The following is a 111,746-nucleotide window of genomic DNA, read 5'->3' as shown; positions in this document are numbered from 1 at the left end:
ATCGAAGCCATCGTGCGCGGTTATTTGGCCGGCAGCGGCTGGAAAGAATACCGCCAAACCGGCGCCGTGTGCGGCATCAGGCTACCTGAAAACCTGCGCGAAGCCGAGCAGCTGCCCGAAATCATCTTCACCCCGTCCACCAAAGCCGCAGTGGGCAACCACGATATCAACATCAGCTTTGATGAGTGCGCCCGCATCATCGGCCAAGAGCTGGCCGAAGAAGTGCGCCGCAAAGCCATCGCCCTCTATAGCGAAGCCGCCGAATACGCCCGCACCCGCGGTATCATCATCTGCGACACCAAATTCGAATTCGGCCTGGACGAAAACGGCACGCTCACCCTGATGGACGAAGTGCTCACCCCTGATTCCAGCCGCTTTTGGCCGGCCGACCAATACCGGCCCGGCAGCAACCCGCCCTCGTTCGACAAACAATTCATCCGCGACTGGCTCGAACAAAGCGGCTGGAACAAACAGCCTCCCGCCCCCGCAGTGCCCGCCGAGGTTATCGAAAAAACCTTGGCCAAATACCGCGAGGCTTTGGAACTGCTCACCCAGTAATCCGTTTTTCAGGTAGCCTCAAACATAATCAAGGCTACCTGAAAACCTATCCTGCTATTTAAACCGTATTTTCTGCCATGCCTACCCGCAAACAAACCGCTCTGCAAACCGCCGCCAAGCTCAAACAGGGCAAAACCGCCAAGCTCAAAGAATGGCAGGCGGTATCTGCCCAGCGGCAGTTTGCCAACGAATACACCGTGGCCGCCCGCCTCGGCGAACCCGCGTTTACCGAAGAGCAGGCTGAGATGGTGGCGGCGTTGTTTGGCAAGTAAGCTGCGCGGTGTGGTAAGCATCAAAAGGCTACCTGAAATTTTTCAGGTAGCCTTTTTAGTATTGCCGACAGAGCTCGGAGAGCGTTCGATTACCGTGTATTGCCTGCGGCTTGCCGCTTGGTATCGAAAGTTAATCTAATCCGTTATAATCCGCCGCTTTTCGGTTTTAAAAAAAGGAAATAACAATGAAAGACACACCACAATACTACGGCACCCTCAGCCGTTTTTTCCATTGGCTGATGGCGGCTATGTTTGCCTTTATGCTGTGCACGGCGGCCATGTGGAATATTAACGAAAAATACTACAGCTTGATGGGCTACCACAAATCGGTGGGCTTCCTGTTGTTGGTTTTGGTGGCTTTGCGCCTGGTTTGGGCACTGGTTAATTGGCACAACCGCCCGCACGGCAGCTTGGCGGTGAAGCTGGGGCATGCCGCGCTGTATCTGTTGATGGCGGCGGTGCCGGTGATAGCGATGATTCGCCAATACGGCTCTGCACGCGGCGATTTGGAAGTGTTCGGCATCACGGTGATGAATAAAATCGAGCAGCCTATCGAGTGGATGACGCAGCTGGGTAACGCGGCGCACGGCAAACTGGCGTATCTGCTGTTTGTGCTGGCCTTCGGGCACATCGCCATGGCGATGCTGCACCAGCTGCACGGCGAGAAAATCATCAATCGGATGGCCGGCAAATAAGAGGCTGAATCGGCCGGCTTAAACCGGCATTGAAGAAGCAACAAAAGGCTACCTGAAAATTGCTGTGTAGGATTTTCAGGTAGCCTTTTTGGTTGATGGCTGCAATGGATCAGTTTTGAGATTGGGCTTCTTCTTCGGCTTTGAGTTGGCGGAGGTAGTCTTTGGCGGCGGCTTGCTCGGCTTCGTTGCCGTAGCGGATGTGTTTCAGGGCGCGGCGGTGGGCGGCTTGTTGTTGGGCGGCGGCGATTTGTTGTTGGCGGAAGCTGTCGTGATTGCTGGGCACGGTGCGCTGGTTTTGCCGGGCTTGGGCGCCGGCCATGGCGCGGGCGATGAGGTCGGCCGGGTTGAAGGCGGGTGTGGTGGGATTGTTTGGTTTGGCAGGGGGTGCTGCCGGCTTGGTAGGCGGGGGAGTTTGGGCGGCTGCCTGCACGGCGGTGGCCCGTTGGGCAAGGTGGGCTCGGCGTTCGGCAGCGGCACGCTGTTGGCGCTGCTCGCGGTGTTGGAAGCGTTGTTTGGCGTGTGCGGCAGCGGCGCGGCGGGCTTGCTCCGGTTGGGCTTGGGCGCCGGCGCGGGGCAAGACGGCATCGGGTACAGGCTGCATTCTGATGCAGTCTACGGGGCAGGGTGGCAGGCAAAGGCCGCAGCCGGTGCATTCGTCGGCCAGCACGGTGTGCATGAGTTTGGATGCGCCGAGGATGGCATCGACGGGGCAGGCTTTGATGCAGGCGGTACAGCCGATGCAGGCAGTTTCGTCGATATAGGCCAGGGCTTTTACGGCGGCCTTTTCGGGCTGGGCCAGGGGCAGCGGCGGGATGTGCAGCAGCTCGGCAAGCTCATGCAACACGATGTCGCCGCCGGGCGGGCAGAGGTTGATGGGGGCTTGGCCTTGGGCGATGGCTTGGGCATAGGGGGCGCAGCCGTCGTAGCCGCATTGGCGGCATTGGGTTTGCGGCAGGAGGGCTTCGATTTGGCTGGCGGTGGGCATGGCGGTGTGGCAGTTGGGTTTTATTATGGGTTGGTTGCAGTTTAATTTTTGAATACGGTATTGGCTTGCTTTGCTGTATGCATTGGCTGCGCAGGCTGCTGGGTATCGAACGTTAACCTGCTTTATTTTAACACGCGGTTTCAAGCTCAAAGGCTACCTGAAAATCAGTTGGGCGATTTTCAGGTAGCCTTTTGGCTGGGTTTGGGATGAGATTACAGTTCAAAGTCGCCCAAGTCGTCGGCGCTCACTTCGGCGTCGATTTGGCCGATCAGGTAGGAGGAGATTTCCACTTCCTGCGGGGCTACCTGAACGTTGTCGGAAGAAAGCCAAGCATTGATCCAGGGGATGGGGTTTTGCGTGGCGGCGGGGAAGGCGGCGTTTAGGCCGACGGCCATCATGCGGTGGTTGGTGATGTATTCCACATATTGGCACAGGATGTCTTTGTTCAGGCCGATCATGCTGCCGTCTTTGAAGAGGTATTCCGCCCACTCTTTTTCTTGCTCGGCGGCTTTTTTGAAGAGCTCGAAGCAGTCGTTTTCCAGCTCGGCGGCAATTTCGGCCATTTCTGGGTCGTCGGTACCGCTGCGCATGAGGTTAAGCATGTGCTGGGTGCTGGTGAGGTGCAGGGCTTCGTCGCGGGCGATGAGTTTGATGATTTTGGCATTGCCTTCCATCAGTTCACGCTCGGCAAAGGCGAAGGAGCAGGCGAAGGAAACGTAGAAGCGGATGGCTTCGAGCACGTTGACGCACATCAGGCAGAGGTAGAGTTTTTTCTTCAAATCGCGCAGGCTCACCACGATGGTTTTGCCGTTTACGCGGTGCTCGCCTTCGCCCAACAGGTTGTAATATTGGGTGTATTCGATGAGGTCGTCGTAGTAGCAGGCGATATCTTCGGCGCGGGCGATGATGTATTCGTTTTGCACGATGTCGTCGAACACGACTGAGGGGTCGTTGACGATGTTGCGGATGATGTGGGTGTAGCTGCGCGAGTGGATGGTTTCGCTGAAGCTCCAAGTTTCAATCCAGGTCTCGAGCTCGGGAATGGACACCAGGGGCAGCAGGGCGACGTTGGGGCTGCGGCCTTGGATGGAGTCGAGCAGGGTTTGGTATTTGAGGTTGCTGATGAAGATGTGTTTTTCGTGGTCGGGCAGGTTGGCGTAGTCGATGCGGTCGCGCGACACGTCGATTTCTTCCGGCCGCCAGAAGAAGGAAAGCTGTTTTTCAATCAGTTTTTCAAATACTTCGTATTTCTGCTGGTCGTAGCGGGCAACGTTTACGGGCTGGCCGAAAAACATCGGCTCTTTGAGGACGTCGTTTTTTTCCTTGCTGAAGGTACTGTAGGACATGACGAGGTGTTCGCAGGACATGGCGGGATCTCTTTTGCAATGTGATTGGTGAAGGATATAGGGCTTCAGGCTACCTGAAAATAATATAGCGGGTTAGGTACGGTTTTTGGCACGTTGGTGTTCCATGCAATACAGTTTACCGTGAAAACGTTTGGAATATTTTTGGCAATATTGGACAACTGCCGGGGTAAGCTTCTTATCGCAGCCTGGGTGGTTGCAATGGATTTGTTCTGTTTCTATTTGCTCGGCTTGGGTGTTGCTTATTTTGTCGGTTGTGTTGCTCTGCTGATGTTCGCGGCAATATAGTTTGCCGCCGAAACGGCAGCTGTGTTTTTGGCAATATTGAATGACTGCCTGGCTGAGTTTTTCATGACAGCCTGAGTGTGCGCAGTATTCATCATGTTCGGTTTCGGATTCGGGGCTGGCGGGGGGTGCTTTTTGTTGTAAGGCTGCCTGCTGGTGCTCGCGACAGTATATTTTGCCGCTGAAGCGTTCATGGTTATGCAGACATAGCAATGCTTCATTTTCGCTGATGGCCTGCCCGCAGGTGTGGCAGTTTGTCAATAAGGGCTTGATGGAATTGGGCAGATATTCTAGTAGCCCTTCTGGCTTGTGTTCTGCCGCAATGCGCCGCCCCCATTCGTGAATGGTTTCGTTGTTGATTAACAGGGCATCAAACATATGGTTGAGAACGAAGCCGACGCCTACTCTATTTTCGCCGAATTGTTCGTGCCATTGTCGGATAGCATCGGCTTTGATGACGCAGGAAGTATCAAAATCTTTGCTATCTGGCCGTCGGATAATGGACTGCGGCGATACAAGAACGGCATGGTGTACTTCCAACGGGCGACCGGTTTTCATTTTCACGCCGATACGGTCGAACAGTTTCAATAAGATGCGTTCGTGCCGTTTGCTTTGTTCGATGGGGGATGGGATTCCCTTTTTCTTACCGCTGGGGTATTGAACCGTGAATTCGCCGAATTTGTTGATAGTGAGGTTGCCATTGAAGTTTTTGGTTTCCAACAAGATGGCAAAAACGCGGTTGATCAATAGGTGATCGATTTGCGCAACTTCTCCGTCGATTTCTATCCGTAAGTCATGGATGATTACATAGTATTCGCTATCTTTTAGGTAGTTGTCGATGTAAAAGGCAGCATCTTTCTCGCCGTTGATACCGGTGCGCAGCTTCCATAATTTATCGGTTAAATGTTCGCGTTGCTGCTTGTTGAGCTGCAGTTTGTCTACGGCTTCGAGCAGTTTCAGCTTGCTGCTTTTATCGTCGGCAGATTTAATCAGCATGATGTGGTGGGGATGGAAAAGGTTTTCAGGTAGCCTTTTAGGCTGAAACCAAAAAGGAGGATTAGGGCTACCTGAAAATAAACTTCTTTTTCAGGTGGCCTCGTTATTACAGGCTAAATCTTACAAGCCCCCCCAGCACAGCCGTCGTCCTGAATATCGCTCTGCGTATCGTCCGCACCATCACGAGTGTGGTGGTAGTAGAGGGTTTTCAGGCCGAATTTGTAGGCGGTGAGCAGGTCTTTGAGCATCTGCTTCATGGGCACGCGGCCGCCGTCGAAGCGTTTGGGGTCGTAACTGGTGTTGGCGGAAATAGCCTGATCAACAAATTTCTGCATGATGCCGACCAATTTCAGGTAGCCGTCGTTGCCGCCCATCTGCCACAGGGTTTCGTATTGGTTTTTCAGGCGATCGAATTCGGGTACGACTTGTTTGAGGATACCGTCTTTAGAGGCTTTCACGCTGACCAGCCCGCGCGGTGGCTCGATGCCGTTGGTGGCGTTGGCGATTTGCGAGCTGGTTTCGCTGGGCATGAGCGCGGTGAGGGTGGAGTTGCGCAGGCCGTGCTGGACGATTTCGGCGCGTAGGGCTTCCCAGTCGTAGTGCAGGGGCTCGCTGCAGATGCTGTCGAGGTCTTTTTTGTAGGTGTCGATGGGCAGCACGCCTTTGGCGTACATGGTTTGGCCGAATAAGGGGCAGGCACCGTATTCTTTGGCCAGCTGCACGGAAGCTTTGAGCAGGTAGTATTGCATGGCTTCGAAGGTGCGGTGGGTGAGGGCGAGGGCGGAATCGTTGCTGTAGCGCACGCCGTGTTTGGCCAGATAATAGGCGTAGTTGATCACGCCGATGCCCAGGGTGCGGCGGTTCATGGTAGCTTTGCGGGCGGCGGGAATGGGGTAGTCTTGGTAGTCGAGCAGGGCATCGAGCGCGCGCACGGCGAGGTCGGAAAGGTTTTCCAGCTCGTCCAGGTTTTCCAATGCGCCGAGGTTGAAGGCGGACAGGGTGCAGAGGGCGATTTCACCGTTTTCATCGTTAATATCGTTTAACGGCTTGGTGGGCAGGGCGATTTCCAGGCACAGGTTGGACTGGCGCACGGGAGCCACGGCGGGATCAAACGGGCTGTGGGTATTGCTGTGGTCTACGTTGTGGATGTAGATGCGGCCGGTGCCGGCGCGTTCCTGCATCAGGGTGGAGAACAGCTCGGTGGCGGGTACCACGCGTTTGCGGATGGCCGGGTCTTGCTCGTATTGCACATACAGGCGCTCGAACTCGTCTTGGTCGGCGAAGAAGGCGTCGTACAGGCCGGGCACTTCGTTGGGCGAGAACAGGGTGATGTTGCCGCCTTTAATCAGGCGGGTGTAGAGCAGGCGGTTGATTTGTACGCCGTAATCGAGCTGGCGCACGCGGTTGTCTTCCACGCCGCGGTTGTTTTTCAATACCAACAGGCTTTCCACTTCGATGTGCCACAGCGGGTAGAACAGGGTGGCCGCACCGCCGCGCACTCCGCCTTGGGAACAGGATTTAACGGCGGCTTGGAACATTTTGAAAAACGGAATGCAGCCGGTGTGCTGGGCTTCGCCGCCGCGGATTTCGCTGCCCAAGCCGCGAATGCGGCCGGCGTTGATACCGATACCGGCGCGTTGGGAAACGTATTTCACAATCGCGCTGGTGGTGGCGTTGATAGAGTCCAGGCTGTCGTCGCATTCGATCAGCACGCAGCTGGAGAATTGGCGCGTGGGGGTGCGCACGCCGCTCATGATGGGCGTGGGCAACGAAATTTTGAACAGGGAAACCGCGTCGTAGAAGCGTTTGACGTAATCCAAGCGGGTAGCTTTGGGATATTTGGCAAACAGGCACATGGCCACCAAGATGTAGAGGAACTGCGGGGTTTCGTAGATCTGGCGGGTAACGCGGTTTTGCACCAGGTATTTGCCTTCCAGCTGCTTAACGGCGGCATAGGAGAAGGTCATATCGCGGGCGTGGTCAATGTAGCCGTCGATTTCGTCAAACTCTTCGCGGCTGTAGTCCTCGAGGATGTGGCGGTCGTATTTGCCTTCGGCGGTCAGCTTGCTGACGTGGTCGAATAGGTGTGGCGGCTCGTATTGGCCGTAGGCGATTTTGCGCAGGTGGAAAATAGCGAGACGGGCGGCCAGGTATTGATAGTCGGGAGTGTCTTCGGAAATCAGGTCGGCAGCAGCTTTGATGATGGTTTCGTGGATATCGTCGGTACGGATGCCGTTGTAAAACTGGATATGGGATTTAAGCTCGACTTGCGATACAGATACGTTGTCGAGGCCTTGCGCCGCCCAAGTAACAACGCGGTGGATTTTATCGAGGTCGATCGGCTCCAAACGGCCGTCGCGCTTGGTAACTTTGAGATTAACGGTATCGTTCATTTTCCCATCCTGATTTTGAGTAGGCAACACAAGATAATGTGTTTGGCGAGTGAAACTCGCACAATATAATGTATTTAGATGGCAAAAAAAAGGTGGCAAAATGTAAGGCTTTGTGGCCGGGCAGTGTATGGATTTCTAAACCAATCACTTACACCAAGCAAAAATAATTTTATTGAAATCGGTAGAGTGATTGCTTGAGTGATGGGTTCAACAGAGTGGGGAGGCTACCTGAAAAAAGGTGATGAGGTGGTTGCCATATATGGATGAGGCTACCTGAAATTTTGTCTCGTGATAAGCACGGTGCCAATTTCAGGTAGCCTTTTTGTTGGCCGGCCTTGAGTAATCAGGCAAACCACGCTGGTTCCATTAATAAGAAACAGCGTTGTTTGCTTAGTATAGCCATTGGCTGCTTCCGGCCAATTGTTCAAATAAACTTTCCAGCGTAGATACTTGAGGGCGCTATCACATAAATTTAAGAGAAAGACAGCAGCCTATCCACATTTTGCTCTGTGGCAGCGGCTACTTCCTGCATGCTGATGCCACGCAAGGCCGCCACAGTTTCTGCCACCTGCCGCACATTGATGGGCGTGTTTTCTCCTGCGCCGGCTATTTGCATAAACGGGCTGTCGGTTTCCAGCACCAAGTGTTCCAGCGGCAGCTCTGCGGCAGCGGTACGCACTTTGCGGGCATTCGGGTTGAGCACCAGTGTGCCGATGCCGATAAACAAACCGCAACGGATAAAGGCACGGGCTTCTTCGAGGCTACCTGAAAACGCATGGGCAATGCCGCCGCTGCGGAAACCGCTGTGCTTGAGCGCGGCAACCACATCGGGTGCGGCGCGCACATGGTGCAGCAGCACAGGGCGGCCAAATTGCTGCGCTAAGTCGAGCTGGGCGAGCAGGGCGGTGGTTTGCTCGGTGCGGGTCTGCTTGCGATCGCCGTAATAATCCAGCCCGATTTCGCCCACCAGCAGCCCCGGCTGCGCTTGCAGGCGCTCGGCGATGCGGCTAATTAAACCGGGTTGGAAGCTTTCGGCAAACCACGGGTGCAGGCCAAGCGCGCCATAATATTTGGGTGGGGCATGCAGCCGGCAGACGGCATCGAAATCCGCTTCGGTAACCGACGGCACAATAAAACGCTGCACTCCTGTGGCATGGGCTGCATTAGTGATTTCAGGTAGCCGGCAGGCAAGCATGGAATCGGCAAGGTGGCAGTGGGTATCGGTAAGCATGGTGGAGGAATGAGGAGCTGATGGGGCAGTATAGCGCAGTTTGTGGGGTGCAGAGGCTACCTGAAAATCGGTTGGGGATTTCAGGTAGCCTCAAGCACTTGGTGTGAGCAGGTATCATCAACGATGCCATGTCGCTATTGCAGACTGCAGGTTAGCTGAAAATGGCTGGCCGGATATTGGCGGTACAGCAAGCTGCATGAGCTTGCTTTAAATTCGTTGGAGATGAATTTTCAGGTAGCCATCGTGTTTGAAAGGGCTACCTGAAAAACTTGCCGTGCCGGGTAAGCAAAATTCGCCAAACTTGAGCAGTTTGGCGAATTGGGTATGGCTTATTGTTTTACCGTGAGGTTTTTCAGCAGGACATCCAGCTCGGGGAGAGAGGCGGTGCTGCTGGTGGCGCAAACGGTGTAGAGGTTTTTGGCATACACGGCCACGCAGCTTTCGTTGAGCACGTTATCGTCTTGGCCATGGCTGAAGCGGTAGCCCATGCGCTGGTCGGCAGGGGTGTCTACGGCAGTGTCGTTCAGGCCTTGGTCGGCTTTCAGGCTTTCGCTCAGTTTGGCGAAGTAGGCTTCGGCTGGCTGTTTTGGGGCACCGAAGTTGCTGACAGTGATGGCAACGTCTTGGTCGGCATCGTATTGCAGCAGGCTGATTTTATTGCTGTCGGCGCCATCGACATATTGGGCGGATTCAGCCAATTTGTCTTCAAAACGGCCGTTTACAGTGAGGCTGATGATGCCGTCTTCGGTAGCCAAGGTTTGGCTGGGGTTTTGTGCGGCGGCAGATGCGGCGGCGGTTGCTGAAGCAGCGGCCACTTCGCTGGCGCTAGGGGCAACCACGGAGGTTTCTGCCTGTTGGTTGCAGCCGGCTAACAAGAGGCTACCTGAAAGGGCAAGCAGGAGGAGGGATGTGTGGGAGCGGTTCATAGGTTTTCCTTGGAGTCAGTAAACGTAAACGGAGCGCAGTATAACAAAACGGGCTGTGTGGCGCAGCGGGTTTGCAGGATTTTGCGCGGCCTAGGAATGGTCGGTGCGTTCCAGCCCGGCTACGGTGCGGGTGAATTCGGCCACGTCTTTAAAGCTTTTATACACGGAGGCGAAGCGCACATAGGCCACTTGGTCGAGCTTGGCAAGCCGCTCCATCACCAATTCGCCGATCAGGCGGGATGGCACTTCTTTGCTGCCGGTTTTATATAGGCACTCTTCGATTTCGTGCACGGTGTGTTCGATGGCTTCGGCGGAAATAGGGCGTTTGTGCAGGGCGCGTTGCAGGCTGGTCTGCAGTTTGAGCGGATCGAACATAACGCGCTCGCCGTTGTTCTTGATGATTTGCGGCATCCGCAGCTCTACGGTTTCGTAGGTGCTGAATCGGCGGTCGCAGGCAGCGCAACGGCGCCGGCGTCGGATACTATTTTGCTCTTCCAGCAGCCGGGAGTCGATTACTTGGGTGTTGTTATGGTGGCAGAAGGGGCATTTCATAGGTTTGGGGTTAATATTTTATATAACAGTAGTTTGCTGTGGGTATTGTACTCTAACCGAGAGTCATAACCAAAGTACTAATTTTTCCTGTGGTGTTGGTTCGCTTGGTATGTAGCCATCATTGCTGTGGCTATCCCGAAAGTGCAGCGGCAAGCACTATAGTTCGGAATAAAACACAGCCTGAAAACTGCGGTGTTTTCAGGCTGTGTGCCGGGCGGTTTACGCTTCTTTCTGCTCGGTCTGCTTCTGGCGCAAGCGCAGGTGCAGCTCACGCAGTTGGAGTTCGTCCACATGGTTGGGAGCATCCACCAGCAGGTCTTGCGCGCGTTGAGTTTTCGGGAAGGCAATCACATCGCGGATGGATTCGGCTTGCGCCATCAAGGCCACCAAACGGTCGAGGCCGAAGGCCAAACCACCGTGTGGCGGCGCACCGAATTTCAGGTTGTCCAACAGGAAGCCGAATTTGTTTTGCTGCTCTTCAGGCGTGATTTTCAGCGCGGCAAACACTTTTTCCTGAATGTCGGCGCGGTGGATACGAATCGAGCCCCCACCGATTTCCCAGCCGTTGAGTACCATGTCGTAGGCGCGGGCCAGGCAGTTTTCAGGGTCGGATTCCATCAGGTCTTCGTGGCCGGGTTTGGGCGAGGTGAACGGATGGTGCATGGCGGCCCAGCGGTCGTTTTCCTCGTCGTATTCGAACATCGGGAAATCCACCACCCACAGCGGTTTCCACTCGTCCACGAAATAGCCGTTTTCCGCGCCGTGTTCTTTGCCGATTTTAATCCGCAATGCGCCGATGGCTTCGTTCACCACTTTGGCTTTGTCCGCGCCGAAGAAGATGATGTCGCCGTTTTGCGCACCGGTGCGTTTAATGATTTCCTGCAGGCTGCTTTCGGACAGGAATTTGACGATGGGCGACTGCAAACCGCTGTTTTCGCCGTTGCTCAAATTGGTTACATCATTCACTTTGATATAGGCCAAGCCTTTCGCGCCGTAGATGCCGACAAATTGGGTGTATTCGTCGATTTCTTTGCGGCTGAGTTTCGCGCCGTTCGGTACGCGCAGGGCCACCACGCGGCCGCCTTTCATGTCGGCTGCGGCACGGAACACTTTGAATTCTTCCGTTTTCATCAAATCGGTCAGCTCGGTAAATTTCAGGCTGATGCGCATATCGGGCTTGTCGGAGCCGTAGTAGAACATGGCTTCGGAATAGGGCATACGCGGGAAGTCGCCCAAGTCCACGCCCAAGGCTTCTTTGAACACCTGTTTGGCCATGCCTTCGGTGATGTCCATGATTTCATCCTCGTTCAAGAACGAGGTTTCCAAGTCGATTTGGGTGAATTCAGGCTGCCTATCGGCGCGCAGGTCTTCGTCGCGGAAGCATTTGGTGATTTGGTAGTAGCGGTCGAAACCGGCCACCATCAGCAATTGTTTGAACAATTGCGGCGATTGCGGCAGCGCGAAAAATTCGCCCGGATGCACGCGGCTGGGCACGAGGTAGTCGCGCGCGCCTTCGGGGGTGGAGCGGGTCAGCATCGGGGTTTCGATGTCGATGAAGCCTTGTGCGTCCAAATAACGGCGCACGCCCATGGCTACCTGATAACGCAGGCGCAAGTTGCGCTGCATCACGGGGCGGCGCAGGTCGATGACGCGGTTTTGCAGGCGCACGGTTTCGCTGATGTTTTCGTCGTCAATCATGAACGGCGGCGTGGCGGCGGGGTTCAGGATTTCGATTTCTTTGGCCAAAATCTCGATTTTGCCGGATACCATTTTGTCGTTGGTGGTGCCTTCGGGGCGGTTACGCACGCGGCCGGTGATGCTCAAAACGTATTCGTTGCGGGCGGAGTCGGCCAATTTGAACGCTTCGGGCGTATCGGGGTCGATGACGACTTGGACGATGCCTTCGCGGTCGCGCAGGTCGATAAAGATTACGCCGCCGTGATCGCGCCGGCGGTGCACCCAGCCTTTGACGGTTACGGTTTGGTCTAAGTATTGCTCGCTGATTAGGCCGCAGTAGTTGGTACGCATTTCGGTGTTTCCTGAAAAGTGTTTTGTTAAACGATAAAGGGTAATTGTAAAGGTTTGCGGGGTCTTCAGGTAGCCTTTGGAATTGGCAAGAGGCTACCTGAAAAATCATTCGCTAGGCTCGGGCAGCTTGATTGGAGCAGCTAATTTGCCGTTTTTGTGTTCATCCGGTGCCACCATGCCCAGCGAAATCACATATTTCAACGCTTCGTCCACGCTCATGGCCAAGGGGCGGATGTCTTGTTTGCGCACGAAGATGTAGTAGCCGCCGGTGGGGTTGGGCGTGGTTGGTACATATACGGCGATATATTCGTTGTCTTCCGGTAGGGCTTCGCGCAAGGCTTGCGGCACGTCGCCGGACACAAAAGCAATCGTCCAAATATCGGGCTGCGGGAATGGCACGAGCACGGGGGTTTTGAACGAGCGGCTGTTGTCGGAGAGCAGGCTCTCGGACACTTTTTTCACGCTGGAATAGATAGATTTCACCACAGGGATCCGCCCCAGGAGTGAATCCCAGCCTTCAATCACTTTGCGCCCGAGCACGTTGGCGCCGAGTACACCGGTTACGAACAGCACAACGATGGCCAGGATGAAGCCGAGGCCGGGGATGTTGAAGCCTAGGTAGCTCTCCGGCTGCCATTGGGTGGGCAGCAGGTTGAAGAGGTGGTCGGTGGTGGAAACGATGTAGGTTACCACCCACAGGGTGATGGTGATGGGCAGCCAGACTAGGAGGCCGGTAATCAGGTAGCGCTTGATGGCTTTGCCGATGCCGCTGCTTTCTGACGGTGTTTGCTCGCTCATGTCTATCCCGTAGGAATGACTTAGTAAAAGTGACGCATTATACGCGTTTGCGGTGGAATAAACGAGGGCTTTGCGGGAAGGGGATTGAATTTATTGACGGGATAGGGGCTGGTTTGATACCACGGCATGATTGTGTTTTACAGTGGAACAGAAAGGCTACCTGAAAGCCATTTCCGCGAAGCCAACGCCTGGTTTGCAAGAAACCTTAAATTCGACAACGGTCTATGCGTGTTGAATCGGAATCGGAAAATGGGCGTTGTCGAAAGAGGTGTTGGCTTCGCGGAAATGGCTTTCAGGTAGCCTATTATTTGGTTAAAACCCTGCTTAACGCTGCCGAGCCTTAAAGCGGGGATTGCTTTTGCAGATTACGTACACTTTGCCCCGACGGCGTACCACTTGGCAGTCGCGGTGGCGGGTTTTGGCGGTTTTGAGGGAGGAGAGGACTTGCATTTCAGTTATCCTTTTTCAGGGCAGACATCATGCTGCCGTAGCGTTGGTTGAATGCGCTGGCGCGGCCTAGTTTGTTGTGCTCGCGTTGCTGGCCGGTATAAACGGGATGGGAGGCGGCAGATGTGTCGAGCATGAATACGGGGTACTCTTTGCCGTCTTTCCATTGCATGGTGTTGCTGGTGGGGGCGCAGGAGCGAATAAGCCAGCCTTCGTTGGCACTGCTGTCGAAAAACAGGACGGTGCGGTAGTTTTCGGGGTGAATATTTGGTTTCATGAATTGCCTTTCAAACGTTATACCATAACATTTAATCATAAGCCGGATAGTTTGGCAAGACAAGAATTGTTCTTGATTAGGTTATTTTGAGTAGTGGCGGATAAGAAACAGGCTACCTGAAAGTTTAGCTTCGCAGAAACTTCGCTGCGCTGCGTTTTCAGGTAGCCTGTTTGCCGATAGTTGGTGTTTACAGTTCGGTAGTAACCACAGCCTTGGTTTGATCGGCCTTGTCTTGGTGGGTGAACGGACCCATACGGACAAGGAAACCGCCGTTGCGCTGCGGCACCATGAATACCTGTTGGCTGGTATTGTTGGCGTGGCGCAGGCGGGTGGTGGTTTGCACTACGTAGTCGTGGGCGGCTTTGCGCTGGTTGAAGTGGCGCAAATCCACATAAATATTGCCGGCTGGTTTGGCAGCGGGCTGTTGGGTTTCGGCCTCGGCGCGTGCCTGACTGAGCAGGATTTGTTCAATGCGCACGTTGGCAGTGCCGGCATTGATGAAGCCGAGCTGGCGGGCGGCAGATTGGGATACGTCGATGACGCGGCTGCTGTGGAAGGGGCCGCGGTCGTTAATGCGCACCACTACGCTTTTGCCGTTGGAAAGGTTGGTTACGCGGGCATAGCTGGGGATGGGCAGGGTTTTGTGGGCGGCGGTCATGAGGTTCATGTCGTAACGCTCGCCGGAAGCGGTGAGGCGGCCGTGGAATTGGCGGCCATACCAGGATGCGCGGCCGGTTTGAGTGAATTGGCGCACATTGGTCATCGGGGTGTAGCGCACACCGCGCACTTGGTAGCTGCGGTTGGCGGACTGGTGAAGCCGTTCGGGTTTGGCGACGGCGTTTAAATGAATGCTGCCGCGGCTGTGGTATTGCTGCCGGGCGGCGGGCTTGGCCGTTGCGGCTTTGGGTTCGGCAGCGGCGGTATTAATTAGGGCGGTGCACAGACCGATAGCGGCAGTGATGCCGATAAAGAAGGCATTTTTCAATTTAGCCAAAATAGACTCCGTTTCTTGAGTGGATGGGGTTGTTGGCGGTTAGATACCACCGTGGTAGCCATTTTGCCGCCATGCTTCATACAGCATTACGGCCACCGTGTTGGAAAGGTTCATGCTGCGGCTGCCGGGTAGCATGGGCAGGCGCAATTTTTGGTTTTCAGGTAGCCTTTCGAGGATTGCTGCCGGCAAACCGCGGGTTTCTGGGCCAAACAAAAAAACATCGTCCGGCCGGAATTCGGCTTGGTCGGGGCGGGTGCGGCCTTTGGTGGTGAGCGCGAATATACGGCGCCCTTCCAAGGCGGCAAGGCAATCTTCAAAGGTTTCATGCAGGCTGATGCGGGCAAATTCGTGATAATCGAGCCCGGCACGCTTCATTTTGGCCGAATCCAAAGGGAAACCCAGCGGCTTCACCAAATGCAAATCAGCACCGCTGTTGGCGCACAGGCGGATGATGTTGCCGGTGTTGGGCGGGATTTCGGGTTGGTATAAAACAATGCTGAACATGAAGCGATATGCAGCGAAATTCAAACAAATAAGGCTGATTTGCAACAAACCAGCCGTTAGGACGATGCGCGGCATGATGCCGCAGCAGGGTAACTACGTCAATTATCTTTTCATTCGGCGCGGGCGAACACCCAGCCATAAACCGCTGCAGCCCCCGCCCGCTGCAAAGTTCGGGCAAGTTCGCCAATTGTTGCACCGCTGGTAACAACGTCGTCGATTAACAGCACATGACGGTTCTTTACATCCGCCGCTGAGGCTACCTGAAAAATACCGTGCACGTTTTTGGCACGCTCATTTCGGGGCAGGGTGCTTTGTGCCGGTCGGTGGGGGCGGGTTACCGCAAACGGCGGCAACAGCGGCAGATTCAGGTGCTTAGCTATAGTCTCGGCCAGCAGCAGGCTTTGGTTGAACCCGCGTTTGTGCAGCCGCCGCACGCTCAAAGGCATCGCCATCACCAAATCCGGCGGAGTCGGCCACACGGGCGGCTCGGCCAGCATCAGCTCGGCTAAGGCGGCATATAAATCGTTGCGGCCGAGGAATTTGTAGGCATACAGCAGGTTGCTCAGCGGCGGTCGGTAGGCGAAGGCGGCGTTGAGCTGGGTTTGCGGCGGCGGTTTTCGTTGGCAGTGGCCGCATGGTAGGCCGGAAGCAGAAATGCCGGCACACAATGGGCAGCGGCGGCGCGCATCCAGCCGCAGGCAGTGCAAATCCGCCGTGCAGCCGCCGCACAATGACTGGCTGCCGGATAATTCATGGCATAATATGCAGCGTTTGCTCCGGCTGGAGGCTAGCTGAAATAGCCGCCACTGCCCGGCTAACCAAGTTGAAAGCGCCATATGTCTGATTCCGTAAATATTATGCTGTTGCACGGTTGGGCGGCCAACCATCATATTTTTGACCTGCTGGTTACCAATTTGCCAGAATGCCGCATCGCCGCACCCGATTTGCCCGGCCACGGTGCGGCTGAGTTCGATAGCGCGTTCGACGTGGTTGCTGTGGCCGACTCGCTGGCGGCTCAATTAAATGAGCCCGCACACCTGCTTGGCTGGTCGCTCGGCGGGTTGGTGGCGCTGCATATGGCTGCGCGCCATCCCGAAAAAGTACGCAGCCTGTGCCTGACCGCCAGTTTTGCCCGCCTTACTGCCGCGCCGGATTATCCCGAAGGTTTGGCCAAACCCGCGCTGGGCAAGATGATACCGCTGTTTGCCCAAGATTTTGCCAAATATATGCGCCAGTTTTTGCAGCTGCAATTTTTGCACATCCCGGAACGCGCCCACCTCGCCGATGAAGTGCTGCCGGAGATCATCCGCCACGGCGTACCGCCCGGTCTGCAAGCTGCGTTGGATGCCGTAGTACGCACCGATGCCCGCGCGTTGCTGCCGCAGGTGCAGTGCCCCGTATTGCTCGTGTTTGGCGGCAAAGACGGCATCACTCCGCCGCGCATGGGCGAATACCTGTGCCGCCAGCTGCCCAACAGCCGCCTGTTGCTGATCGAAAAGGCGGCACATATTCCGTTTTTAAGCCATGCCGATGAATTTTCTGCCGCTTACCGAGTCTTTGTCGGGCTACCTGAAAAAACATAGCAGGCTGAAAAACATCAAAAAATTATTTTAACTTCATTAAAACAGATGTTTTCAGGTAGCCTCAAGCAGGCTGCCCGAAATCCGACACACACCACAGGCTACCTGAAAAATGACTACCGACCGCTGGCTGATCCACCGACGCCTTGCCGAAGATACCGACCAACGCTTGACTCTCATTGCCACCGCACCGCAGCATATTTTACTGTTTGGTGCTGATGGCGATTGCAGCCGACGCCTGCTGGTCGAGCGTTATCTGCAAGCCACGTTCAGCGAATACGACAGCCGTGCCGACCATCTACAGGCAGCCGCGGCTGCGCGCCAAACTGGCTTTTGGCAACGCCTTGCCGGCAAAGGCAAAACCGTGCCGCAACACTATCAAACACCCACAACCCCGCTGCCCGAGGCGCAGGCAGATTGGCTATGGTGCAACCTTGGTTTGGTTCCCTCGGCTGCCCAGCCCGTGCCCGTGATTGAAAACTGGGCGCGTGCGCTGAAAACCGACGGACTGCTGTTTCTCACTCATTTTGGCCTCGATACGCTGGCTGAAATCACAGGCTACCTGAAAATGCGCAACATCGATGTGGCCAGCCCGTTTGCCGATATGCACGACCTCGGTGATATGCTGTTCCACCACGGCTTCTACGATCCGGTAATGGACACCGCCAAGCTGGAGCTAGCCTATACCCGCGCCGAAACTTTCTGGCAGGATATGGACACGTTGGGCATTTGGGCGGTTTTGCAGTTTACCGACGAAGCCGCTGCCCGCGCCGCGGTGAACGAAGGCTTTGCGCAAGGGCTGCTGCACACGGTAACGCTGGAAACCGTGTACGGCCACGCGGTGAAAAAACTGCAAATGCCGGAGAATGAAAATGTGGTGCAGTTTTATCCGAGGCGGAGATAGCTTGGTTTGTTGCTTGGATTAAAGGCTACCTGAAAATGGTTTTTCAGGTAGCCTTTGTTATGACTGGAGAGCTAAGGGGTGATGAAACATTTAACTTTGTGGAAGTTACGTTTTCAGGTAGCCTTTATATATGTTCAGTCCGTAAAGCCAACTAGTGACGGCAGGCATATGGTTAGCAAAAGGCTACCTGAAAAAAAGAAAGCATCTATTTTCAGGTAGCCTTTATTTGGCGTATGCAAAAAGCTGATTAGGCTTAGATTTCGCGACCGTTCACCCAGTTTTGGATCGCGCGCGCATCGTTTACGCGGGTGGTGGGCGAGGGGGAATTGAGCAGCACGATAATCAGCGGCTGGCGCTGTACATTGGCATACAGCACCATGGAGCGGCCGCTTTCGCGGATGTAGCCGGTTTTCTGCAGGGAGATGTTCCAAGTGCCTTCGCGCACCAGTGCGTTGGAGTTGCGGTATTGCTGCACTCGGCCGTTGCTGGTTTGGGCGGAGCCGGAGTTAGAAGTGGAGAATTGACGGATAAGCGGGTATTCGTGAGCGGCGCGCACCATCAGGCTTAAATCGCGCGCAGTGGATACATTGCGGAAATCAAGGCCGGTGGGATCGTAGAAACGGGTTTGCTGCATGCCGAGGCTCTGCGCTTTGCGGTTCATGGCGCTCATGAAGGCAGGCAGGCCGCCGGGATAGTTGCGGGCAAGGGCGTGGATGGCGCGGTTTTCGCTGCTCATCAGACCCAGGTGCAGCATTTCGCGGCGGGTGAGGGTGGTGCCCACGGAAAGACGGCTGCCGGTGCCTTTGAGGCGGTCGATTTCGGCTTCGGTGATTTCCAAGGTTTCATTCATGTTCTGGCGGGCATCTAGCACCACCATGGCGGCCATCAGCTTGGAAATGGAAGCGATGGGACGGACTTGGTCGATACCTTTTTGATACAGAATCTCGCCGCTGCGGCCATTCATAATCAGTGCGGATTGCGAAGTGAGCAGCGGCCCGGCCACGGCGGCTTGGGCTTCCACTCGTTCAGCCGGACGGCTGCTGAGGAAAGTGCCAAGCGGGTCGTCTTGCACGGGCAGGTTTTGTTCGAGGAACTGGCCAAGCACATCGATATCGTCTTGTGCAGCGGCGGGCAGGCTGGCCAAGGCTAGGCTCAATCCGGTGGCTAAAATCAGCCAAGTCTTTCTAATTGCAAACAATTTTGTTACCTATCAGTCTGTTGTATGGCAATGCCGTTAGGCGATTTACCGTTGTAGCAGGCAAATATCTGTTTTAACGGTAAAAATGAAAACTTGCTTATTGTGGATAAAAAAGCCAATTTTGTAAACCCTAGATAGTGTAAAAGAATTTTTGTAAAGAGCAGGCTTTGCTATGAAGGTAATGGTCGGGGTAGCGGGAGCGGCAGCAGCCCCCGCGTTGATATGCGTGGGATTCCCCTATATACTTCCACGTTTTGCCATCTCCATTACGGCACAACACATTACATTGCGGAATCACATCAAATGAGCAACGAAACCCGATACTGTTCTTTCTGCGGCAAATCGGAAAATGAAGTAAAAAATCTGATTGAAGGCGATAATGCATTGATTTGCAACGAGTGTGTCGACACCTGCAGCCACATGATCCACAGCGAGGGAGCAGCGGCGGGCGAAACGCATTCCGGCGAAGACAGATTGCCCACGCCGGCTGAAATCGTCAGCAATTTGAACCAGCACGTTATCGGTCAAGAGCAGGCCAAAAAGGTCCTGGCAGTGGCGGTGTACAACCACTACAAGCGCCTGCGCTATCCGAAAGAGGGCGATAATGTGGAGTTGGCCAAATCCAACATTCTGCTCATCGGCCCCACCGGCTCGGGCAAAACCCTGCTGGCGCAAAGCTTGGCACGGCGTTTGGATGTGCCGTTTGTTATGGCCGATGCGACCACGCTTACCGAAGCCGGCTATGTGGGCGAAGACGTGGAACAGATTATTACCAAGCTCTTGGGCAATTGCGATTTCAATGTGGAAAAGGCGCAAAATGGGATTGTTTATATTGATGAAATCGACAAGATTTCCCGTAAGAGTGACAACCCCTCGATTACTCGCGATGTGTCCGGCGAGGGCGTGCAACAGGCTTTGCTGAAACTGATTGAAGGCACGGTGGCATCCGTACCGCCGCAGGGCGGACGCAAGCACCCGAATCAGGATTTTATTCAGGTGGATACCACCAACATCCTATTTATCTGCGGTGGCGCCTTTGCCGGTTTGGAAAAGGTTATCCGCCAGCGTACGGAAAAGGGCGGTATCGGCTTTGGCGCTTCGGTGCACAGCAAAGACGAAGATGCCGATGTTACTGAGCTGTTTGAAATTGTCGAGCCGGAAGATTTGATTAAATTCGGCCTGATTCCCGAGTTGATCGGCCGTTTGCCTGTTATTGCCACACTGGCCGAGTTGGATGAAGAAGCACTCATCAGCATCCTGACCGAGCCGAAAAATGCCTTGGTGAAACAATATCAAACGCTGTTTGAAATGGAAGGGGTGGAGCTGAAGGTGCAGCCGTCTGCCCTGCGCAGTATCGCCAAACTCGCCATGCAGCGCAAAACCGGCGCGCGCGGCCTGCGCTCGATTGTGGAACGCGCCCTGTTGGAAACCATGTTCCGATTGCCGGATATTAAAGAGCAGGTAAAAACCGTAGTGATTGACGAGACAGTGATTAACGATAACTGCCAGCCCAAACTCCTCACCGCAGACGGGCAGGAATATCAACTACCGCAGCAATAGGTATGAGGCTACCTGAAAATAGCAATCCGGTTTCAGGTGGCCTCGATTTTCAGGTGGCCCTAATTGGGAAAATGCCATGTGGCACATTGTTTTTATCGGCTATATCTTTGTTACCCTGATGTTTGCCCTTGCGCAACCATCGTTGGCTCGGATGCTGATTTATTTGGTGGTGTGGACAATATTGCCCACGCTGTTTGCGTTTTGGGTGGTTTATATCCGTTTGCGCAACAAACGCCTCAAACAGGAAGAAAAGCAGGGTAGGGAAGCCTTGCCAAAATAACACTTTTCTCCTATAATCCCGCAGCTTTCGTTTTGAAAGCTGTTTCTTTTTTTATCTTAACGCTCGCATCTTGCACCAAAGGGTGTCTCAGTTTTGAGATTCTGTGTGCATTGATGTTTGCTATAACCCTTTGTAAGGAAAATAAATGTCTCAAATTACTATGCGCCAGATGTTGGAAGCAGGTGTTCACTTCGGTCATCAGACCCGTTACTGGAACCCGAAAATGGAACAATACATTTTCGGCGCCCGCAACAAAATCCATATCATAAACTTGGAAAAAACCCTGCCCCTGTTCCAGGAAGCGCAAGATGCCGTTCGCCGTTTGGCTGCCAACAAAGGCACCATCCTGTTTGTCGGCACCAAGCGCCAAGCCCGCGACATCGTGCGTGAAGAAGCTACCCGTGCCGGTATGCCCTATGTGGATCACCGCTGGTTGGGCGGCATGCTGACCAACTACAAAACTGTTAAGCAGTCTATCAAACGCTTGGAAGAAAAAGCTGCCATTTTGGAAAATGCTGAAGCCAGCGGTTACAACAAAAAAGAACTGCTTACCATTCAACGCGAAGTGGAAAAGCTGGAACGCTCGCTCGGCGGCATCAAAAACATGAAAGGCCTGCCCGACGCCATTTTCGTGATTGACACCGGCTACCAAAAAGGTACGCTGACCGAAGCCGGCAAGCTGGGTATTCCGGTAATCGGCGTGGTGGATACCAATAACGATCCGGAAGGCGTGAAACACGTTATCCCTGGTAACGATGACTCCGCCAAAGCCATCCGTCTGTACTGCCGCGGTATCGCCGATGCCGTATTGGAAGGCAAAAACCAGGCCTTGGCCGAAACCGTAGCCGCTGCACAGCAGGCTGCTGCTGACGAAGCCGAATCTGCTTAAGCTGATACCACGTGAGGCTACCTGAAGACACCGTTTCAACAAGCGGACGCCAAATCCGGCCTTTCAGGTAGCCTTCAATTTATCCAAAGCGCGGCATCCGGCCGCGTTTCTCAATAAAACAGGAGTAAATAATGTCTGCAATTACCGCAAAAATGGTTGCTGATCTGCGTGCCGCCACTGGCTTGGGCATGATGGAATGCAAAAAAGCCCTGGTGGAAGCCGATGGCGACATGGCCAAAGCTGAAGAAATCCTGCGTATTAAATCCGGCGCCAAAGCCAGCAAGCTGGCCGGCCGTACCGCTGCCGAAGGCGTGTTGGCTTATGCCATCGAAGGCAATGTGGGTGCCTTGGTGGAAGTGAACTGCGAAACCGACTTCGTGGCTAAAGACACCGGCTTCATCGCCTTTGCTCAATTCGTAGCCAAAACTGCTGCTGAGAAAAAACCGGCCACCGTTGAAGCACTGGCCGAGTTGGTGGAAGGCGAGCGCAAAGCCGTGATTGCCAAGTTGGGCGAAAACATTTCTGTACGCCGCTTTGAAATCATCGAAGCTGCCAACAACCTCACCACCTACATTCACGGTGCTGCCGCTACCGAAGGCGTGCTGGTGGAGTACAAAGGCGATGAGACCACTGCCCGTCACGTTGGCATGCACATCGTGGCTTCTAAGCCGCAATGCATTTCTGCCGAGCAGGTTGATCCCGAAGTGGTGGCTAAAGAGCGCCACATCTACACCGAGCAGGCGATTGCTTCCGGCAAGCCCGCCGAAATAGCCGCCAAAATGGTGGAAGGCCGCGTGAAGAAATTCTTGGCTGAAGTAACGCTGCTGGGCCAACCCTTCGTGATGAACCCTGATCAAACTGTTGAGCAGTTCCTGAAACAACAGGGTACTGAGATCGTGAACTTCGTTCGCTTCAAAGTGGGCGACGGTATCGAGAAAAAAGAAGTGGATTACGCTGCTGAAGTAGCTGCTGCTGCCAAAGTGTAATTTTGCTTATATGAAAACAGCCTCTATTCCGCTGGGATGGAGGCTGTTTTGTATTGTGTGAGGAAGATAGTGGTTTTTCAGGTAGCCTTAATGTTTCAACCGTATCATTGGGATAATCAAATCGGTACATTGCTTACAACTTGTGCTGCATCATAGCAAAGGTATTTGCTGCAGATGACTGATGAAATAATAGTTTAGCTTCTTATTTGCATAATACTTCCTAAAATTTCCATTGTTATGATATAACACTATATTTTAAAACGAGAAATTTTGCTATTTTGGAAAAATAAAGATTATAATGAACGCATCCGGAATTCTCCGGATTCTTTCCCAACTAACCGATTATTCATCGGCAAACATATTAGGAGAGCATGATGAGCAAGACCATGAAAGCCATGACCTATTACGGCGAAAACGATGTCCGCTTCGAAGACCGCCCGGTTCCCACTATCATTGATCCTACGGATGCTATCATCCGCGTTACCAAAACCACCATTTGCGGTACGGATTTGGGCATCATGAAGGGTAAAAACCCGGAAATCGAAGCAGTTGCCCGTGAAAAAACCGGAAAATGGGAAGGCCGTATCCTCGGTCACGAAGCCATCGGCGTGGTGGAAGAAGTGGGCTCTGCCGTTAAAGACTTCAAAAAAGGCGATAAAGTTATCGTATCTTGCGTGAGCCGCTGCGGCACTTGCGACAATTGCCAGAAACAGCTCTACGCCCACTGCCGCAAAGAAGGCGGCTGGATTATGGGCTACATGATCGACGGCACCCAAGCCGAATATGTGCGCACTCCGTTTGCCGATAATTCGCTCTATCATCTGCCCGAAACCCTCAACACCGATGTGGCCGTATTCCTCTCCGACGCACTGCCTACCGGCCATGAAATCGGTGTGCAGTACGGCCAAGTGAAACCTGGTGACGCCATTGCCATCGTCGGCGCCGGCCCCGTGGGCATGGGCTGCCTGCTGACTGCCCAGTTCTACTCTCCGGCCACCATCATCGTGGTGGATATGGACGAAAACCGCCTAGCCATGGCCAAAGAAATGGGTGCTACCCACACCATCAATCCTAACAAGGAAGATGCTGTGGCCAAGATTTTGGAGATCACCGGCGGCCGCGGCGTGGATTGCGCCATGGAAGCCGTTGGCTATCCCGCCACTTGGGATATCTGCCAAAAAGTGGTGAAAGAAGGCGGCCACGTGGCCAACGTCGGCGTGCACGGCAAATCTGTGGAGTTCGATTTGGCCAAACTGTGGATCAAGAACATCACTGTTACCACCGGCTTGGTAAATGCCAACACCACCGGCATGCTACTGAAAGCCTGCGAATCCAGCAAACTGCCGATGGAAAAACTGGCCACCCACCGCTTCAAATTCAGCGAAATGGAAAAGGCCTACGATGTGTTCAAACACGCAGCCGACACCAAAGCCATGAAAGTCATCATTGAAGTGTAAGCCGGTTCGCTTGCTGAAATGATAAAGAGGCTACCTGAAAATTTTCAGGTAGCCTTTTGCTGCGCCCAAGCATATATGAATGTCTGGTAGTGAAAAGAATACATCTAATACGGTCTGGCAAGCCGATGCCGTAGGAAGAAATTGCAGCCCCCGCTTTTTCCCGCCCGCCTGTTAAGCTAAAATACGCCCCGCCAAATCAAATGAAGGAAACCATAGCATGAACTTAACCGTTATCGATCATCCGCTGATCAAGCACAAAATCACCCTGATGCGCAAAGCCAACTGCAACACCTACCAATTCCGCACTTTGGTAAAAGAGCTGGCCCGCCTGATGGCCTATGAAGCCAGCCGCCATCTGGAAACCGAGCCACTTTCTATCGAAGGCTGGTGCGGCCGCATCGAAGGCGAGCAGATTAAAGGCAAAACCGTAACCGTGGTGCCGATTCTGCGTGCCGGTTTGGGTATGCTCGATGGCGTGCTCGACCTGTTGCCCACCGCCAAAATCAGCGTGGTTGGCCTGCAGCGCGACGAAGAAACCCTGCAACCGGTTTCCTATTTCGAGAAATTGGTGAGCAAAATGGACAAACGCCCGGCCATGATTCTCGACCCGATGCTCGCCACCGGCGGCTCGATGGTAGCGACTATTGATTTGCTGAAGAAAAAAGGCTGCCGCAACATCACCGCTCTGGTGCTGGTGGCCGCACCGGAAGGCGTGAAGCTGGTGAACGACAAGCACCCTGACGTGAAAATCTACACCGCCGCGCTCGACAGCCACCTCAACGAAAACGGCTACATCATCCCCGGCTTGGGCGATGCCGGTGACAAGATTTTCGGCACCAAGCAAACAGCTTGATTGCCCGATGCATTCGCCAACAGGCTACCTGAAAGTTGTGAAATCATTTTCAGGTAGCCTGAATTGCCACTTGGCAGCAATAGTCAAAGCAACGATTTTCCTCCGGCAGGCAGCGGGCTGTCGGCAGGAATCAGTGCTAGAGCTATCCCGGAAAACAACGCCATGGTCTCCACCCTCACACTCCTCTCCCTTGCCGCCACCGGCTTTCTCGGCGGCGGCCATTGCGCCGGCATGTGCGGCGGTTTGAGCACCGCCTTTGCCTTGCAGCTGCCGCCGCAGGTGGGGCGCGTGAAGCTGATTGTGCTGATGAACCTCGGCCGCATCGGCAGCTACACTTTTATCGGCCTCTTGCTGGGCGCGCTGGGGCAGTTCGGTATTTCGCTGGATCAAACCCGCCTGTTGCAGCATATCCTGTTTGCCGCTGCCAACCTGCTGCTGTTGTTTATCGGCCTGTATCTGGCTGGGCTCAACGCCTATGCCGCGCAGGTGGAAAAGCTCGGGCGGCCGGTGTGGCGACGGCTCAATCCGCTGCTCAACCGGCTTTTGCCCATCCAAAACACCCCTGCCTGCTTTGGCGTTGGCCTGCTGTGGGGCTGGCTGCCGTGTGGCATGGTGTACAGCGCCTCGTTATATGCGCTGGGCAGCGGCAAAGCGGTGGATGGTGCGCTGATGATGCTGGCCTTCGGCTTGGGCACGCTGCCAAACCTACTGGCGATGGGGCTGTTTGCCAACCAACTCAAAGGCCTGCTGCAACATCCGCGTTTCCGGCTGGTGGCCGGGTTGAGTGTCAGCCTGTGGGCGGCATGGCAGCTGTGGCATGGAGTGGCGGTTTGGCTGCAGGTTGGCTGAAAATATAGTTGTTCATGTACTGCGTCGGGTTTGATTTCAGTTTGAAGACAGCTATGGCGAAACAACAGCCGGATAACTGCATTTCTCCAATATCGGGGAATGGTTATCCGGCTGTTTTGTATTCGGCCAGTTTCTATAGTGAATTAAATTTAAACCAGTACAGCGTTGTCTCGCTTTGCCGTACTATCTGTACTGTCTGCGGCTCGTCGCCTTGTCCTGATTTTTGTTAATTCACTATAGTAGCGGTTGGCGGATGATTAAAGGCTACCTGAAAACTATCCGCTACTGTTTTTCAGGTATAGGTGGCTTATCTCAAATCGGCATTTATCGTGAATCAAAATAAGAATGCTGCTGCGGTGGCTCGCTTGGCCGTATATGTATGCAGCCTGCGGCTCGCCGCCTTATTTTAATCCACGCTATCCTTGCCGCCGCTCCTGAAAAAAACGTTGCAGCAGCTGCGCACTTTCCGCTGCCAACACGCCGCCTTGCACGGCGGTGTGCGGGTTGAGCTGTTTGTTGGCAAACAGGTCGAGCATGCTGCCGGCAGCACCGGTTTTTGGCTCGGCAGCCGCGTAAATCAGGCGGCGGATTCTCGATTGCATGATGGCACCGGCGCACATGCTGCACGGCTCGAGGGTAACGTATAAATCGCAGCCGTCCAGCCGGTAGTTGCCCAATCGGCGGCCGGCTTCGGTAAGTGCGGCGATTTCGGCATGGCGGCACACGCTGTGTTCGGTCACGCAGGCATTGGCGCCGCGACCGATGATTTCGCCCCGGCGCACCACCACTGCGCCCACCGGCACTTCGCCTGCGGCCAAGGCCTGCTCGGCCAGTTGCAATGCCTGCTGCATCCAATGTTCGCTTTCTTCCGGTGGCGGGAATAGCGCCACCGGGCGATGGGCACGCAATTTGGCGCGCCACGCGGCCTGCTCGGCTTCGTTCAGGTAGCCTTCCCGCCCTTCGGCCAACAATACCAGCTGCCACAGCGTGGATTCGGTCACGGTGAGGCCGCTGGCTTTGAGCAGCAGGAAAGCGGTGGCGGGCGTGGTGCGGCGCAGCTCGGCGGTGTCGGCTATGCCCAGTTCGAGCAGCGCTTGCCGGGTTTTGGGAGCAAGCGGGGGCGTGGTGAGCGGGATGGCGTGCATAATGGACGGGAATAATGATCGAATGGGCAGCATCATAATTGCGCGGCTACAGTTGAGGCAAGACGGGAGGCTACCTGAAAAGCAGAGATAGGTTTTCAGGTAGCCTTCATTCTCGGCGGCAAGCCTTGCAAGGCCGTTGGCAAATCGGGTAGGATTGGCCGCTTTTCGATGGTCGGCTTTTGCCCGGCATCGCTTTGTTTTTCACGCAAACGGCCCGGCGCCGTTTGGCATAATATGGGCGCTTATGTCTGATTTATTTCACTTTCCCACTTTCGACGAACAGTATCCCAATTTGCGCGAACGGGGCATCCGCAAATATGCGGTGGTGTATCTGCGCGACCAAATCCAACGCCTGCTGGCGCGGCGGCAATGCGAAGAGTTTACCGCCTTCATCAACCAACATCCGATGTGGGCACCGATTTTCCGACACAATCCCTATGCCGCCCGCGCCGTGCTGGATACTTATGCCGACAACCGCTTCGACAGGAACGCGCGATTGCAAGCGGTAATCAACAACTTCACTTTGGCACAAAACAAGCCTTCCGCTGCCAAGTGGCAAGAGTTGGTAACGCAGCGCACCGTCGTGCTCAACCATCCCGCGCCCGAGCTCTCCATCAGTTTGAATATCAACCACAAAGACCCGTTGGAAGGCTTCTTTTTGGTGAGCCTGCAAAGCACCGAGCGCAGCCGCATTTACGATGCCGTGTTCAGCTTTATCGCGCCCAACGGCCTGCTGATTACCTCCATCCAAGGGCCACACAGCAGCGATGCCCCCGAGCTTATCCGCCACACCACCAAGCAGCTGCACGGCGTGCGGCCGATGTTTATGATGGTGAACGTATTTAAGCTGATGGCTGCGGAACTCGGCTGCGAGCTCTACGGCATTCCGCACAAAAGCCAGGCTAAATTCCGCTGGAACGACTCCAGCCGCCTGCTGTTCAACTACGATGCCTTCTGGCAGGAAAACCAAGGCAGCCTCGAGGCCACCGGCTATTGGCGGCTGCCCACTCAAATCGAGCGCACGCCGCTGGAAGAAGTGCAAAGCAAAAAACGCTCTATGTACCGCAAACGCTATGAAATGCTGGATACGCTGGAGCAGGATATCCGCCGCTTCTTTCGTTCGGAAAGTTGATTATTGAGCAGCACAGCGTGCGCATTATGTTTCAGGTAGCCTCCAAACCAGTGAGAGGCTACCTGAAACATATCTGCCACCCCAAAACCAAGCCCTGTCTGTTCAGGTAGCCTGCCTTATTATTGAGAGGCTACCTGAAAAATACAGGGCTTGGCTTTATTGATTTAAACCGTTTTGCCTTTGTATTCGCATAAGTCATACACGATGCATTCGTGGCATTGGGGTTTTTGCGCCTTGCAGGTGTAGCGGCCGTGCAGGATGAGCCAATGGTGGGCGTTGAGCAGGAATTCTTTGGGCACGAAGCGCATGAGTTTGTCTTCTACTTCGCGCACATTTTTGCCGGGGGCAAGATTCATGCGGTTGGCCACGCGGAAAATGTGGGTATCTACAGCCATGGTCGGTTGGCCGAAGGCAGTGTTGAGCACAACATTGGCGGTTTTGCGGCCGACGCCGGGCAGCTCTTCGAGCGCTTCGCGGGTATTCGGCACTTCGCCGCCGTGCTTTTCCAGGAGCAGGCGGCAGGTTTGCATAATGTGTTTAGATTTGGTTTGGTAGAGGCCGATGGTACGGGTATATTCCATCAGTTGGTCTAGACCCAAATCGAGGATGGCTTGCGGAGTGTTGGCCACGGCAAAGAGTTTGGCAGTAGCTTTGTTCACGCCTTTGTCGGTGGCTTGGGCAGAAAGCAGCACGGCGATGAGCAGCTCGAAGGGGCTGTGAAACACCAGCTCGGTGGTGGGGTTGGGGTTGGCGTCGTGCAGGCGCTGGAAGATTTCGCGGCGTTTTTGCGGGTTCATGTTTGACAGGAGGTGTTTGTAACTTACTGGATAAGCTGTAGAAATATTTTCAGGTAGCCTTAATTGAGGCTACCTGAAAACGTTGCAGGTTTGGGCAACGGTTAAGTGCCGCTGCTCACGCGCAGTTTTTGGCCGGGGTGCAGCACGCTGTTGCTCAAGTTGTTGCTGCGCTTGATGTCGGCCACGGAGGTATTGTAGCGGCGGGCGATGGATTGCAGGGTATCGCCGCTGCGCACGGTGTGGGACACGGTTTGCTGGCGGCCGTTTCTGCCATTGCGATCGTTGCCGGCGTGGTTGTTACGCTCGTTGCCGCGTTCGTTGCGGCTGTTAGGTTTGTTGTCAGCATGGCGGTTGGCAGCCTGTTGATTGCTGCTGGTGCTCACATGCAATACTTGGCCGGTGCGGATGTTGTTGCCGCGCAGGTTGTTGGCACGGCTGAGGTCGGCCACGTCTACGTTGTAGCGGCGGGCAATGGAATACAGCGATTCGCCGGACTGCACTTTATGGGTGACTGTTTGCGCACCACGGCGGTTGGCCTGCTGCTCTTGGCGGGCAGCGCGGCGTTGGTTGTTGCCGGTGTTGGCGGCCAGTTGGCCGAAGCCGGCATTATTGGTGCGGCGAGCTTCAGCTTGGGCTTGGCGGCGGGTTTCCTGGGCTTCAGTTTGGGCTAAGGAGGCGCGCACGGCGGCTGCGGCGCTATTGCCATTATCGGCTTCATCGGTATCGACAGGTGTGGTGTCGTTATCCGTGCTGCTGCTATTGGCCAAGGACATCAATGGGTCGGGTTGAAGGTTGCTGTTGTCAGCAAGCTCGGCGGTTTCAGGTAGCCTGTCTGTTGGGGTGTTGATATTGCTGGAAGCAGCAGGTTGCTCTACGGTTTGGGCAGCTGTTTGGGTAATCGTTGGAGCCGAGGCTACCTGAATATCAGGCGAGCTGGTTACACGAGGCGCAGGCTCGGCGGGGCGGGGGCTGTTGGCAGCCAACGCGGCAAAAGCGGCAGGGGCTGGGTTTGTTGTCTGCTGTACGGGCACACGAATGGGCTCAGGCGGGCGAGCCGGTTGGGCTGAGGCTACCTGAACGGGGGCGGGCGGTGTGGCAACAGGCTGGGCAGCAGGTTTGGCAGCAGCCACGGTGCTGGTGCGTTCGGCTACGTTTTGGCTATTGCGGCGGATAAGGTTGCCCAGCGGGTCGTCGCCGGCGGGCTTGTTATCAGCCAGCATCTGTACGCCGCGGCCTAGCTGGCTGTTGTTCAGGCTGTTTTTGGTCACGAGGATAGGCAGACCGGCACGGATGGTATTGCTGCTCAAGCCGTTGGTGCGGCGCAGGTCGGCCACGCTCACGCCGTTGCGGTCGGCGATGTCGCTGAGGGTGGTGGCGCCGTCAGAGCGCAGGATGTCGTAGGAGAGCAGGGATTCTTTGGGCGCATTGCGCAGATTGCGCTCGAAGGCGTTTACCGCGCCTACGGGCAGAAGCAGTTTGCGCTGGCCGTTTTCGGGCATGAATACGGGCACTTTGAAACTGGGGTTGAGCGCTTCAAATTCGGCTTGGCTGATATTGGCCAGGCGGGTGATGGCGTTAATGTCCATCGGGCTGTTGATGCTGATGGCTTCGAAATAGGGCTTGTTTTCGATGTTGGAAAGGTTTAGGCCGAACACTTGCGGGTTGCTCACGAGGTTGCGTACGGCCAGCAGCTTGGGCACATAATTGCGCGTTTCGTTGGGCATATTGAGGTTTTCATACACCGGCTCGAGCCCCTGGCTGCGGGCGCGGTTTACGGCACGGCTTACGTTGCCTTCGCCCCAATTGTAGGCGGCCAATGCGAGCGACCAGTCGCCGAACATATTGTGCAGATATTGCAGATAGTTTAACGCGGCATTGGTGGAAGCATAGATGTCGTGGCGGCCATCGTAAATATTGTTTTGCGTTAGGCCGTAGTGGCGGCCGGTGGCGGGCATAAACTGCCACAAGCCGGAGGCGCCCACGTGGGAGCGGGCTTTGGTCACGAATGCGCTCTCAATAAACGGCAACAGGGCAATTTCGGAAGGCATGTTGCGCTTTTCCACTTCGGAGAGAATGTGGTAAAGATAGGGGCGGCTGCGCTCCACAGTGCGGTTGAAATAGGCGCTGCGGGTGCTGTAGTAGGTTTCGTGGCGGCGCACGATTTCCGGGTTGACTTCGCTCATGCGGAAGTCTTGCCGCATACGCCCCCACAAATTATTGTGGTGGGAGGAGGGATTACGCAGGATGGCAGCGTTGAGATTGGTGATGGAGGCGGCAATCTGCTCCGGCGTATAAGTTTGGGCGAGGGCAGAAGCCGGGATTCCCAGGCTTAAAATGGCCAAGGAAAGAAATTTCAATTTACTCATGGCAGAGGAATGAGTCCGTTGTGGTTAACGTTATGATTGGATAAATTTTTTTGGATATTAAAGGCTGGGCGGAAATGGTGTCAAGCCGCAGCTGGGCGCTTTGCCGATACGGCATGCGCAAAGGTAGAATGATAACACGAGAGTGCGTCCGAACTCTCTTTTCCGGCAGGTTTCTTTACGCTGTGTTTTGCAAAATTTTGTTTGATCGGTATGATGGCTGGCAGAATGAGGAGGTGGCATGATAGAAGAAAACAGGTTGGCCGAATGGCTGGACAACACCGCCACAGGAGGCTACCTGAAAGCAGCGGAGCAGGCGTTCTTTGCCGCGCATACGGCTGATCCATACGGCATCACCGTAGTTGCTTCGCTCTGCTGCTGGGATTGCTGGCCGCAGCAGGTGGTGCGGCTGGGGCGGGGTAGGGCGCAGGCAGATGTGGTGTGCGCACTGCCGCAACTGCCGCTGTTGTCAGGCAGCGTGCAGACTTTGTTGCTACCGCACGGTTTGGAATTATGCGCGCAGCCGGAAGAGTTGCTGCGGGAGTGTTTCCGCGTATTGCTGCCCAATGGCAAGTTGGTGCTCAGCGGGTTTAACCCGTATTCGCTGTGGCGATTCGGGCTACCTGAAAAACAACTCGGCCTGCGCGCCCATGCGCTGCCGTTGCCGAAAGTGAGACGGATGCTGGCTGAGGCCGGTTTCAGGCCGGATACGGGGCGGTTTATGGCCTATGTGCCGCCGTGGGAGAACGAGCGGGCGCTGCAGCGCTGGCACTTTATGGAGCTGGCTGGCAACCGCTGGTGGCCGGCAGCCGCTGCGGCTTATGGTTTGGCGGCAGTGAAAACGGTGTATCCGCTCACCCCGCTGCGCGAAAAGGCCGGCAAACTGCGGGGCGAAGGCTTTTCATTGTTGCCGGGAAATTGCCGCCAGGGGTAGGGCAGAAAATGGTTGTGTTGCCGTGAGGGTTTTAGTATAATCGCGCACCTTACCTCGGAAAGGTGGATGAGTGGTTGAAGTCGCACGCCTGGAAAGCGTGTATACGTGAATAGCGTATCGAGGGTTCGAATCCCTTCCTTTCCGCCAGAATATTTTTGCAGAGCATCGGCTTTGCGAAGCCAAGTCAAAACAGCCGGCTACCCTGCTCGGCTGTTTTTTTGTATCTACCGCAACCGGCACCATCGCCAATACGGCCATATAGCGAAGCAATTATTTTCCCACCAAGCGAGCCAACGCTATAGGAAGAGCTTCAGCTATCAGAGGCTACCTGAAAGGAGAACCCATGCATTTTGATACCGAAATCATCCACAGCAGCTACAACCCTGATGAGCACAACCGCGCCATTATGCCGCCGATTTATCAAAACAGCATGTTCGCCATGCACCAAATCGGCGAAAACATCCCCTACCGCTATTCCCGCCTCGCCAATCCCACGCGCAAAATTTTGGAAGACACCGTGGCCGAATTGGAGCACGGCTGCGCCGGCTTCGCCTTCGGCAGCGGCATGGCCGGCATTGATGCCGTATTCCGCACCGTATTGCGCCCCGGCGACACCATCATCGCCGTAGCCGATATCTACGGCGGCGCCTACGACCTGCTCACCGAAGTATATGCCCAATGGGGCGTAAACGTCGTGTTCGCCGACCTCACGCTACCTGAAAACCTCGATAAGCTCCTGGCCGAACACAAAGTGAAACTCGTGTGGCTGGAAAGCCCCAGCAATCCGCTGCTGCGGCTGGTGGACATCCCTTTGTTGGCGCAAAAAGCCAAAGCTGCCGGCGCGGTGGTGGGCATCGACAACACCTTCGCCACTCCCTATCTGCAAAACCCGCTCGATATGGGCTGCGACATTGTGTTCCATTCCGCCACCAAATACCTCTGCGGCCATTCCGACGTGCTGATGGGCATTGTGGTAGCCAAGGAAGAAGCCTGGGCTCAACGCCTGCAAAGCACCTTGGTGAACACCGGCGGCATTGCCGGGCCGATGGATTGCGCCTTGGTATTACGCGGCATCAAGACCCTCTCTGTGCGCATGAAGCAGCACCTGGCCAACGCTGCCGAGCTCGCCCGCCGCTTGGAACAACATCCCGCCGTGGCTAAAGTGTTCTATCCGGGCCTGTCCAGCCATGAGCACCACGAATTAGCCAAACGCCAAATGCGCGGCTTCGGCGGCGTGGTGTCGGTATATTTGAAGAAAGACGGCCAAGCCGCTGCCGATTCTGTTATCCGCAACCTCAAACTACTGCACATGGCCGCCAGCCTTGGCGGCGTGGAAAGCCTGGTGAACCATTCTTTCAGCCAGTCGCACAGCGGCATGAGCCCTGCGGTAAAAGAAAAACTCGGCATCCGCGAAGGCCTGCTGCGCTTCTCCGTGGGCATTGAGGATATTGAAGACATTTGGCGCGATATCGATACTGCATTGAACACCACGCTGTAACGCGCCTGCCAGAATGGCAAACAGGCTACCTGAAAATTGTGCTGCATGGCATTTCAGGTAGCCTTTTATCTGCCGCCACATTCCCCGAAGCCAGCCCAATCCGCTACAATACGCCCTTTCCCAATAGCGGATTCACTAAAGTTTTACCACGGCGTTGGTTCGCTTGGTATCGAAAGCTTGCTAATCCGCTATCTATCTCATTCTGAAAGCCAACATCATGACCATCAAAACCCGTTTCGCCCCCAGCCCCACCGGCTACCTGCATATCGGCGGCGTGCGCACCGCGCTGTATTCATGGGCATTTGCCAAGCACCACGGCGGCGAATTCCTGCTGCGCATCGAAGACACCGATTTGGAGCGCTCCACCGCCGAATCCGTGCAAATCATTCTCAACGGCATGCAATGGGTAGGCCTGCACGCCGACAATGCCGATAATATCGTTTACCAAACCCAAAACTTCCCGCGCTATAAAGAGTTAATCCAACAACTGCTTAATTCAGGCCATGCCTACCATTGCTATTGCAGCAAAGAAGAATTGGAGCAGATGCGCGAAAAAGCCGAGCGCGAAGGCACGGCCACTTACGACCGCCGCTGGCGGCCGGAAGCCGGCAAAACACTGCCGGAAATTCCCGCAGGGGTAGAGCCAGTTGTCCGCTTCAAAATGCCGACCGACGGCGTTACCCGCTGGAATGATTTGGTAAAAGGCGAAATCAGCATTCCCAATGCCGCGCTCGACGACCTCATCATCGCCCGCGCCGATGGCACGCCCACCTACAACTTCTGCGTGGTGGCCGACGATATGGACATGGGCATCACCCACGTTATCCGTGGCGACGACCATGTGAACAACACGCCGAAACAAATCAACATTTTCAAAGCCCTCGGTGCCACCCCGCCCGAATACGCCCACCTGCCCATGATTCTGAACGAGCAGGGCAAAAAAATCTCAAAACGCAGCGGCGACACCGTAGCAATTACCGAATACGAAGACTTGGGCATTCTGCCCGAGGCTCTGCTCAACTACCTCGCCCGCTTGGGCTGGGCGCACGGCGACGACGAGTTTTTCAATATGGAGCAGTTCGTGCAATGGTTTGAGCTGGAACACGTTTCTTCCTCCGCCAGCCGCATGGATGCAAAAAAACTGTATTGGATCAACGCCGAACACATCAAAGCCACAAGCAACGCCGAACTGACCAAACTGGTGCTGCCTCGCTTGGAAAAACAAGGTGTTGTGGTTTCAGGTAGCCCAAAACTGGAAGACGTGCTGGCATTGGTGAAAGACCGCGCCCACGATTTAAACGCACTGGCCGCCGAATGCACCTACTTCTACCGCAAAGCCGTGCCGTTGGAAGCCGATGTGGCCAAACATTGGGATAGCGAAGCTCCCGCGCGGATGCAGCGTTTTGCCGAAAAACTGGCCGAGCTGGCAGAACAGGATTGGACGGCAGAAAACATCCACGCCTTATTCCCCACATTCTGCGAAGCCGAAGGCATCAAAATGGGCAAACTCGGTATGCCGCTGCGCCTGGCCGTGTGCGGCACCGCCAAAACACCGAGCGTGGATGCCGTGCTGGCCTTAATCGGCAAAAAAGAAGTGCTGCGCCGTATCCGCGAATCGGCTTAAACCGCGAAAGGCTACCTGAAAGCATCTACCCTGTTTCAGGTAGCCTCCATCACATCATGAATCAACTCATCCTCGATTTTCCCGCTGCCCCGCCGAGTTTCGACACCTTTCTCGGCCAGGGCAACCGCGAGCTGTTACAAGTGTTGCGTGAACAGCACGAGCCTTTTGTGTATGTGTGGGGGCCGGCCGGCGCCGGCAAAAGCCATTTGCTCCAAGCCTGGGCGGCACAGGCCGAAGCGGCCGGATTGAGCGCACGCTACCTGAATGCTGCCAACGAGCCATTGCACGAGATGCCGCCGGCAGGCTGCCATCTCGCCCTCGACCAAATCGACAGCCTCGATGCCGACGGCCAAGCCGAATTGTTTAATTTCTGCAACCACATCCGCCAAAGCCGGCAGGGCGCGCTCCTGATTGGCGCCAGCGTGCCGCCGCCGCGCTTAGCCGTGCGCGAAGACCTGCGCACCCGCATGGGCTACTGCCTGGTGTATGAAATCAAACCGCTCAGCGACGAAGAAAAAATCGCCGCCTTGGTTGAAGCCGCCCGCCGCCGCCAAATCCGCATTTCGCCCGATATTTTCCGCTACCTGCTGCACCACTGGCGGCGCGACATCGGCAGCCTGATGGCCATGCTCGACGCGCTCGACCGCCATGCCCTGGCCAGCCACCGCCCCATCACGCTGCCCCTGCTCAAACAACTGCTGCAACAGGATATTTAAACCAATGAACCTCGCCATCTTCGACCTCGACCACACCCTCATCAACTGCGACTCCAGCAGCGAATGGAGTAATTTCCTGTACGAAAAAGGCATCTTCAGCGATGCCGATATGCAGCGCCATCAAGCGTTCGACCAAGACTACCGCAAAGGCTGCCTCGATCTCGATGCCTATCTCGCCTTCGTCCTGCGCCCGCTGGCCGAATACAGCCGCGCCGAGTTGGACGAGATGCACCGCGAGTTTATGCAGCGCATCCGCCCAAGTATCACCCAAATGGCCAGAATGCTGGTCGATAGCCACCGCGACGCGGGCGACACCCTGCTGTTGATTTCCGCCACCAACGAATTCATCATCACCCCCATCGCCCGCGAATTCGGCATTGAAAACATCATCGGTATCAGCCTTGAAACCGATGATGAAGGCAACTACACCGGCCGCCCGATAGGCACGCCCAGCTTCCAAGAGGGCAAAGTAACCCGCCTGCACCAATGGCTGGCCGAACGCGGCCAAAGCCAGGCCGACTACGAAAAAGTTTATTTCTACAGCGATTCCCGCAACGACCTGCCGCTCTTGGAGCAAGTAAACCAGCCCGTAGCCGTTAATCCCGACCCTGTGCTCACCCTCACCGCCGCACAGCGCGGCTGGCCGATTTTGGATTTTGTGTGATGATGCTAGCGGCTTAGCCGCAGTATGAAAAAAGGCTACCTGAAAATCCAAACCAGGGTTTCAGGTAGCCTTTGATTTGTATCTATTCCAAACGGCTAATCCACTTCCCGCTCGTGCGGCAGGCGGCCGGCCCAATCGCAGGCGAACTGGTAGGCGGTGCGGCCGGAGCGGCTGCCGCGCATCTGTGCCCATTGGAGGGCGGCGCGGCGGGCGGTGTCGTCCAGCGGCAGGCCGGCATCGGCCAGCCAGCTTTCGGCAGCGGCAAGATAGTCTTCTTGGCTGAAGGGATAGAAGCTGAGCCAAAGGCCGAAGCGGTCGGAGAGGGAGACTTTTTCTTCCACGGCTTCCTGCGGGTGCACTTCGCCGCGCTCGCCGGTGCGGGCGAAGTTGTCGGTCATGTGTTCGGGCATGAGGTGGCGGCGGTTGGAGGTGGCATACACCAGCACGTTGTCGGCGCGGCGGGAGAGGCCGCCGTCCAGCGCGGTTTTAAGGGCTTTGTAGCTGTCTTCGCCGTCTTCAAAGGAGAGGTCGTCGCAGAAAACGATGAATTTTTCGCTGCGCGGGGCGAGCAAATCGAGCAGGGCGGGCAGGCCGGCCAGGTCGTGTTTGTCTACTTCAATCAGGCGCAGGCCGCGCTCGGCGTATTCGTGCAGCAGGGCTTTAATCAGCGAGGATTTGCCTGTGCCGCGCGCGCCGGTAAGCAGGGCATTGTTGGCCGAGCGGCCGGCGAGGAATTGCTCGGTGTTGCGCACCAGGCGCTGGGTTTGCGGGCTGATGGCACACAGGCGGGCGAGGGGAAAAGTGTGCGGGCGGGGCAGGGCGGTGAGCAAGCCGCCGTTGCCATGTTTCTGCCAGCGGAAGGCGATGGCTTGCCAATCGGGTTCGCGCTGTTCGGGCGGCAGGATTTGGTCGAGGCGGCGCAGCACGGAGGCAGCCTGGGTGAGGAAGGGTTTGAGTTTCATGGCGCGGTTGGATGGCTGGTTATCAAAGGAGAGAAGGCTACCTGAAAATGGCGGCACGGCACAAGGGGCAGGGCGGCGATAGCTGGTTGCTATGGCAATGGAAATTGTCATTTGCCCGCTCTGGCAGTATCATTGCCCATTTTTCAGGAAAGCCGCCATGAGCACCGCATTGATTCAAGACTACCTGCGCACCCAAGGCCTGAAACTGCCGGCAGAGGCGGTGCAGATCGCCATGCTCACTGCCAGTAGCGTGATGGCGGCGGGCAGGGCGGAGATTGAGCCGGAAATCCTGTGGTATCGCAGTGCGGACGGCGTATTGGAGCAGCATCTGCCGCGCAACGAAGCGCACCACGCCCGGTTGCGCCAAATCTTTATGGCGCTTGATTCCGCCTATACCGCTAGCCCCTGCCGCAGCGCCGCCGTGTATCTGCTGCACACACCAGTTAGCCTGCTGCACCTGGTGGCGCAAGGCGAGCCGTTGGAAAAGCTGCTTGCCGTAGAGCAAGACTTAGAAGCCGCGCACACCGCCCACCTGGCCACGCGCAGCGCGCAAACCGGCTGGCTGAACCAAATAGACGACGTTGCCCAATGGCTGCAAAACGGCGACCTCGCCGGTAGCCGCCACCGCCCCGGCAGCCAGCTGGCCGTACCGGTATGCGCCGAAAACGGCCGCGTGCTCGGCGTGGTGTATCTCGAACATGGCCACACCGCTGCCTTCGATGAAGCCGCCCAAAGCATCTGGGTCGGCCTGGCTCTTGCCTTGACCGAACCGCTCGCCGATTTGTTGCAGCCGGAAGACGCCGTCGAATAAAGGCTACCTGAAAGTTAAAAACAAGCACTCCACACACCAAACAAGCACCATGACCCCGCTAAAATTCATCGCCTCCTGCCGCCTGCCCACCGAATACGGCATCTTTACCATGCACGGCTTCGAAGAGCCAAGCGGCCAAGAACACATCGCCCTGAGCATGGGCAATATCGCCAACGGCGAGCCCGTGCTCTCCCGCATCCACTCCGAATGCCTCACCGGCGACGCCCTGTTTTCGCAAAAATGCGACTGCGGCCCCCAGCTACAAGCCGCCATGCAGGCCGTGCAGCGCGAAGGGCGCGGCGTGATTGTGTATCTGCGCCAAGAAGGACGCGGCATCGGCCTCATCAATAAAATCCGCGCCTACGCGCTGCAAGACCAAGGCCTCGATACCGTAGAAGCCAACCTCGCCCTCGGCCTGCCCGTAGACGCCCGCGATTTCAGCCTGGCTCAAGCCATCTACCAACACCTCGGCGTTCACTCCATCCGCCTGCTTACCAATAATCCCGATAAAATCAGCAAGATGGAGAAAAGCGGCATTAAAATCACCGAACGCGTGCCACTTTTGGTGGGACAAAACAGCGAGAACACAGGCTACCTGAAAACCAAAGCCGCCAAACTCGGCCATTTGATCGACAATTAATTTTTCAGGTAGCCTCCCGCTCCAAGACTACCTGAAACCTAAAATCCACCCAACAAAGGCAACTTCCATGACCCTCCGCATCGGACAAGGCTACGACGTCCACCAGCTCGTGCCCGGCCGCCCGCTCATCCTCGGCGGCGTAACCATCCCCTTTGAAAAAGGCCTGCTCGGCCACTCCGACGCCGACGCTCTGCTGCACGCCATCACCGATGCCCTGCTCGGCGCCGCCGCCTTGGGCGATATCGGCACCCACTTCCCCGACACCGCCGCCGAACATAAAGACGCCGACAGCCGTGCCCTGCTGCGCCAAGCCTACACCGTGGTGCAGGCTCAAGGCTGGCGTGTAGTGAACGTGGACAGCACCATTATTGCCCAGCAGCCCAAACTGCTCCCCCATATCGACGCCATGCGCGCCAACATCGCTGCCGACTTGGGGCTGGCTGAGAACTGCGTCAATATCAAAGGCAAAACCAACGAAAAACTCGGCTACCTCGGCCGCATGGAAGGCATCGAAGCCCAAGCCGTGGTGCTGCTGGAAAAGGCTGGCGGATAAACCCCGAATTCCGCGTATAAAAACGAAAAACGAGCGGGAGGGACGCGGATTTGCCAAGCCGCCCGTTTTTCAGGTAGCCTCAAGCCCCATCAGGCTACCTGAAACCGGATTTGCCCCTTCTTTCCTTTTCAGGTAGCCTCTCTGCCACCAGCCGGAAAGGCCGCACGATGAAATTCACCAACCTCCACCAAAACTTCATCCTCCTCGCCCCGCTTAGCATCAAGCAACACCTTGAAAACCGTGCCTTCTGGCCCGCCTTCATCAACGAAATCAACCCCTTCGCAGGTAAAATCAAAGGCATACCGCGCATCGGTGCCAGCCAATATGACAGCAAAGGGGAAGTCAAACTCGGCCGCCTATCGTGGCGCGCGGAAAAATTGCAGAAACTTGCCGATAACTACTATCTCAGCACCCATCCGGAAGCCTTTGACTTTCCCTACTTCTTTGCCAATTTCCCTAGCCCCGTTACCTGTTCCAAGCAAGACACCACGCCGGCGCTTACTCTGACGCTGGATGACGCCACCTCCGGCGGCCTGCTGCAGAGCGGCCTGCTGCTCAGCTTCCGCCAAGATTATTTCGACGAACTGGGCGAAACTGTTGTGCACGAATTACTCAACCGCCTCAGCGCGCTGCTGCAAGCCGGTTTGCGCCTGCGGAAACAAACACAATACGCCTACCCCTACAAGGATAGCCTTTCCGACGTATGGCAAGACTGCATCATGGATTTATTCCCCACCCATGCCGCCGAGCTTACGAAAAAAGGCTGGGAAATTAAAAAAGATTTTGCCGGCTGGGCAAAGTTCTAAACCCCGTCCGCCAAAGCAAAAGGGCAGGGTGGCCTGCATACCCAAACTCCCGCCCGCATAGTAGAATAAGGCTACCTGAAACGAAGCCAAGCCCACCAATCACGCTAACAGGAGAACACTATGTCCGCCCAAGACCAACTCAAACGCACCGCCGCCCAAAAAGCCCTCGAATTCGTGCCCGAAAATGCCTACATCGGCATCGGCACCGGCAGCACCGTAAACTTTTTCATCGAAGAGCTGGCCAATAGCGGCATCCGCATCAAAGGTGCCGTTTCCACCTCCAAAGCTACCAGCGAACTTTTGAAACAACACGGCATCCCCGAAGTGCCGCTCACCGAGGCGGACGAGCTGCCCGTGTATATCGACGGCGCCGACGAAGTCAACCACAGCCTGCAAATGATTAAAGGCGGCGGCGGCGCGCTGTTGGCCGAAAAAATCGTGGCCAGCGCCGCCGAAAAATTCGTCTGCATCGTAGACGAGAGCAAATACGTTTCCAGGCTGGGCAAATTCCCGCTGCCGATCGAAATCATCCCCGCCGCCCGCTCGCTGGTGTCGCGCCAGCTGCTCAAATACGGCGGCAGCCCGCAGCTGCGCTTGAATTTCACCACCGACAGCGGCCATAAAATCATCGATGTGCACAATATGCCGATCAACGAGCCGCTCAAACTGGAAGACGAACTCAACCGCATCCCCGGTATCGTGGAAAACGGCCTGTTTGCCCGCCATCCTGCCCACGTGCTGATTATTGGCCGGGCAGAAGGCGCAGAAGTGATCAAAATCGGCAGCTGATTGCAGCCGTTTGGCCGGGCAGGGCGGCAGGCTACCTGAAAATGGCAGCCTGCAATGGGGAGCGCAAACTTGCCCCAGGCTTGTGTATAAATGCCAGAGCTCTCCTGGATATTTTCATATTTCAGGTAGCCTCAAGCAGCATTTATCAGGCTACCTGAAAACATCAAACCAATTGAAAATACGCAATCTTTACGCAGGAAGACAAGTTTCTGCATATCCAATCACCAGCTCAATCATCAGAAAGGGAACGCATGAAACTGCAAGATAGAGTCATCCTGATTACCGGCGCATCACAAGGCCTCGGTGCCGAAGCCGCCCGCGCCTGTGCCGAAGCCGGCGCCACCGTAGTGTTGGTGGGAAGACATCAGAAAAAGCTGGAAAAAGTGTACGACGCCATCGTTTCCGCCGGCTGCCCCGAGCCCTTTGCCGTGGTGTTCGACCTGATGGCCGCTGAAGAACAGGAATACGAACGCCTGGCCAAAGCCGTAGCCGAAGCCACCGGTGGCCGTCTCAACGGCATCATTCATAGTGCCGCCTATTTTTATGCACTCTCGCCGCTCGAATTCCAAACCGTGGCTGAGTGGGTAAACCAATACCGCATCAACACCGTCGCCCCCATGGCGCTCACCCGTGCCTGTTTGCCTATGCTGCAGGCTGCCTCCGACGCTTCGGTGGCCTTTATCGGCGAGAGTCATGGCGAAACTCCGCAAGCCTACTGGGGCGGCTTCGGCGCCTCTAAAGCCGCTTTGAACTATTTGTGCAAAGTTGCCGCCGATGAATGGGCACGTTTCCCCAATCTGCGTGCCAACGTGCTCGTTCCTGGTCCCGTTAATTCCCCGCAACGCATGAAAACCCATCCTGGCGAATCTCGCAGCGAACGCCGCGAATTAAGCGAACTTGCCCCTGAGTTTGTGTATTGGATGAGCGAGGAAAGCAAAGGCCGCAGTGGCGAGATTGTATATCTATAAGCAGTTTAAATTTGTGTAGCAGATTTTCAGGTAGCCTGATTGCATGTGAAAAGGCTACCTGAAAATTTATGTTTCTAATGCAGATAACAACTACAGATTGAACACTCTAGTTATATACAACAAAAATATTTCGCTGCCTTGCAGATTGTTTCAAATCAGCGAATGTATACTTAATTAGCCTGCATAAAATGAACAATACTAAAGTTCGCATAATGTATATTATGTAAAATTATTCGTAAGTAATATTGAATCGTATGCCTGAGTTGTATACAGATGGCTTTCTAATTATGCTGATCTTTTAGGATATACGCGTTCAAAAAACGCCGAAACGGATTGATTGACCATTTCGGCGTTTATTTATGGGGCTGTACTAGATTAGCAGATATGTTATCCTCGAAATATGAAGATAACACACTGCAAATTAAGGAAGAAAGTACAGAAAGAACTGCTCCGCTTTTTTGTACTCGAAGTTACCGCCCGTTCTGCCGCCGATATTTTGGGTATCCATCCCAATTCGGCAGCCCTGTTCTACCGCAAAATCCGTATGGTCATCAGCCATCATTTGGCCTTGGCTGCCGATGAGGTTTTCGATGGCTCTGTCGAATTGGACGAAAGCTATTTCGGCGGACGGCGTAAAGGCAGACGTGGTCGCGGTGCTGCAGGAAAAGTGGTTGTCTTTGGCATTCTGAAACGCAACGGACGGGTCTATACCGTTGTGGTGGATAATGCCAAGTCCGATACTTTGATGCCTGTGATCAAACAGGAAATCATGCCGGACAGTATTGTTTATACCGATAGTCTGAGCAGTTACGACAAGTTGGACGTGAGCGGTTTTATCCATTACCGCATCAACCATTCCAAGGAATTTGCCGACCGTCAGAACCACATCAACGGCATTGAGAATTTTTGGAATCAGGCGAAACGTGTCTTGCGCAAATACAACGGAATCGATCGCAAATCTTTCCCGCTGTTCTTGAAAGAATGCGAATTTCGATTTAACTTCGGCACACCGTCCCGGCAGCTTAAAATCCTGCGGGATTGGTGTGGAATTTAGGGCTAATCTAGTACAGCCCCTTATTTATTATTGCAGAATAGATTTAAGCAAGGGGCTTAGGAAGCAAAATTCAATTTACCTAACACGAAGTCGATATCTTTATCGCCACGGCCGGAAAGATTTACTAGCAGGCGTTTGCTGCTGTCGAGTTCTGCGGCACGGCGTAAGGCATAGGCAACGGCGTGGGCGGATTCGAGAGCGGGAATAATACCTTCTTCGCGTGAGAGTGCCAGGAAGGCGCTGAGGCATTCGGCATCGGTGGCGGTTTCGTAGCGGCCGCGGCCGATATCCTTCAAATGGCAATGCTGCGGGCCGACGCCGGGGTAATCCAGACCGGAGGCAATAGAATGTACGGCAGCGGGTGTGCCGTCTTCGTTTTGCAGGTAGTAGCAGTTGAAGCCTTGGATATTGCCGAATTTGCCTTTGGTTATGGTGGCAGCGTGGCGGCCGGGCTTGTCGAGGCCTTCACCGGCCGGCTCTACGCCCACCAAGGCTACGGATTGGTCGTCCATAAAGGCATTGAACAGGCCGATGGCGTTGGAACCGCCGCCCACGCAGGCGATGACTTCATCCGGCAAACCGCCCTGCTCGCGCTGGAATTGTTCGCGCGCTTCGTGGCCGACAATACTTTGGAAATAGGCCACCATTTCGGGATACGGTGCGGGGCCGACCACGGAGCCGATGGCAAACATGCTGCTGTCGATTTGTTCCAGATAGGCGGCGAAAGCGCTATCAACGGCTTCTTTGAGCGTGCCTGCCCCGGCGGATACGGGCACGAGTTTAGCGCCGAGGATTTTCATGCGGGATACATTGGGGTGCTCTTTGGCAATATCGACCACGCCCATGTGGATTTCGCATTCGAGGCCGAGCAAGGCGGCGGCGGTGGCGAGCGCTACGCCGTGTTGGCCTGCGCCGGTTTCGGCAATCACTTTTTTCTTGCCGAGTTTTTTGGCCAGCAGCACTTCGCCGATGCAGTGGTTGATTTTGTGGGCGCCGGTGTGGTTGAGGTCTTCGCGTTTGAGGAAGATTTGCGCGCCGCGTTTGGATAGTGTGCGGGCATGGTAGATGGGGCTGGGGCGGCCGACATAGGTGGCTTGTAGGCGTTTCATTTCTTGGATGAATTCGGCATCATTCACGATTTGGCGGAAGCCGTGCTCAATTTCGGCCAGGGCTTGTGCCAGTGCGGGATGGCCGATGCGGCCGCCGTGTTGGCCGAAATTGCCGTTGCTATCGGGAAGAATTAGGGAGTGGAGCTGCTCTTGAATCATGTTTTTTCCTGGTTGGTTTACTGGAGAATGGTTTCGTTTTACAACAGTTTGTATCCCAGTTTCAAGTAGCCTTTTAATATTTCAGGCTACCTGAAATAGAAGTGGCCGCCCTGCCCTGTTTTTCAGGTAGCCTCTGCTCGGGTAAGCAACATCGCATCGCCATAGCTGAAAAAGCGGTATTGCTGTTCGATGGCGTGGCGGTAGGCGGCGCGGATGTGTTCGACGCCGGAAAAGGCGCTCACCAGCATCAGCAGAGTGGATTTGGGCAGATGGAAGTTGGTAATCAGGCCATCGGCTACCTGAAAACGGTAGCCCGGGGTGATGAAAATATCGGTATCACCCTCGCCTGCTTGCAGATGGCTGTTTTGGGCGGCGGCTTCCAGGCTACGCATTGAGGTGGTGCCGACCGCCCATACGCGTTTGCCGTTTGCTTTGGTTTCCGCAATGGCTTCAACGGTTTCAGTGGGGATGCTATACCACTCTTTATGCATTTTGTGTTCGACAATATTTTCGCTGCGCACGGGCTGGAAGGTGCCGGCGCCCACGTGCAGGGTAATTTCGGCGCGGTGGATGCCGTTTGCCTGCAGTTGGTTCAACAATTCAGGGGTGAAGTGCAGGCCGGCGGTGGGGGCGGCAACGGCGCCTTGGTGTTTGGCGTAAATAGTTTGGTAGCGCTCGTCGTCGGCTGCATCGGCAGCGCGCTCAATATAGGGTGGCAGCGGCAGGCGGCCGGTTTGTTCGAGAATTTGGTATACGTTGAGGCTACCTGAAAACCGCAGCTTAAAAAGCTCGCCTTCGCGTTCTTCCATTTGCGCCCGAATACCGCCGTCAAATTCCAGCAGGCTGCCGGGTTTGGGCGACTTAGAGGAGCGGATGTGCGCTAGGGCGCAGTGTTCGTCCAACACGCGTTCAATCAAGGCTTCAATGCGCCCGCCGCTGGCTTTGTGCCCGAACAGGCGGGCTTTCATCACTTTGGTGTTGTTGAACACGAGCAGATCGCCGGCTTCGAGCAGGTTTGGCAGCTCGGCAAACAGGCGGTCACATAGGAGGTCGCCTGAGCGGGCATCGAGCAGTCGGCTGCTGCCGCGCTGTTCGGGCGGCTGTTGGGCAATCAGGTGTTCGGGCAGGTGGAAATCGAAATCGGCAAGCTGCATGGCACAGTAGGCAGACGGAGAAAAGCGGGCATTATATAACCATTTTGCTTGGGTGTTTGGGGTTTGCGTTTTCAGGTAGCCTCATATCGGCCAAGGCTACCTGAAAAATTGGCAAGGGTATTAAACCGATATTTTCAGATTACCCTCCTCCACCTCTGAAAAAATCAGCTAAAACCCTTGCCAGACGGGCATAAAGCAGCTACCTTTCGTTTGATTCCCTATTGCGTACGGTATTTCGATGAGCAAACAGCTGTATTCCGGCAAAATTTGGAGCAAACTCTGGCTGAAAGCGCTGCTTTTCGGCCTGGTTTTGTTGGCATTGTGGCTGGGTGCATCATTCGGTTTGAGCCGATTGCTCAGTGAAGCCCGCATCCGCCAAACCGCCAACCAAATGCTTACCGCACAAGGCCAGCAGCTGAATTTTGATGGCCGCCAAATCGAACGCGGCTGGTTTCCCTACCCTTATGTGGTGCTGCACCAAGTGGGGTTGAGCCGTACGCAGGAAAACGGTCAAACGCTGAATGCCGAGGCCGTGCGGCTTTCATTTAGTTGGTCGGCTTTGTGGGGCGATGTGTCTATCCACAGCCTGCATCTGCAACGTGCCAGCATCAGCGCGCGTCGGCTGGAAAGCGGGCAATGGGAAGTGGCTGGGTTTACCGCGAATAAAGCAGAAAGCAGCACCCTGCCCCGCCGGATCGAGCTCGACGATTGCTCCCTGCGCCTGCAATACGGCGAACAAAGACAAACCCTGCGCCAAGTGTCTGGCTTTATCGATCGTGCCGCCGAAAACTTTAGCCTCTCTGCCAGCCTGTTTACCCCGCAGGAATACCGGATAGAAGCTTCCGGCGCTTATAGCGGCAGCCACTTTGAACAACTCCAAGCCAATTTGGCTGGCTTCCTACCCAATGGCCAGCCCTTTACCGCCGCCTGGCAAGGCAATGCCGACTATACTGCCGAGCAAAGCCGGCTCAATACCAAAGACGGCCGGCTCAGTATCCAAGTTCCTGCCTGGTCGCTCAATATTGATGGCAATACCCGCAACTGGCAATTCTCCCCCGACAGCGTCGTTTTGCCTGAAACCCACATTGTCTTCAACATCGAAGCTGACAACAGCCAACCATCGGCTGAAACCGTGCGGCATAGCGGCAGTGGCAGCATCAACAAAGTTTCCTATCAAAACCGCACCTTAGCAATCGCTGGTTTCCAACTCAGCGGTGCAGTGGAATACGAGCAAGGCAGCAGCGGCTACAGCGCCAACGGCCGCCTCCAAGCCCAGCCCGGGCATTTTCAAATCGACAACCTCTACCTCAGCACCCGCCACAACGCCGCCCCCGGCAGCATGCCCTATCTCTCCGGTCAATGGCATGGCCAAGCCACCGGTAATAGCCAAAACTGGAAAGCCGAATTGCAAGGTAGCCTCGACAACAGCGAAGGCTACCTGAAAATTTCCGGTAGCCTCAACGAGCAAGGCCACAACATCGAAGCGGCTCTCAGTCTGAGTAAACTTTCGCTCAGCAGCTATCTCGAAACCAAACGCCCCGCCCCTGCTACCGAAAACACCGCAGCCCCCCTGTGGCTGCAATACTGGCCGCGCGCCCTGCGTCATCGCCAAATCCAGCTTACCCTCGATATCGGTACGCTTGAAAGCTCCGGCCTGCAAATCCAAAACTTCCACAGCACCCTGCACCTTGATGCCGACAAGCTCGAAGCCCAAACCATCAAAATGCAGATGTATGAAGGCAATGCCGAAGGCAGTGCCGTGTTGCACCGCGGCAGCCGGCCAAAATGGGAAACCGCTATCCAATTCAACAACATCCAAATCAAACCCTTGCTGCAAGACGCCTTCCGATTTAACCATCTCAGCGGTCGCGGCAACGCAGCTTTCCGCCTCGGTGCAGAAGGTCTCAAACGCAGCGAATGGCACACCACCCTGGCCGGGCAAGGCAAAATCGTGCTCGACAACGGCGCTTGGCAAGGCATCAACCTTGGCAAACTCCTCAACAAGCCAGAGAATCTACCCGCCCAAAACCTGATCCGCTACAACGCCGAGAGCAACACCCCCTTCCGCCATTTCAGCATCGAAGCCAGTGTAGAAAACGGCATCGGCACCACGCCCAGCCTCAGCCTGCAAAGCGACAGCCTCAATCTCAGCGGCCAAGGCAGCTTCGACATTCGAACTGCCACCCTCAACTACGCCGTGCTCGCCAGTGCCGGACAAGACCTCTGGTTGCCGTTGAAAATCAACGGTAGCATCAGCCGTCCCAACTTTGCCCTCGATTACCAACGCATTACCAGCAATCTGCAAAGCCCCGAACAAAAACAACGCGCCTTGCAAGACGTGCTGCAACAGCAATGGCAGTGGATACAGAAACTGCCGGAGAACCAACAGCCATAGCTGTGCCACCTTGCTTCCAAATTTGCTTATCTTTTCCTAGTAATAAGTTTCAGGTAGCCTAAACCGGCCACACAAAGGCTACCTGAAAGCGGAAGCCTTAGCGCAGTTAAAACTTGCAGCGTAATTTTTCAGGTAGCCTGCTACTTGAAGCGGATTGATCCCACAAAAAACAGCCTGTCGCTGAAGCGTACAGGCTGTTGCTATTTGGAAAGGGCTTTGCCGAGTTTGGCAGTGGTGTAGTGTTTTTAGTCCTCTTGCGCCCCAAGTTGCAGGTAGTTCTGCAAGCCCAAATTTTCCACCAGATCCAGCTGGGTTTCCAGCCAGTCGAGGCGTTCTTCGTTTTCGTCTTTCTGTTTTTCCAACAGCTGGCGGGAAACGTAGTCCTGCTTTTCTTCGCACACGGCAATGGCTTCTACCAATGCCTGGTGTTTGTCTTGCTCTTTTTGCAGGTCGCAGCGGATGATTTCTTCGGTATTTTCGCCAATCAGCAGTTTGCCGAGCTCTTGCAGGTTGGGCAGACCTTCCAGCAGGAGGATGCGCTCGATCAGGTCATCGGCTGCTTTCATCTCGGTGATGGATTGTTTGTAGAAATAACCGCCCAGCTCTCCCAAGCCCCAGTTTTTCAGGATGCGGGCATGCAGGAAATACTGGTTGATGGTAATGAGCAGGATGCCCAAATTTTTATTGAGCTGGCGGATAACTTCGCGATCGCCTTTCATGCGTTTTCCTTTCTGTATTACAGCTGGCTTTATTACAGCTGGCTTTGCAGATAATTCTGCTCGCCAACGAGGTCGATAAGGCGCAGCTGTTGTTCGAGCCAGTGGGCGTGATCTTCTTCAGTGTCTTTGAGCTGATTGATCAGCAAATCACGGGTTACATAGTCTTGCTTTTCTTCGCACAATTTGATGCCGCGTTTGAGGTTTTCGCGTACTTCGTATTCGGTATCCAAATCGAATTGCAGCATTTCGCGCACATTACGGCCGATGCGCACGGGAGCGGGCACCATCTGTGGTGTGCCGCCGAGCATCAGGATACGGCGGATGAAATCGGCGGCGTGGCCGGTTTCGTCTTCCATTTCGTGGCCGATACGCTCGAAGAGCTTGGTGTAGCCCCATTCGTCGTACATGCGGGAGTGGATGAAATATTGATCGCGGGCGGCAAGTTCGCCGGCCAAGAGTTGGTTCATGTAGTCGATAACTTCTTTGTTGCCTTGCATTGTTTTGCTCCTGTGAATAAATAGAATGATGCGTGTAATGGCAGCAGTAATATATGCTGTCGTTTCAACTTGGTGGATTATACGCAGCTTAATGCGAAAATTCTCATATCGCGCTTATTAATGCGAATAATTATCCTGAAAAATAAGCGATTTCTTTTCAGTATGCAGCAGAAAATTTCAGAAAAATAAAATGGTTAGACAGCTTAGTTTAGCCAACTGAATCTGCCAATGATTATCAATGGATAAAATATTTACTTTTCTTTGCACTTAATAGTGTGTTTTTTAGGAATTTCATTAGAAACATTGGCTTGTGTGCGCATGATAACTATTGCTATTTCATTAGGCGCAACGGGCTATTTTCTGGTCTTGCCTTCTGTATTGGTAAAGGCTACCTGAAAATGGGTTCCTGCGAGGAAAACAGTTTTCAGGTAGCCTTTTGGTTTTGAAACTTGGATTAAATACATCTTCATACCAAGCGATGATGCACTAACAATGCAAAAGCAAGATACAGCAAAGGCTACCTGAAACACCTTTCAGGTAGCCTTTGCCGACAAGTCTATCAAGCAGTTTCGCTGCCGCCAACAGTTAAGCCGGCATCGATACGCAGCGTGGGCTGCCCCACGCCCACGGGCACGCTCTGGCCTTCTTTACCGCACACGCCGATACCGCTGTCGAGCGCCATATCGTTGCCGATCATGCTCACATGTTTGAGTACTTCCGGCCCGCTGCCGATGATGGTAGCGCCTTTCACGGGGTATTGCAGCTTGCCGTTTTCCACCCACCACGCTTCGGAGGCGCTGAACACGAATTTGCCGCTGGTGATGTCCACCTGCCCGCCGCCGAAGTTCACGGCATACAGGCCTTTTTCGATTGAGGCAATGATTTCTTCCGGCTCGCGGTTGCCGTTTTGCATGAAAGTGTTGGTCATGCGCGGCATGGGTGCGGCAGCGTAGCTTTCGCGGCGGCCGTTGCCGGTTACTGCCATGCCCATCAGCCGGGCATTGGTTTCGTCTTGCAGGTAGCCAGCCAGGATGCCGTCTTCAATCAGCACGGTTTGGCGGGTGGCGTTGCCTTCATCGTCCAGATTGAGCGAGCCGCGCCGCAGCTCGATATTGCCTTGGTCCACCACGGTTACGCCTTTGGCTGCCACGCGTTCGCCCAAACGGCCGGCAAACGCGCTGGTGCCTTTGCGGTTGAAATCGCCTTCCAGCCCGTGCCCTACGGCTTCGTGCAGCAGCACGCCCGGCCAACCGCTGCCGAGCACCACGGTCATGCTGCCGGCGGGCGCGGGACGCGATTCCAGGTTGACTAAGGCCTGTTTTACCGCCGCCTCCACATAACTGCGCAGCCGCTCTTCGCTGAAATAATCCAGCCCGTGCCGCCCGCCGCCGCCAAAGCTGCCCACTTCGCGCCGCTCGCCCTGCTTGGCCACCACGGTAATACTCAGGCGCACCAGCGGGCGGATATCGGCGGCGGTGATGCCGTCCAGCCGCGCCAAATAGATTAAATCGTGTTCGCAAGTCAGCCCGGCCATCACTTGCACGATGCGCGGGTCGGCAGCTTTGGCCAGCTGCTCGACACGGTTGAGCAGCGCCACTTTGGCGGCTGAATCTAAGCCGGGAATCGGGTTATCCGGTGTGTAGAGTGCAACCTGTTGGCGGCTGGCTGAACCAGCCAGCTTAACTTGCCGCTCCTGCCCCGTCGCACCAATGGTGCGTACCGCTTCTGCCGCCTGCCGCAATACGGCCGGGCTTAGGCTGTCGGCATACGCAAACGCGGTTTTCTCACCCGACACCGCCCGCACGCCCACACCTTGATCAATCTGAAAACTGCCGGATTTCACCATGCCCTCTTCCAAATGCCAGCTTTCATAAGCAGTGCGCTGGCAGTAGATGTCGGCATAGTCCACTTGATGGGCGGAAATGGCAGATAAAGCACGGGCGATTTCGTCGGTGCCCAGTTGGTTGGCGTGCAACAGTTGCGTGGAAACGGTGGAGTGCGCTGTGTTCATGGCGTTAAAGGATTGAAAACGAAAGTCGGGCGGCATTATATAACGGCTGGGCAGTTGCTCGTATTGCCTGTTGCTAGGATTGTGAAAATAAATCGCACCCATGCGCATCGATAAAAATATTTTCCATTTAAATATTGATAACAATTATCGTTTGTGTATAATAGCCGCAACCCCTTTCTTATGGGGCATAGCTGAAGAAGCTATATCTACCCAATTCCACAGGAGTGCGCCTAGCGAAACCAATTGCTTAATATCCCAATACTCAAAACCGAAAAGTTGAAGCCCGCTGCCGAAAACAGCGGGTTTCGGCTGTTTGCAGCACACGCAAAACAGCGCCGGATTTACTCTGGCACCTTAAATTAAGCTATAATGCCCCGCTTTTGGGCGCAGGCTACCTGAAAACCAAACAGCCTGCACACAGACAACTTCCCCCCGAGGACAAGAAAAATGGGCTTTTTGCAAGGCAAAAAAATCCTGATTACCGGCATGATTTCCGAGCGTTCCATTGCCTACGGTATCGCCAAAGCCTGCCGTGAACAAGGTGCTGAGCTGGCGTTTACCTATGTGGTAGACAAATTGGAAGAGCGCGTGCGCAAAATGGCGGCCGACTTCGGCTCCGATTTGGTATTCCGCTGCGATGTGCAAAATGATGCTGAAATTGAACAAGTATTTGCCGACCTGGGCAAAAAATGGGATGGTCTCGACGGCCTGGTGCACGCTATCGCCTTCTCGCCCAAAGAAGCCCTCAGCGGCGATTTCTTAGACAGCATCAGCCGAGAAGCCTTTGAAATTTCACACGACGTTTCCGCCTACAGCCTGCCCGCGCTGGCTAAAGCAGCCCGCCCGATGATGCGCAACCGCAACAGCGCCATCCTTGCGCTTACTTATCTGGGTGCCGTGCGTGCCATACCCAACTACAACGTAATGGGCATGGCAAAAGCCAGCTTGGAAGCCGCTATCCGCTTCACTGCCGCCTGCGTCGGCCCCGAAGGCATCCGTTGCAACGGTATTTCCGCCGGCCCGATTAAAACCTTGGCTGCCGCCGGCATTGCCGATTTCGGCCGCCTGCTCAACCACGTTGCTTCGCAAAACCCGCTGCGCCGCAACGTAACCATCGAAGAAGTGGGCAACACTGCCGCCTTCCTGCTGTCCGACCTATCCTCCGGCATCACCGGCGAAATCACCTACGTGGACGGCGGCTACAGCATCAACGCCCTAAGCGGCACCGGCGCCTAATTTTTCGCCCGATTTAGCCCGTTAAGGGCACACAGGCTACCTGAAAACAATTTTAACGAAAGTAAAAATCCGTTTTCAGGTAGCCTCTTGCTTGCCCAGCACCAAGACAGTGCCCCGTTTTGGTGTTATCCTTGCGCTTTCCTAATATCACGCATTTTGGTTGTTGCATGAAAAAACTCCTTTGGCTGTTCTCCGGCCTCATCCTGCTGCTGGCCGCCCTATTCCTCGGTGCGCCCTACTATCTCGGCATCAAAGCCGAACAAAGCCTGAACAAACAGCATGAAATCCTAAGCCACACATCCTTCTTGCAAGTCGAATCCCGCCGCTACGAGCGCGGCTGGTTCAGTTCGCACGAAACCACCGTGGTGCGCTTCAAGCCCACCTTCCTGGCGCAGCTGCAAGACAAACTGCCCGACAACATTAAAACTATCCTCACCCAGCCTATCACGCTGGAGAGCAACATCAAACACAGCCTGTTTGCCAACGGCAGCATGCCCGTACGCGCCGTGGTAGACACCGAATTCGTTTTCCAGCCCGAAAGCCGCGAAATACTGCAACGCTTCTTCGGTAGCCAAGCCCCTGCCAACCTGCGCAACGTGATCCAACTCAACGGCAACGGCCGCCTCACTTGGCAGGTGCCCGCTTTCAAATATCAAGAGCTCTCCGGCATTGCCATTAATTGGCAAGGTCTCGAAGGCAGCACCGACTACGCCAAATACTTCACTGAATACCAAAGCAACCTGAATAACCCCGGCCTCACCATCACCCTGGCCGACAAAGGCAGCGTTTCCTACAAAAACCTCCAGCTGCACACCGAAACCCGAGAAGGCAGCCACAACCTTGCCTTGGGCAACAGCAAGCTCACCCTTGGACAGGTGGAAGTGGAATGGAAAGACAGCATCAACTATGACATCCGCCTCAACGATGTGCTGAACATGGTGTCCGACCTGCAAATCGGCAGCTTCATCAACCCCTATGGCCAAGTGCCGCCCGCCAAAATCACCCTCAACGACCTGCAAATCGAAACCCGCATGGATCAAGACGGCCGCTGGGTGAATACCGAAGGCAAATTCGGCTTTGCCAAGCTCAACTACGGCAGCGACAACTACGGCCCGCTGGCCATCCACGTGAGCGCAGAACACCTAGATGCCGAAAGCCTCGCCGCGCTCAAAACCCGCCGCGACCAGCTCATCACCCAGCGCCTCAGTGACGAGCAAATGCGCGAAGCCCTGCTTGCCGCCCTGCGCAACGAAGCCGCCGGCCTGTTTACTAACGATCCCGTTATCCGGCTCAAACAGTTCGACCTCACCACCCCGCAAGGCATGATCAGCGGCAACGGCGAACTCAAATTCAGCGGCCTTACCGCTGCCGATTTGAACGATATCGACAATCTGCTCGCCAAAACCGACGCCGATTTCCACATCGCCGCGCCGCAGCAAGTGATCGAACGGCTCACCGCCGCCCAGGCCAAAAACTACATCAGCGTCGATCCATCCCTACCCGATGCCGACCACGAAATCAAAGAAGCCGTGCGCCTGTGGCTCGACAGCGTGCTCGAAAGCATGGCGCGCCAAGGCTACCTGAAAATCGATGGCAACCAAATCGTGAGCACCCACATCGTCGTGCGCAACAAAACCTTCAGCATGAACGGCAAGCGCATCGAATCGCAAGCCGATGAAAACCTGTTGCCCGACAGCTCCCTGCCCGCCGATTCCAGTGCCCCGACCACGCCGGCATCCGTACCGGCCGCAGCCTCGGCTGCTTCCGCCCCGCCGAAGGGCGCATCCGCTCCCTAGCCCAGCAACAGAAGGCTGCCGTTTCAGGTAGCCTTCTGATTATTTTCCAAGCAAGCGTTGCACAAAATGAGCCAGCCTCCCTACCCGCCCGCCGCCTATCCAGAAAAAGTAGGCACTTACCCCGCCCACTGCCATTCCGGCGGCGGCTATTTCTACGACGACGTGCTCGAATACCGCGTGTGGTGCCATCCCGAGCGCGGCGCCCCCGATTTATATGACGGCGACGACTACTTCCATGCCTTCGCCACCCATGCCGAAGCCCTCGCCTTTGCCCAAGGGCAGCCCGGCAGCGAAGCCCCGCTCGTCCTCGTCCGCCAGCAAGAATATATCGACGAACCCCAACCCGGCACCTTCATCCGCCGCACCGGCGAACGCATCACCGAATGGCTGCCGGAATGGCTGGAAAATAGCCGGCGCCAGCCCGGCTCAATCGAAGCCTTTCTAGCCCAACAGGCTAACTGAAAGCAAACGCACTGAGCGCCGGCAAGGCAAACGGCAAGCCCAAGCAAATTTCGCTAAAATGCAACCGGACACAGCAACACCACTTTCAGGTAGCCCCACCTGCTGCTCCTCCGCCTCCCCAAAAGGCTATCTGAAAACGAAGCAAAGCGGAGTTTCTGCGAAGCTAAAACAATGTTTCGGCGCAGCCGAAGCTGAGCCTACAAAGCTAATTGGCAAAACCAAGGCCGTGCCGTCGTAAAAACCAAACAAAACCGCAATCAAATTAACCCACTAAGGCTACCTAAAACCCCATTCCCCATCATGCTCCACACCGATTCCCTCACCGCCGCCGAACCAGAACGCCTCATTACCGCCCGCCAGGTTTCCAGCCAGGAAGAGCAGCTCGAACGTGCCCTGCGCCCCAAAACCCTCGCCGACTACATCGGCCAGGCCAAAACCAAAGAGCAGCTCGGCATCTTCATTCAAGCCGCCAAAAAGCGCGGCGAAGCCCTCGACCACACCCTCCTGTTCGGCCCGCCCGGCCTGGGCAAAACCACCCTCGCCCACATCATCGCCAAAGAACTCGGCGTGAACCTGCGCCAAACCAGCGGCCCCGTGCTCGAGCGCGCCGGCGACCTCGCCGCCCTGCTCACCAACCTCGAGCCGCACGACGTACTATTTATCGACGAAATCCACCGCCTCAGCCCCGTGGTGGAAGAAATCCTCTACCCCGCCCTCGAAGACTACCAGCTCGACATCATGATCGGCGAAGGCCCCGCCGCCCGCAGCGTGAAAATCGACCTGCCCCCCTTTACACTCGTTGGCGCCACCACCCGCGCCGGTATGCTCACCAATCCCCTGCGTGACCGCTTCGGCATCGTCTCCCGCCTCGAGTTCTACAGTAGCGCCGACCTCGCCACCATCGTTTCCCGCTCCGCCGGCCTGCTGCAAATGAGCCTCGACGATACCGGCGCCTTCGAAATCGCCCGACGCAGCCGCGGCACCCCGCGCATTGCCAACCGCCTGCTGCGCCGTGTGCGCGACTACGCCGAAGTGAAAAGCAACGGCCGCGTAGATGCCGCCCTGGCCGATGCCGCCCTGCAAATGCTCGATGTGGACAACGAAGGCCTCGATATGATGGACCGCAAATTCCTCGAGGCCGTACTGCACAAATTCGCCGGCGGCCCCGTCGGCCTGGACAACATCGCCGCCGCCATCGGCGAAAGCCCCGACACCATCGAAGACGTGATCGAGCCCTACCTCATCCAGCAAGGCTTCCTCCAGCGCACCCCGCGCGGCCGCGTCGCCACCGAACGCAGCTACAGCCACTTCGGCCTGCCGTTTAAGCCTTGAAAGCTAGCTGAAACCATCGCATCCTTTTAGCTTCGCAGAAACTTTGCTTTGCTTCGTTTTAGCTTCGCAGAAACTTCGCTTTGCTTCGTTTTCAGGTAGCCTTTCTTACTGTTTAAAGGCTACCTGAAAACCTTATTTAACCAGTTTCCCCTATCCGTCCCTTACTCAACATGCCCCAATTCTCCCATGCCGACCACGCCCTGATGCAGCAAGCCATTGCCCTTGCCTGGCAAGGTCGTTTTTCCACTTCGCCCAATCCGCGCGTCGGCTGCGTGATTGCGCAGGGCGGGCAGATTGTCGGCCAAGGTTTCCACCTCAAGGCCGGCGAGCCACATGCCGAAGTGCACGCCCTGCGCCAGGCCGGCAGCGCCGCGCAAGGCGCCACCGCCTACGTTACCCTCGAACCTTGCGCCCACCACGGCCGCACCCCGCCCTGCGCCGAAGCACTGATCCGCGCCGGCGTGCGCCGCGTGGTGGCTGCCATGCAAGACCCCAACCCCTTAGTGGTGGGCAAAGGGCTGGCCATACTTGAAGCCGCCGGCATTCAGGTAGCCTGCGGCCTGATGGAACGCGAAGCGCGGCAGCTCAACCGCGGCTTCCTCTCCCGCATCGAACGCGGCCGCCCGTTTGTAAAGCTGAAAACCGCTGCCAGCCTCGACGGCAAAACCGCGCTCGCCAACGGCCAGAGCCAATGGATTACCGGCGAAGCGGCGCGGCACGACGTGCAAATCCAGCGCGCCGAAAGCTGCGCCGTGCTCACCGGCATCGGCACCGTCCTGGCCGACAACCCGCGCCTCACCGTGCGCGACTTCCCCACTTTGCGCCCCCCGCTGCGCGTGCTGCTCGACAGCCGCCTGCGTCTACCCGCCGGCAGCCATCTGCTCGACGGCAGCGCCCCCACGCTTATCTACACCTTGTCCGACCGCCCAGCGCCCGCCGGAGCGGCTGAAATCTGCCGTTTGGAGGCTGATGCCCAGGGCCGCCTCAGCCTGAATGCCGTGCTGGCCGATTTGGCCGCGCGCGGCATCGGCGAGCTGATGTTGGAAGCCGGTGCCACGCTGGGCAGCGCGTTTTTGGCACAGGATTTGGTGGACGAAATCGTCTGCTATCAAGCGCCCAAGCTGCTCGGCGGCGCCCAATCGCCCACTCTGTTCAGGCTACCTGAAAACCCCGCCGCCCTCAGCCGCGAGCCCGATTGGCACACCGTGGGCATCGAACAGCTGGGCGACGATATCAAATGGGTGCTGCAACGGCGGTGCGGCTAAATACCTGCATACCTTCCCGCCTCTGGTTTCCATCCTTGCCAGCTAGGCAAACCTGCCACTGATTTCGCTGCCAAATCACTCCACCACCTGCGGAGGAAGAACAGATTGCCAGCATAAAATAGTTTGCCTATTACTCTTCTCTAAGGCTGCCTGAAAACGCTAAGAGGCTAACTGAAAAAGGAATTTCCACTTTTCAGGTAGCCTCTTTGGCTTACGGCATAAGCTCGGTGCTATGCGCCAATATCTTCCGCTGCTGCAAACTGTTCTACCGACAACGGCGGGCAGCCGAGCAGCTCGGCGAAGGCCTGGCTATCAGCGCAAGAGCCTTGTTGCAGCAAGGTAAAACTATCCTGGCTGACGATGCCGTTGCTGAACAGTTTGGCCAGCGGCAACACCGGGCGCAGCAGCGGCAGCGGGATCGGCAGCACGCGCTGGGCTGGCTTGCTGTGTAGGGTTTGGCGCAGGATGTTGAGGTATTGTGCCAGTGTGAGAGAACGGCTGCACGTCATATTGAGTACCGTGCCGTGCGGCAGGCTGCTGGTTAATAAATCAGCCAAGCCCTGTGCCACATCGGCAACGTGGACGGGCTGCACGTCAAAACAGCCACCGTTAGGCAAAGCGATAATGGGCAGGCGGGCAAGGCGGATAAACAGCTCGCAGCTCGCGCCACCGTGCCCATACACGAGCGATGGGCGGGCAAGCAGTACGCGCATCCTGTGTGCCGTGCCGATTTGGCACACCGCTTCGTCACCCCGCCCTTTGCTGCCCACAAAAGCCACGCGGTGCTTCGGGTCTGCGCCTAATGCGGACAGCTGCACCCAATGCAGCACGCCTTGTTCCGCCGCAATTTTTGCCAACAGTGCTGGCGTGTGGTGATGCACTATTTCCAGCACGTGCTCATCACGGCTCATCACGCCGATACAGTTGAACACGGCATCGGCGCCGTTCAGAATGCTGCGTGCGGCAGCCTCGTTTGGCTGTAAGTAGTCAAACTCACTGCGTGATGGAGTGCGCAGCGTGTGGCTGTGCGCGCGCAGGATTTTGGCAACGCGGCTGCCAATAAAACCGCTTGCACCGAAGAGGACGATGTTCATCATGCCTTAATTTCTTTGGATAAAATTTTTCAGCTAGCCTTTTGTGCGGGCAAGAGGTGGATTTTCAGGTAGCCATTGTTTCAGGCTACCTGAAAGCGTTTTAATACCGCATCAGCAAACGGCGCGCCGTAGCGTTTTGCCGGCGGCAGTAGGCCTGTTTGCGCTGCGGGTTGCGGCTGAAGGCGCGAGCCTCGGTAGCAGGACCTTCCACATAGGCGTTCAGCTCGGCTTGCACCCGTGCGGCATCGGCGGCATAGCGGGTTTCCAGCAGGCTGTTGCAGCGTGCCACTTGGCGCAGGTGGTTTTCAAATTTATGCTGCGGAATGTTTCCCGCTGAGGCATCAGGCGGGCAAGGCATGGTAAATACCATAATTTCCATATTGTCTTTAAGCACTTGGCGGCAGCGTGCCAGCTCCGGGCTTTCAGCAACGGCCTGTGCGGCGAGAGGCAGGAGCAGCATGGGTAGCCAATATTTTTTCATTTTTTCGTCCTTTCTTTCGGTGGGATTCGGCATACGCCGCCTTCGCATCCGGGGCGCGGAAGCAGCCATTTGGGAAATTGGTAACGGTGGCGGGCGAACCACGGATAAAGCCGGTCGGCCAGTTTGTTTAACAGCGGCAGATTGACCAGTTTCACCAGTGCAAAGCCTTGGTAGCCTTCGTACATTTTGCGCACAGCGGCCATTTTTTGCAGCATCACGCTGTCGTCCGTTAAAACGTGCAGGTAGGTGAGCGCGGCTTCGGTGGTGATGCCGTATTGCGCCAACACGGCTTCGCTGCCCTGTATCGGCACGGCTTCCATAAATCCGGCGCGGCTATCCTGCATGATAAGTTCCATCTCCCGCACGCAGATCGGGCATTCGGCATCGTAGAAGATTTTATGCATTCTGTTTCTCCCAATCATGTTCACTCGCTATTGCCTACCACTACTCGGCACAGGGGTGAAATCTTATCCTTTTGATGTTTCAGTTGGTATGTTACAGTCTATTTCGGGCTTCACGCCCTCAAAACCACTGCGTTGCAGCACCTGAATCTGTTTGCGTACCAAATAGGCCAATACCAGCAGCAAACTCACGCCGCCAAACACGGCCCAGCGTAGGGCGTAAAGCAGGTTATCTGCCAAACTGCGCTCGAAATTCGGCGCAAATAGCAGCACGCACAACAGCGGCGTAAACAGGGTTAGGCTCAAATACAACCGCTGCCAAAAAATACCGCTGATTTCCTTCACTTCATCGCGCGGGTCGTTACATAAAAACGCCAGCACCCGCCGCAAAGACACACCTAAAACCAGCCAGCACACCAGGCTCACCGTTAAAGACACCATCACCAAAAGTAACATCACAGATAAAGTATGCATCATCATTCTCCATTTTCAGTTTAACAATCTTTTGTCGGGCGCCTCCGCAGAGGCAGACTCACATCTACATCGGCTTCAACACCATCAGGAAATACATCACCACCGTGGCACAGAAGGCCGGATAGCCCAGCATTTCCCACCAAAATTGATAGCGTTTGTAGCTGGCCGACAGCGTATTTTCGCCCGCCTGCCAAGCCGCAGCCGCCTGGCGCGCCATCTTGATTTGCAGCCACACCACCGGCAGCCAACACACCCCCGCCAGCGCATACAGCGCCAACGTCCACTTCACCCACAGCCATGCCCCGCCCCACGTGAGCGGCATGCCTAAATAATGCAGCATCCACAAACCCGAGAGCGGCTGGAAAATCACCGCCGGCGTGGTGAACCACCAATCCGCCTTCATCACCCATTTCGACACCACCGCCTGCGCCGCCACCGAGCCGGAACGGTTCGCCCAAAACAGATAAAACGCCGTGCCGAAGCCCGTACCCACCATCAGCGTGGCCGAAATAATGTGCAGGGTTTTGACGATTAAATACGTGTTCATTTTGTTGCTCCTATTGAAATTCGCCTGTGCAGGCTACCTGAAAAAATTCAAATTCCCTTTGATTTCAGCGCATCACGCGTCTTGCCGCGTACCACGCTTTTCCGTTATCCTGACGGCCACGTTTCCCTCTTGAAAACCACCGCCCATGCTTGCTGCCTATCTTATTTACACCACATGGATAACCACCTGCGCCGCCTTTGCCTATGCCACCATCCGCCGCCCCGCCACGACCAGCGCCAGATACATCGATTATTTCGCCCTCGCCTTTTTCGGCATCACCCTGCTGCTGTTCGGCTGGCTGTTTGTCGTGCAAGGCATCACGCCCTTCATGCAGGGCAACGCGGACAGTGGACGCGGTTATCAGGATTGGCACTTATGGCTTTTGGCTTTTCCCTATCTGTATATCGGGCACATCGCGCTGCTTGTGTTCAACACTACCCGTCTGCTGCTGCCACCCTATCCACCGCGTTTTGTTCATTACGCCGCACTGCTGCTTACCTTATTAAGTGGCTGGCACGTTGGCGAATTTATGCCGGCTGCCTAGCAGGCTCTTTGGGCAAACCGCGAATCCGGATGGGCGGCTAACTAAACTATTTCAGGTAGCCTGAACGACGGTTGCCCAAGCACGCATTTAGCCTGCTGCAATGCCATCCCGCTCCCTACTCCCAAGTACCCATAATGCCGCCAAAATCGGCACATTTTTAATCAGCGGCGCAAACGGATGCAGCCACATTTCAGGTAGCCTGTACGCCACAATCGCGCTGTAGCCCAGTACTACGGCAAATTGTGATAGCCATACAAAACGGTAATTTCTGAATTTTGTGAAACATAAGATCCCAAAAAATATGTCTAAAGCCGATGAGGCATAAAACGCTACCGCCTGCCATTCTGCCGCAATGCCTGCCCTCCCCAGTAAATCCAGCGACATATCTGCTGCCGTCAGAGCAGGCTGTATCCCGCTCCAAAGCCATAAAAAACCCATCGAAAACCGCAATACGTCAAGCCGCTTCATTTTCAAACCTTTCGGACACACTATTCTGTCCAATACCGCCTTGCTCACTACACCGCAAGGCGCAGTTATCATGATTGCTGCCGGCAGCTAAAGAAATATCACTGCCGAAATCAGCACTCCGGCCAACCAGAGGCTGCCTCAAAGGCTACCAACCTCCAGCCAGCAGAATCCCTAACTACCCACGCCTTGGTAATGATGCAGGCTACCTGAAACTTGTTTATCCATTATTTCCTAAATTTCTGTTTAAAGAGAAATAAAGATTTAAAAATTTAGCGGAATCATCCGCATAAATTTAAGAAGTTACATCCCTCAGGCAAGGCTATCTGAAAATATCCGGTAATGTTTCAGGTAGCCCTATTTATCTTACCTGCAAACTACTTCAACGGAAAAATTTCTGAATCCCCGCGCCCAGCTTCAAAATCTTCACCATGGTGCCGGTGGAGAGTTTCAGCATTTCATTGGCCCAGATGGTAAGGGTGCTGATGAAGTCGTGGGTTTGCTGGATTTTCTGCTGCACGGCCTCGTTTTCCTGCGCGAACTCCGGGCTATCGATTAAGGTTTGCAAAAACTGCCGGGTGGGCTCGATTTCGCGCTGCATCCGCACTTCGGCAATGGTACGGAATAGCGTCCACACGTCATCCGAAGTGGTGAAATGGTCGCGCCTGTCGCCCATGATGTGCACGGTGTGCACCAATAGCAAGCCTTGCAATTCTTTAATGCTGTTGGAAACATTGGAACGAGCCATACCCAGTGTTTCGCAAATTTCTTCGGCATTCATCGGCCGCCCGATGATATACAGCAGCGCATGGATCTGCGCCACGCTGCGGTTCACGCCCCACTTGGAGCCCATCTCGCCCCAATGCAGGATAAATTTTTCAGTGGTCGGATTCAGTTTCATAGTGCGGCAGAGTTTATTTGCATCTTTAATTTCTGTCAATACAGAAATTATGAAATATTTTTCAGGTAGCCTTTTATGGCCGTGTTTTAGCCATAAAAATTTCAGGTAGCCAATCATACTGCAGGCTACCTGAAACTGATTTCTTTCTACTTACACGCCTTCCGGTGCCAGCTCGATTTGGGTGGCGCCCTGCTCTTTCAAGCCGGCTTCGGCTTCCTGCCAGGCCTGATTTAGCTGTGTGCAGGCTTCGCCTTCGGCTTTGAGGCCGAATAGCAGTCGGTAGCGCTGCTGAGCGGTGGGGGTGGCGGGCAGGCTGAAACTGCGGATGCCGGGGTAGCGCTGTTCAATGCTAGCCATCAGGGCGCTGATACGGGATTCGGGCAAGTCGATCCAAGCGCTGATGCTGCGGCGTTCGGTTTGGTGCTGGAGATGGGCGTAGTATTCGTCGAGTGCCCAAGCGGCCATGGGCTGTGCCATTACGGGAAAGCCGGGTAGAAAGTAGTGTTCGCGGATGGAAAAGCCGGCGATGTTGTTGTAGGGATTGGGAATCAGGCTGCTGCCTTGGGGAAACTCGGCCATGCGCAGGCGGATTTGGTGGCCGTGGCTGTCGAGGCTGTCGCCGTGTTTGAGGGATACGGCTTCGATGTTGGCGGCAGCCTGCGGGTGCAGTATCAGCGGTAAGCCAAGGGCTTCGGCAGCAGCTTGGCGAGTGTGGTCATCGGGCGTGCTGCCAATGCCGCCGGTAACAAAGGTGGGCAGGCCTTCGGCAAAGCTTTGGCGCAGGCGGTGGATAAGGATTTGGCGGTTGTCGGGCAGGTATTGCACAGAATCGAGCAGCAGGCCGCGCTCTTTGAGTAGCTGTTTGAAAAAGGCAAAGTGTTTGTCTTGGCGGCTACCGTGCAGGATTTCGTCGCCGATGATGATAAGGGAAAAGGACATGAGTTTTCCTTAGGAAGGCAGGCTACCTGAAACTATGATCGATGCTTTCAGGTAGCCTCTATGCAAATAACAGGCTACCTGAAAACTGGATTGCTGCTTGAGCTTCTCTAGAAGCCTATGCTTTCAGCCAGCCTTTGCTGCTTAATAGCTGGTGCCTGGCATCGGGCAATATTGGATGGACGCGGGGCGGGTGGGATGTACTTCGCCATTGGCCTGCGGCAGGATTTCCACTACAGCCACATCGCAGCCTTCGCCGCCGCGCGAGTATTGCACTTCATAATCCTTACCCGCCTGCGGGGTGAGGCTGGCGGCAAGTCGGCAGCGATCCACACGGCCAAGGGTTTCAGTGGAAAACGCGCCATCGAGCACCAACGCTTTGCCAGCAGGCACTACAAATTCTTTATACGACTCGCGGAACACCACGCCGGTATCGGCATTCACGGTGTTGCTGCGCTGAGTGGCAGGCATGCCCACCGAAAGGTTGCGGATACGGCGCGGCAGGCCGCCGGTGAAACGGGTATGACGGCGGCGGCCTTGTTTTTCTGCCCATTGCTCGCAGGTGCTATTTGGAATCATACGTACCACATCGCGGCCGTATTGGCCGTAGATGCGTAGCCGTGCCTGGTTTTGCGCGTTATACGGCACTTCGCGGTGCACGATTTGCGATTTCTGCGACATAAAACAGCCGCTCAAAGCCAGTGCGGCACAAATCGGCAGCAATAAACTGATTTTCTTCATAAGACGTTCTCCGTTGGGTAAAAGTTAAGCTATTCGGCTACAGCAAATCCAAAATCTGCCCGGGCGCATCCAGCCGCGCATCAGCCGGCCATTCGTGCACCGGGTCGCTCTCGGCAATGTAGCCCCAGTTGGCCAAGGCAGTCGCCATCCCAGCGTTTTTGCCCGCCACCATATCGCGCTCGGCATCGCCCACATACAGGCAACGCTCCGGCGCAATACCGATTTGCCGGCAGGCATGATGCATCGGTAACGTGCTGGGTTTGGATTCGGCACAAGTATCACCGCTCACCACCACCGCAGGCGGGGCAATGAAGCCCAGTTCGGGCACGAGCAGGCTAGTGAAACGGTGCGGCTTGTTGGTGATGATGCCCCAGGCAATACTGCGGCGGGCGAGCTGCTCGAGCATGGGGTTGATGCCTTCAAACAGCACGGTTTCATCGCAAAAACCGTGCTCGTATTCGGCCAAATATTCCTGCCGCCAGCGCGGGTGGTCGGGATGGCCTTTTTCAATACCGGTGCCCAGCTTAATCAAATAGTTGGCGCCGTGGCTGGCCACCGGCCGGATTTGCGCCATCGGCACGGCAGGCAGCCCGTTTCTAGCCAAGAGGCGGTTGAGCGCCCCGCCCAAATCGAGCGCCGTGTCGGCCAATGTGCCGTCTAAATCGAATAATACAGCTTGAATCATAAGGTTCTCCAAAGAAGGCGGAAGGCTACCTGAAAAGTATCTGGCGCAACCTTTACCACCGCTTACCGCAGCCGCGAATTATAGCTCAGGAATAAAATCCGGTTAAAAATTTGCCGCCCTACCCCACCTAATACCTTGCTCTAGCGGAGAAATCCTGTTTCAGCGCCGTCTTTACAATTCCAACCGCCCTGCCCCGCCGCGCCCAAGCTGGTACAATGCGCCGCATTCCGTTTTGATTCGCACAAAGGAAAAACGATGAAAACCCAAACCTTCCGCCTGGCCGCCGCAGCAGTTTTAGCTATGGCTATCGGCAGCGCCCAAGCCGGCGGCATCGAAGCCCTGCAAAAATTCAACGCCGACACCGACGGCATCAGCGGCAGCTTCAGCCAAAGCGTACAAAGCCGCAACAAAACCCGCAATGCCCAAGGCCGCTTCAGCATCCTGCGCCCCGGCCTCTTCAAATGGGAATATACCAGCCCCTACAAACAAACCATCGTAGGCGACGGCAGCCACATTTGGCTCTACGACATCGACTTGGCACAAATCACCAAAACCGCGCAAAACCAAGCCATCGGCGATAGCCCCGCCGCCATCCTTTCCAATAAAGAAGCCCTCTCCGCCAGCTACACCCTGAAAGAAGACGGCTCCGCCGGCGGCATCGACTACGTATTGGCCACGCCCAAACGCTCCAACGCCGGCTACCAATACATCCGCCTTGGCTTCAAAGGCGACGACTTGGCCGAAATGCGCCTAAAAGACAGCTTCGGCAACCAAACTACCATCAAATTCAACAACCTGAATACCCGCCCCAACCTCTCCCGCAGCCAATTCCGCTTCACCCCGCCGCAGGGTGTGGATGTGCTGACGCAGTAAGGGCAGTTGAATGCTTGAAACAAAAAGAAAGGCTACCTGAAAGTTTCAGGTAGCCTTTTGGGTTAAATAATAAACTGGAAGATTTTATTCAATTAAAGTTCGCAAGTTATAATATACATTAAATGCGAGCATAGGAAATCTGGTGTATCAAAACTCAATTATGATTTACTGAATCATTCAAAGGAGACTTTACTATTAAATCCAGTATATCCTATTCATTTAAAACTTCTCTTATAATCGAGTCTGCTTGACATCTTGATAAAATACTAGCAAATGATCCTATCTGTTTACAATATTTTTCTGCAATATCCTTGTCTGATGATATAAAAAACTCTAATGAACAAGAAGAAATAAAATTCCTAATTTCTTCGATTGAATACTCATGACTTCTATCACTTGAACCAATCAAGTAAGTATTACTATCTAAAGGCATAACAAGTAATCGTATCTTATCATCTTTATCATAAAACGGCTTTTGTATACCTAATGAGTTTATAAATACAACAATAGAATCTCCTAAAATTAATATCTCTTTTGTCTTAATAATTCTAAAATTTAGCCTAGAAAAAATATTAATCTTCTCCTCTGGTGCGATTGTTTCTTTTAGTGTTTTTAAATGTATTTCTTTTATTTTGTTATTTATAATTTGTGAAGAAAATTCCTGCCTCAACTGTGTAGCCATTATAGACATAACGCTATCGGGCAGATAATAAAGCAATAAATTTGGATCTTTTTGAATAGTTCTTGTCAATATTTTCTTTTGTTTATTTGAAATCTGAACCTTATCAATTATATCTTTAATAAATTTTCTATCTCTTTTTATTTTCCTAACTAAATAATCATAAAATAAAGTCTTATTTTCAAAAGTATCAGAAATAGCTTGGACTATATTTTTTATAGCTTGGGAAAAATTTACCCTTAGGCTTCTAGTTCTAATTTCAAAGTGGGCAACTAATTTAGCAGCCACTTCTCCAGATACAGGGGTATTATTATCATATTTTTTTAAGCTATTAACTGTTTTTGATATTATCTCCTCTTCTTTGGTTATAAGTTCATCAACAATTATATTATTTTCTTTTGTATAGAAATATCCTTCCACACCAACATTTTGTATATTCGATTGATATGGATTTCTATCTACTCTAGCCACCCAAGTTTTTGCTCCATTTTTTTCAATCGTGAACCCTCTTTGTAGGAATTGCGGAATATAGTGTTGCCTTTTTCCTGCCATGTTTTTATACCTCAATCTCTATTCATCTCAATGCGCCTCTTCCCAATTCATCCCCACGCCCACTTCAGCCACCAGCGGCACGTTCAACATCCCCTCATCCACTTTCGCCATAATTTGCGGCAGTTTCTCTTTCACTAAATCCAGCTCGGCTTCGGGTACTTCCAACACCAGTTCGTCATGCACCTGCATAATCAGTTTGCTTTGTAAGAGGTCGTCTGAAAGCCAGCGGGATACGTCTATCATGGCGCGTTTGATGAGGTCGGAGGCGGTGCCTTGCATGGGGGCGTTGATGGCGGCGCGTTCGGCTCCGGCGCGGGCGTTGGCGTTTTTGTTGCGGATGTCGGGCAGGTAGAGGCGGCGGCCGAACAGGGTTTCGACGTAGCCTTGCGCGGCGGCTTGTTCTTTGGTGCGCTGCATGTATTCGGCGACGCCGGGGTAGCGGGCGAAGTAGCGGTCGATGAAGGTTTTGGCGGACAGGTTGTCTATGCCCAATGATTTCGCGAGGCCGTATTGGCCCATGCCGTAAATGAGGCCGAAGTTGATGGTTTTGGCGTAGCGGCGTTGTTCGGGCGAGACGTTTTCGGGGGCGATGCCGAATACTTCGGCGGCAGTGCGGCGGTGTACGTCTTCGCCGTTTTGGAATGCGGCGATGAGGGTTTTGTCGCCGGAGAGGTGCGCCATGATGCGCAGCTCGATTTGGGAATAGTCGGCGGAAACGATGACGCTGCCTTGCGGTGCGGTGAAGGCGCGACGCACGCGGCGGCCTTCGGCGGTGCGGATGGGGATGTTTTGCAGGTTGGGGTTGTTGCTGGCGAGGCGGCCGGTAATGGCGACGGCTTGGGCGTAGGTGGTATGCACACGGCCGTCTTTGGGGGAGATCATTTCGGGCAGTTTGTCGGTGTAGGTGGATTTGAGTTTCGCCAGGCTGCGGTTTTGCAAGATGATTTTGGGCAAGGGGTAGTCGGGCGCGAGCTGTTCGAGCACGGCTTCGTTGGTGGAGATGCCGCCTTTGGCGGTTTTTTTCAGGCCTTTGGTGGGGATGCCCATTTTGTCGAACAGGATTTCTTGCAGCTGTTTGGGCGAGTTGAGGTTGAACGGCTGGCCTGCGGCGGCATAGGCTTCCTGTTCGAGCTTCATCAGCTCGGCGCCGAGTTCCGCACTTTGGCGGGCGAGTTCGGCGCGGTCGATTTGCACACCGTTGCGTTCCATTTCAAACAATACCTGCGCGACGGGCAGCTCCATTTTTTCATACATTTCAAGCTGTTTGGCGTCCATCTGCGCGCGCAGGTGCGCGTCGAGGCGCAGGGCGAAATCGGCGTCTTGGGCTGCGTATTCGGTTGCCTGCTCGATGGCGACGTCGGCAAAACCGATTTGCTTCGCGCCTTTGCCACACAGCGATTCGTAGGTAATGGTTTCCAAACCGAGCCAGCGTTCGGACAATTCGTCCAAACCGTGTCCGAGATGACTCTCGATGATGTAGGAAGCGAGCATGGCGTCGCCGGCAATGCCGTTCAGGGCGATGCCGTAGTTGGCGAAAACGTGTTGATCATATTTGAGGTTTTGCCCGATTTTTTTCAGGGCGGGGTTTTCCAAATGCGGTTTCAGACGACCTAATACGTCCTGCAAATCAAGCTGTTCAGGCGCGGCGGTCAGGCTGTGACCTACGGGGATGTAAACCGCTTCGCCTGCTTGGAATGCGATGCTGATGCCGACCAGCGCGGCGTTCATCGCGTCTAGGGAAGTGGTTTCTGTATCAATGCCGATTTTGCCCGCCTGCGACAGTTTGTCCAACAAAGCGGCAAACTGCGCTTCGGTGGTAACGGCTTGATAATCCAGCTTTTCGGGTGCAACGGCTTTTTCAGGTAGCCTTTCAGACGACGTTTCCATGTCCAACGCCGCCTGTTCGCCTATCGTATCGCTGCCGAACAAATCGCCGTCCGCCGCTTCGTGTATACGGCTTTCCGCTTCTTTCAGCCAAGTGCGGAAGCCCCAGCGTTTGAAATCGACCGCAAGCTGCGACCATTTCGGCGAAGTGCGGCGCAGGCTTTCGAGGCCGTCTGAAAGCTCCGAATGCAAGTCCACATCGGTTTTAATCGTCACCAAATCATACGACAGCGGCAGTTGGGGCAGCGCGGCTTGCAGGTTTTCGCCGACCTTGCCCTTGATTTCCGCAGCGTGCTCCATCACACCAGCCAGCGAGCCGTAGGCTTCCAGCCACTTCACCGCTGTTTTCGGGCCGCACTTCTCCACGCCCGGCACATTGTCCACCTTGTCGCCCATCAGCGCGAGATAATCACGGATTTGGTCGGGGCGCACGCCGAATTTCTCCTTCACGCCTTCAATGTCCAGCGTTTCGCCGCTCATCGTGTTCACCAGCGTTACGCGCTCGTTCACCAGCTGCGCCATGTCCTTATCGCCGGTGGACACCACCACATTCCAACCTGCTTCGCCTGCCATCGCCGCCAGCGTGCCGATAACGTCGTCCGCCTCCACTTGCGGAATGACCAACACCGGCCAGCCCATCAGCCGCACCAAATCCGGCAAGGCTTCCGCCTGCGGGCGCAAATCGTCCGGCATCGGCGGGCGCGTCGCCTTATAGTCGGGGAACATCTCGTGGCGGAAATTCTTGCCCTTCGCATCAAACACCACCGCGCAATAATCATGCACATAATCCGCCCGCAGACGGCGCAACATGTTCAACACGCCGTAAAGCGCGCCCGTCGGCGCACCGTCAGGCGCGGTCAATTGCGCCATTGCATGATACGCGCGGTAAAGATAAGAAGAGCCGTCAACGAGGAGAAGGGTTTTGCGCATTTGGGCAACCGTTTGTGTGAAATGAAAACAGCGGGATTATAGCGCACAATAAGCAGGCTACCTGAAAGCCAGCCAAAACCAGACGACAGATTGCAACTAGCCTTTGGCGGGTGGAGGAAAGGCTACCTGAAAACAGCGGCGATGGGGTTCAGGTAGCCTTTTCTAGAGTAGATGACGAATTTGCTTTGTATTCAACAGATGCCTTTCAGCAGCAGGCAGAGTGGCAACGCCGCCCTACTCCGGAAGCAAGCTAAAGATTGGTTGAAAAAGGCTCATCGGGCAAAGTTACAGCAACGCGAACACTATACAGCGCAAATTGCTCGCTTGGTTTTCAGGTAGCCTTCAAGCCAGCCAGTCGTAGCATTGCTCCCACAGCAGGGTTTCTTCCGGCTTTTCGCGGCCGGCCAGCAAGGCTTGCTCAAAAGCGTGGCGAAAGGTGGCACGGGTGTGCGGGGCGGCGAACCAGACGGAAAGTTTGGTGACTAGATGCTCACGATGCGGGCGATGGTCGGGGAGATAACAGGCTTTATCCCAGTCTGGTTCGTTTGCGCCATAGGGTATGGTCAGATACAGGCTGATAAATTCGCGCAGGGCGTTGGTTTCAGAAGCAGATTTCGTCCACAGGGCGAGTAGCTCATCGGTTACGTCGAGACCTGCAAAGTGGAACATGACGAGCCACGTGGACAGGCAGCCTTCGTAGCGTGGAGCAGCGATTTGGTGTGCAAACCAGGCGGCAGCAAAACGGTGTAGCCAGCGGATTTCATCTTCCAGCCAGCATTCAGGCAGGTCGCAGCGCAATTTGTCGAGCAGCATTTCATCGAGAGAACGCACATCTTCATCGTTTACCAAGGCCTGCAAAATGCGCGGCAGGAAATGCTTCATATCGCGCGCTGTGGCGGCTTCGTCTGCCAGCGGTACACTGCCCAAATAGCCGGCCAAGTTGTTAGCGGGAATCTCGCGCAGCCGATAACTTAACAGCTCGTGCTGGCAGTCTTCGGGCATGCAGCATGCGCAGGTGCAGATGTTGAGTGGGAAATGAACCGTATAAGGGGCGAACAGCCGGTAGGCTTCTTCGATGAGGTCTTGCATTCGGTGGCTCTTTGGTGAAGTTTCAGGTAGCCTGAATTGCTTGAAGGCTAGCTGGAATATGGCTGCTGTGATTTGAGGTATTTAGTATATCAGGCACTTTGGTGGATACCGTTATTCAGCCTTTAGCTTGCTTGACTGATGGTTTACGATTTCAGGTAGCCTGAACTGGTTTGAGACTAGCTGAAACCAAACTGCCGTTCTGGTTTTTCAGGTAGCCTTTTCTCACGAACAAAAACGCAGGCTGTTGCCAACCTGCGTTTCTTGATGCGGTACTGCTTAGTGCACGTCTTTCCAGTATTCCTTTTTCAGGAAGTAGGCCAACGGCAGCATGATGGCAAACAGGAACAGCAACACGCCGTAGCCGATTTGTTTGCGTTGCAGCTGCGCGGGTTCGCCCATATACACCAGATAGGCAACGAGGTCTTTGGCGTAGAGGTCGAACTCTTTGGCGCTCACTTCGCCGTTAGGCAGGCGGCGGCTATGCAGGCCGGTGGCTTCCCAATACAGCTTGGGCACCAGGTTGCCGTGTTCGTCTTTCACCATTACGGGCTGGCCTTTGCTGTCGAGCTCCACTGCGCGGATACCCTGCTGCTCCCACAAGGGGTGCGGCATGCCGACTTTGTCGAACACCAGGTTGTTCCAGCCGGTTGGGCGACTCGGGTCTTTGTAGAAGCCACGCAAATAGGCGTAGAGGTAATCCGCACCGCGCGAACGGGCAATCAGGGTTAAATCCGGCGGCTCGGCACCAAACCAGCGTTTGGCATCTTCCGGATTCATGGCAGACTGCATCACATCGCCGGTTTTATCGGTGGTGAACATCAGATTTTTGCGGATTTCGTCTTCACTCAAGCCCAAGTCCTGCAAGCGGTTGTAGCGCATGCCGCTGGCCGAATGGCAGGAAAGGCAGTAGTTGGCGAAAATTTGTGCGCCGCGTTGCAGGCTCACTTGGTCGCCCAAGTCGATATCTACATGTTCGTAGTGGCCGCCGCCGGAGGCGTTGGCACTTAGCGGCAAGGCCAACATCAGCGCGGCCAGCCAGTTTTTCCATTGTTTTTTCATTTCGCCGCTCCTGTTAAATGCTGTTGGCAAACAGATACGCACCCGCCAATGTAATGGCTGCATACACAAAGAACATGATTTTTTGGCGGGTAGTGCTCATGGTTACACGTTCCGGCACTGCTTGATCCGCATTCAGCTTGGTATTCAGCAGCGTGCCAACAAAGAAGAAGGCCATATACAGTACTGAGAACACACGGATCAGCAGGGTTTGAATTTGGAACGGGTCGGCGAAAAACAGGCGAGCAAGCAGGTATAGATCGTAAATACTCACCAGCACTGCAATCAGCATCACGCCGCCCACCCAGCCTGCGGCAAACAGCGCAGCCAATGGACGAGAGCGCAGCTGCTGTTTAAACGCAGCCAGGCTCGGACGCTCAGGGCTGGTGTAAATCGGCATGCCGAGGAAGAACAGGAAATAGAAAATCGTGAACGATTGGGCAATTTCTGTTCTGAGATCAGTAGCCACTTGCGCACCGAGAATACCTAAACCGATGAAGGCAATCAGGAACAGCACCAGCATGGTTTTGAAGGTGGTGTTGCGGTAGCGCACGGATTTCACCGGCGAGCGATCAAGCCAAGGCAGGAGGGCAATCAGAATCACTGCCGCACCCATGCCGATCACACCCCACACTTGCGTGCCGGCAAACGAGGGGATGGCGCGCAAAATGGCGTAGAACGGAGTGAAATACCACACCGGAGCAATGTGTGCCGGGGTTTTCAGCGAGTTGGCCGGATCGAAGTTGGGGGCTTCGAGGAAGTAGCCACCGCCTTCAGGGGCAAAGAACATGATGGAGCAGAATACAATTAGGAATACCACCACGCCCAAAATGTCTTTCACGGTGTAATACGGATGGAAAGGGATGCCGTCGAGCGGGATACCGTTTTCATCTTTCAGCTTTTTAATTTCCACGCCGTCTGGGTTGTTGGAACCCACTTCATGCAGTGCAATCAGATGTGCCACCACCAGGCCAACCAGCACCAGCGGCACAGCAATCACGTGCAAGGCGAAGAAGCGGTTGAGCGTAACGTCGGAAACGTTAAAGTCGCCGCGAATCCAAGTGGACAAATCCGGGCCGATTACGGGGATGGCGCCGAACAGATTAATGATTACCTGCGCACCCCAAAACGACATTTGGCCCCAAGGCAGCAGGTAGCCCATAAAGGCCTCTGCCATCAGGGCGAGGAAAATCAGCGCGCCGCACACCCACACGAGTTCGCGTGGTTTTTTGAACGAGCCGTAAATCAGGCCGCGGAACATGTGCAGATACACCACGATGAAGAACATCGAGGCGCCGGTAGAGTGCATATAGCGGATAATCCAGCCGCCGGACACATCGCGCATGATGTATTCCACTGCGGTAAACGCAGCAGGCAGATGGTATTGGTTCAAGTTACCGTCTGGCTTGTAGTTCATGGTGAGGAAGATGCCGCTGACAATTTGAATCACCAGCACCAGCAAGGCCAGCGAACCGAAGAAATACCAAAAATTGAAGTTTTTCGGTGCGTAATATTCGGTTACGTGTTCCTTCATCATTCTAGAAAGGGGGAAACGCGCGTCCACCCAATCGAGCAATGCTTTGGCTTTATTATTGGTTTGATTGGTCATGATTTGTTCCCCGGTATCAGCCGTCTTCGCCCACACGGATGGTGGTTTCAGACAGGTATTTATAAGGAGGAATCACCAGATTGGACGGTGCTGGCACGCCTTTGAACACGCGGCCGGCCAAGTCGAATTTGGAGCCGTGGCAGGGGCAGAAGAAACCGCCCTTCCAGTTCGCACCCAAATCGGCAGGAGCGAGGTCGGGACGGAAAGTGGGCGAGCAACCCAAGTGGGTACAAATACCGATGGCCACCCAGATATTATCTTTGCCTTTAATGGAGCGCAGTTCGTTTTGGCAGTATTCCGGCTGCTGGTCGGCAGCAGTGGAGGAGGGATCGACCAATTCAGCGTTTAAGGAAGGCAAATCCTTCAACTGCTGCTCGGTGCGGTTGAGCACCCAGATTGGTTTGCCGCGCCATTCGGCGGTAACCAACTGGCCGGCTTCGATTTTGCTCACATCGATGTCGATCGGCGCACCGGCCGCTTTAGCCTTTTCCGAAGGGAAAAAGCTGGCAACGAAAGGCGTGGCTACCCCTAGTGCGCCCACGCCGGCGGCGCCGGCAGTGGCCAGCACTAAAAAGCGCCGCCGTTCCTGATTGATTTCTTGGTTAGTCATTACTCAATCATCCTAATACTCTGAAAATCCGAAATACTGAGGCCTTTGCACAACAGCCGTTGTGGCACCGCAGGGCGGTAAACTTTGCAAAGGCCTCAATGCTGCCAATAACGCAGCGGCGTGATTTTACCTTAATCTAAATCAACACTTAAAGCAATATTTGAAATAAAGTAAAGATTTGTCTTACCACGGCAGGTTGCGTGGGCATAAGTGCAACAATGCAACAGCTTATTCACATGATAAAAATACAGCCAAAGGCTACCTGAAAAACAAAATGTAAAGATTACACTGCCCAGTTCAACTCAAGCCGGATTATCTTCATCAAAGAACAAGCATTCCAGCGGCCACTCTTGTTGCAGCCGTGCCGACAGCGCTTGGATGCCGTAACGTTCGGTAGCATGGTGGCCGGCACTCACAAACAGCACGCCATTTTCCTGCGCCAAATGATATTGCGCTTCAGAAATCTCGCCGGTAACGAAGGCATCTGCGCCCATATCGATTGCCTGTTGGAAAAAGCCCTGTGCCCCGCCGGTACACCAAGCCAGCTTACGCACCGGTCGCGACAAATCACCGGCAGATACCGGTTGGCGCCCCAAACGTTCAGCCAGGTTAGCCAGCAGCGCATTGCCGTCTGCCTCTGCCTCTGGTGTGCCGAACATAAGTAGGTTTTGCTCACCGGCTTGGCCTTCTATGTGCCACCCCATGCGTACTGCCAGCTGAGCGTTATTACCCAGTTCAGGGTGGGCATCGAGCGGCAGGTGATAACCGACCATATTGATGTTGTGCCGGATAAGTGTGGCGATGCGGCGGTGTTTCCAGCCGGTAATGGTAATCGGCTCGCTTTTCCAAAACAGGCCGTGGTGCACCAGGAGCATATCGGCATTCTGCACCACGGCATAATCGATGGCAGCCTGGCTGGCGGTAACGGCACACACGATTTTGCGTACCTCTTCCCGCCCTTCCACCTGCAGGCCGTTGGGGGCATAGTCGTGGAATTCGGCAGTGCGCAAGAATTCGTTGCACCAGCGGATAATGTCTTGGCGTTTCGGCATGGTTGGGCTCCGTAGCGAATGGGTAATTGGCCTATTGTATTTTCAGGTAGCCTTGGATGTATTGCAGGCTACCTGAAAATATTGCTTGGGTTACACCGGATTGATTGAACTGCAATTAACTTGTTAATTGGCTTTCAGGTAGCCTCTTATCTGAGGCTACCTGAAATCGGTGTGGCGGGTTATTTATTAGCCAGTTTGATGAGGTCGTCGGCCAGCTTGCCGGCAGCGGTTTGGTAGCCTTGGGCGGTGAAGTGTACACCGTCGCGCGCGCCTAAACCTTGTGCCATCCAGCTTTTCATACTACACGCACCGCCCATGGCGGCCTGCCATGACCAATACAGGATTTGCTCCTGCTGTGCTACGTCGCGTTGCATTTGCTGCATGGCATCCAGATAAGGCGGGCGTTGGCCGCATTGGCCATGCCGCCCTTTAAGCGACTCGGGTGCGCCGATAATCAGGATGCCGGCACCGGGCAGCGCTTCGCGGATTTTGTGGATGGTATCGGCCCAAATACGCTTGGTTTGCACCATATCGAGGTGGCTGTTAAACGCTTCGTTGGTACCGTAGGCCAGGATAACCAAATCAGCTTGGGTGGCAGACAAATCCTGCTGCCAATCGGCACGCCAGCCGCTCCATTGCGAGAGCTGCGAGCCGTTGATGCCCATGGCGGATACGATTACACCGGGGCGGTTGTTTTCAATGTTGATGTGGCCGATTTCCCAAATATCGCCGGCTTGGGCGCGGTAACTGAGCGGCAGCCGGGAGGTGAAGGAGAAATACTGCCAAGCGTTACTGCCGAGGTTGGGCAGAGAGGCAACTTGGCTGCCTTGCGAATCGTGTACTTTGAGCTCGCTGTCGGCAAACACGGGGCGGGCAGTGATGGTGATCTGCTGGGCTTCGCCGATGGGGGTGCGTGGATTAACGGTTACGCTGCCACCGCCGCCGGAGGAGCGGTTGAGAATGCCGCCCAGCGGAAAATCGGCACGGGCATTGCGGTTGCTCAACACCTGCCAACCGCTGCTGCTATGCAGCACTTGGGCATTACGCTGGCCGGATACGGTGTTGGGATACACCCAGCCGATGCCGCCATCGCCCCACTGCTGCTGCAAACGGGTGCGCAATTCGTTGGTAAAGTAGTCGCCGGCGGTATGGGAGTCGCCCAGCTGGATGATACGGAATTTCACGTCGCCGCCACGGTTAAGCCGTTGCAGCTTGTCGAGCCACACAGGCTGCCAGCTGCCGTAGTTAGTAAGCTCGGCTTTTTCAGGCGTGCCTTGGGCGGCGGTTTCGGCGCTGCAGGCCTGGCAGGCGAGCAGGCAGGCGGTCATCAAGGCCAGCTTGCGGCCTTTTTTGGAAAACAACATTACTCTAGCTATCCTTCAATTATGATTTTCCACTCGCCATCACGGTTTCGGAGGCGGCAGGGGTGGCTGGCGCAACGGCATTGGCAGGTCGGTAGTCGATACGGCCTGCTATCTGGTCGGCCAGAAACTGTTGTCCCTTTATGGTGAAATGAATACCGTCTTTGCTGCGCAAGCGGACGGTTTGCCCGTTGATGATGATGCTGTCGCGGTATTGCCCGTCTTCGCCGCCCATGATTTTATCGGTGGGCAGCCAGATGGTTTTCCCGGCCAGCTCGCTGGCAAACAGGCTGTCTAGGTAGCGCATTTGGGCATTGAGTCGGCTGCTCTTCATCAGCGGCACGCCCAGCCAAATAATCTGCACATCGGCAGCCTTGGCGGCTGTCACAATGCGTTCGATACGCTGTCGGTACACCTGTTCCCATTCTGGGCTTTGGAATTTCAGGTAGCCTCGAGTGCCCGGTTCGGGATTGGGGAAATCCCAAGGGTCGTTCGGCCCCAGGAACACCACCAGCAACCTGATTTTTTGATCTTCCCGCAAGGTTTTTTCTATAGTAGCCGGCCAGTCGAAGAAGCTGGGATAGGACAGCCCGGTGCTTTGGCGGCTGAGGTTGAGCGAATCGATGCCGTATTGGCTGCTCAACCATCTTTGTACATGCGGCGCTACGCCTTCCATCATAGAATCGCCGGCAAAAAATACTTTGTCGCCAGCCGAAAGCTGCACGCGCTCCGGCAGCGGTTTGGACGCAGTGTTTTGCGCTACAACTGGCGCAGAAGCAGGCTTAGCCTCAGCCTCAGAAGGCACGGTAGGTTCAGTAGGCAATACTACTATACTCGGTGGCGCATGCTCGGCGGTATGCTGCTGGCGCCAGCTTTCATTTTTGGTTTCCAGCCAGCTTAAGGCGGCCTCGTGCCGCTCTAGAGCAGCCTGTTGCCAATGGCTGCCACTGCGCCACCAGCCGTAGTCGTTTAATTTTTCCAAGGGGCTGGCGCGGTGGTAGGTTTGTTGCCAATAGGCATTGATGGAATCTTGGCTGAACCACACCGTGAGCAGCGCAGTAAGCAGCATGGCCACATATAGCCGCCACACCGGCGAAGCAGGCTTGTTTTGTTTATCCGATGCTGGACTGGACAGACTGGCAGCATCTGCTACGGGGCGGGCGGTTTTGGCCGGCCGTACGGTAGCATATTGCGCAGATTTTGGTTTACGCTGTGGCGCTTTATGCCCTGCTCTGGTTGTTTGGCCTGAGGCTACCTGAAAACGAGAGGACGATATAGTCTCAGCTTTAGCCGCTTTGGCTGCAGGTTTAGTTTTCTGTTGGGCTGCGGCCTTAGCCTGCGATTCGGGTTTGGCTGCAACTTGCTCCGGCATCGATACCGGCAACTCCAACTGCTCTGGGCGTTTTTCCACGCTCAATTTACGGCGGGCAGCTTGATCGCGGTGTTTGTGCTTATTGGCTCTGCGCTTGGCTTTACTGGGATTCATGACTGCTTAATCCTTTCTTATTATTATAGTTATTAAAAGTTAGCATACATAAAGCCGGGGATGCCGGAAGGAGCAAACACCATCAGCAGCCACATCGCAGCGCCCATCGGCAGCGGCCATGTCCACATCGGCAGGCGTTCCAACAATGCCACTGCACCATTAAACAGCTTGGCCAAGAGGCCATATGCAGCCAGCGCAAACACCATTGCACCCAGTACCAGCAGGGTTTCAAACTCCGGTACGCCGCTGCCGCCACCACCGAACAACGAACGGAACATCAGCCCGGCATCAGCCAGACTGGCAGTGCGGAATACCACGAAGGAGAGGCAGACGAAGTTTACGGTAAACAGCACTGCCACTAGCTTGCCAAAGCGGGATGAGCCGGATAATTTCTCTCGCCCGCCCAAAATCTTGTCGCCGATATTCAGCCCGACCAGCACCACGCCGTGCAACGCGCCCCACAGCAAAAAATTCCAGCCGTGGCCGTGCCAAATGCCGGAGAGCAGCATGGCAATCATCAAATTGATTTGCGTGCGCCACCAGCCTTTGCGGCTGCCGCCCAGCGGGATATAGATGTAGTCGCGAATCCAAGTGGAGAGCGTGATGTGCCAACGGTCCCAGAAGTCGCGCAGATTAAACGCGCGCAGCGGCATGGCGAAGTTTTGCGGCAGCTGAAAGCCGAGCAGCATGGCCATGCCCACCACTAAATCGGTGTACCCGGAAAAATCCATAAACAGCTGAACGGTATAGCCATACATCGCGGTGAGCACCGTGATGGCATCGTATTGCAGCGGATTTTCAAATACCGGGTCTACCCAGTTGCCGCCCAGCGCCCCGGCCAGCCACCATTTTTTGCAGATACCCAGCACAATCAGGCCGATAGCCAATGCCGGGCGGATGATAACGCGCGGCTGTTCGCTGCGGATTTGCGCTGCCATGCCGCCGTCTGTGCCGTAGATGCTTTTTAATTGGCCGGCACGGGCAATCGGACCGGAAGTAATGGTGGGGAAAAAGCTGAAATACAGCAAAAGCTCGCGCCATTTGAGCCGCACATCTTCATTGCGGTAGAGCGACACCAAATAAGCCACGCCTTGAAAGGTGTAGTAGGAAATGCCCAGCGGCATCAAAATGCCCAACGCCGCATCTTGCCCGCCGCGCTGCAACAGTGGCAGGAAGAAATCTACATATTTGAAAAATGACAAATTCAACACCGCCAACAGCACGCCTGCCGCGAGCCATCTGCGCCGAACCGCCTGCGCTTTGCCTTGCGATAAACCGGCCGCAATCAGCGTAACCCCCAGCGAAAACACCAACACCGCCACAGCGAAGCCCCAGTGCAAATGCCACAGCCAACCCAAACCGGCAAACAGCAACAGCCAATTCTGCCAGCGCGGATGCTTGGCTAACAGCCAATAAACGGGGAAGAAGCACAGGAAAAAGGCAGCAAATTCGATAGACAGCAGCGGCATAAAATCAGCGCAAGGAAAGAAAGGGTTAATTCGTCGGCGAAAGTGTCAGATTATACTGTTTCCCGCTGTCGGGATAAAGCGTTTTACATATCTTGCTCCATGCAAACCAGGTTTCAGATAAACCCTTTTTTCAGGTAGCCTCAAGCTGGTAAGAGGCTACCTGAAAACATCGGCTTCAACGAAGTAAAAATCCATTTACCTCACCGCCCTACCCCTTTAGCAGCTGATTCGGTATCATAACGCCTTTTTACCTCGGCTCTCGGCTCTATACAAGCAATAGCAGCCCGCTAGAAAACTCATGAATAAGAACACCTTTATTATCGGCTTTATGCTGTTCGCCATCTTTTTTGGCGCCGGCAACCTGATTTTCCCGCCCACCCTCGGCCTCAATAGCGGCCCCGAATTCTGGAGCACCCTCCTCGGCTTCGTAATCACCGGCGTCGGCCTGCCGCTGTTAGGCATCGTGGTAAGCGCTTTCTACCATAACGGCTACAAAACCGCCCTCACCCGCATCCACCCTTGGTTTGCCGTCATTTTCCTGATGGCGATTTATCTCACCATCGGCCCTTTCTTCGCCATCCCGCGCACCGGCGCCACCTCCTACGAAATGGCCGTGTTGCCCTTTATCGGTGAAGCCGGCCGCACCTCGCTTCTCGCCTTCACCGTGGTTTACTACGCCGTCACCCTGTGGCTGAGCCTGAACCCCTCCAAAATGGTCGAGCGCATCGGCGCCATCCTCACCCCTGCCCTGCTCATCGCCATCCTTGCCCTGATCGGCAAATCCGTGTGGTGGCTCTACGGCAATCCGCCCACCATGCCGGCTGCCAACTTTGGCGACCAATCCGCCTTCTTGGCCGGTTTTATCGGTGGCTACCAAACCATGGACGTGCTTGCCTCCGTGGCCTTTTCCGTAATTGTGATCAACGCCATTAAGGCCAAAATGCCGGCGGATCAGCGCGATAACCAAGTGGTGATGAAGCAAACTTTTGTGGCCGGCATCATCGCCGCCGTATCGCTGGCTATTATTTATGTCGGCCTGGCCTGGGTGAGCAACCGTCTGCCCGTGTCGCCCGACACCCTGGCCGACCTGTCTGCCAAACAGCAAGACATCGGCTCCTTCCTGCTCAATACCGCCGCCTACCAAACCTTCGGCAGCTTCGGCCGTATCCTGTTCGGCATCATCGTTACCCTCGCCTGCCTCACCACCTCGGTCGGCTTGGTGACCGCCGTGGGCGAATTCTTCTACGGCCTGTTCCCGCGCATCCGCTACAGCAGCTACGTCATCGCCGTAACCCTCGTGAGCTTCATCCTGGCCAACCAAGGCTTGAGCGCCGTTATCGGCAAATCGGTGCCCGTATTGATGGTGCTCTACCCGATTGCCATGACCATCCTGCTGCTGCTGATTATCGACAACTTCATCCGCCCGATACCCCTGCTTGCCCACCGCCTCGCCACCGGCCTGGCTACCGCGGTTTCCATCCTCTCCGTGGCCGGCGCAGGCTTTACCGAGCAACTGCCGCTGAAAGCCTATTCGCTGGAGTGGCTGCCCTTCGCCCTGGCCGGGATTGTGCTCGGCAGCATCATCGGCAAAATGGCCCGCGGCAAGCCGGCTGATCAGGAAACAGTTTGATTAATTAGATTGCTTGATAGCGAGAAGTAAGGCTACCTGAAACAAACGTGGCGCTGTTCCGCAATGTTTTCAGGTAGCCTTTTCTACATAGCCCCCACATTCTTATCAAATTAAAGGCTACCTGAAATTCAGGTAGCCTTTGTATTGTCAACCAACCAAACCAATCCGCAGCATCACAGATCAGCCAAGCGCTCCACGCTCGGCGCGTAGTAGTAGGCACTACGCTTGGCGGTAGACATATGTTTCAGCAGCAGGTCGATTTTGTCGTCTTTTTCGCCGAACATGAATTTCAGTTGTTCGTCGATATTGTGCAGGCTGGCGCTGTAGGCGATGAATTGCAGGCCGTGCTCGCCGCTCACTTGGCCGAAAGGCAGGCTGCGGCGCACGATTTTCAGGCCGACGCCGTTTTCCTTGATGTTGGTGCGGCCCAGGTGCGAATCGGGCAAACGGTCTTCACGGGCAAATTCGATGTTATCGACTTTACTTCGGCCAACGGACTGTTCCTGCTCCTTCACGCTGATACTATCCCATTTTTGCAGGTCGTGCAGGTATTGTTGCAGCACCACATAGCTGCCGCCCGCGCTTTTCCCTTCGGCAATGATGCCGACGGAGGCGATTTCTTCGTCGCCGTGCGGGTTTTCTGTGCCGTCCACAAAGCCGTCTAACCCTCGCTCTTCCGGCATACGGAAGCCGTGGGTTTCGTTTTTCACCTCAAGCGATTGCCCGAAAACCGCCAGCACTTTTTCTGCCAACACATAGTTCAGGCCGGTATGAGTGGATTGGATATGGATCATCACATCACACTGAGTAGCCGGACACAGGCCGTTGCCCAGCGGCACGAACGGGCGGATTTCTTCGCCTTCGCCGCTATGGTTCAGATCGCGCCAGAAGTCTGCACCGAAGGCGATGGTCATACCCAACTCGTGGCCGGGGAAACGGGTTTGGCAGTCGGCCAGCGCGGCGAGGACTTCGCGGCAGGCGGTTTTGACTTTGGCCGCATCGCGCACGTCGGCCTCGATATAAATGGCGGCGGTGATGGTTTCCGGGATGATGGCGGTTTGCGGGGTGTTCATACTGAGTTTCCTTTCTTGTTTCCCGATATGGTTTTGATAACGGATAGAGAGGCTACCTGAAAAACCGTAGCAGGAAATTTAGCTTCAGGTAGCTTATTGCCGTACCGACAGGAATACGGCTATGACTAAACCAAGCTCTGCCGCAGCTGCGCCAAGGTGGCGGGGCGGGTTTCCAAGTTTTCCGGCGACACGGCGCGCACGTCGGCGCGGGCGGTAAATTGTGCCAATGCCTTTTGGTTGGCAGGGCTGAGGTGGGGCTGCAAATCAGGCAGGCGGTATTGCATGAACACCAAGGCCATGCCCAGCGCGAGGTGGGCGACATCGCCGCTCTCGGCATCCAGCTGCGGGGCAGCGGCTAGGCCTCGGCTGCAGGCGGCGCGGGCGCGTTCGGTGAGCGGGTGGTCGGGGGTGTTTTCGGCTTTGAATTTTTGCAGACCGAAGAGTTTCACCAGCTGGTCGAGCAGGGAGAAGGCAAAGGCGGCGGTGGCGGTTTGCTCGGCGGTGCGCAGGGGGTGGCCGAGCAGGAAATCCAAGATAAACGGGCTGTTGCCGATCACGGTGTTGCTGTCGATTTGCAGAACGGGCACTTGGGAGAAGGGGTTGAGGGCTTGGAGCTCGGCGGGGTTTTCCCAAGGATTAGTATAGGCAATCTCGAAATCAAGATCATGCCGCGGCATGGCAGCAAGCAGGATAAGGCGGCCGTAGGGGGAAGTGGGGCTGGTGTAGAGTTTCATGGGTTTCTCTTGTTTGGATTATAGGTGGTTTTATAGTGAATTAAATTTAAACCAGTACAGCGTTGGCTCGCCTTGCCGTACTATTTGTACTGTCTGCGGCTCGCCGCCTTGTCCTGATTTAAATTTAATCCACTATAACTTCGTTGATACTGCACTTTCAGGTAGCCTGTTCGGTGTTGGGGCTACCTGAAAACGCCGCTTCACCGAAATTGCAATGGATGAGCCGTTAAACCGGCTTTCAGGTAGCCTTATCCGGCGGCGGCAATGGCGGCCTGCTGGTGTTGCAGCAACTCGACGATGCCTTTTTGGCCGAGCGCGAGCAGTTGGGTGAGTGCGGCGGGGCTAAAGGCGTCGCCTTCGGCGGTGCCTTGGATTTCGATGATGTTACCGGAGGCGGTCATTACGAGGTTGATGTCGCTATCGCAACCGGAGTCTTCAGGGTAGTCCAAATCAAGCAGGGGCACGCCGCCGACGATGCCGAGCGATACGGCGGCCACGGCTTCGCGGATCGGGTTGTGCGCGAGTTTGCCCGCGGCCAAGAGCTTGCCAATGGCCAAATGCAGGGCGACGTATGCGCCGGTGATGCTGGCGGTGCGGGTGCCGCCGTCGGCTTGGATCACGTCGCAATCGATCAGGATTTGGCGTTCGCCCAGCTGGCTCAAATCTACGGCGGCACGCAGGGAGCGGCCGATTAGGCGTTGGATCTCCTGGGTGCGGCCGGACTGCTTGCCTTGGGCGGCTTCGCGGCGCATACGGCTGGCGGTGGAGGCGGGGAGCATGCCGTATTCGGCGGTTACCCAGCCTTGGTTTTTGCCGCGCAGAAAGGGCGGAACGGATTCGTCGATGCTGGCGGTGCAAATCACTTTGGTGTTGCCGCAGGCAATCAGGGCGGAGCCGTCGGCATGCGGCAGGAAATGGGGGGTGATGCTGACGGGGCGCAGTTGGTCGGCGGCGCGGCCGGTGCGGATGGGGGCTGGGGACATGGTATTCTCGCTATGTAGATGGGATTAGGCCTTGGCTTGGCAGAAACTTCGCTACGCTCCAATTTTGTTGCAGCTTGCATTTTCAGGTAGCCTCAGTTCAGCCGAAGGCGATTATACCGCCGGATGGCTTGCGTTGCTTGGGAATACGGGTGTAGGCGGCTGGAATAGCTTTGATTCCGGCTATATAATCTAGCCATTTCGTCCTAAAAGGCTACCTGAAACCCCAGCCGGCCCGCGCACCATGTCTGATTTAATCGTTTTCAACAAGCCCTATGGGGTTATCTGCCAATTCAGCCCGCACGAGAAACACCGCTCGCTGAAAGAGTTTATCGGGCTGCCCGATGTTTATCCCGCCGGGCGGCTGGACACCGACAGCGAAGGCCTGCTGCTGCTCACGGCTAACGGTCGCCTGCAAGCCAAAATTGCCGATCCGCGCCACAAAACGGTGAAAACCTATTGGGCGCAGCTCGAAGGTAGCCCGGACGAAGCAAAACTGGATTTATTGCGGCACGGCGTAGATTTGGGCGATTTCGTTACCCGCCCGGCGCAGATCAGGCTACCTGAAAAATCGGAAACCGACCGCCTGTGGTCGCGTGTGCCGCCGATTCGGGTGCGCAAGAGTGTGCCGGATTTTTGGTTGGAAATCCGCATCAGCGAAGGCAAAAACCGCCAAGTACGCCGTATGACGGCCAAGGCGGGCTACCCCTGCCTGCGGCTGGTGCGCGTGGGCATCGGTCGGTTGGATTTGTGGCAGCTGGATCTGGCACCGGGTCAATGGCTGCCTGCACCGTGTTTGCCCTAGCTCAATATTCGGCGTAATGGCCGCACTCTCGGTATGCCGTTTGCTTGGCATTTGTCTAATTGAATAACATGAGGTTTGATATGGCAGATTTATCCCAGCAGTTGGCGCAGTGGCAGCATACTGCCCGTTTCCGTTTCCCCCTTTTAATCAAACCACGCGCGGAAGACAGCCATAAAGGCACGTTCGGCACGGTGGCTGTGGTGGGCAGCGCGGCCGGCATGTCCGGCGCCGGTGTGCTGGCAGCCAGCGCGGCCTTGAAAGGCGGGGCGGGCAAAGTATGGCTCGGTTTTGCGCAAAACAGCCTGCCGATACCGTATCTGCCTAATTATCCGGAAATCATGATCACCACCGCCGCGCAGCTGGTGCAGCGGCGCGACATCAGCGTTTACGCTATTGGCTGCGGCTTGGGCATGAGCGATGCCTCGCGTCAGCTGTTGGAGCAGACCACGGCAGCGGCCATCCATACTGATGCACCGCTGCTGCTGGATGCCGATGCGCTGAACCTGCTGGCGGTAGAAACAATGTTTTTGCCCAATAATGTGGTGCTTACACCTCATCCGCTGGAAGCGGCACGCCTGCTGGGTATTACAGTGGAAGAGGTGCAGGGTAACCGCTATTTGGCGGCCTCCAATATTGCCGAGCGCTACGGCAGCTATGTGGTGCTCAAAGGTGCGAAAACCTTGGTGTGTACGCCAGACGGGCGGATTGTGTACGAAAACGACAGCGGCAACCCCGGCTTGGCCACCGCCGGCAGTGGCGACGTATTGAGCGGTCTGATGGCTGCCCTGCTGGCACAACATCTGCCCATGCAAGATGCGGCCTGCGCGGCAGTGTGGATGCACGGCACGGCGGCAGAGCTGCTGGCCGCCCGCGGCATCGGCCCCATCGGCCTGACTGCGGGTGAAATTGCCGATGCGGTGCGTGAGCTGCGCAATCTGGCAGCGGGTTAGGCTGGATGGGCGGCTTGCTCCAAGCATAATTGCAGCAATAGAAAGGCTACCTGAAAGTTTCAGGTAGCCTTTCTATTGTTTCTATACAAGGCATCAGTTTGCTTCTGCTCTATTGACGCAAGAAGCTGGAACGAATGCAACTTAACAAACCAAGATTTCCTAACATTATTAAAACATCCAAGCCGCCCTTCCCTGTTATCACTCTGCCAAAGCCAAGTAGAAATAGCAAAAGGCTACCTGAACCTTTCAGGTAGCCTTTTCAAGCGGCAAAATCAATCAGTTTTCATCCCGATCCAATTTCTGCGAGCCATGCTGTATCGGGTATTTTCGTTGCAGCACTTGCAGATATTGGCGGTAGAACGCTTCGGTATTGCGTCCGGCAACTTGTTGGCGCAGCTCCGGCAACTGCTGTTTGCTGTTTTCCGGCAGGCTGATGGCGCGTACTTCCACCAAGGCGGCATTACCGTTGGGCAGGGTAATCACTGCGTAGCCGGGTTTGCCGTTTTGCGGATGGGCTTTCACGATGGCGGCAAAGTTTTGCAGGCCAACGGCTTGTTGCAGCTGGGTGGCACTGGCTTTTTCCGGATTGCTCCATTGCAGGTTATCCACTGCCTTACCGGCTTGCAGATTGCTCAAGGCTTGAGCAGCGGCAGCTTGTGCCAGCTTGGCACTCTCCACGGCCACATAATCTTTGCGCACCGCTTCCTTGGCTTCTTCAAAGCTTTGATTGCGGGCTTTGCTCACATCGGTGGCACGCAACACGCGCAATACGCCGTTGCCCATATCCAATACTTCAGAATTGTGGCGGCGCTCGATCACCTCGGCGCTGAACATGGCTTCCTGCACGGCTTGCGGCAGCTTGGCGGCGGCAGCTTCGGGCTGGCTGAGCCATTCTTCATGTTTTTGCAGCGGCAGCTTCATTTCCTGTGCCACTTTTTGCAGGCTGTCCGGGTGGTCGAAGGCCAGTTGTGCCAACTGTTCACGTGCATTACCTAAGGCTTGGGCGGCTTTACGCTGGCGCACGCTCTCTTCCAGCTGGGCTTTCACGCTCTCAAACGGCGGCTTGGCTTCGCTGGCGGCGGTGGGCAGGTTGCTGTAGGCCTCTTGCAACTCCTGCGCACTCACAGTTTGCTGTTTGGCCAGCTCTTCTACGTTCAAATCAACAAACTCAAGCTTCACTGCCAAAGGCAAGGCATATTTGGCTTTGTTGGCTTCAAAATAGCTGCGCAAGGCGGCATCAGTGGGCTGTACTTTGCTGGCAAAATCGGCCGCATTGAAGGGCGCAGTACGCAACTCACGCTCGCTGCCGGTAAGGGCAAGGATTTGGTTAGCTTGGCTGTCGCTAACGATATTGCCGTTGCTCAACAGGCTGATAAGGGTTTGGCGGCGATACTGGCTGCGCATTTCCTCAATCAGCCGCTCTTCGGTAATCCCTCTTTGGCGCAGATAGGCTTGAAACTGCTCGGGGCTGAATTGGCCGTTGACTTGGAATGAAGGATCGCGCGTAATCACACCCTTGATTTGTTCAATAGAAAGCTCGCCAACGCCCAGCTCTGCTGCACCCTGATCGAAATAGGCTTGCTGCACCAGCGATTGGTAAACGTCGTCTTTGCTGATGGGTTGGTCGCTATGCCGCGGCGCTTCCCTCAGCAGTTCCTGCACTTGCTCGGCAGTGATGTGGGTATTGCCGATTTTGCTGATATAGCTGCTGTGCATACCCGAAGTAAGGGTTTGGGCACCGAATCCCACAAAGGTAACAGTAATCAGCCCAAGGAGCACTTGAGACAGGCGGCGGTGTTTTTCGACGATGGCAAACATAAAAATAAAAAGGAAGCGTGGTGAAAATTAAATGCGGTATTGTAACGGTTCTGTGGGTGGCGGGCTATAGCGAATTAACTTAACTTTCTCGATAGCCTTGGCTGACTTTACTACACTGTGAATATCGTCCGCGGTTCGCTGCCTTGTATCGAAAGTAAATTTAATCCGCGATATAACTCCAAACAGTTTATTTAATGCCAGAATCCTCCGCTGCACTACCAAGCATAAGAGGCTACCTGAAAACATAGGCAAGAAAAAAGACAGGCAGAAAGCCTGTCTTTTTTCATTTATGCAAGAAGGTGCGGTTTACAGCGCATCTTTCAACGCTTTACCTGCACGGAATTTCGGAGATTTGGCAGCCGGAATAATCAGTTCTTTACCGGTTTGCGGGTTGCGGCCTTTGCGTTCGGCGCGTTCGCCCACGTAGAAAGTGCCGAAGCCAACCAGAGTTACGGTGTCGCCTTTTTTCAGAGCGGTGGTAACAGCCTTGGTAAAACCATCCAGTGCCTTGCCGGCAGCAGCCTTGGAAATGTCAGCTTCCTTAGCAATCGCTTCAATCAATTCAGACTTGTTCACGTTAAGTCCCTTTCTAGTTGAGGAGTAATGAAGAATCGGCCGATTGTGGTCGGCACCAATGCGTTTGTCTGCAACAGGCTGCTTTATAGCAAGTTCAAAATCATCGGTCAAGCAAATAAACGGCTGGAAAGTAGCTATTTTCAGCCAAAGCGGCAGGTTTGCGCCTTTCACACAACACAGCCTGCCGCTTTTCGCCTTAATGCTTGGTGGCGCGGCCGCCGGATTTTGCCGGGGTTTTCGGCTTAGCTGCGGGCACGTCCTGCCAAGGTTGCGGCTGATATTCCAGGCCGAAGGAAAGCACTTCGTCAATCCAACGCACCGGGTGGATTTCTAGCCCTTCTTTCACGTTTTGCGGAATTTCTTCCAAATCTTTCACGTTTTCCTGCGGAATCAGCACATGCTTGATGCCGCCGCGCAGGGCAGCTAACAGTTTTTCCTTCAAACCGCCGATGGGCAACACTTCGCCACGCAGGGTGATTTCACCGGTCATGGCCACGTCGGCACGCACGGGAATACCGGTGAGCGAAGACACAATGGCCAGCGTCATGCCGATACCGGCGCTGGGGCCGTCTTTAGGCGTAGCACCTTCCGGAACGTGCACATGGATATCGGTTTTCTCGTAGAAATCCGGTGCAATGCCCAATACTTCGGCACGCGAGCGTACCACGCTCCAAGCGGCAGAAATCGATTCCTGCATCACATCACCCAGCTTACCGGTGCGCAGGATATTGCCTTTGCCTTTGAGCGCAACGGCTTCGATGGTGAGCAGCTCGCCGCCGACTTCCGTCCACGCCAGGCCGGTAACCTGGCCGACACGGTTTTCGTTCTCGGCCACACCGTAATCGAAGCGGCGCACACCAAGGTATTCGTGCAGGTTGGTGGCATCCACCACCACGATTTGCGGCGCAGCAGCGCGTTTGGCACCGGCTTTTTTATCTTGCTCCAATACCTGCTTCATCACCACCTTACGGCAGATTTTGGCGATTTCGCGGTCGAGTGAGCGTACGCCGGCTTCACGGGTGTAGTAGCGGATGATGTCGCGTACTGCGCTTTCTTGAATATCGATTTCGCCTTTTTTCACCCCGTTGCGCTCAATTTGCTTGGGCACGAGATATTGCATGGCAATATTTACTTTTTCGTCTTCGGTGTAGCCGGAAAGTCGGATAATTTCCATGCGGTCGAGCAGCGCGGGCGGGATGTCCATGCTGTTGGAAGTAGCGAGGAACATCACATTGCTCAGGTCGAAATCCACTTCCACATAGTGGTCGGCAAAGGAGTGGTTTTGCTCCGGATCAAGCACCTCCAACAGCGCACTGGCCGGATCGCCACGGAAATCGCGGCCGAGTTTATCGATTTCGTCCAGCAGGAACAGCGGATTATTCACGCCGGCTTTAATCATATTTTGGATGATTTTGCCCGGCATCGAGCCGATGTAGGTACGGCGATGGCCGCGGATTTCGCTCTCGTCATGGATGCCGCCCAAAGCCATGCGCACATATTTACGGCCGGTGGCTTTGGCAATAGATTGGCCAAGCGAGGTTTTACCCACGCCGGGCGGGCCCACCAGGCACAGAATCGGGCCTTTGAGCTTGTTCATGCGTTTTTGCACGGCCAAATATTCCAAAATGCGCTCTTTCACCTTTTCCAAGCCGTAGTGGTCGGCATTGAGCACCAAATCGGCCTGCACAATATCTTTGCTGACCTTGCTTTTCTTCTTCCACGGAATGTCTACCAGCGTTTCGATATAGTTGCGCACCACGGAAGACTCAGCCGACATCGGCGGCATCATGCGCAGCTTTTTCATTTCACCCAGCGCTTTTTCTTCCGCTTCCTTGCTCATGCCGGCTTCGCGCACCTGCTGTTCGAGTTGGTCGAGCTCTTCGCGTTCATCGCCCTCGCCCAACTCTTTCTGAATCGCTTTTACTTGCTCGTTCAGATAATAGTCGCGCTGGGATTTTTCCATCTGCCGCTTCACCCGGCCACGGATACGTTTTTCTACTTGCAAAATGTCCAGCTCAGCTTCCAGCTGGCCAAGCAGATGTTCCATGCGCTCGGCCACGTCGGTGATTTCCAAAATCTCCTGCCGCTGCTCCAACTTGAGCTGCAAGTGGGCGGCAATGGTGTCCACCAGGCGGCTGTGGTCGGTGATGCCGTGAATGGTGCCGGCCACTTCGCCGGGGATTTTCTTGTTGAGCTTGATGAACTGGTCGAACTGCGCCAAAAGCGTGCGGCGCAGGGCTTCGTAGTCGTGGCCGTCGGTGTTTTCTTCGGCAGCCAGCACTTCAATTTCGGCTTGGAAATAATCGCCGCTGTCGTTCACCGACAATGCGCGGGCGCGCTGCATGCCTTCTACCAGCACCTTCACCGTGCCGTCGGGCAATTTCAGCACTTGCAGGATGTTGGCCAGCGTGCCGATGGTGTGCAAATCGTCTGTGCCGGGGTCTTCGTTGGCCGGATTTTTCTGCGCCAAAAGGAACACCGGCCCGTCTTGCTCGATGGCGGCATCCAGCGCGGCAATGGATTTGGGGCGGCCGACAAACAGCGGCAGCACCATATGCGGATACACCACCACGTCACGCAGCGGCAACATCGGCAGGGTGCGGGTTTCAGCGGGATTATGCTGGGATTGGGTCATTATCTTCTCGGTTATTGTTTTCAGTTGAATAGGATGGCTAAAGCCTCATTGCCCGGCAAATTGGGGGCAGGCAAGCGCATTTCAAGCATTCGGCGGAGTTTAGTTTGTAAAAGGCTACCTGAAAACCGGCAGCGGTTTGAATTTTGTTGACACTATGCTTTCAGGTAGCCTTTTGCCCGATGCCGTCGAAACATGCCAAGCCAAAGTTGCCGCCGCCAGCTGCTTCTGTCTATACTGCCTCCCGTCTCCCATTCCCGCCCGCACCAGCCGGCAAACGCCATGACTACCCCTACCCTCATCTGGCAAGGCATCCCTACCGAGCAAGAGCTTACCGCCGCCATCTCCCAGCATCCCCGCGCGGCCTGCATTTTTCTCAGCGACGATTTTTCAGGTAGCCTCCATGAGCCCGATAAAGGCTACCTGAAAAGTTGTGCCGCCTCTGCTGCCAACTTTATCCCCGCCGATGCCAACCCGCTGCAACGCGATATTTATCTGCTGCCCGCAGCCGCGGCCGCCGAGTTGGCACAATACGGTTTCGGCGAACCGGTTTGGCAAAACAGTCCATCTGTGCCGCAACAGGCTAGCCCAAGCAAACCCTGGCAAATCGCGCCGCCGCCCATCCCTGTGGAACGCGTGCTGATTATCGGCGGCGGCATTGCCGGCGCGGCCACCGCCCACGCCCTAGCCCGACGCGGTATCAGCAGCCTAATCCTCGAGCAAAACGACCAGCCCGCCCGCTCCGCCTCCGGCAACCGGCAAGGCCTGCTCTACGCCAAAATTTCCGCCCACCCCACCCTGCAAACCCGCCTCCTGCTTGGCAGCTACGGCTACAGCCGCCGTCTGCTCGAACACCTTCTGCCCCATAGCCCGGATTGGCAGGCTTGCGGCGTGCTGCACCTTAACCACAATCAGAGCGAAACCCGCCGCAACCGCGAACTGGCCGAGCAACGCGCCAACCGCCATCTTTATTACGCCGTCCGCCCCGCCGAAGCCGAATCGCTTTCCGGTATCCCGCTTAGTGGGCAAAGCGGTCTGTTCTGGCCGCAGGGGGCGTGGCTCAACCCGCCATCCTTCGCCACCACCCTGCTCGAATCCCCCCGCATCCGAGTGCTCACGCAGCACCGCCTCACCAATCTACAACGCCACGGCAGCGAATGGCAGCTGGCGGTGGATACGCCGCAAGGCATGCAGACTTTTTCAGGTAGCCACATCGTGTTCTGCTGCGGCGCCGAGCAATTGGCCGATATCCTGCCCGAAGCCCTGCCGCTGCAATTCATCCGCGGCCAAACCAGCCTGGCCGAGGCCTCGCCCCTCAGCCGACAGCTGCGCTGCGCCCTAAGCGCCGATGCCTATATTTCACCGGAGTATCGTCATCAGCACTGTTTCGGTGCCAGCTTCGTGCCCAATGAGCAAAACAGCGAGTTGCGTACCGCTGAAGACGACGGCAACCACGCCAAACTGGCGCAACTCTCGCCCGAACTCGCCGCCGCCCTGCCTGCCTACCAGTCCGGCCATGCCGCCGTGCGCGCAGACTGCTACGACCACCTGCCCGCCGTTGGTGCATTGGGCGACTGGGCGGCGATGCGTGTGCAATACGCCAAACTCGCCCATGATAAAAACTACCGCCTGCCCGACCTGCCCTGCCCCCACCTGCCCGGCCTGTTTGTGAACAGCGGGCACGGCAGCCGCGGCCTCGCCACCGCCCCGCTGTGCGGCGAACTGGTAGCTGCTCAGCTATTGGGGCAGCCGCTGCCCGCCGAACCAGAAGTGGCCGCCGCCCTCTCCCCCAACCGCCTGCTGATTCGCCGCATTATTCATCGGCAAACTTAAAGGCTGCAGGCTACCTGACAAGCCATAGCAGGTGGATTGTGTTTCCGCTGCACCAGTTTGATTTGCCTAAGCTCAAGGCTACGTGCAATGCCTGACAGCTTTGCGAAAAGCATTTGATTGAAAGAATAAAGCAATGTGGTATCAAGCATTTAAATTTTACGACCAACACCCTCCTGCCACGCCGGACGACATTACCGCATTCCGCACCCCTTTGCCCGAAGCCGAACGCGCCAACGCATTAAACTATCTCGAACCTTACTCAGTACAGCTCAGTGCCACCAGATATTGCCTACCGCCCCACTTTTATATCCCCAACGAACTGATGCAGCTTTGGCAATATTCTGTGCACGGCGGCATCACGGGCAATGGGCAGGATTTTGGCTACTTCTCACCGGCAGAAACTGTATCTTATTATTTTGGCTATCAGTTCTGGTATTACGCGCCCAATTTGCTGCCGATTGCATTCGATGGCGGCGGCGTGTTCTATTGTTACGATTTCGGGCAGCCCGGCCCTTTAATTGTGCTGAAGGACTCAGGCTCGGATGACCTGGGCGTTCCTGTTGGCAGCAGCCTTGCCGACGTGCTGGCTCAAGAATTGGATTACTGAATAGCAATCCAATCCAAAAGGCTACCTGAAACCTCAAACCAACCAAACCCACACGAAAACACATCATGTCCAACCGCACCATCCTCCTCGACCACCCGCAGCCGCTGCTCGACCAGCTGCATGCGCGTTCCAGCAGCAGCGAAATGCACGGCGGCAACAGCGTGCAACTCTTGCAGGACAGCCGCGAAAACTTTCCCGCCTGGCTGGAAGCAGTGACTGCTGCCGAGCATTATGTGCTGATTGAAATGTATATTTTCGCCGACAACGATTTCGGCGTGCGGCTGCGAGATTTGCTGGTGGAAAAATGCCGCCAGGGCGTGAGCGTGGTGCTGGTGTACGATTGGATCGGCAGCCTGTGGCCATCGGTGTGTCGCTTTTTTGAGCCGCTCAAGCAGGCCGGTGCGCAAGTGGTGGCCTACAACCCGCCCGGTTTTGCCAGCGGTATCGGCCTGCTCTCGCGCAACCACCGCAAATCCTTCGTGATAGACGGCCATACCGCCTTCGTGAGCGGATTGTGCGTGTCTTCCGCCTGGGAAGGCAATCCGACCACAGGCGTGGCACCGTGGCGCGATACCGGGCTGAAACTACAGGGGCCGGTGGTGGCCGAAGTGGTGCAGGCTTTATCCGACACGCTGCGCTCGCAAGGCGAAAGGCTACCTGAAAACATCACCCCTTATGACGGCACGGCTGCCGGCACGGTGCGCGCCGGTGTAGTGGCCACCACGCCCAGCAACAACAATATGATGCGGCTGGATTTGAACGCGCTGGCGCTGGCGCGGCGCAACCTGTGGCTTACCGACGCCTATTTCATGCCCACCCGCCTCTACACCCAAGCCCTGATCAACGCTGCCAACGATGGTGTGGACGTGCGTATCCTGGTGCCGCGCACTTCCGATATCCGCTGGATAGGCCGCGTGTCGCGCATCCGTTACCGCAGCCTTTTAGAGGCCGGTGTGCGAGTGTTTGAATGGGACGGGCCGATGATTCACGCCAAAAGTGCCATTGCCGACGGCCAATGGACACGCGTGGGCTCAACCAATCTCAATTTCTCCAGCTGGTATCTCAACCGCGAATTAGACGTGGTCATCGAAGATGCGGTGGTGGTGCACCAGCTGGAGCAGATGTTTCTGCAAGACCTCGCCAATGCCACCGAAATCGTGCTCAACAGCAGCGAACGCCGTGCCGCCCTACGCCGACGCCACCAAATGCTCTCCAAGCGGCACCGCCGCCAGCGTGCCCAAGCCGCCGCCCGCCAGCTGTTGCAGCTTTCCAGCATGTTTCGCGGCAACTTCTACGGCACGCGCACGGTGGATGAAAACGAAGCCAAATCCTATCTGAGCCTGGGCATTAGTATGCTGGCGCTGGCGCTGTTGCTGTGGTTTGCGCCCTATCTGCTGGTGGTGCCGCTGATATTTTTGCTGCTGGCCGGCGGGCTTTCCACCACCGTCCACGCCGTGCGCCAACTGTGGCGCTTCCGCCGCCGCAAACGTTCGGGCAAAACGGATCAATCCGGCTAAAGGCCAAGGCTACCTGAAACTGGGTAGGAACATTGATTGCCTGTATGCTGTTTAAGTTTTCAGGTAGCCTCTGCTGCTACCAAGGCTATCTGAAAAGCTAAGGCTAGCTGAAAAGTGTCTCGACCCAGCCCAAACAGGTTATCCAACTTTCAGGTAGCCTATGCAGCATGATTTAACACCCGATAACAAAACGTATGGCAAAAACAACGGCACTTACCCGCCAGCCCAATCGGTTTTCTCCCATTTAAATTGTCAAAGAGGCTATTGCCTATAGCAATGATTGCTGGCATAGCAAGGCAAAATACGCATAAAATAATCCCGTATGCGATATAGGCTTATTGTTTCTGCTGATTTTTCTGTGGTGATATAAAAACTACTATAAAATAATTGATAGTAATTTCTATTTAGGCTAGTATGTAAATAGGCAAGTGCTTCGCTTTGCCACCCATTCAACCAAATCAAATTAGGAGAAAACAATGCGCCGATTATTATCCGCATTCTGCCTGCTGGCCGCTCTAGGCTTGGCCGCGCCGGCTTATGCCAAATTCAAAGTAGTCACCACCTTCACCGTGATCCAGGATATTGCCCAAAACGTGGCGGGGGATGCCGCGGTGGTGGAATCGATTACCAAGCCGGGTGCAGAAATCCACGATTACCAGCCCACGCCGCAAGACATTGCCAAAGCGCAATCTGCCGATTTGGTGCTGTGGAACGGGCTGAACCTGGAACGCTGGTTTGAACGTTTCTTCCAAAACGTACGCAATAAACCGGCAGTGGTGGTTACGCAAGGCATTACCCCGATGTCGATTCATGAAGGCCCCTATCGCGGCCAGCCCAATCCGCACGCTTGGATGTCTACCCGCAATGCCTTAATCTATGTGGAAAACATTAAAAACGCGCTGATTAAATACGACCCGCAAAACGCCGCCACCTACACCCGCAACGCCGCCGCCTATGCCCAGCGCATCCGCAACCTAGACCGCCCCTTGCGCGAAAAACTGGCGCGGGTGCCGCAAAACCAGCGTTTCTTGGTGACCAGCGAAGGCGCGTTCAGCTATCTGGCACGCGACTACGGCTTTAAAGAAGTGTATCTATGGCCAATTAATGCCGAGCAGCAAGGCACGCCGCAACAGGTGCGCCGCGTAATCAACACCGTGCGGCAAAACCATATTCCGGTAGTGTTCAGCGAGAGCACCGTATCGCCGCGCCCGATGCGGCAAGTATCGCGCGAAACCGGCGCCAAATACGGCGGCGTATTGTATGTGGATTCGCTTTCCGCCAAAAACGGCCCGGTGCCCACCTACCTCGACCTGCTCAATACCACGGTTTCCACCATTGTTAGAGGATTTGGAAAATAATGTCTGAACAAGCCGCCTCCATCAGCGTTGAATCGGTAACGGTTCGCTACAGCAACGGCCACACGGCCATCCGCGACGTGAGCTTCACGCTGCAAGGCGGCACCACCTGCGCGCTGGTGGGCGTAAACGGCAGCGGCAAATCTACCCTGTTTAAAAGCCTGATGGGGCAGATTAAGCCGAAATCGGGCAGCATCCGCCTGTGCGGTCTGCCCGTGCCGCAGGCGCTCAAGCGCAACCTGGTGGCCTATGTGCCGCAGAGCGAGGAAGTGGATTGGCAGTTTCCCGTGTCGGTGTACGACGTGGTGATGCAGGGGCGCTACGGCTACCTGAATTTCCTGCGCCTGCCCAAAGCCGAAGACAAACGCAAAGTTCAGGAAGCCATGGAACGGGTAGGCATTGCCCATTTGGCGCAGCGGCAAATCGGCGAGCTATCCGGCGGGCAGAAAAAACGCGTATTCCTGGCGCGCGCACTGGCGCAGCAGAGCAAGATTATCCTACTGGATGAGCCGTTTACCGGCGTTGATGTGAAAACCGAAGATGCGATTGTGGATTTGCTCGGCCAGCTGCGCGCGCAGGGGCATCTGATTTTGGTATCGACCCACAACCTCGGCATGGTGCCCGACTTCTGCGACCAAGTGGTGATGATCAACCGTACCGTGCTGGCCGCCGGCCGCACCGAACACACTTTTAACCAACACAACCTCGAATTGGCCTTCGGCGGCGTGCTGCGCCATTTCCGCCTCTCTGGCAGCGATTTGCACGACGACGAAGACAGCCGAGTGCTCACCGTACTCACCGACGACGAACGCCCCGCCGTGTTCTACGGCCAAGCCAAAAACGATCCGCCCGCTGTGCCCTGTTGCAGCGATGCCCAAGGCAGCTGTGCGAAGCAGGAAAACGGCAGTGAAGGAGATGGCTCATGTTAGACATGCTGCTGGAGCCGTTTGCCTATGAATACATGGTGAAGGCCATCGTGCTGAGTGCGGCGGTGGGCGGCATGTGTGCATTTTTGTCGTCTTATTTAATGCTCAAAGGCTGGTCGCTGATTGGCGACGCGCTGTCGCACTCGGTGGTACCCGGCGTGGCGGTTACCTATGCGCTCGGCCTGCCCTATTCCGCCGGTGCGTTTGTATCCGGCATTTTGGCGGCACTGTCGATTTTATGGATACGCGCCATCACGCAGCTGAAAGAAGATGCGGTAATCGGCTTTATCTTCACCACCTTCTTTGCCATCGGCCTGTTTATCGTGTCGGTGAACCCGACTGCGGTCAACGTGCAGGAAATCGTGTTGGGCAATATTTTAGGCATTGCCGACGAAGATATTTTTCAGGTAGCCATCATCATCGGCGTGTGCCTGCTGTTTATGCTGCTCACTTGGAAAAACCTGCTCTTGGTGTTTTTTGACGAAACCCAGGCCGTGGCCGTCGGCCTCTCGCCGTTGCGCTATAAAATTTTGTTTTTCTGCCTGCTCAGCGCCTGCGTGGTGGCCGCGCTGCAAACCGTGGGCGCGATTTTGGTGATCGCCATGGTGGTTACTCCCGGCGCCACCGCCTATCTGCTCACCGACCGCTTCGGCAAGCTGGTGCTGATTGCCGTGGCGCTCGGTATCATTACCTGTGCTCTGGGCGCCTACATCAGCTTTTTCCTCGACGGCGCCACTGGCGGCGTGATTGTTAGCCTACAAAGCCTGCTGTTCCTGCTCGCCTTCGTGTTTGCGCCCAAATATGGCCTGTTGCGGCAAAAATTCGGTGCCGCACCGCAGGCGGCGGAAGAAACGGAGCCCGGCCATGTCTGAGCTGATCAACTGGTTTGCCGAGCCGCTCGCCTTCCCTTTCATGCAGAATGCCCTGCTCACCGCGCTGATTGTATCCATTACCTGCGGGCTGCTTTCCTGCTATCTGGTGCTCAAAGGCTGGTCGCTGATGGGCGACGCAGTGTCGCACGCGGTGCTGCCCGGTATTGTGCTGGCCTTCGTGTTCGGCATTCCGCTGCAAATCGGTGCATTCGCCTCCGGCCTGCTCTGTTCCGTGGGCGTAGGCTACCTGAAAAACAACAGCCGCCTCAAAGAAGACACCGTGATGGGCATTGTGTTCTCCGGTATGTTTGCGCTCGGCCTAGTGTTATTTACCAAAGTGGAAACCGACCAACACCTCACTCACATCCTGTTCGGTAACGTGCTGGGCGTGAGCCGGGAAGAGCTGCTGCAAACCTTCGCCATCTGTGCTGCCGTGGCCTTAGCCGTGCTGCTCAAACGGCGCGACTTCATGCTCTACTGCTTCGACCCCGCCCAAGCGCGCATCGCCGGCCTCTCCCCTCAGCTCTTACACTACAGCCTACTCACCCTGCTCGCGCTGACCATCATCACCGCCATGCAGGTGGCCGGCGTGGTGCTGGTGGTGGCCATGCTCATTTCCCCCGGCATCACCGCCTTCCTGCTTACCAAGCGCTTTGAACGCATGATGATCATCGTGGTGGCGGCTTCCGTATTCACCAGCCTTACCGGCACCCTGCTCAGCTACCACCTCAACTCCGCCACCGGCCCCAGCATCGTAATTTTGCAGGCCATTCTTTTCCTGCTCGCCCTCATCTGGAACAAACTGCGGCAGGCGTTTAGCCAAGAAAAGGCGGCAGCGGCTAGCTGAAACCTGGCAGCAACAAGTTGCATATTCGCCCGCCATAATGAAAAGGCTACCTGAAACATTCAGGTAGCCTTTTCATTATGGCGGCGCTCACACCTTCACCACCAAAGTTTGCAACATCAAATCCTGCGGCGTTTGATAATTGCCGCGCTTGCGGCACAGCATAACCAAATACAGCAATTGCACCGCGCAATAAACAATACGGCCCAAACCCAGGCCGCTGAGCAGCCCGCACAGCGCAAGCAGCACCACAAAGAAAAACCCTTCGCGTGCCAGCACATATTTGGCGAAGCCCGGATTCGCGCCGGTGTCCGTAATCACACGGATACGCAAAATCTTTTGGCCAATGCTTTGTCCGCTGCGACTCATCATAAACACCTGCGCCACCCCCAGCAGCAACCCAGCCACCAGCCCCACCGGCAAAAGCAGCAGCAACCAAGGCATTTCGGCTTGCACATAGGCCCTAGTGTACTCAATCCTTAATAAAAACATAACCAACAGCATAATAGGCAGAATGCGGTCGATAGCACCGGCCAGCAAGCGTTGCCACGGCTTAGCCAACTCCACCTCCTTCATCCGCTCCGCTGCCTGCGGCTCGGCTGCTGATTCAGGAGGGCGATAGGCTTGGCGGAAATTTTGCATGGTTTGTCCTCAAATTAGGCCAGATAAATAAGGCTACCTGAAAACGGAAAAATGATTTCAGGTAGCCTTACGCATGAATAACGGACGACTTAGTTTTTGATGACCAATGTCTTCGCCAGCAAATCCTGCAAAGTTTGGCGGTTGCGGTCTTCTAAAAACAGCATCACGACACAGGCGATACCAGCAACGATGGCTAGCAGGTTACCCAAGTCTTCGCTGAATACGCTAATCAGGGTGAAAATAAAGTTATAGCCAAATTCACGTACAAGCACATATTTAACGAAACCAGGATTGTCGCCATCCTCAGTAATCACGCGGATACCTACGATTTTTTTGCCGATACTTTGGCCATCGCGCACCATGATAACTAAGTTGTAAATCAGCAAGCCGATAGCTGCCACAAGGGCAATAGTAAATACAACCATCGCTGCCTTACCACCACTTCCGCCCATGAAGCCTACTAAAATGGCTGCCAAAATACCGATACCGGCAAAGGGGAGGCCGTCCATAATTCTGGCGCCCATCCGCTGCCACGGGCTGGCCAGCTCTACTTCCATTTCATTGTCATCGAATAAATCGTTTTCCAATGCGGTGGAGGCATAGGCTTGGCGGAAATTTTCGTTTGGGTTTTCGCGGAAATCTTGCATGAGTGTATCTCCCTCGGGCGGCTGCAAACATTTGTGCCTACCCTGTTGTTAATATAGACGTTGTTGGAAAGTTGCAGATTTTAACAGTTTGGTGTGGTTTGTAAATATTTACCGCTTTTCAGGTAGCCTTTTGTTGCATCAGGCTACCTGAAATGTATCGAAGACCCTGCACTGTGCAAAAAAGTGGCACAAGCCGCTTTGTTCATACCCTGCCGCGATTGGCTTCCGCCATCAAGGCAAGCAGCTCTTCGGTGGTGTTCCAGCCGATGCAGGCATCAGTGATACTTTGGCCGTAGGTTTCCGGCTTGTCTTGGCGGCCTTCCACCAAATGGCTTTCCACCATGATGCCCATGATGTTTTGTTCGCCGTTTTGCAGCTGCGCGGCCACATCGCGCGCCACTTCCATTTGGCGGGTGTAGTCTTTGCGGCTGTTGGCGTGGCTGAAATCCACCATTAATCTAGGCGTTACACCGGCTTTGTCCAACTGTTCGGCAGCAGCTTTAACATGTTCCGCGCTGTAGTTCGGCTCTTTGCCGCCGCGCAGGATGGCGTGGCAGTCGGGATTGCCGGCGGTGTGGACAATGGCGGAATGGCCGGCTTTGGTTACGGAGAGAAAGTGGTGCGGGTGGGAGGCGGCTCCAATGGCATCGATGGCGATTTTGAGGTTACCGTCGGTGCCGTTTTTGAAGCCGACCGGGCAGGAGAGGCCGCTGGCAAGCTCGCGGTGCACCTGGCTTTCGGTAGTACGCGCACCGATGGCGCCCCAGGAAATGAGGTCGGCGTAATACTGCGGGGTGATCATGTCGAGAAATTCGGTGGAAGCGGGCACGCCGAGGTTGTTTAAATCCAACAGCAGGCGGCGGGCTTGGCGCAGGCCGAAGTTGATATCGAAGGTGCCGTTGAGGTGGGGGTCGTTGATGAGCCCTTTCCAGCCCACGGTGGTGCGCGGTTTTTCAAAATAAACACGCATCACGATCAGTAGCTCTTTTTCGTATTTTTTGCGCAGGGGCAGCAGGCGCTGGGCGTATTCGAGGGCGGCTTTGGGGTCGTGGATGGAACAAGGGCCGATGATGGTGAGCAGGCGCTTGTCGCGGCCGTGCACCAAATCAGCAATTTGATGGCGGGTATTTTCTACCAAATCGGCAGCGGCTTCGCTGATGGGCAGTTCGTAGAGGTGGGCGATGGGGGGCAGCAGCTCGCTGATGCTGCGGATACGTACGTCGTCGGTGCGGCTGAAGGCTTGGGATTGGCTCATGGCTGTGTTTTGCTGTTCGTGAGGAAGGGGCTTATTGTGGACTGGGCGGCGGCGGCTGGCAAGGGCTTAATGTTCAGGTAGCCTCGGATGGATTGCTCAGGCTACCTGAAAATTGATGGCTGCTTGCTGCGAGCCTGTGCTCTATCGGCATTTCTCTAGTCCTGATGAATTTTAGCCTACCCTTATCTTGCGGGCTAAGAATTTGGTTTCAGGTAGCCTGTTGCTAGGGGCTACCTGAAAATGCTATTGGCTCTATGCGTTGCACCTTTAAGCATTAAAAACCATTTTCCATCATGATGTGGCCGGGGATACGGTTGCGATGCATGGCAAAGCCGAGCTTAAGCAGGGCTTGGAAGGTGTCTTTCACCATAGCCGGGTTGCCGCACAGCATGAAGCGGCTGCGTTCGGTGGTGAACGGCAAGCCGAAGGCCTGGCTGAGGCTGCCATTTTCCAACAGTTGCGGCATGCGCTGATTGAGGCTGCCGGACTGCTGCTCGCGGGTGAGTACGGAAACGAAGCGCAGTTTGTCGTAATACTCGCCCACCAGAGGGTGTTCGGCCAAGTCGCGGATGCGCTGGTTGAACACGGCTTCGTTGGCGTAGGAAACGGAATGCGCCAGGGCGAGATGGTCGAAGCGCTGCCAAATTTGCGGCTGCTGCAAGATGGAGAGAAAGGGGGCGATGCCGGAGCCGGTGCTGAGCATGATAAGGTCGCTGCCATCGGGGAAGCGTTCGGGCAACAGGAAGCCGGTGGCTGTTTTATCGAGCAGGATGGTATTGCCGGCTTCCATCTGTTCGAATCGGGCCGACATGGGGCCGTCTTCGATGAGCACGGCGAAGTATTCGAGGGTGTCGTCGTATTCGGCGGAAACCACGGAATAGGCGCGCCAGATGAAGCCGCTGCCTTCGGGAAAGCCGAGGCGGGAAAACTGGCCGGCGGCAAAGCGGTATTCTTCGGGGCGGCTGATGGCGAAACTCATCAGTTTGGGCGTGTGGCGTTTTACCCAAAGTACGGTTTCTTCTGTATATTTGGCGGCGGGAGAGGCACTCATGATTATCCTTGCTGTGTGGGCGGGAGGGTGATGCTGGCATCGGGGTACACCGGCGCATCATTTTGTTTTTCTATTTGCCAAACATCGGTTTGGGTGTGGCGACCGCTGTCTAAATCGAGATAGAGCAGGCGGTATTGGCCGGCGCCGAGCTCGTAGAGGGTAAAGAACCCCTTCTCGGGCATGTAGAAAGTGCGGATGTTTTGCCAGCTGCCGTCTTGCTGCATTTGCAGCTCCACCATGCGGTCGGCGCCGTGATTGGCGATGCTGGCGATGGACATGCCGTTTTGCGCGGCCACGGGGTAGCCGGCGATATAGTCGGAAAAATACGGCCAGATTTTGCCGTTGGGGGCTTTGGCCGGGCGTTGGTAGGCGCTGCCTTGGGCGGCCAGCTGGCTTACGGCAGAAGGCGTATCTTTAGGCTCCGACGGAGTTTTATCCAGCCACCACCAAAGCTGCAACACCAGCAACCCGAGCAACAAGCCAGTGCCGAACACCAGCCAAAATGCTTTGTTGGCACGCAGCCGCTGCCACTGCGCTTTCAGCTTCTGCAACCAAGGCGTCAGCTTGGCCTGCTGCCGCGCGGCGGCTTGTTGCAGCAAGGGATTGGTGGCTTTGGCCTGGCGTTGGGCGGCAATCCAGGCATCGTGCCGTTTGCGCTGGTCGGGGTCGGACAACACGGCATAGGCCTTGTTTACCATCTGCATGATGCGCAGGGCTTCGGGGTTGTCGGGATTAAAATCGGGATGATAGCGTTTCGACAGGCGGCGGTAGGCCTCGCGTATCTCCTTATCCGAAGCAGTTTCAGACACGCGCAGGTTGCGGTAGTGCGTGGGGATGGCGGGCATAAAGGCTACCTGAAAGCGTAAGCTGTAACGGAGTTAAATCGGTTGGGATGTTAAACGGGCAACATTTGGTTGATTCGTTTTTCAGGTAGCCTGCATCACACCCAAGGCTATCTGAAAACATTACTGCAAGAAATTCAAGCACAACCGGATTTATTTATTCAGGTTGTTCACTTCCTGCTGGGCTTTGTTCACTTCCTCTTCCAGCTTGCCGATGCGTTCCAGATAGCGGGCGTAGTTGCGCTCGTTGCCGTAGCGCACTTTACGGCCTTCTTCCAGATTCTGCTGGGCTTGGCGCAGGCGTTCGTTGGCAGCTTGGCGCTGGCTTTCGCTAACGGCAGGTTGGGCAGCGGGGGCGGCAGGCTCAGTGGTAGCGGGGCTGCTGTAGCTCGGATAGCTGGGCGCGGTGCTCACGGGAGCGGGATAGGTGGTCATACGGCCGAGATTGACGGCGCGGCAGTTGGGGCCGGGGCTGGCGGTGTAGGTGCGGCGGCCTTGGCGGTCAGTGCATTCGTAGGTGGTGGCGCTGGCTACGGCGCAGAAGCCCAGCAGGCAGGCGGCGAAAATGGGGGATAATTTTTTCATGTTTATATCCTTATTTTGAAGTAAGACGTTCTAGCTGATAAAGGCTACCTGAAAAACCGCTTTCAGGTAGCCTCCAAAATCTATACTACTTCCAATAGCGCCACCACGGAATATCGTCCGGCTGCCATTCTTTCTGCAAATAGGGACTCTGCGGGAAGTTTTGTGCTAGCACGCGGCGGGTGTCGCTGCTCAACTCCGGTTTTTCCAAACGGGCATAGGCGGTCATCATAATCGCCAGCGCCTCTTCCACATAGCGCGTATTCTGATAGCGGCTCACAATCCCCTGTGCACGGTTGGCGGCGGCCAAGTACGCGCCGCGCTGCATGTAGTAGCGGGCGATGGCCATTTCGTTGCCGCCCAAGGCATCCACCAGGCGCGCCATTTTTTCGCGCGCGTCGTTGGCGTATTTGCTATCGGGGAAGCGGGTGATGAGCTCGTTAAACACCTGATAGGCTTCGCGGTTTGCTTTCGGGTCGCGGTCGGACCAATCCTGCGAGGCCAGCTTGTTGAAGATGGATTTGTCTTGATTGAGCACAATCAAGCCCTTCAGATACAGCGCGTAATCGGTGTTCGGATGGTTGGGATACAGCTTCAAAAACTGCTCCACATGCGCCAAGGCCTGCGGCTGCTGTTCGTCTTTGTAATACACATAAGCCGTATCCAGCCGCGATTGCACCGCTTGGCGGGTGTTGGGGAAACGCGCCCGCAAAATTTCATATAAACGCACCGAACGGCTATAATTGCGGCTCTCCATTTCATCGTGCGCTTCGGCATACAGCTTATCTACCGACCAATCCTGCGTAATCTGGGCATCTTGGCTCACAGCGGTGGTTGAAGTGCTGGAGCAGGCCGACAGCATCACTGCCAGGCCGGTAACTAAAAGAATCTTTTTCATGCAGAACATTTCTTCCTATACCAACAATGACGCCGATTATAACGATGATTTCGACTTTTCGGCAGGGGCAGACGCGGAAAATTGTATAAATTTAACCGTGCCCACCGATTTGGCCGGCCAAAGGCTCGATGCCGCACTGGCCAAACTGCTGCCCGATTATTCCCGCAGCCGCCTGAGCACTTGGATTAAAGACGGCAACGTGTTGCTCAACGGCCAGGTTGCCCGCCCCAAAGAGCGGCTCATCGGCGGCGAAACCTTGGAAGTGCACATCCAGCACAGCCACGAAACCGCCGCCTTTACGCCCGAGCCCATGCCGCTGGATATTGTATTTGAAGACGACAGCGTGATTGTGTTGAACAAACCTGCCGGCCTCGTTGTCCACCCCGCCGCCGGTAACTGGAGCGGCACCCTGCTCAACGGCTTGCTGGCCCACTGCCCGGCATTGGCCGAAATCCCCCGCGCCGGCATCGTGCACCGCCTCGACAAAGACACCAGCGGCCTGATGGTGGTGGCCAAAACCCCGGCCGCGCAAAACAGCCTGGTACAGCAGCTGCAAGAGCGCAGCGTGAAGCGCATCTACCGCGCCGTGGCCGACGGCATCGTACCGTTCGACGGCAAAATCGACACCCTCATCGGCCGCGACCCGCACAACCGCCTCAAAATGGCCGTGGTCGGCTTCGGCGGCAAAAAAGCCGTTACCCACATCAAAGTGCTAGAACGCTACCAGAGCCACAGTTACATCGAATGCACCCTCGAAACCGGCCGCACCCACCAAATCCGCGTGCACATGCGCGAAGCCAAACACCCGCTCGCCGCCGACCCCGTGTATGGCAACCCGCGCCACCCCTGCTCTGATGCCGTAAAAGAAGCCGTACTCCAACTCGCCCGCCAAGCCTTACACGCCTACCGGCTCAGCTTCGTCCACCCCGAAAGCGGCGAAACCGTACAATTCGAAGCCCCGCTACCGGAAGACATCCACCACCTGCTCTCCGTATTGCGCTGGGAATGCGGCATGGACTCCGCCCTCAGCCACACCCTGCCTCCTGCCGAGACTGAAGACGAAGACGATTGGGACGACGACGATTACGACGTAGAAACCATCTACGTGCGTGATTAGAGGCTACCTGAAAGCAATTCCTTGGCGCAGCCAAGACTGAGTTCTGCGAAGCAAAAACACAGCTTCAACGAAATCAACAACCATCCCCCCAACCCAAGCCGAGTTCTGCAAAGTAAAACACTGCGACTTCAGCAACACAAAAACGTAAACCCAAGGCTACCTGAAAATTTTTAACTTCACAGCAACTTGCTCCACTCGCTTCAATCGCTTTAACTTCGTTGAAGCCGACGCTTTTCAGGTAGCCTCCACCCTACAACCAAACACCCCGCCATGCCCCAATCCACCGCAAAACCCCTCGGCGAATTCGACTTCATCCGCCGCTACCTCGCTGCCGAACAGCCGGCCGATCCCGAGCTCCTGCTCGGCATCGGCGATGATGCCGCCATCGTCCGCCCGCGCCCCGGCCATGATTTATGCTTCAGCAGCGATATGCTGCTGGCCGGCCGCCACTTCTTCCCCGATGTTGCCCCTGCCGACCTCGCACACAAAATCCTGGCCGTGAACATTTCCGATATGGCCGCCATGGGTGCGCGGCCGCGCTGGGTGATGCTCAGTGCCGCCCTGCCCGAGCTCAATCCCGGCTGGCTGGAAACATTTTCAGGTAGCCTTTTTGCCATGCTGCGCCAATACGGCATCACCCTCATCGGCGGCGACACCACCAAAGGCGATCTCGTTTTCAACGTGGCCATCACCGGCGAGCTGCCCGCGGGCCTTGGCCTGTGTCGCAGCGGTGCGCAAAATGGCGACGATATTTGGGTCTCCGGCCAAATCGGCCTGGCTGCTGCCGCCCTACACCATATCTGGCAGAACATCAGGCTACCTGAAAACCTGTTTGCTGAATGCGAAGCCGCCCGCCTGCGCCCCACTCCGCGCGTAGCGCTCGGCCAAGCCTTGCTGCCCGTTGCCACGGCGGCGCAAGATATTTCCGACGGTCTGGCTCAAGACCTCGGCCACATTTTGCGTGCTTCCAACGTGGGCGCGGAGCTATACGCCGACCTGGTGCCTACCGTGCCCGAGCTGCGCCAATGCCTGCCCGCGCAAACTGTATACGAGCTCACCCTTGCCGGCGGCGACGACTACGAATTATTGTTCACCGCCCCGCCCCAGGCGCGCCAAGCCGTGCTCGCCGCAGCCGACAGCAGCCGCACTCCGGTAACCCGCATCGGCCGCATCAACGACACAGGCTACCTGAAACTGCTGCGCACCAACGGCAGCGAACTGCATCTTTCTCATTTAGGATTCGACCACTTTGGCTAAACAGAAACCCGCCTTCCAACCAACTTTCGCCTGGCTGCTGCGACGCCCCGCCTGTTTCCTCGGATTCGGCTTCGGCAGCGGCCTCGCCCCAGTTGCCCCCGGCACTTTCGGCACCCTGCCCGCCCTGCCCCTCGCCGCCGTACTGATGACGCTGGGTATCGACGGCTGGCTGCTCGCCCTGTTGTGTCTACCCTTGTTTGCCGTCGGCATCTGGATTTGCAACCAAACCGAAGCCGCCCTCGGTGTGCACGACTACGGCGGCATCGTGTGGGACGAAATCGTGGCCATGCTGCTGGTGCTCGCCTTCACACCGAATACTTGGGCTTGGTGGTTGGCTGCCTTTGCCGCCTTCCGCTTCTTCGATGCGGTAAAACCGCCGCCCATCCGCTGGTTCGACCGCCAAGTGAGCGGCGGCTTCGGCGTGATGTTGGACGACATCATCGCCGCGCTGATGAGCCTGCTCCTTATCCGCTTTACCGTCTATTTAATCTACTGAAAACAAGCCAATGGATGCCCCCAACCTCAACGAATGCTATCTCTACTTCGCCCTCACCGGCCGAGGCTTCGACCCCGATGCCATCAGCACCGCACTCAATCTTGCCCCCACCCGCGCCATATATGAAGACAACAGCATAGGCATGGGTGGCAGAATATCAAGCTATTCAAGCTGGCAATACGGCACCCCTATCCTGCGCGATGGCGACGTGTTCCGCCTCAACGAAATCGCCGACGAGCTCATCGTAACTTTGCTGCCCGTGCAAGATAAAATTGCCGAGTTGATCAAAGCCCACCGGCTCGAAGCTTATTTGATGATCGTGCTCACCGTGAGTACCGATGAACGCGACTCCACCCCGGCTATCGGCTTTTCGCCCCAAGTAATCAGCTTCTGCCACGCTGTGGGCGCCAGCATCGAATTCGATATCTACCAAGGCCAGGCCGACGAAGAGGAAGAAGCCGACTACCGCGCAGATAATCCGCCGCGTGTGCTGCATTAACGCTGCAAACTTTTCAGGTAGCCTTTACACAAGGCAACAAACCGCCTAAATTGCTATACAATAGTCATACCGCCCGTCTACCACAAAGGAAAATCCCATGAACAACCTGCCCCTCATCACCCAATTCATCCTTACCGGCCTCGGCGGCTTCCTCATCGGCGTGCTCATCACCCTGTTGTTTAAACGCGGTAACAGCAAGCAGCAAGCCGAATTGGAAGAAGCCAAAAAAGCCCTGCAAGACTACCGTGAAGCCGTAAACCACCACTTCATCGACACGGCCGAAGCGGTGGACGAGCTCACCCGCAGCTACCAAAACGTATTTGCCCAGTTGAGCCGTGGCGCTGAAGAATTGATGACACCCGAAGCCTACCGCAACCAGCTCGAACAGCGCAGCGGCCAAAGCGTTACCCTCTCCTACCTGGCCGAGCAAACCCATGAAACCGCCGGCAATGCTGAGCAACGCATCCAGCTCGTACCACACGACGCGCCCGTGCCGCCGCAAAACGACTTAGACGAAGCTGACTCCGCTGCCGATGCCACCGTGTTCAACCCCACCAACGCCACCGAATCCGCCCCGGCCGCCAGCCCGGAACAAGAACCCGCACCTGCCGCCGAGCCGGCTGCTCCCGCCCCGGCAGATGAGGCCACCGAACCCGCCAAAGAAACCCTGCCTGCGGAGTAATGCTTCGGCTAGAACGGATTAAAGGCTACCTGAATCTTTCAGGTAGCCTTTTGTGTTATGCCCACGGCCGATGCTTTATTACGCCAACTCTAGCTGCCGCTCCAACTGCTCCACCAAACCGTCATCCAGCCCCAATGCCTGCGACAGCCGGGACAAAAAGGCAATCTCACCGCGCACCAAATCGCCGCAAACCGCTCGTGCAGCCAAATAAGCTTCGGCAGCCAGCGCCTGATCGCCGCCCACCGCCTCGGCCAGCTCGTTAATAGAAGCCGGGCGGGCATATTCGTTGGCCAGCCACTGCCGCACTTCGGCATCGGCACCGCCCTCTTGGGCAATCAGCTGTTTTTCCGTTTCATCAATCAAGCCATCTGAAGCAGCGGCTGCAATCATGGTGCGCAAAATCACGCGGCTGCGCTCTTCAGCCAACTGCCCCTGCGCTGCAAAAGCCGCTTCGGGCAAAGCAGCCACCGTGCTCGTGCTGTTTTGCCGGCCTCCCTGCCAGTTTTGGTAAGCCTTATAGGCCATCATCCCCAAAGCTGCGGCCGAGCCGGCCTTCAGCAATGATTTGGTGCCGCCTTTTTTCAGCAGCATCGCAGCCAGCCCGCCGATTAACGCCCCGCCACCGAACGAGTTGAGCGGATTGTTATCAGACATCACTTTGTTGCCGCTTTGCTGCACGGCACCCAATACTTGGTTGAGCAGATTATTGAAATCCATATCGTTTCCTTTTTGTGTGAAGTTGTGGCTTGTGGTGGTTTCGTATAAGGCATTTCCCGCGTGAGGTAACGCAGGCTACCTGAAAACATCGGTTCAACCATTTCCAGGTAGCCTTTCCGTTTCAACTATTCAAGTCTTCAAATCAGGCAAACACCAGCTTGCCGCCTTCTTCTTTCACATGAATCGTGCTGTCGGGCGCGTATTTGCCTTCGAGCAGGGCTTTGGCCAGCGAATTTTCGATTTCCGACTGGATAGCGCGTTTGAGCGGGCGTGCGCCGTACACAGGGTCGAAACCGGCTTCGGCAATCAAATCCAAAGCGGCATCGTCCACTTTCAGGTGCAGGTGCTGCGCTTCCAAACGTTTTTCCAAGCCTTTGAGCTGGATTTTCGCGATGCTGCGGATATTCTCCTGATCCAAGCCGTGGAACACGACCACTTCATCAATACGGTTGATCATTTCGGGGCGGAAGTAGGCTTTCACTTCGTCCATCACCGCTTTTTTCACGGCTTCGTAGTCCTGCGTGCCCATTTGTTGGATGTGCTGGCTGCCGATGTTGGAAGTCATGACGATGACGGTGTTTTTGAAGTCCACGGTGCGGCCTTGTCCGTCGGTCAGGCGACCGTCATCCAATACTTGCAACAGGATGTTGAACACGTCGGGATGGGCTTTTTCCACTTCGTCTAAAAGAATCACGCTATACGGCTTGCGGCGAACTTGTTCAGTAAGGTAGCCGCCCTCTTCGTAGCCAACATAGCCCGGAGGCGCGCCGATGAGGCGGGCAACGGCGTGTTTTTCCATGTATTCGGACATATCGATGCGGATGAGGTGGTCTTCGCTGTCGAACAGAAAACCTGCCAAGGCTTTGCACAACTCGGTTTTACCCACACCTGTCGGGCCTAGGAACAGGAAGCTGCCGTAGGGTTTGTTCGGATCGGCAAGGCCGGAGCGGCTGCGGCGGATGGCGTCGGACACAGCGCGCACGGCTTCGTCTTGACCGACCACGCGGCGGTGCAATACTTCTTCCATTTTCAATAGTTTGTCGCGTTCACCTTCCATCATTTTGGACACGGGGATGCCGGTCATGCGCGATACGATTTCGGCCACTTCGTCCGCACCTACTTCGGTGCGGAAGAGTTTGTTTTGTTTTTTGCCGTCGGCGTTGCTTTCCGCCGCCTGCAACTGTGCACCTAATTTCGGCAACTCGCCATATTCAAGTTCAGACGCGCGGGCGAAGTCGCCTTGGCGTTTGGCCTGCTCGATTTTGACTTTGATGTCATCCATCTGTTTCTTGATGTCGGCGGTGCTGGAAGACGCGGCTTTTTCGGCTTTCCAGATTTCGTCCAAATCGGCGTATTCTTTTTGCAGGCCGTCGATCTCTTCGTCTATCAGCTCCAAACGTTTTTTGCTGGCGTCGTCGCTTTCTTTGGCAACGTGCATTTTTTCCATTTTGAGCTGGATGATGCGGCGGTCGAGTTTGTCCATCTGCTCGGGTTTGCTGTCCAACTCCATTTTGATGCGGCTGGCGGCTTCGTCAATCAAATCAATCGCTTTGTCGGGCAGGAAGCGGTCGGTGATGTAGCGGTCGCTCAATTCCGCGGCGGCAACGATGGCGGGGTCGGTAATGTCGATGCCGTGGTGGATTTCGTAACGTTCCTGCAAACCGCGCAAGATGGCGATGGTGTCTTCCACACTGGGTTCGCCAACCAATACTTTTTGGAAACGGCGTTCGAGTGCCGCGTCTTTTTCGATGTATTGGCGGTATTCGTCCAAGGTGGTCGCGCCGATGCAGTGCAGTTCACCGCGCGCTAAAGCCGGTTTCAACATATTACCCGCGTCCATCGCGCCGTCAGTTTTGCCCGCGCCGACCAAAGTATGGATTTCATCGATGAAAATCAGGGTGTTGCCGTCGTCTTTCGCCAAATCGTTCAACACGCCTTTCAAGCGTTCTTCAAATTCGCCGCGGTATTTCGCACCGGCAATCAACGCCGCCAAATCTAAAACCAGCAGGCGTTTGTTGCGCAGGGATTCAGGCACTTCGCCATTGACAATACGCTGCGCCAAGCCTTCGACGATGGCGGTTTTACCCACGCCAGGCTCGCCAATCAGCACGGGGTTGTTTTTGGTGCGGCGTTGCAATACCTGAATGGCGCGGCGGATTTCGTCGTCGCGGCCGATAACGGGGTCAAGTTTGCCGTCGCGGGCACGCTGGGTCAGGTCGAGCGTGTATTTTTTCAGAGCGTCGCGTTGGTCTTCGGCATTGGCATCGTTCACGTTTTGTCCTCCTCGTACCGCGTCAATCGCGGCGTTGATGTTTTGTTCGGTCGCGCCGGCTTCTTTCAGGATGTTGCCGGTCGCATCGTTCTGCTGCACCAAAGCGAGCAGGAAAAGTTCGCTGGCGATATAGGCATCGCCGCGTTTGGTTGCCGCTTTGTCCATCAGGTTCAACACCGCCTGCAATTCGCGGCTGGGCAGAATATCGCCGCCCTGGCCGGACACTTTCGGCAGGCTGTTTAAATGCTGCTGCAAACGCTGTTTCA

107 protein-coding genes and 1 tRNA gene (2 of these 108 only partly in view) are annotated in these 111,746 nt (G+C 55.5%); 49 read left to right on the top strand and 59 right to left on the bottom strand.

Annotation, left to right across the window (positions count from 1 at the left end; all coding sequences use genetic code 11):
- The 3 genes from CKV94_RS10760 to CKV94_RS10750 all read left to right on the top strand — a co-directional run.
- A protein-coding gene (locus CKV94_RS10760) for a phosphoribosylaminoimidazolesuccinocarboxamide synthase (RefSeq protein WP_003822772.1) crosses the window boundary here: on the top strand, positions 1 to 558 show its 3' portion. 303 nt of this gene lie to the left of the window's left edge; 558 of the gene's 861 nt are visible here — the last part of the coding sequence; its start codon lies beyond the left edge, outside the window; it ends in the stop codon at positions 556 to 558.
- A gap of 77 nt (positions 559 to 635) precedes the next feature.
- A complete protein-coding gene (locus CKV94_RS10755) occupies positions 636 to 830 on the top strand; it encodes a hypothetical protein (RefSeq protein WP_003822771.1) in 195 nt (64 codons plus the stop codon).
- A gap of 185 nt (positions 831 to 1,015) precedes the next feature.
- On the top strand, positions 1,016 to 1,525 hold the full coding sequence (locus tag CKV94_RS10750; RefSeq protein WP_003822769.1) for a cytochrome b: 510 nt from the start codon (positions 1,016 to 1,018) through the stop codon (positions 1,523 to 1,525).
- A gap of 109 nt (positions 1,526 to 1,634) precedes the next feature.
- Here the strand turns inward: CKV94_RS10750 and CKV94_RS10745 are convergent, their stop codons facing one another.
- From CKV94_RS10745 to CKV94_RS10680, 14 genes are all read right to left on the bottom strand, one after another.
- A complete protein-coding gene (locus CKV94_RS10745; protein ID WP_003822767.1) occupies positions 1,635 to 2,510 on the bottom strand; it encodes an RnfABCDGE type electron transport complex subunit B in 876 nt (291 codons plus the stop codon).
- 212 nt (positions 2,511 to 2,722) lie between these two features.
- A complete protein-coding gene (gene nrdB, locus CKV94_RS10740; protein ID WP_035580333.1) occupies positions 2,723 to 3,856 on the bottom strand; it encodes a class Ia ribonucleoside-diphosphate reductase subunit beta in 1,134 nt (377 codons plus the stop codon).
- 93 nt (positions 3,857 to 3,949) lie between these two features.
- Positions 3,950 to 5,155, bottom strand: a complete 1,206-nt coding sequence (locus CKV94_RS10735; RefSeq protein WP_003822763.1) for a nuclease-related domain-containing protein — start codon at positions 5,153 to 5,155, stop codon at positions 3,950 to 3,952.
- Between the two features lie 113 nt (positions 5,156 to 5,268).
- Positions 5,269 to 7,548: a class 1a ribonucleoside-diphosphate reductase subunit alpha gene (gene nrdA, locus CKV94_RS10730; RefSeq protein ID WP_003822762.1), complete on the bottom strand. Its 2,280-nt coding sequence runs from the start codon at positions 7,546 to 7,548 to the stop codon at positions 5,269 to 5,271.
- A 472-nt stretch (positions 7,549 to 8,020) separates the two neighbouring features.
- Positions 8,021 to 8,779, bottom strand: coding sequence for a TatD family hydrolase (locus tag CKV94_RS10725; protein ID WP_003822760.1), 759 nt, complete (start codon positions 8,777 to 8,779; stop codon positions 8,021 to 8,023).
- Positions 8,780 to 9,108: 329 nt separating this feature from the next.
- Positions 9,109 to 9,705 carry a hypothetical protein gene (locus CKV94_RS10720; protein ID WP_003822759.1) on the bottom strand — a complete coding sequence of 199 codons (597 nt, stop codon included), beginning with the start codon at positions 9,703 to 9,705 and terminating at the stop codon, positions 9,109 to 9,111.
- Positions 9,706 to 9,795: 90 nt separating this feature from the next.
- Positions 9,796 to 10,257: a transcriptional regulator NrdR gene (nrdR, locus tag CKV94_RS10715; protein WP_035580086.1), complete on the bottom strand. Its 462-nt coding sequence runs from the start codon at positions 10,255 to 10,257 to the stop codon at positions 9,796 to 9,798.
- A 219-nt stretch (positions 10,258 to 10,476) separates the two neighbouring features.
- A complete protein-coding gene (gene aspS / locus CKV94_RS10710) occupies positions 10,477 to 12,285 on the bottom strand; it encodes an aspartate--tRNA ligase (RefSeq protein WP_003822755.1) in 1,809 nt (602 codons plus the stop codon).
- A 105-nt stretch (positions 12,286 to 12,390) separates the two neighbouring features.
- A complete protein-coding gene (locus tag CKV94_RS10705; protein WP_003822754.1) occupies positions 12,391 to 13,083 on the bottom strand; it encodes a DUF502 domain-containing protein in 693 nt (230 codons plus the stop codon).
- 324 nt (positions 13,084 to 13,407) lie between these two features.
- Positions 13,408 to 13,533 carry a type B 50S ribosomal protein L36 gene (gene ykgO / locus CKV94_RS10700; RefSeq protein WP_003822751.1) on the bottom strand — a complete coding sequence of 42 codons (126 nt, stop codon included), beginning with the start codon at positions 13,531 to 13,533 and terminating at the stop codon, positions 13,408 to 13,410.
- A gap of 1 nt (position 13,534) precedes the next feature.
- Entirely contained in the window at positions 13,535 to 13,807 is a 273-nt protein-coding gene (locus CKV94_RS10695) for a type B 50S ribosomal protein L31 (protein WP_035580083.1), read from the bottom strand.
- A gap of 187 nt (positions 13,808 to 13,994) precedes the next feature.
- Positions 13,995 to 14,801 (bottom strand): septal ring lytic transglycosylase RlpA family protein, encoded by an 807-nt coding sequence (locus tag CKV94_RS10690; protein WP_003822749.1) that lies wholly within the window; start codon positions 14,799 to 14,801, stop codon positions 13,995 to 13,997.
- A gap of 39 nt (positions 14,802 to 14,840) precedes the next feature.
- Positions 14,841 to 15,305: a tRNA (uridine(34)/cytosine(34)/5-carboxymethylaminomethyluridine(34)-2'-O)-methyltransferase TrmL gene (gene trmL, locus CKV94_RS10685; protein WP_035580328.1), complete on the bottom strand. Its 465-nt coding sequence runs from the start codon at positions 15,303 to 15,305 to the stop codon at positions 14,841 to 14,843.
- Positions 15,306 to 15,415: 110 nt separating this feature from the next.
- A complete protein-coding gene (locus tag CKV94_RS10680; protein WP_035580080.1) occupies positions 15,416 to 16,141 on the bottom strand; it encodes a ComF family protein in 726 nt (241 codons plus the stop codon).
- Between CKV94_RS10680 and bioH the strand changes: the two genes are divergently transcribed.
- Together bioH and CKV94_RS10670 are read left to right on the top strand one after the other, a co-directional pair.
- Positions 16,142 to 16,888, top strand: coding sequence for a pimeloyl-ACP methyl ester esterase BioH (gene bioH / locus CKV94_RS10675; RefSeq protein ID WP_003822743.1), 747 nt, complete (start codon positions 16,142 to 16,144; stop codon positions 16,886 to 16,888).
- 109 nt (positions 16,889 to 16,997) lie between these two features.
- Positions 16,998 to 17,789, top strand: a complete 792-nt coding sequence (locus tag CKV94_RS10670; RefSeq protein WP_003822740.1) for a hypothetical protein — start codon at positions 16,998 to 17,000, stop codon at positions 17,787 to 17,789.
- A 253-nt stretch (positions 17,790 to 18,042) separates the two neighbouring features.
- Here the strand turns inward: CKV94_RS10670 and CKV94_RS10665 are convergent, their stop codons facing one another.
- Positions 18,043 to 18,987 (bottom strand): serine hydrolase, encoded by a 945-nt coding sequence (locus CKV94_RS10665; RefSeq protein WP_003822736.1) that lies wholly within the window; start codon positions 18,985 to 18,987, stop codon positions 18,043 to 18,045.
- Between the two features lie 303 nt (positions 18,988 to 19,290).
- Between CKV94_RS10665 and clpX the strand changes: the two genes are divergently transcribed.
- The 7 genes from clpX to CKV94_RS10630 all read left to right on the top strand — a co-directional run bounded on the left by clpX (position 19,291) and on the right by CKV94_RS10630 (position 25,861).
- Complete coding sequence (gene clpX, locus CKV94_RS10660; protein ID WP_003822735.1) at positions 19,291 to 20,547, top strand: ATP-dependent Clp protease ATP-binding subunit ClpX; 1,257 nt, start codon at positions 19,291 to 19,293, stop codon at positions 20,545 to 20,547.
- Between the two features lie 76 nt (positions 20,548 to 20,623).
- Positions 20,624 to 20,827 (top strand): hypothetical protein, encoded by a 204-nt coding sequence (locus tag CKV94_RS10655; RefSeq protein ID WP_003822734.1) that lies wholly within the window; start codon positions 20,624 to 20,626, stop codon positions 20,825 to 20,827.
- A gap of 145 nt (positions 20,828 to 20,972) precedes the next feature.
- Positions 20,973 to 21,716: a 30S ribosomal protein S2 gene (rpsB, locus tag CKV94_RS10650; protein ID WP_003822732.1), complete on the top strand. Its 744-nt coding sequence runs from the start codon at positions 20,973 to 20,975 to the stop codon at positions 21,714 to 21,716.
- A 131-nt stretch (positions 21,717 to 21,847) separates the two neighbouring features.
- On the top strand, positions 21,848 to 22,702 hold the full coding sequence (tsf, locus tag CKV94_RS10645; RefSeq protein ID WP_003822731.1) for a translation elongation factor Ts: 855 nt from the start codon (positions 21,848 to 21,850) through the stop codon (positions 22,700 to 22,702).
- 386 nt (positions 22,703 to 23,088) lie between these two features.
- On the top strand, positions 23,089 to 24,159 hold the full coding sequence (locus tag CKV94_RS10640) for a zinc-dependent alcohol dehydrogenase family protein (protein ID WP_196761974.1): 1,071 nt from the start codon (positions 23,089 to 23,091) through the stop codon (positions 24,157 to 24,159).
- Between the two features lie 217 nt (positions 24,160 to 24,376).
- Positions 24,377 to 25,012, top strand: coding sequence for a uracil phosphoribosyltransferase (gene upp / locus CKV94_RS10635; protein ID WP_003822725.1), 636 nt, complete (start codon positions 24,377 to 24,379; stop codon positions 25,010 to 25,012).
- Between the two features lie 162 nt (positions 25,013 to 25,174).
- Positions 25,175 to 25,861, top strand: coding sequence for a sulfite exporter TauE/SafE family protein (locus CKV94_RS10630; RefSeq protein ID WP_003822723.1), 687 nt, complete (start codon positions 25,175 to 25,177; stop codon positions 25,859 to 25,861).
- Between the two features lie 416 nt (positions 25,862 to 26,277).
- Here the strand turns inward: CKV94_RS10630 and tadA are convergent, their stop codons facing one another.
- On the bottom strand, positions 26,278 to 27,042 hold the full coding sequence (gene tadA / locus CKV94_RS10620; protein ID WP_003822719.1) for a tRNA adenosine(34) deaminase TadA: 765 nt from the start codon (positions 27,040 to 27,042) through the stop codon (positions 26,278 to 26,280).
- 208 nt (positions 27,043 to 27,250) lie between these two features.
- Between tadA and CKV94_RS10615 the strand changes: the two genes are divergently transcribed.
- A complete protein-coding gene (locus CKV94_RS10615; RefSeq protein ID WP_003822718.1) occupies positions 27,251 to 28,138 on the top strand; it encodes a VirK/YbjX family protein in 888 nt (295 codons plus the stop codon).
- 164 nt (positions 28,139 to 28,302) lie between these two features.
- Here the strand turns inward: CKV94_RS10615 and nth are convergent, their stop codons facing one another.
- Both nth and CKV94_RS10605 read right to left on the bottom strand, forming a co-directional pair.
- On the bottom strand, positions 28,303 to 28,935 hold the full coding sequence (gene nth, locus CKV94_RS10610) for an endonuclease III (RefSeq protein ID WP_003822717.1): 633 nt from the start codon (positions 28,933 to 28,935) through the stop codon (positions 28,303 to 28,305).
- Positions 28,936 to 29,036: 101 nt separating this feature from the next.
- The gene (locus CKV94_RS10605; RefSeq protein WP_003822716.1) at positions 29,037 to 31,301 is read right to left on the bottom strand and encodes a LysM peptidoglycan-binding domain-containing protein; all 2,265 of its coding nucleotides are present in this window, start codon (positions 31,299 to 31,301) and stop codon (positions 29,037 to 29,039) included.
- 238 nt (positions 31,302 to 31,539) lie between these two features.
- Here CKV94_RS10605 and CKV94_RS10600 point away from each other — a divergent pair, with 238 nt between their 5' ends.
- The 6 genes from CKV94_RS10600 to CKV94_RS10575 all read left to right on the top strand — a co-directional run bounded on the left by CKV94_RS10600 (position 31,540) and on the right by CKV94_RS10575 (position 36,734).
- Positions 31,540 to 32,232, top strand: coding sequence for a class I SAM-dependent methyltransferase (locus CKV94_RS10600; protein ID WP_003822715.1), 693 nt, complete (start codon positions 31,540 to 31,542; stop codon positions 32,230 to 32,232).
- A 56-nt stretch (positions 32,233 to 32,288) separates the two neighbouring features.
- Positions 32,289 to 32,379 (top strand) — tRNA-Ser (locus CKV94_RS10595).
- Between the two features lie 196 nt (positions 32,380 to 32,575).
- Positions 32,576 to 33,730 (top strand): trans-sulfuration enzyme family protein, encoded by a 1,155-nt coding sequence (locus CKV94_RS10590; RefSeq protein ID WP_003822713.1) that lies wholly within the window; start codon positions 32,576 to 32,578, stop codon positions 33,728 to 33,730.
- 217 nt (positions 33,731 to 33,947) lie between these two features.
- Positions 33,948 to 35,354, top strand: a complete 1,407-nt coding sequence (gene gltX / locus CKV94_RS10585; protein WP_003822710.1) for a glutamate--tRNA ligase — start codon at positions 33,948 to 33,950, stop codon at positions 35,352 to 35,354.
- Between the two features lie 56 nt (positions 35,355 to 35,410).
- Positions 35,411 to 36,070, top strand: coding sequence for a DnaA regulatory inactivator Hda (gene hda, locus CKV94_RS10580; RefSeq protein WP_003822709.1), 660 nt, complete (start codon positions 35,411 to 35,413; stop codon positions 36,068 to 36,070).
- A gap of 4 nt (positions 36,071 to 36,074) precedes the next feature.
- A complete protein-coding gene (locus tag CKV94_RS10575; protein WP_003822708.1) occupies positions 36,075 to 36,734 on the top strand; it encodes an HAD family hydrolase in 660 nt (219 codons plus the stop codon).
- Between the two features lie 95 nt (positions 36,735 to 36,829).
- Here CKV94_RS10575 and CKV94_RS10570 read toward each other — a convergent pair whose 3' ends face one another.
- Positions 36,830 to 37,696 carry an ATP-binding protein gene (locus CKV94_RS10570; protein WP_035580072.1) on the bottom strand — a complete coding sequence of 289 codons (867 nt, stop codon included), beginning with the start codon at positions 37,694 to 37,696 and terminating at the stop codon, positions 36,830 to 36,832.
- A gap of 157 nt (positions 37,697 to 37,853) precedes the next feature.
- Between CKV94_RS10570 and CKV94_RS10565 the strand changes: the two genes are divergently transcribed.
- From CKV94_RS10565 to CKV94_RS10535, 7 genes are all read left to right on the top strand, one after another.
- Positions 37,854 to 38,507 (top strand): GAF domain-containing protein, encoded by a 654-nt coding sequence (locus CKV94_RS10565; RefSeq protein WP_035580068.1) that lies wholly within the window; start codon positions 37,854 to 37,856, stop codon positions 38,505 to 38,507.
- Positions 38,508 to 38,556: 49 nt separating this feature from the next.
- The gene (gene ribA / locus CKV94_RS10560; RefSeq protein ID WP_003822705.1) at positions 38,557 to 39,147 is read left to right on the top strand and encodes a GTP cyclohydrolase II; all 591 of its coding nucleotides are present in this window, start codon (positions 38,557 to 38,559) and stop codon (positions 39,145 to 39,147) included.
- A 67-nt stretch (positions 39,148 to 39,214) separates the two neighbouring features.
- Positions 39,215 to 39,700, top strand: coding sequence for a 2-C-methyl-D-erythritol 2,4-cyclodiphosphate synthase (ispF, locus tag CKV94_RS10555; RefSeq protein WP_003822703.1), 486 nt, complete (start codon positions 39,215 to 39,217; stop codon positions 39,698 to 39,700).
- Between the two features lie 110 nt (positions 39,701 to 39,810).
- On the top strand, positions 39,811 to 40,506 hold the full coding sequence (locus tag CKV94_RS10550; RefSeq protein WP_155114502.1) for a hypothetical protein: 696 nt from the start codon (positions 39,811 to 39,813) through the stop codon (positions 40,504 to 40,506).
- Positions 40,507 to 40,626: 120 nt separating this feature from the next.
- Positions 40,627 to 41,295, top strand: a complete 669-nt coding sequence (gene rpiA, locus CKV94_RS10545; protein WP_003822701.1) for a ribose-5-phosphate isomerase RpiA — start codon at positions 40,627 to 40,629, stop codon at positions 41,293 to 41,295.
- 251 nt (positions 41,296 to 41,546) lie between these two features.
- On the top strand, positions 41,547 to 42,263 hold the full coding sequence (locus CKV94_RS10540) for an SDR family oxidoreductase (RefSeq protein WP_003822699.1): 717 nt from the start codon (positions 41,547 to 41,549) through the stop codon (positions 42,261 to 42,263).
- A 400-nt stretch (positions 42,264 to 42,663) separates the two neighbouring features.
- Positions 42,664 to 43,317 (top strand): IS1595 family transposase, encoded by a 654-nt coding sequence (locus tag CKV94_RS10535; protein WP_157727254.1) that lies wholly within the window; start codon positions 42,664 to 42,666, stop codon positions 43,315 to 43,317.
- A 56-nt stretch (positions 43,318 to 43,373) separates the two neighbouring features.
- On the opposite strand, the gene trpB is transcribed toward CKV94_RS10535, so the two are convergent.
- Positions 43,374 to 44,585, bottom strand: coding sequence for a tryptophan synthase subunit beta (trpB, locus tag CKV94_RS10530; protein WP_003822698.1), 1,212 nt, complete (start codon positions 44,583 to 44,585; stop codon positions 43,374 to 43,376).
- 122 nt (positions 44,586 to 44,707) lie between these two features.
- Positions 44,708 to 45,739: a tRNA preQ1(34) S-adenosylmethionine ribosyltransferase-isomerase QueA gene (gene queA / locus CKV94_RS10525; RefSeq protein WP_003822695.1), complete on the bottom strand. Its 1,032-nt coding sequence runs from the start codon at positions 45,737 to 45,739 to the stop codon at positions 44,708 to 44,710.
- 238 nt (positions 45,740 to 45,977) lie between these two features.
- Between queA and CKV94_RS10520 the strand changes: the two genes are divergently transcribed.
- Positions 45,978 to 48,134, top strand: a complete 2,157-nt coding sequence (locus tag CKV94_RS10520; protein WP_003822694.1) for an AsmA family protein — start codon at positions 45,978 to 45,980, stop codon at positions 48,132 to 48,134.
- Positions 48,135 to 48,379: 245 nt separating this feature from the next.
- Here CKV94_RS10520 and bfr (CKV94_RS10515) read toward each other — a convergent pair whose 3' ends face one another.
- From bfr (CKV94_RS10515) to tldD, 3 genes are all read right to left on the bottom strand, one after another.
- Positions 48,380 to 48,853 carry a bacterioferritin gene (gene bfr / locus CKV94_RS10515; protein ID WP_003822693.1) on the bottom strand — a complete coding sequence of 158 codons (474 nt, stop codon included), beginning with the start codon at positions 48,851 to 48,853 and terminating at the stop codon, positions 48,380 to 48,382.
- 32 nt (positions 48,854 to 48,885) lie between these two features.
- A complete protein-coding gene (bfr, locus tag CKV94_RS10510) occupies positions 48,886 to 49,350 on the bottom strand; it encodes a bacterioferritin (RefSeq protein ID WP_003822692.1) in 465 nt (154 codons plus the stop codon).
- 559 nt (positions 49,351 to 49,909) lie between these two features.
- Positions 49,910 to 51,361, bottom strand: coding sequence for a metalloprotease TldD (gene tldD, locus CKV94_RS10505; RefSeq protein ID WP_035580323.1), 1,452 nt, complete (start codon positions 51,359 to 51,361; stop codon positions 49,910 to 49,912).
- A gap of 447 nt (positions 51,362 to 51,808) precedes the next feature.
- Between tldD and fabI the strand changes: the two genes are divergently transcribed.
- From fabI to ribD, 5 genes are all read left to right on the top strand, one after another.
- On the top strand, positions 51,809 to 52,597 hold the full coding sequence (gene fabI, locus CKV94_RS10500) for an enoyl-ACP reductase FabI (protein ID WP_003822686.1): 789 nt from the start codon (positions 51,809 to 51,811) through the stop codon (positions 52,595 to 52,597).
- Between the two features lie 167 nt (positions 52,598 to 52,764).
- Positions 52,765 to 54,393, top strand: coding sequence for a YdgA family protein (locus CKV94_RS10495; protein WP_003822684.1), 1,629 nt, complete (start codon positions 52,765 to 52,767; stop codon positions 54,391 to 54,393).
- A 66-nt stretch (positions 54,394 to 54,459) separates the two neighbouring features.
- Positions 54,460 to 54,855 (top strand): hypothetical protein, encoded by a 396-nt coding sequence (locus CKV94_RS10490; RefSeq protein WP_003822683.1) that lies wholly within the window; start codon positions 54,460 to 54,462, stop codon positions 54,853 to 54,855.
- A 300-nt stretch (positions 54,856 to 55,155) separates the two neighbouring features.
- Positions 55,156 to 56,187, top strand: coding sequence for a Holliday junction branch migration DNA helicase RuvB (ruvB, locus tag CKV94_RS10485; protein ID WP_003822681.1), 1,032 nt, complete (start codon positions 55,156 to 55,158; stop codon positions 56,185 to 56,187).
- A gap of 170 nt (positions 56,188 to 56,357) precedes the next feature.
- Positions 56,358 to 57,452 carry a bifunctional diaminohydroxyphosphoribosylaminopyrimidine deaminase/5-amino-6-(5-phosphoribosylamino)uracil reductase RibD gene (gene ribD, locus CKV94_RS10480; RefSeq protein WP_003822680.1) on the top strand — a complete coding sequence of 365 codons (1,095 nt, stop codon included), beginning with the start codon at positions 56,358 to 56,360 and terminating at the stop codon, positions 57,450 to 57,452.
- Positions 57,453 to 57,682: 230 nt separating this feature from the next.
- Here the strand turns inward: ribD and CKV94_RS10475 are convergent, their stop codons facing one another.
- The 5 genes from CKV94_RS10475 to CKV94_RS10455 all read right to left on the bottom strand — a co-directional run bounded on the left by CKV94_RS10475 (position 57,683) and on the right by CKV94_RS10455 (position 60,449).
- On the bottom strand, positions 57,683 to 58,546 hold the full coding sequence (locus CKV94_RS10475; RefSeq protein WP_035580320.1) for an NAD-dependent epimerase/dehydratase family protein: 864 nt from the start codon (positions 58,544 to 58,546) through the stop codon (positions 57,683 to 57,685).
- A 100-nt stretch (positions 58,547 to 58,646) separates the two neighbouring features.
- Positions 58,647 to 59,027 carry a hypothetical protein gene (locus tag CKV94_RS10470; RefSeq protein WP_003822678.1) on the bottom strand — a complete coding sequence of 127 codons (381 nt, stop codon included), beginning with the start codon at positions 59,025 to 59,027 and terminating at the stop codon, positions 58,647 to 58,649.
- Positions 59,024 to 59,431 (bottom strand): thiol-disulfide oxidoreductase DCC family protein, encoded by a 408-nt coding sequence (locus CKV94_RS10465; RefSeq protein ID WP_155114501.1) that lies wholly within the window; start codon positions 59,429 to 59,431, stop codon positions 59,024 to 59,026. The genes CKV94_RS10470 and CKV94_RS10465 overlap by 4 nt, the downstream gene beginning before the upstream one ends.
- Before the next feature lie 63 nt (positions 59,432 to 59,494).
- Positions 59,495 to 59,908 carry a hypothetical protein gene (locus CKV94_RS10460; RefSeq protein WP_003822676.1) on the bottom strand — a complete coding sequence of 138 codons (414 nt, stop codon included), beginning with the start codon at positions 59,906 to 59,908 and terminating at the stop codon, positions 59,495 to 59,497.
- A gap of 58 nt (positions 59,909 to 59,966) precedes the next feature.
- On the bottom strand, positions 59,967 to 60,449 hold the full coding sequence (locus CKV94_RS10455; protein WP_003822674.1) for a DUF2269 family protein: 483 nt from the start codon (positions 60,447 to 60,449) through the stop codon (positions 59,967 to 59,969).
- Positions 60,450 to 60,594: 145 nt separating this feature from the next.
- Here CKV94_RS10455 and CKV94_RS10450 point away from each other — a divergent pair, with 145 nt between their 5' ends.
- A complete protein-coding gene (locus tag CKV94_RS10450) occupies positions 60,595 to 60,993 on the top strand; it encodes a hypothetical protein (RefSeq protein WP_003822672.1) in 399 nt (132 codons plus the stop codon).
- Positions 60,994 to 61,080: 87 nt separating this feature from the next.
- Here the strand turns inward: CKV94_RS10450 and CKV94_RS10445 are convergent, their stop codons facing one another.
- From CKV94_RS10445 to CKV94_RS10425, 5 genes are all read right to left on the bottom strand, one after another.
- The gene (locus CKV94_RS10445) at positions 61,081 to 61,461 is read right to left on the bottom strand and encodes a DoxX-like family protein (protein ID WP_035580314.1); all 381 of its coding nucleotides are present in this window, start codon (positions 61,459 to 61,461) and stop codon (positions 61,081 to 61,083) included.
- Positions 61,462 to 61,840: 379 nt separating this feature from the next.
- Positions 61,841 to 62,359: a GbsR/MarR family transcriptional regulator gene (locus CKV94_RS10440; RefSeq protein ID WP_035580311.1), complete on the bottom strand. Its 519-nt coding sequence runs from the start codon at positions 62,357 to 62,359 to the stop codon at positions 61,841 to 61,843.
- A 150-nt stretch (positions 62,360 to 62,509) separates the two neighbouring features.
- Complete coding sequence (locus tag CKV94_RS10435) at positions 62,510 to 63,298, bottom strand: competence/damage-inducible protein A (protein ID WP_003822668.1); 789 nt, start codon at positions 63,296 to 63,298, stop codon at positions 62,510 to 62,512.
- Between the two features lie 141 nt (positions 63,299 to 63,439).
- Positions 63,440 to 64,036, bottom strand: a complete 597-nt coding sequence (locus CKV94_RS10430; protein WP_003822667.1) for a hypothetical protein — start codon at positions 64,034 to 64,036, stop codon at positions 63,440 to 63,442.
- A 37-nt stretch (positions 64,037 to 64,073) separates the two neighbouring features.
- Entirely contained in the window at positions 64,074 to 64,721 is a 648-nt protein-coding gene (locus tag CKV94_RS10425; RefSeq protein WP_003822666.1) for an HAD family hydrolase, read from the bottom strand.
- 255 nt (positions 64,722 to 64,976) lie between these two features.
- Between CKV94_RS10425 and lolA the strand changes: the two genes are divergently transcribed.
- Complete coding sequence (lolA, locus tag CKV94_RS10420) at positions 64,977 to 65,594, top strand: outer membrane lipoprotein chaperone LolA (RefSeq protein ID WP_003822665.1); 618 nt, start codon at positions 64,977 to 64,979, stop codon at positions 65,592 to 65,594.
- A gap of 211 nt (positions 65,595 to 65,805) precedes the next feature.
- On the opposite strand, the gene CKV94_RS10415 is transcribed toward lolA, so the two are convergent.
- The 10 genes from CKV94_RS10415 to CKV94_RS10370 all read right to left on the bottom strand — a co-directional run bounded on the left by CKV94_RS10415 (position 65,806) and on the right by CKV94_RS10370 (position 79,371).
- Entirely contained in the window at positions 65,806 to 66,825 is a 1,020-nt protein-coding gene (locus CKV94_RS10415) for a DUF4238 domain-containing protein (protein ID WP_003822663.1), read from the bottom strand.
- A 27-nt stretch (positions 66,826 to 66,852) separates the two neighbouring features.
- Positions 66,853 to 69,639: a DNA polymerase I gene (gene polA / locus CKV94_RS10410; protein WP_003822661.1), complete on the bottom strand. Its 2,787-nt coding sequence runs from the start codon at positions 69,637 to 69,639 to the stop codon at positions 66,853 to 66,855.
- Between the two features lie 342 nt (positions 69,640 to 69,981).
- Positions 69,982 to 70,728, bottom strand: a complete 747-nt coding sequence (locus tag CKV94_RS10405; RefSeq protein ID WP_003822657.1) for a hypothetical protein — start codon at positions 70,726 to 70,728, stop codon at positions 69,982 to 69,984.
- Positions 70,729 to 71,004: 276 nt separating this feature from the next.
- Positions 71,005 to 71,787, bottom strand: a complete 783-nt coding sequence (locus CKV94_RS10400; RefSeq protein WP_003822656.1) for a cytochrome c1 — start codon at positions 71,785 to 71,787, stop codon at positions 71,005 to 71,007.
- A 13-nt stretch (positions 71,788 to 71,800) separates the two neighbouring features.
- Positions 71,801 to 73,393 (bottom strand): cytochrome b, encoded by a 1,593-nt coding sequence (locus CKV94_RS10395; RefSeq protein ID WP_049258763.1) that lies wholly within the window; start codon positions 73,391 to 73,393, stop codon positions 71,801 to 71,803.
- A gap of 16 nt (positions 73,394 to 73,409) precedes the next feature.
- Positions 73,410 to 74,003 carry a ubiquinol-cytochrome c reductase iron-sulfur subunit gene (gene petA, locus CKV94_RS10390; protein ID WP_003822653.1) on the bottom strand — a complete coding sequence of 198 codons (594 nt, stop codon included), beginning with the start codon at positions 74,001 to 74,003 and terminating at the stop codon, positions 73,410 to 73,412.
- A 302-nt stretch (positions 74,004 to 74,305) separates the two neighbouring features.
- On the bottom strand, positions 74,306 to 75,055 hold the full coding sequence (locus CKV94_RS10385) for a Nif3-like dinuclear metal center hexameric protein (protein ID WP_003822652.1): 750 nt from the start codon (positions 75,053 to 75,055) through the stop codon (positions 74,306 to 74,308).
- Positions 75,056 to 75,234: 179 nt separating this feature from the next.
- The gene (locus tag CKV94_RS10380; RefSeq protein ID WP_003822651.1) at positions 75,235 to 76,419 is read right to left on the bottom strand and encodes an SGNH/GDSL hydrolase family protein; all 1,185 of its coding nucleotides are present in this window, start codon (positions 76,417 to 76,419) and stop codon (positions 75,235 to 75,237) included.
- Between the two features lie 19 nt (positions 76,420 to 76,438).
- Complete coding sequence (locus CKV94_RS10375) at positions 76,439 to 77,485, bottom strand: SGNH/GDSL hydrolase family protein (protein WP_141744159.1); 1,047 nt, start codon at positions 77,483 to 77,485, stop codon at positions 76,439 to 76,441.
- A gap of 449 nt (positions 77,486 to 77,934) precedes the next feature.
- Complete coding sequence (locus CKV94_RS10370; protein ID WP_003822647.1) at positions 77,935 to 79,371, bottom strand: MBOAT family O-acyltransferase; 1,437 nt, start codon at positions 79,369 to 79,371, stop codon at positions 77,935 to 77,937.
- Positions 79,372 to 79,669: 298 nt separating this feature from the next.
- On the opposite strand from CKV94_RS10370, the gene brnQ reads away from it, so the two are divergent.
- Positions 79,670 to 81,001 (top strand): branched-chain amino acid transport system II carrier protein, encoded by a 1,332-nt coding sequence (gene brnQ, locus CKV94_RS10365; RefSeq protein WP_003822646.1) that lies wholly within the window; start codon positions 79,670 to 79,672, stop codon positions 80,999 to 81,001.
- Between the two features lie 173 nt (positions 81,002 to 81,174).
- On the opposite strand, the gene CKV94_RS10360 is transcribed toward brnQ, so the two are convergent.
- The 3 genes from CKV94_RS10360 to rph all read right to left on the bottom strand — a co-directional run bounded on the left by CKV94_RS10360 (position 81,175) and on the right by rph (position 83,791).
- On the bottom strand, positions 81,175 to 82,074 hold the full coding sequence (locus CKV94_RS10360) for a Dyp-type peroxidase (protein WP_003822644.1): 900 nt from the start codon (positions 82,072 to 82,074) through the stop codon (positions 81,175 to 81,177).
- Between the two features lie 125 nt (positions 82,075 to 82,199).
- Positions 82,200 to 82,808 (bottom strand): glutathione S-transferase family protein, encoded by a 609-nt coding sequence (locus CKV94_RS10355; RefSeq protein ID WP_003822643.1) that lies wholly within the window; start codon positions 82,806 to 82,808, stop codon positions 82,200 to 82,202.
- 248 nt (positions 82,809 to 83,056) lie between these two features.
- Entirely contained in the window at positions 83,057 to 83,791 is a 735-nt protein-coding gene (gene rph, locus CKV94_RS10345) for a ribonuclease PH (protein WP_035580064.1), read from the bottom strand.
- Positions 83,792 to 84,032: 241 nt separating this feature from the next.
- On the opposite strand from rph, the gene CKV94_RS10340 reads away from it, so the two are divergent.
- Both CKV94_RS10340 and CKV94_RS10335 read left to right on the top strand, forming a co-directional pair.
- Positions 84,033 to 84,593, top strand: coding sequence for a pseudouridine synthase (locus CKV94_RS10340; protein ID WP_003822637.1), 561 nt, complete (start codon positions 84,033 to 84,035; stop codon positions 84,591 to 84,593).
- Between the two features lie 80 nt (positions 84,594 to 84,673).
- Complete coding sequence (locus tag CKV94_RS10335) at positions 84,674 to 85,543, top strand: NAD(P)H-hydrate dehydratase (protein ID WP_050754434.1); 870 nt, start codon at positions 84,674 to 84,676, stop codon at positions 85,541 to 85,543.
- 276 nt (positions 85,544 to 85,819) lie between these two features.
- On the opposite strand, the gene CKV94_RS10330 is transcribed toward CKV94_RS10335, so the two are convergent.
- The 3 genes from CKV94_RS10330 to lon all read right to left on the bottom strand — a co-directional run bounded on the left by CKV94_RS10330 (position 85,820) and on the right by lon (position 90,572).
- On the bottom strand, positions 85,820 to 87,361 hold the full coding sequence (locus CKV94_RS10330) for a peptidylprolyl isomerase (protein ID WP_003822634.1): 1,542 nt from the start codon (positions 87,359 to 87,361) through the stop codon (positions 85,820 to 85,822).
- Between the two features lie 306 nt (positions 87,362 to 87,667).
- Positions 87,668 to 87,937 (bottom strand): HU family DNA-binding protein, encoded by a 270-nt coding sequence (locus CKV94_RS10325; protein WP_023886502.1) that lies wholly within the window; start codon positions 87,935 to 87,937, stop codon positions 87,668 to 87,670.
- Positions 87,938 to 88,133: 196 nt separating this feature from the next.
- Positions 88,134 to 90,572, bottom strand: a complete 2,439-nt coding sequence (gene lon, locus CKV94_RS10320; protein WP_003822631.1) for an endopeptidase La — start codon at positions 90,570 to 90,572, stop codon at positions 88,134 to 88,136.
- A 279-nt stretch (positions 90,573 to 90,851) separates the two neighbouring features.
- On the opposite strand from lon, the gene mnmC reads away from it, so the two are divergent.
- The 7 genes from mnmC (at position 90,852) to CKV94_RS10285 (ending at position 98,526) form a co-directional block, all read left to right on the top strand.
- The gene (gene mnmC / locus CKV94_RS10315) at positions 90,852 to 92,402 is read left to right on the top strand and encodes an FAD-dependent 5-carboxymethylaminomethyl-2-thiouridine(34) oxidoreductase MnmC (protein ID WP_003822630.1); all 1,551 of its coding nucleotides are present in this window, start codon (positions 90,852 to 90,854) and stop codon (positions 92,400 to 92,402) included.
- Between the two features lie 133 nt (positions 92,403 to 92,535).
- The gene (locus CKV94_RS10310) at positions 92,536 to 93,009 is read left to right on the top strand and encodes an SMI1/KNR4 family protein (RefSeq protein WP_003822628.1); all 474 of its coding nucleotides are present in this window, start codon (positions 92,536 to 92,538) and stop codon (positions 93,007 to 93,009) included.
- Between the two features lie 65 nt (positions 93,010 to 93,074).
- A complete protein-coding gene (locus CKV94_RS10305) occupies positions 93,075 to 94,526 on the top strand; it encodes a phospholipase D-like domain-containing protein (RefSeq protein ID WP_003822627.1) in 1,452 nt (483 codons plus the stop codon).
- A 476-nt stretch (positions 94,527 to 95,002) separates the two neighbouring features.
- Complete coding sequence (locus CKV94_RS10300; RefSeq protein WP_003822626.1) at positions 95,003 to 95,884, top strand: metal ABC transporter substrate-binding protein; 882 nt, start codon at positions 95,003 to 95,005, stop codon at positions 95,882 to 95,884.
- Complete coding sequence (locus tag CKV94_RS10295) at positions 95,884 to 96,810, top strand: ATP-binding cassette domain-containing protein (protein WP_003822625.1); 927 nt, start codon at positions 95,884 to 95,886, stop codon at positions 96,808 to 96,810. Before CKV94_RS10300 ends, CKV94_RS10295 begins: the two co-directional genes overlap by 1 nt.
- The gene (locus tag CKV94_RS10290) at positions 96,804 to 97,679 is read left to right on the top strand and encodes a metal ABC transporter permease (protein ID WP_003822623.1); all 876 of its coding nucleotides are present in this window, start codon (positions 96,804 to 96,806) and stop codon (positions 97,677 to 97,679) included. Before CKV94_RS10295 ends, CKV94_RS10290 begins: the two co-directional genes overlap by 7 nt.
- Positions 97,672 to 98,526, top strand: a complete 855-nt coding sequence (locus CKV94_RS10285; protein WP_003822621.1) for a metal ABC transporter permease — start codon at positions 97,672 to 97,674, stop codon at positions 98,524 to 98,526. The genes CKV94_RS10290 and CKV94_RS10285 overlap by 8 nt, the downstream gene beginning before the upstream one ends.
- A gap of 87 nt (positions 98,527 to 98,613) precedes the next feature.
- Here the strand turns inward: CKV94_RS10285 and CKV94_RS10280 are convergent, their stop codons facing one another.
- The 7 genes from CKV94_RS10280 to CKV94_RS10250 all read right to left on the bottom strand — a co-directional run bounded on the left by CKV94_RS10280 (position 98,614) and on the right by CKV94_RS10250 (position 104,440).
- Complete coding sequence (locus tag CKV94_RS10280; protein ID WP_003822620.1) at positions 98,614 to 99,165, bottom strand: RDD family protein; 552 nt, start codon at positions 99,163 to 99,165, stop codon at positions 98,614 to 98,616.
- Positions 99,166 to 99,254: 89 nt separating this feature from the next.
- On the bottom strand, positions 99,255 to 99,812 hold the full coding sequence (locus CKV94_RS10275) for an RDD family protein (protein WP_003822619.1): 558 nt from the start codon (positions 99,810 to 99,812) through the stop codon (positions 99,255 to 99,257).
- Between the two features lie 202 nt (positions 99,813 to 100,014).
- Positions 100,015 to 101,067 carry a 3-deoxy-7-phosphoheptulonate synthase AroG gene (gene aroG, locus CKV94_RS10270; protein WP_035580061.1) on the bottom strand — a complete coding sequence of 351 codons (1,053 nt, stop codon included), beginning with the start codon at positions 101,065 to 101,067 and terminating at the stop codon, positions 100,015 to 100,017.
- 274 nt (positions 101,068 to 101,341) lie between these two features.
- The gene (locus tag CKV94_RS10265) at positions 101,342 to 102,118 is read right to left on the bottom strand and encodes a ferredoxin--NADP reductase (protein WP_003822616.1); all 777 of its coding nucleotides are present in this window, start codon (positions 102,116 to 102,118) and stop codon (positions 101,342 to 101,344) included.
- 2 nt (positions 102,119 to 102,120) lie between these two features.
- Complete coding sequence (locus CKV94_RS10260; protein ID WP_003822613.1) at positions 102,121 to 102,963, bottom strand: J domain-containing protein; 843 nt, start codon at positions 102,961 to 102,963, stop codon at positions 102,121 to 102,123.
- Between the two features lie 150 nt (positions 102,964 to 103,113).
- Positions 103,114 to 103,545, bottom strand: coding sequence for a DUF4124 domain-containing protein (locus CKV94_RS10255; protein ID WP_035580057.1), 432 nt, complete (start codon positions 103,543 to 103,545; stop codon positions 103,114 to 103,116).
- 85 nt (positions 103,546 to 103,630) lie between these two features.
- On the bottom strand, positions 103,631 to 104,440 hold the full coding sequence (locus CKV94_RS10250) for an outer membrane protein assembly factor BamD (RefSeq protein WP_003822610.1): 810 nt from the start codon (positions 104,438 to 104,440) through the stop codon (positions 103,631 to 103,633).
- Between CKV94_RS10250 and rluD the strand changes: the two genes are divergently transcribed.
- The 5 genes from rluD (at position 104,439) to CKV94_RS10225 (ending at position 108,491) form a co-directional block, all read left to right on the top strand.
- A complete protein-coding gene (gene rluD, locus CKV94_RS10245; protein ID WP_003822609.1) occupies positions 104,439 to 105,557 on the top strand; it encodes a 23S rRNA pseudouridine(1911/1915/1917) synthase RluD in 1,119 nt (372 codons plus the stop codon). The two genes, CKV94_RS10250 and rluD, sit on opposite strands and share 2 nt — an antisense overlap.
- Before the next feature lie 270 nt (positions 105,558 to 105,827).
- The gene (gene thiL / locus CKV94_RS10240) at positions 105,828 to 106,814 is read left to right on the top strand and encodes a thiamine-phosphate kinase (RefSeq protein ID WP_003822607.1); all 987 of its coding nucleotides are present in this window, start codon (positions 105,828 to 105,830) and stop codon (positions 106,812 to 106,814) included.
- The gene (locus CKV94_RS10235; RefSeq protein WP_003822606.1) at positions 106,807 to 107,310 is read left to right on the top strand and encodes a phosphatidylglycerophosphatase A family protein; all 504 of its coding nucleotides are present in this window, start codon (positions 106,807 to 106,809) and stop codon (positions 107,308 to 107,310) included. The genes thiL and CKV94_RS10235 overlap by 8 nt, the downstream gene beginning before the upstream one ends.
- Positions 107,311 to 107,320: 10 nt before the next feature.
- Positions 107,321 to 107,809: a DUF4279 domain-containing protein gene (locus tag CKV94_RS10230; protein ID WP_003822605.1), complete on the top strand. Its 489-nt coding sequence runs from the start codon at positions 107,321 to 107,323 to the stop codon at positions 107,807 to 107,809.
- A 97-nt stretch (positions 107,810 to 107,906) separates the two neighbouring features.
- Complete coding sequence (locus CKV94_RS10225; RefSeq protein ID WP_003822604.1) at positions 107,907 to 108,491, top strand: YhcB family protein; 585 nt, start codon at positions 107,907 to 107,909, stop codon at positions 108,489 to 108,491.
- A 78-nt stretch (positions 108,492 to 108,569) separates the two neighbouring features.
- Here the strand turns inward: CKV94_RS10225 and CKV94_RS10220 are convergent, their stop codons facing one another.
- Entirely contained in the window at positions 108,570 to 109,208 is a 639-nt protein-coding gene (locus CKV94_RS10220) for a tellurite resistance TerB family protein (RefSeq protein WP_003822603.1), read from the bottom strand.
- A 142-nt stretch (positions 109,209 to 109,350) separates the two neighbouring features.
- On the bottom strand, positions 109,351 to 111,746 hold the 3' portion of the coding sequence (gene clpB / locus CKV94_RS10215; protein ID WP_003822600.1) for an ATP-dependent chaperone ClpB. Its footprint extends 178 nt past the window's final position; 2,396 of the gene's 2,574 nt are visible here — the last part of the coding sequence; the start codon falls outside the window, past its right edge — the gene reads right to left on this strand; it ends in the stop codon at positions 109,351 to 109,353.

This window comes from Eikenella corrodens (genome assembly GCF_900187105.1).
In the GTDB taxonomy this organism is placed as follows: Bacteria; Pseudomonadota; Gammaproteobacteria; order Burkholderiales; family Neisseriaceae; genus Eikenella; species Eikenella corrodens.
This window is presented reverse-complemented; position numbering and strand designations above follow the sequence as displayed.

What these genes read in the sequence shown, in the direction of transcription:
- CKV94_RS10755 (WP_003822771.1), top strand. Translation starts at nt 636, where the DNA reads ATGCCTACCCGCAAACAAACCGCTCTGCAAACCGCCGCCAAGCTCAAA.
- CKV94_RS10750 (WP_003822769.1), top strand. Translation starts at nt 1,016, where the DNA reads ATGAAAGACACACCACAATACTACGGCACCCTCAGCCGTTTTTTCCAT.
- CKV94_RS10745 (WP_003822767.1), bottom strand. Translation starts at nt 2,510, where the DNA reads ATGCCCACCGCCAGCCAAATCGAAGCCCTCCTGCCGCAAACCCAATGC.
- nrdB (WP_035580333.1), bottom strand. Translation starts at nt 3,856, where the DNA reads ATGTCCTACAGTACCTTCAGCAAGGAAAAAAACGACGTCCTCAAAGAG.
- CKV94_RS10735 (WP_003822763.1), bottom strand. Translation starts at nt 5,155, where the DNA reads ATGCTGATTAAATCTGCCGACGATAAAAGCAGCAAGCTGAAACTGCTC.
- nrdA (WP_003822762.1), bottom strand. Translation starts at nt 7,548, where the DNA reads ATGAACGATACCGTTAATCTCAAAGTTACCAAGCGCGACGGCCGTTTG.
- CKV94_RS10725 (WP_003822760.1), bottom strand. Translation starts at nt 8,779, where the DNA reads ATGCTTACCGATACCCACTGCCACCTTGCCGATTCCATGCTTGCCTGC.
- CKV94_RS10720 (WP_003822759.1), bottom strand. Translation starts at nt 9,705, where the DNA reads ATGAACCGCTCCCACACATCCCTCCTCCTGCTTGCCCTTTCAGGTAGC.
- nrdR (WP_035580086.1), bottom strand. Translation starts at nt 10,257, where the DNA reads ATGAAATGCCCCTTCTGCCACCATAACAACACCCAAGTAATCGACTCC.
- aspS (WP_003822755.1), bottom strand. Translation starts at nt 12,285, where the DNA reads ATGCGTACCAACTACTGCGGCCTAATCAGCGAGCAATACTTAGACCAA.
- CKV94_RS10705 (WP_003822754.1), bottom strand. Translation starts at nt 13,083, where the DNA reads ATGAGCGAGCAAACACCGTCAGAAAGCAGCGGCATCGGCAAAGCCATC.
- ykgO (WP_003822751.1), bottom strand. Translation starts at nt 13,533, where the DNA reads ATGCAAGTCCTCTCCTCCCTCAAAACCGCCAAAACCCGCCACCGCGAC.
- CKV94_RS10695 (WP_035580083.1), bottom strand. Translation starts at nt 13,807, where the DNA reads ATGAAACCAAATATTCACCCCGAAAACTACCGCACCGTCCTGTTTTTC.
- trmL (WP_035580328.1), bottom strand. Translation starts at nt 15,305, where the DNA reads ATGTTCAGCATTGTTTTATACCAACCCGAAATCCCGCCCAACACCGGC.
- CKV94_RS10680 (WP_035580080.1), bottom strand. Translation starts at nt 16,141, where the DNA reads ATGGCGCTTTCAACTTGGTTAGCCGGGCAGTGGCGGCTATTTCAGCTA.
- bioH (WP_003822743.1), top strand. Translation starts at nt 16,142, where the DNA reads ATGTCTGATTCCGTAAATATTATGCTGTTGCACGGTTGGGCGGCCAAC.
- CKV94_RS10670 (WP_003822740.1), top strand. Translation starts at nt 16,998, where the DNA reads ATGACTACCGACCGCTGGCTGATCCACCGACGCCTTGCCGAAGATACC.
- clpX (WP_003822735.1), top strand. Translation starts at nt 19,291, where the DNA reads ATGAGCAACGAAACCCGATACTGTTCTTTCTGCGGCAAATCGGAAAAT.
- CKV94_RS10655 (WP_003822734.1), top strand. Translation starts at nt 20,624, where the DNA reads ATGTGGCACATTGTTTTTATCGGCTATATCTTTGTTACCCTGATGTTT.
- rpsB (WP_003822732.1), top strand. Translation starts at nt 20,973, where the DNA reads ATGTCTCAAATTACTATGCGCCAGATGTTGGAAGCAGGTGTTCACTTC.
- tsf (WP_003822731.1), top strand. Translation starts at nt 21,848, where the DNA reads ATGTCTGCAATTACCGCAAAAATGGTTGCTGATCTGCGTGCCGCCACT.
- CKV94_RS10640 (WP_196761974.1), top strand. Translation starts at nt 23,089, where the DNA reads ATGAAAGCCATGACCTATTACGGCGAAAACGATGTCCGCTTCGAAGAC.
- upp (WP_003822725.1), top strand. Translation starts at nt 24,377, where the DNA reads ATGAACTTAACCGTTATCGATCATCCGCTGATCAAGCACAAAATCACC.
- CKV94_RS10630 (WP_003822723.1), top strand. Translation starts at nt 25,175, where the DNA reads ATGGTCTCCACCCTCACACTCCTCTCCCTTGCCGCCACCGGCTTTCTC.
- tadA (WP_003822719.1), bottom strand. Translation starts at nt 27,042, where the DNA reads ATGATGCTGCCCATTCGATCATTATTCCCGTCCATTATGCACGCCATC.
- CKV94_RS10615 (WP_003822718.1), top strand. Translation starts at nt 27,251, where the DNA reads ATGTCTGATTTATTTCACTTTCCCACTTTCGACGAACAGTATCCCAAT.
- nth (WP_003822717.1), bottom strand. Translation starts at nt 28,935, where the DNA reads ATGAACCCGCAAAAACGCCGCGAAATCTTCCAGCGCCTGCACGACGCC.
- CKV94_RS10605 (WP_003822716.1), bottom strand. Translation starts at nt 31,301, where the DNA reads ATGAGTAAATTGAAATTTCTTTCCTTGGCCATTTTAAGCCTGGGAATC.
- CKV94_RS10600 (WP_003822715.1), top strand. Translation starts at nt 31,540, where the DNA reads ATGATAGAAGAAAACAGGTTGGCCGAATGGCTGGACAACACCGCCACA.
- CKV94_RS10590 (WP_003822713.1), top strand. Translation starts at nt 32,576, where the DNA reads ATGCATTTTGATACCGAAATCATCCACAGCAGCTACAACCCTGATGAG.
- gltX (WP_003822710.1), top strand. Translation starts at nt 33,948, where the DNA reads ATGACCATCAAAACCCGTTTCGCCCCCAGCCCCACCGGCTACCTGCAT.
- hda (WP_003822709.1), top strand. Translation starts at nt 35,411, where the DNA reads ATGAATCAACTCATCCTCGATTTTCCCGCTGCCCCGCCGAGTTTCGAC.
- CKV94_RS10575 (WP_003822708.1), top strand. Translation starts at nt 36,075, where the DNA reads ATGAACCTCGCCATCTTCGACCTCGACCACACCCTCATCAACTGCGAC.
- CKV94_RS10570 (WP_035580072.1), bottom strand. Translation starts at nt 37,696, where the DNA reads ATGAAACTCAAACCCTTCCTCACCCAGGCTGCCTCCGTGCTGCGCCGC.
- CKV94_RS10565 (WP_035580068.1), top strand. Translation starts at nt 37,854, where the DNA reads ATGAGCACCGCATTGATTCAAGACTACCTGCGCACCCAAGGCCTGAAA.
- ribA (WP_003822705.1), top strand. Translation starts at nt 38,557, where the DNA reads ATGACCCCGCTAAAATTCATCGCCTCCTGCCGCCTGCCCACCGAATAC.
- ispF (WP_003822703.1), top strand. Translation starts at nt 39,215, where the DNA reads ATGACCCTCCGCATCGGACAAGGCTACGACGTCCACCAGCTCGTGCCC.
- rpiA (WP_003822701.1), top strand. Translation starts at nt 40,627, where the DNA reads ATGTCCGCCCAAGACCAACTCAAACGCACCGCCGCCCAAAAAGCCCTC.
- CKV94_RS10540 (WP_003822699.1), top strand. Translation starts at nt 41,547, where the DNA reads ATGAAACTGCAAGATAGAGTCATCCTGATTACCGGCGCATCACAAGGC.
- CKV94_RS10535 (WP_157727254.1), top strand. Translation starts at nt 42,664, where the DNA reads ATGAAGATAACACACTGCAAATTAAGGAAGAAAGTACAGAAAGAACTG.
- trpB (WP_003822698.1), bottom strand. Translation starts at nt 44,585, where the DNA reads ATGATTCAAGAGCAGCTCCACTCCCTAATTCTTCCCGATAGCAACGGC.
- queA (WP_003822695.1), bottom strand. Translation starts at nt 45,739, where the DNA reads ATGCAGCTTGCCGATTTCGATTTCCACCTGCCCGAACACCTGATTGCC.
- CKV94_RS10520 (WP_003822694.1), top strand. Translation starts at nt 45,978, where the DNA reads ATGAGCAAACAGCTGTATTCCGGCAAAATTTGGAGCAAACTCTGGCTG.
- bfr (WP_003822693.1), bottom strand. Translation starts at nt 48,853, where the DNA reads ATGAAAGGCGATCGCGAAGTTATCCGCCAGCTCAATAAAAATTTGGGC.
- bfr (WP_003822692.1), bottom strand. Translation starts at nt 49,350, where the DNA reads ATGCAAGGCAACAAAGAAGTTATCGACTACATGAACCAACTCTTGGCC.
- tldD (WP_035580323.1), bottom strand. Translation starts at nt 51,361, where the DNA reads ATGAACACAGCGCACTCCACCGTTTCCACGCAACTGTTGCACGCCAAC.
- fabI (WP_003822686.1), top strand. Translation starts at nt 51,809, where the DNA reads ATGGGCTTTTTGCAAGGCAAAAAAATCCTGATTACCGGCATGATTTCC.
- CKV94_RS10495 (WP_003822684.1), top strand. Translation starts at nt 52,765, where the DNA reads ATGAAAAAACTCCTTTGGCTGTTCTCCGGCCTCATCCTGCTGCTGGCC.
- CKV94_RS10490 (WP_003822683.1), top strand. Translation starts at nt 54,460, where the DNA reads ATGAGCCAGCCTCCCTACCCGCCCGCCGCCTATCCAGAAAAAGTAGGC.
- ruvB (WP_003822681.1), top strand. Translation starts at nt 55,156, where the DNA reads ATGCTCCACACCGATTCCCTCACCGCCGCCGAACCAGAACGCCTCATT.
- ribD (WP_003822680.1), top strand. Translation starts at nt 56,358, where the DNA reads ATGCCCCAATTCTCCCATGCCGACCACGCCCTGATGCAGCAAGCCATT.
- CKV94_RS10475 (WP_035580320.1), bottom strand. Translation starts at nt 58,546, where the DNA reads ATGAACATCGTCCTCTTCGGTGCAAGCGGTTTTATTGGCAGCCGCGTT.
- CKV94_RS10470 (WP_003822678.1), bottom strand. Translation starts at nt 59,027, where the DNA reads ATGAAAAAATATTGGCTACCCATGCTGCTCCTGCCTCTCGCCGCACAG.
- CKV94_RS10465 (WP_155114501.1), bottom strand. Translation starts at nt 59,431, where the DNA reads ATGCATAAAATCTTCTACGATGCCGAATGCCCGATCTGCGTGCGGGAG.
- CKV94_RS10460 (WP_003822676.1), bottom strand. Translation starts at nt 59,908, where the DNA reads ATGATGATGCATACTTTATCTGTGATGTTACTTTTGGTGATGGTGTCT.
- CKV94_RS10455 (WP_003822674.1), bottom strand. Translation starts at nt 60,449, where the DNA reads ATGAACACGTATTTAATCGTCAAAACCCTGCACATTATTTCGGCCACG.
- CKV94_RS10450 (WP_003822672.1), top strand. Translation starts at nt 60,595, where the DNA reads ATGCTTGCTGCCTATCTTATTTACACCACATGGATAACCACCTGCGCC.
- CKV94_RS10445 (WP_035580314.1), bottom strand. Translation starts at nt 61,461, where the DNA reads ATGAAGCGGCTTGACGTATTGCGGTTTTCGATGGGTTTTTTATGGCTT.
- CKV94_RS10440 (WP_035580311.1), bottom strand. Translation starts at nt 62,359, where the DNA reads ATGAAACTGAATCCGACCACTGAAAAATTTATCCTGCATTGGGGCGAG.
- CKV94_RS10435 (WP_003822668.1), bottom strand. Translation starts at nt 63,298, where the DNA reads ATGTCCTTTTCCCTTATCATCATCGGCGACGAAATCCTGCACGGTAGC.
- CKV94_RS10430 (WP_003822667.1), bottom strand. Translation starts at nt 64,036, where the DNA reads ATGAAGAAAATCAGTTTATTGCTGCCGATTTGTGCCGCACTGGCTTTG.
- CKV94_RS10425 (WP_003822666.1), bottom strand. Translation starts at nt 64,721, where the DNA reads ATGATTCAAGCTGTATTATTCGATTTAGACGGCACATTGGCCGACACG.
- lolA (WP_003822665.1), top strand. Translation starts at nt 64,977, where the DNA reads ATGAAAACCCAAACCTTCCGCCTGGCCGCCGCAGCAGTTTTAGCTATG.
- CKV94_RS10415 (WP_003822663.1), bottom strand. Translation starts at nt 66,825, where the DNA reads ATGGCAGGAAAAAGGCAACACTATATTCCGCAATTCCTACAAAGAGGG.
- polA (WP_003822661.1), bottom strand. Translation starts at nt 69,639, where the DNA reads ATGCGCAAAACCCTTCTCCTCGTTGACGGCTCTTCTTATCTTTACCGC.
- CKV94_RS10405 (WP_003822657.1), bottom strand. Translation starts at nt 70,728, where the DNA reads ATGCAAGACCTCATCGAAGAAGCCTACCGGCTGTTCGCCCCTTATACG.
- CKV94_RS10400 (WP_003822656.1), bottom strand. Translation starts at nt 71,787, where the DNA reads ATGAAAAAACAATGGAAAAACTGGCTGGCCGCGCTGATGTTGGCCTTG.
- CKV94_RS10395 (WP_049258763.1), bottom strand. Translation starts at nt 73,393, where the DNA reads ATGACCAATCAAACCAATAATAAAGCCAAAGCATTGCTCGATTGGGTG.
- petA (WP_003822653.1), bottom strand. Translation starts at nt 74,003, where the DNA reads ATGACTAACCAAGAAATCAATCAGGAACGGCGGCGCTTTTTAGTGCTG.
- CKV94_RS10385 (WP_003822652.1), bottom strand. Translation starts at nt 75,055, where the DNA reads ATGCCGAAACGCCAAGACATTATCCGCTGGTGCAACGAATTCTTGCGC.
- CKV94_RS10380 (WP_003822651.1), bottom strand. Translation starts at nt 76,419, where the DNA reads ATGTTGTTTTCCAAAAAAGGCCGCAAGCTGGCCTTGATGACCGCCTGC.
- CKV94_RS10375 (WP_141744159.1), bottom strand. Translation starts at nt 77,485, where the DNA reads ATGCTGCTTACTGCGCTGCTCACGGTGTGGTTCAGCCAAGATTCCATC.
- CKV94_RS10370 (WP_003822647.1), bottom strand. Translation starts at nt 79,371, where the DNA reads ATGCCGCTGCTGTCTATCGAATTTGCTGCCTTTTTCCTGTGCTTCTTC.
- brnQ (WP_003822646.1), top strand. Translation starts at nt 79,670, where the DNA reads ATGAATAAGAACACCTTTATTATCGGCTTTATGCTGTTCGCCATCTTT.
- CKV94_RS10360 (WP_003822644.1), bottom strand. Translation starts at nt 82,074, where the DNA reads ATGAACACCCCGCAAACCGCCATCATCCCGGAAACCATCACCGCCGCC.
- CKV94_RS10355 (WP_003822643.1), bottom strand. Translation starts at nt 82,808, where the DNA reads ATGAAACTCTACACCAGCCCCACTTCCCCCTACGGCCGCCTTATCCTG.
- rph (WP_035580064.1), bottom strand. Translation starts at nt 83,791, where the DNA reads ATGTCCCCAGCCCCCATCCGCACCGGCCGCGCCGCCGACCAACTGCGC.
- CKV94_RS10340 (WP_003822637.1), top strand. Translation starts at nt 84,033, where the DNA reads ATGTCTGATTTAATCGTTTTCAACAAGCCCTATGGGGTTATCTGCCAA.
- CKV94_RS10335 (WP_050754434.1), top strand. Translation starts at nt 84,674, where the DNA reads ATGGCAGATTTATCCCAGCAGTTGGCGCAGTGGCAGCATACTGCCCGT.
- CKV94_RS10330 (WP_003822634.1), bottom strand. Translation starts at nt 87,361, where the DNA reads ATGTTTGCCATCGTCGAAAAACACCGCCGCCTGTCTCAAGTGCTCCTT.
- lon (WP_003822631.1), bottom strand. Translation starts at nt 90,572, where the DNA reads ATGACCCAATCCCAGCATAATCCCGCTGAAACCCGCACCCTGCCGATG.
- mnmC (WP_003822630.1), top strand. Translation starts at nt 90,852, where the DNA reads ATGACTACCCCTACCCTCATCTGGCAAGGCATCCCTACCGAGCAAGAG.
- CKV94_RS10310 (WP_003822628.1), top strand. Translation starts at nt 92,536, where the DNA reads ATGTGGTATCAAGCATTTAAATTTTACGACCAACACCCTCCTGCCACG.
- CKV94_RS10305 (WP_003822627.1), top strand. Translation starts at nt 93,075, where the DNA reads ATGTCCAACCGCACCATCCTCCTCGACCACCCGCAGCCGCTGCTCGAC.
- CKV94_RS10300 (WP_003822626.1), top strand. Translation starts at nt 95,003, where the DNA reads ATGCGCCGATTATTATCCGCATTCTGCCTGCTGGCCGCTCTAGGCTTG.
- CKV94_RS10295 (WP_003822625.1), top strand. Translation starts at nt 95,884, where the DNA reads ATGTCTGAACAAGCCGCCTCCATCAGCGTTGAATCGGTAACGGTTCGC.
- CKV94_RS10290 (WP_003822623.1), top strand. Translation starts at nt 96,804, where the DNA reads ATGTTAGACATGCTGCTGGAGCCGTTTGCCTATGAATACATGGTGAAG.
- CKV94_RS10285 (WP_003822621.1), top strand. Translation starts at nt 97,672, where the DNA reads ATGTCTGAGCTGATCAACTGGTTTGCCGAGCCGCTCGCCTTCCCTTTC.
- CKV94_RS10280 (WP_003822620.1), bottom strand. Translation starts at nt 99,165, where the DNA reads ATGCAAAATTTCCGCCAAGCCTATCGCCCTCCTGAATCAGCAGCCGAG.
- CKV94_RS10275 (WP_003822619.1), bottom strand. Translation starts at nt 99,812, where the DNA reads ATGCAAGATTTCCGCGAAAACCCAAACGAAAATTTCCGCCAAGCCTAT.
- aroG (WP_035580061.1), bottom strand. Translation starts at nt 101,067, where the DNA reads ATGAGCCAATCCCAAGCCTTCAGCCGCACCGACGACGTACGTATCCGC.
- CKV94_RS10265 (WP_003822616.1), bottom strand. Translation starts at nt 102,118, where the DNA reads ATGAGTGCCTCTCCCGCCGCCAAATATACAGAAGAAACCGTACTTTGG.
- CKV94_RS10260 (WP_003822613.1), bottom strand. Translation starts at nt 102,963, where the DNA reads ATGCCCGCCATCCCCACGCACTACCGCAACCTGCGCGTGTCTGAAACT.
- CKV94_RS10255 (WP_035580057.1), bottom strand. Translation starts at nt 103,545, where the DNA reads ATGAAAAAATTATCCCCCATTTTCGCCGCCTGCCTGCTGGGCTTCTGC.
- rluD (WP_003822609.1), top strand. Translation starts at nt 104,439, where the DNA reads ATGCAGAACATTTCTTCCTATACCAACAATGACGCCGATTATAACGAT.
- CKV94_RS10250 (WP_003822610.1), bottom strand. Translation starts at nt 104,440, where the DNA reads ATGAAAAAGATTCTTTTAGTTACCGGCCTGGCAGTGATGCTGTCGGCC.
- thiL (WP_003822607.1), top strand. Translation starts at nt 105,828, where the DNA reads ATGCCCCAATCCACCGCAAAACCCCTCGGCGAATTCGACTTCATCCGC.
- CKV94_RS10230 (WP_003822605.1), top strand. Translation starts at nt 107,321, where the DNA reads ATGGATGCCCCCAACCTCAACGAATGCTATCTCTACTTCGCCCTCACC.
- CKV94_RS10225 (WP_003822604.1), top strand. Translation starts at nt 107,907, where the DNA reads ATGAACAACCTGCCCCTCATCACCCAATTCATCCTTACCGGCCTCGGC.
- CKV94_RS10220 (WP_003822603.1), bottom strand. Translation starts at nt 109,208, where the DNA reads ATGGATTTCAATAATCTGCTCAACCAAGTATTGGGTGCCGTGCAGCAA.